Here is a 115,343-nt window from a genome sequence, read left to right on the forward strand (position 1 = left end):
CAGCCTGCGCTTTCGCATTCTGTTCTGCCTGCAAGGCTCCCACAATGCGCTTCTCCTGCATCATGGCTTGGTACGCCTTGCGTCCCGCATTCGTCCTGCCGCCGCCATCTCCTCCTTCATCCCCGCCGCCGCTGTTTCGCAGGGCGGCGAGACGCGCCGCTTCCTCCTCCGCTCGCTTGCGCTGCCACTCCGCCAGGGTCGCTCCCAGCAGGGCGGTCGCTGCCCCACCCCACAGGATGTTCGCGTTGGAGATGGGGGTAGTGGTGGTCGTCTGGTTGCCCGCCGTGAATGCAGACTTCACACTCGTCCCCTCAAAGACATTGCTGCGCACTTCAAGGATCGGCGCTGGTTCTGCGGGAGCAGGTTCTTCTGTGGGGATCAGGATGGCTTCACTCGCTACTTCGGTGGGCGCTTCCGTAGGCGCGGGTTGGTAGAGCGCCGCTCCGCTTGGGTTGGATACCTGTAACGGCGGCGCGTCTGGCTTGTTGTTCTTGTTCGGTACCAGTCCCAGATACACCAGGTTGCGGTATTGCACTTCGTATGCCCCCATCATGCTGGCTTGGTTGCCCGCCAGATCGGTCACGGTCAGGGTGTAGAGGTAGTTGCCCACGCGCGCTCCATCATTTGCGAAGGTGCCATCCCAGAAGAAAGTGCCCGAATAGCTGTTGCCGCTCACCGCCCAGGCTCCCCCGGCATCTCCTTGCAGTTGGTCTTTGTCTGCGATGAATGCCGAGAATTGAGCGAGTCCACTGGTGGCGTCGTCGAGGCGGTAGTTCATTATCTCGCTCAGGTGAAGTCCTCCCGGTGCGCTCAGGCTGGGCGCGATGGTGTCCACCATCACGGTTTGCGATACTTCGGTGTAGTTCCCGGCATTGTCGTAGGCGCGGTATTGGATGGTGTGAACCCCGTCTGTAAAGGTCGTATCTGCGTAGGTGGTGTAGCCTGCGTTATCCACGTTCACTTCAAAGCTGGCGATGCCTGAGAGGGTGTCGCTTGGTGAGGCGGTGACCAGGGTTGGGGAGACGTACCAGCCGTTCTGTCCGGCTGTGCCTGCCAGGCTTCCACTGATCTGCGGGGTGGTGACGTCCACTTGGTAGCTGGCGCTGCCGCTGGCGGAGAGTCCGGTGGCGGCGTCCACTTTGTAGTTAAGCGTGCCTGTCCCTTCGGAGAGGGGAATGGAGCAGGTGGTGTTTCCGTTGGGACAGGTGAAGGGCGTGCCGTTGACGTCGCCGCTGATGATGACGGATTGTCCCTGTGGGTCTGAGGCGCTGAGGTCCAGCGAGAGGCTGCCGATGCACCAGCCGTTGTTTCCGGGGTTCGAGCAGGTGAGTACATGCGAGATCGTGGGCGGTTGGTAGACGGGTCCACCTCCGCCGCTGCCTGGTTCGCCTTCGCAGGCGGCATTGCATTCGTAGGTCGCACAACCGCGCGGCCAGGCGCTATCATCCCAGGAGGTGCATTCGATGCATGCCCACGGGCAGGCGTCTGCGCTGGAGGCGAAGGGTTTGAGTTCCGGGAAGACGCTTTGCAGCTTGGATGGGGTCTCGTCTGTTTTGTTCACCACCGGGGTGAAGAAGACCAGACCGACAAGCAGCATGGCAAGTAGTATTTTTACAGGTTTGTATCTTGGGGTGTGTCTATTTTGCATGTCCCCGCTCCTATGCATTTTTATTTTTTTCAGATTTTATTGCAAAATTTTATTTATGGAATTTACAAGTTTGTTAGGAGAACTTAAGCTTTGACGAGACAACTCTGCGTAGTTGATTCGCAATTCAAGGCTTTAATATCCACTATAATTTTATAAACTAATCAACAACACGAAGATCATACAAGACCAGCGTAGAAGTGAGACCATCATGACTCTATTTGAAACATCCCGCCTGTTTATCCGTCAACTTACACTGCCCGATGCAGATGCCTTGTTTGCCATTTTCAGCCTGCCTGAAGTAACACGATGGATGGGTGATGGGGAGCCGCTCACGAAAGAACTATGCGGGAAATGGATCGACATCTCGCTCCGCAATTATGAGGTCAAAGGAATGGGCGCTTCGGCTGTGATCGAAAAAACATCGGGTGAATTCATCGGCTGCAGCGGCATAGTGTATGACGCAGAACGTCAGGAGCCGGAGATCATCTACGCCTTTCATCCCAGCGCATGGGGCAAAGGCTACGCCAGTGAACTTGTCCCTGCTATGTTGAAGTACGGTCTGACCGAATGCGGGCTGACCTACATCCTCGCCACGATCGCAGAACCGAACAAAGCATCTGCCCATGTTGTAGAAAAAGCAGGCATGCAATTCTTCGCCGAAGAGCCCAACCCCGATGGTCACATTACCCTTGTCTATCGCATCGAAAAAGGAAAATAAAATGCCCACTGTTGAAACATCCACCCCAGCCAACACCCCGACTCCAATCGGACCATACAACCACATCGCCAAAGTAGGCACTTTCATCACCATCGGCGGGACGGCGGGCGTGAACCCTGCTACCGGTCAACTCGCCGGAGATGACGTCTTCTCGCAGACCGCGCAAATTCTCGATTCATTCAAGGTCATGCTTGAGTCGGTCAACTCAGATTTGGATCATGTTGTTCATATCAACATCTTCCTCAAACACATGAGCGACTTTGAAGAAATGAACCGCGCTTACGTCAGCAAAATGGGCGACCATCGCCCCGCGCGGACGGTCATCGGCGTGAGCGAACTTCCCAAACCCGGCGTATTGCTCACGATGAATTTGACGGCGGTGACGAAGGAATAAAAAAATCTCCGAGGTCTAAAGACCTCGGAGATTTGATTCAAACAATTCCATCACCCGTTCTTCGCGCTTGACCCATGTTAACTGTTCCACATCCAAGCGGGCTTGCGCACCCAATGCCGAACGGCGCGGCTCATCGTCAAGCAACGACTCAATCGCCGCCTTCCAATTCCCAATTCCCCATTCCCTATTCCCTTCCTCCATCGGCTCTACTAATACCGCATTACCCTCATTCAAAATTTCTCGTATCGAATCCAGATCCGCAGAAACGATCCCCCGCCCCGAAGCCATATACTCGAACATCTTCATCGGGTTGATGACCTCGGCTATGTCCTGTCCGCTCGAAGCCTCGATCGAACGCGAGTACGGCATCAGCAGCACATCCGCCGCCGCCTGATATAACGGAATCGACTCGTGCTTTACGAAGCCGGTCATTGTCACGTTGGTCATGCCCGCCTCGCTCAACTTGCCGCGCCAAAAGTCCACCAACTCAGGCGTGCCGCCCACCCACAAAAAATTCACCGTAGGCATTTGTTTGGCGAGTTCAAACAAAAGATCCGCGCCGCGCCCCGGGTAAATATGTCCCGTGAATCCAACCGTCAGCCCCTCTTTCAAATTCAATTGACGACGCGCTTCGGTAGGACTTGGCAGCCCTGCATACTTTTCCAACTCGACGCCGTTCGGCGCGAGCAACAGCGCTTCATTCGGGAACTCGAACTGGGTCGAGCGCTCCAAAGCCTTTCTCAACGCTGACGTGGTGACCGTCATCACTTTGGGAGTCTTCTGATTCCAAAACTGTCTCATCCACCACACGCCGAGTTTGCCAGAGTTATCCGCGTGCATTTCGAGCACCACGGGGTCCCCCATCCACGCGCCCAATGCCGCGGATTGGGGCAGCCAGGTGTAGATCAAGTCCGCACCAAATCTCTTCGCAGCCCGCTGGGCATGGACGATAAAGTCGAAGCGTTTGAGTCTGCTAATGGACGGGAGCAGGTCGAGGTCCGGGGCGAGGCGCAGACCGTAGTGAGTGAGGAGTAATTGGTGATTGGTACTTGGTGCTTCTTTGGGGGCAAACATTTTGATGTCATGTCCCAATTGCATCAAGGCTTGCGCAACCTTCATCGCCTGAATCGAATTGGCAGTCAGGGATGGTATTCGTGAGTTTGTAATTAGTGCGATTTTCATACCGATTCCCGATTTCCAATTTCCCGAATTCCGCGCAAGACCATCAAGCCAACGGACGCGATGTAATAGAACGAAAGAAGTCCGCCCGCTGCGGCAACGCCATAGACCGGCACAAGCCAAAACGAAAGCGCGAGTTTGATGATGCCCGCCGCAAGCGTTACATAGACAGGGAACTCCGGCAAGCCGAGCGCAAGCAACAACGGACGATTCCAAAAGAGGATGTAATTGAAGACCAAACCGATGGTCAGCGCAACGAGGGCGGGATAGGCGGCGAGATATTCTTTACCCGAATAGATTTGAATGACCCAATGACCAAAGAGAATCAGCCCCGCGCCAATGGCGAGGTTATAAGAAAATGAAAACGCTGTGATCTTCTTAAGAAAACTTTTGAGCTTGCCCCATGTTTTTTCAACTGCAAGTTTATTGATCTCGGGAAAAGTTGTGGCGATGAGCGGGTCGGCAGGAATGGCAAGGAAATGCGTAATGGTATATGCCACACGATAATAACCAACCGCAGTGGTATCGAGAAATAAACCGACCCAGATCAACTCGCTCTCGCGGAAAAGTTTGATGATGGTCGCACTGATGTTGGAACTGAATGCAAAGCGAAAAATCTCTCTGCGGGCAGTGAGTGCAGAGAAAGGCGTGCGCCACCATCCGCTGCCGAGTTTTTCTTTTAATTGGTTTTGAGCCAGAGTGAAAAGCCCCAGTCCCAGAATAGATTTACCGATCAGATAAGCAACGAGAACAACTGTGATACTGCCGCCGAAAAAGAACGCGCCCGCAATAATGAGCGTGGTGACAATGGCTTGAATTAAGTTAACCGTACCCTGCAATTTGATCTTTTCGGTGATCTGCAAAATACCCGTGGAGGTTTCGGTGTTGAAGTTCGCCAGTAGGTTAATCGCAAAGAAAGTGAACATCCATGCAATATCGGGAGTTTTGGCGAGATAGGTTTCAGCAAGTTGCGCAGTGGCAAGCACAACGAGAAACGCCATCAGCGAAACCAGGGCTTCGGTTGTGCTGGCAGCTTTGAACAAGGCAGAGGCTTGTTCTTTATCCTGCTTGTTCAGGTATTCGCCGCCATAACGCACCACCAGCTCGCTCATGCGAAACGAGAAGATGCTATTCACCACCGAAGCGAAAGACATCACCACGCCGATGAGACCAAACCCCGCCGGTCCGAGCAGACGCGTCGCCATAATGCCCTGAACGACGCTTAATCCCAGCGCGAGGGTGTTGTTGCTGAACAACGATCCGCTGGAACGCATCACTTTGGCAAAGAGCGGGTCATTTTTGAACTTCGAGAGAAGGGACATTGGAAGAAATTATACCCAGTGCGGTCACAAACTGCATTTCTTTATAAAGGGAAGATGCAGTTTGTGACCGTGGGTATTATATAAACTTTAAAAAAAGACCTCGGAGGGTTTGAAACCTCCGAGGTCTGATATTACGGCGTAAGGACTTCCTTCGCCCAACTTCGTTCTGCCAGGTACCAATCGATCAGGTTCTTCAAGCCCTGGCGCAGGTTAACCTGTGGTTCCCAGCCGAGCATTGTCCGCGCCTTACTAACATCGGCTTGATTATTGAGCATATCTGCCAGGTTGGGCGGACCATGCTGAACGATCGCTTTTTTGCCGGTCAGGTCCTCAACAATTTCCACCAATTGATTGATGCTGATGACCTCATGCCCGCCAAGGTTGATGATCTCATAGCCGACCGGTTTGAGCGCCGCAATGATCCCGCGTGAAATGTCATCGATATAGGTGAAACCGCGTGACTGATTCCCATCACCATTAATGCGCACAGGCTGTCCTTCAAGGATCCATTGCACAAAACGGAACATGGCAAGGTCTGGGCGACCTGCAGGACCATAGACGGTGAAGAAGCGCAGAACGGTCACGTCAATGTCATATAAATGGTGATACGAATGCGCCAACGCTTCTGCGCCTTTTTTACTGGCAGCATAGGGCTGCATGGGTTCGCTGCTTGAAGCAGTCTCTGGTGTGGGGTATGGCGGGTTTTCACCGTAAATGCTGGAGGTTGAAGCAAGGATGAATTTTTTGCACCCGAACTGACGGCAGACTTCCAGCATGTTCAATGTGCCGGTCACATTCGATTCAAGGAACACCCAGGGATTTTCCACACTGTAGCGCACACCAGCCCGGGCAGCGAGATTGATCACACCCTCGAATTTCTCATTCTTGAACAGCGCAATACAGGACTTCTCAGAAATGTCATGTCGATGAAATTTAAACCCCGGCACTGCCATCAACTTCTTCAGGCGGTATTCCTTCATGCGCGGATCGTACGCGTCGTTGACATTGTCTATGCCTACTACGGTATGCCCCTGTTCCAAGAGGATGTGCGATGTGCGCGCGCCAATAAAACCAGCTGCACCTGTCACGAGATAATTTGCCATACTTCTCCTTTACGAATTAAATAATTACGCATTACGTACCACGAAATACGTAATGCGTAATATTTAAAGATTAGAGGCGTTCCACGTTCGCGAACGCACCGAGCTTGCCGGTCGCATTGCGTGTGTCAAAGACGAATTTTGCAGCAGCGATGATCTCGGTGTAGTTATACATCTTATGATTGGTCACGATCAAGACCGCATCCGCTTCCTTTACGGCTTTCATCATGTCCATCACGCTGTCCATGTGCCAGCCGTCATGCTCGTGATGGATGTGCGGAATATACGGGTCATGATATTTCACATCCGCGCCCTTCTTCTGAAGCAGACCGATCACATCCAGAGACGGTGACTCGCGCACATCATCGATATCCGGCTTATAGGCGGCGCCCAACACCAAAATATTAGACCCTTTGATGGTCTTCCCCAGGTCATTCATCGATTCCATCAGGCGGCTGACCACATAACGCGGCATATTGGTATTGATCTCAGATGCCAGCTCAATGAAGCGGGCATTGTAATTGAGCGACTTCATCTTCCAGGAAAGATACAACGGGTCGATAGGAATACAGTGACCACCCAACCCGGGTCCTGGCGTGAATTTCATAAAACCAAAAGGTTTGGTTGCTGCCGCATCGATCACTTCCCAGACATCCACATCAAGTCGTTCACACATGATCGCAAGTTCATTGACCATGCCGATATTGATCATGCGGAAGGTGTTCTCCAGCAGTTTTGCCATTTCCGCCGCCTCCGCCGTTGAGACCTTGTGAATGGTCTTGATCGCGCCTTCATACCAGACAGTCGCCACTTCGCCGCAAGCTTGGGTAATGCCGCCCATTACCTTGGGGGTATTAATGGTCGTGTAATCCTCACGACCCGGATCCACGCGTTCCGGCGAAAACGCCAGGAACCAATCTTCACCAATGGTCAAACCATGTTCATTACCCAATTTAGGCAGGAGCAATTCACGGGTCGTGCCGGGATATGTGGTCGATTCCAACACAACCACCATGCCCTTGTGCATATATTTATTCAACTCGTCCATGGCAGAGATGATAAACGACATATCCGGGTCGCCGGTCTGACGCAACGGTGTCGGCACGCAGATACTGACAGCATCCATATTCTTGAGCACGGAAAAATCAGTGGTGGCAACCAGCTTCCCCGACTTGACCAGTTTGGCAACAGCCTCCGTGGGCACATCCGGAATATAGGATCTGCCTTCCTTCAAGGCATCAACTTTACGCTTATCAGGATCCACGCCTGTAACATTAAATCCCGCCTCGCCAAACACGACTGCCAACGGCAACCCCACATACCCCAGCCCCAAAATGGCGATCGTGGCACTTTTGTCTTTCAATCTTTTGATCAGATCTGTTTTTGTTGTCATTTTTTATCCTTTATTATCAAAATAAACTCAACTGCTGCGGTTTCTCGGATTTCTGAGGAACCGTTATTTTTTTCTTTTCAATGATCGGTCTACCCAGTGCCGTACGCGCTTCGTTCAATTGCTCGGGCAGTTTTGCAAAGTCCGCCAGGATGGCTGGACGAAGTGCAGGCTGGTGTAATGCGGCAGCCGGATGATACATGGGAATCACGAACTTACCATCGATCTTTTGCATCTGCCCATGAATGGAAGTGATCTTTGCGCCAGGCACATATTTGCCCATGGAAATACGTCCCAATGTCACAATAATACTCGGGTTTATGGCGTTGATTTGCCCTTCCAAGTACTCATTACAAGCCAAAAGTTCCTCCGGCTGCGGGTCGCGGTTGGCAGGTGGACGGCACTTTACCACATTGGCAATGAATACATCCGAACGTTCCAAGCCTGCCTGTGCCAGCAGTTGATCTAAAAATTTCCCCGATGCCCCCACGAACGGACGTCCCTGCTCATTCTCATGAAAGCCGGGTCCTTCTCCAATGAACATGATCTCTGCATCCGCCGGACCTTCACCCGTCACAGCTTTCTTGCGCGATTCGTGCAAAGCACACTTGGTGCAAACAGAAATCTCGCGGGCAATGCGTTCAAGAGTCTCAACGGCAGGCATTCAATCTCCTTGCAGGTGCCCCAGATCGTTCAATGTCATCAGGATGGCATCCTCATTATTATCCTTGTAATATTCTTTTCGTCTTCCATCTTCCACAAAACCCAGGCTGCGATACATGCTCAAGGCTATATCGTTGTGTTCGCGCACTTCCAAAAACGCGCGCACCAAACCTTCCTTATCCCTTGCAGTGCAAAGTGCATGCACCAGGATCTTCTTTCCAATACCGCGCCCGCGATACTCCGGGTGAGTTGCAATGGTGGCAATGTGCATTTCATCCACCATCATCCAGCCTACCAGCATGGCAGCAACGCGCCCATCCGCCTCCGCCACCCAGCAGCGAGAGACAAAGTTCTCGTCCAATTCATATCGGAAGGAGCGTTGGGGCCACGGCAGTGTAAACGACACCTGATCAATCGCGATCACCTGCTCAAGATCAGCGTGGATCATCCTGCGGATGATAAGACCAGAATTGACAGGTGATTCAAGATTCATTTCTTCTCAACCCTGAAGAAAGGTAATTCGGCTCACGAGATTGGCGTTCCCGCCACATGCAAATAAATGGGAGCCAGCGTAGCGGCATCGTCCGCATCACTATCCTGCCAGCGGTTCCATGCCAGTTCCGCCAAAACAGCCGGTCGCCTCACACAGAGAATGGGAGAAGCCAACTGCAGGTTTTTCACTTTGGATATTTTCTTTCTCTCATCGACAGTTAACTCACCTGCAATGATCGTTGGACCCGTCAACTCTGCCAGCAGCTCATCCAACGTTCCGCTTCGCACCGCGCCTTCTGGCTGCCACTGTTTCTCGATATTTTTATACACGCCGAAAGCGATTCGAGTCCGCCCGGCTTGCAAGACAGCCACCAAGGGATCATTCGCCTGCGGTTGCGCAGCAGCGATCACATCCAACGTGGAGATGCCCATCACGGGCAAATTACGCGCCAGCGCAATTCCCTTTATCAAAGACAACCCGACTCTTAAACTCGTGAATGAACCGGGACCAATGGCAACGCCCAAAGCGGTGACCATGCTCATTGAAACGCCGCAGCGCTTCAAAAGTCCGGAAAGAGCCGGGGAAAGCTGGGTGGTGTGATGCTGTTTGGTCGTCCAAGTCATTTCACCGAGGACCTGGTCGCCATCGTATAGCGCCAACCCGACCAAAGATGTGGAGGTATCGACTGCCAGAAGCATGCTTAGCCTCCCACCATTGCATGACGGATGGAATTGAGTAGATCATCGTAGCGTTTGCCGTACGCGTGAAAATTCATCTGGCGGTGTTCTTCCGAAAGATGGTCAAGGCGAATGTGTAAGTGTTCTTTGGGGATCAAATCACCAAGCCGTTCGGGCCACTCGATGATAAGCGCGCCTTCGGCAAGCATAGAGTCAAGGTCCAGCTCCTCTGCTTCGGGCACAGAGTCGAGGCGGTAGGCGTCCAGGTGAAAAAGTTGAGCGCCATCGGCACGCCGATACAAATTGACAAGGATGAAGGTCGGGCTGGAAACAGAGTCGAGCGAGCCCCAGCCTTGCGCCAGTCCTTGTGTGAATGTGGTCTTGCCTGCGCCGAGATCACCCTGCAAACAGATCACATCACCGGCAGTCAGCAAACTGCCCAGCCGCATGCCAATGCGACGTGTTTGTTCCGGGCTTCGGCTAAAAAATTCCAACATGTGGGCATCAAGGATAGACATCGAGGTGGAATTATACCCCTCCCCCTCTTTCCATTGTGCAATACGGATGACGTGATATGTCATCCGTATTGCACAGATTGGTATTATTTTTTCTTGCGTCCGGGCAGCATCTTACCGATCTCCGTACGGATAACGCGGTTGATACGCCGGGGAATTTGGTTGATATTTTTCTGCATCATACGGGTGAACATATTTCCGCGCCAGTTCTGCAGGATGGCTTCCAAATAAAGTTTTTCCAACGCCTTCACCTGGCTTTCAATGGAATATTTCTCACTGAGTTTGGTGGAGTGGACGCCAAAGGTCTTAAGGCGCTCGCGATCAGGGAGCAGGTCGGCGAGAGTGTTGGCGTAAACGTTCACATCCAATGGGACCAGATAACCGTTCAAACCATGATCGATCATGCCTTCAAAGGCTTCATCCTGAACCGCAACCATGGGCAACCCGGAGGCAATCGCTTCGATCACCGAGATGGGGTGCACCTCAGTGGTGGATGCCGAAAGGAAGACGTCGGCATCATGAAAGATATCGGGAAGTTCAGCGCGGTTGACCATGCCTAAAAAGTGAATGCGATCCTTCGCGTGCGTCGCCGCGGCGCGGGCTTCAACATCTTTGCGTGAACCACCATCCCCGGCAAAGACAAGATGCGCATTGGGAACACGGTCTGCAATAAGGTCAAATGCCTCAACGATGAACTCAAGCCGCTTCTCCGGATCCATGCGCCCAACAGTGAGCATGATCGGGGCATCAGAAGCGATGCCCAGCCGTTTTCGCAAACTGCCGGGGTTCCTTGCCGTCTTGAACATGCTCAAGTCAATTCCATTTGGAATGACTGTGATGGGCTGCTTCACTTTTTGAGTAAGTAACAGTCGTTGAAATTTCGGTGAGGGCACCACGATCTGGTCGCCCAAGTCAGTGGACGCCTTGCTAAACCAACCTGCCGCACGTTTGATTAGACCCGTACCGCCGATAAACTTGATGTAATGGGTGTAATCAGTGATGGAGGTGTGATAGGTGTAGATCAATGGTAGACGTTTAGTGGAAGCAGTGAGATATGCAAGCAACCCTACACTTGCCGGGCTGTGCGCATGAAGCACATCGAAGTGTTCGCGGGTGAGCTTCCATGTGGAGCGGGGCGTTCCCAGCACCGCCACATAGATGGGGGGATTGTTCAAATACTTGAGCGAGGGCAGGCGCATCACATTCGGCTCATCGTCTTTATAGCCAGGGAAGCGCGGCGCAAAAATGGTGACCTGATGTCCGCGTTTTTTCAAACCCTCCGAGATCATTTGCAATGAGACCGAGACGCCGTTCACCTGTGGAGCGTATGTGTCGGTAAATAAGCCAATACGAAGCGAACCAATGGGGAGTTCTCTGTCTTTTGATTCCATAAAACCTCCTTGTATTACATCTTGATGATCCTACAAACTATTGGAGTCTACGTTGGATTCTGTCTGCGCTTTTTCCCGTTCCTGCGCAGTCAAATTCACTTTCATGCGTTTCGCCAATTCACGGCGGGTAAGCATGACACGATGCTGGCAACCTTTGCATTCCAAACCAATATCCGCGCCAAGGCGAATGACCTTCCACTCATATGAGCCGCATGGATGTGGTTTACGCAAGCGTAATTGATCGTTCATTTGCAGATCGGGCAGCATGGAGAAGATTATACCGCCGCGCTTCGCGCTGACGATAGACGATGGACCGTGGACGATGGAACATCTCCATGGTCAATGGTCCACGGTCGCGAAGCATGAGAAATAGTTCTCACCTGCCAAGAGAACACTTTCCTTGAAGGATACGCGGTTTGGAACATAATACAAGTGTCTTGGAGATGACAAAGCTTCGCAAAGAAGACCGTCACCTCCAAGAACCTCAACAACTGGAGGCAGACATGAACAAGGATTTCACAGTCAAATTCTGGGGTGTGCGTGGAAGTTACCCCACACCGGGCGCGAACACCGTCAACTATGGCGGCAATACCGCGTGCGTGGAAGTCAACGCGGGCGGGCGCACCATCATCCTCGACGCGGGCACGGGCATCATTCCGCTTGGGCGCGAGTTGGTGAAACGCCAAAATCTTGAGTTGCTGCTTCTGTTCAGTCACTTGCATCACGACCACACGCAGGGATTTCCATTCTTCGTGCCTGCGTATTTGCCAAAAGCCAAACTGCACATCTATGGTCCCGGCGGCACGGCAGAGACGGTGAAGCATGTGTTGGAGCACAATCAATCTTCGGATACGTTCCCGATCTCATTGCGCGATATGGCATCGAACAAGGATATTCAATCGTTGCGCGAGTCGCAGGTCATAGTTTGGGAGGAGGATGGAGTTCGGGTTGTTGAATCAATTTCAAATCCGAGTCCTGAGGCGGTGGTCATCCGCATTCACAAATCACATGCGCATCCCGGCGGCGTGTATCACTATCGCATCACGTATCAAGGCAAGTCAGTTGTGTATGCCACCGACACGGAAGGCTACGTGGGCATGGATCGCAAGCTTATCAATTTTTCGCGTAATGCGGATGTGCTCATTCACGATGCGCAGTATTCCGATGAACACTACTACGGAAGCCTCGCCGGATTTCCTTCGACGCAGGGATATGGACACTCGACCGCAACCATGGCGGGACAAGTTGCCGCCTCTGCCGAAACGGGACAGTTGATCCTGTTCCATCACGACCCATCCTACGCTGACGATTGGGTGGCGGCGCAAGAATCTGCTGCGAAGAATATTTTTCCTGATTCGCAGGCGGCGTTTGAAGGCATGGAGATTTCCTTAAACCCCTCTCCCGTTTCTGGGAGAGGGGCAGGGGTGAAGGAAGGAGTAAAATATGTTACGCATGGCTGAACTTCAGAAAGACGACACCCGCAATATCCTTTCGGACATCAGACTGTTCGAAGGTCTCACACCGGTTCAATTGGATTGGGTGGCGCACCGCGCACATCGGCGCGTGTTCCCGACCGGAAAGAATGTGATGCTGATCGAGCAGCCAGGTGAGGCGGTTTACATTATCCTGCATGGGACGGTGAAGGTTTATACCGAGCAAGGCGGGCGCGACGCGATCCTCTCCATTTTGGGCAGTGGTGACCTCATTGGTGAAATGAGTCTGATCGATAGTGTCGGTCGTTCTGCCAGTGTGGTCACCCTCGAAGACTCACTCATGCTATGGATGGATAAGACCACCTTCAATTACATGCTCGATAACTTTCCGCCAATTGCGCGCAACCTGGTAAAAATTCTTTCTGCAAGGGTAAGACTTTCTGACCAAATGATCCAATCGCTCGCCACGCTCGATGTCAACGGACGAGTGGCACGTCAACTGCTGGCTTTTGCGGAACGGTATTATCAAGAAGTGGATGGCGGCATTCGCATCCGTATTGCGCTGACGCAAAGCGACATTGCCGACCTTGTGGGTGCCTCACGCAAGCGTGTGAATCAGGCAATGGTCTTTTTCAAGGAGCAAGGTCTGGCGACGACCGATGCCGATGGGCGTATCCTTATTCAAGATAAGATGGGGTTGGCGAAGTTTTGTAGTTGAGATAGTTATATAGTTTAGTAGCTTTGTAAAGCCGTGGAGTTTTGTGCTCTGCGGCTTTTTAGTATCGAACTACCCAACTAAGAACTACCAAACTATAATCCCCTTCATGACTGACTACAAATTCTTTCACCCCACCGAAGTCCGCTACGGAGACCTCGATCCGCAGGGACATGTCAACAACGCAAAATACCTGACGTATTTCGAGCAGGCGCGTGTCTACTATTTCATGAAGCTTGGCTTGTTCAGCAAAGACCAGTCCTTTATGGAGATCGGCGTCATTGTGGCAGATATTCACATCACCTATCAGTCTCCCACTCACTATGGAGACAATATCAAGACTGGTGCCAAAGTGACCAAACTTGGAAACAAATCCATGACGGTGGAGCAATGCGTCATGGATGCAGATACTGGCAAGGTAATGGCAAGCGGCGAAGTAGTGCTGGTCACCTTCGATTACGAAGGCTTGAAGACCATCCCCGTGCCGGATGATTGGAAGAAGAAGATCGCTGAGTTCGAAAGTCTTTAAAGAGTTTGTCATGCTGAGCGAAGCGAAGCATCTCTGAGATAATCGTAGAGACCCCTCCCCCTACGGGGACGTCGCGCTACCGCTCAGGGTGACATATGAAAAGAGAACCCCATGTCCCTCCCAAAAATTGACGAAACGTACTTCACCAACTTTCTCGTTGACCTGCTCAACATCCCATCCCCGACGGGTTTTGCCAGCGCGGCAATTGACTTTGTTGAAAAGGAACTATCCAAATACAAGCAATTGAAATTGAGCCGAACCCGTAAAGGTGCATTGGTTGCAAAATGGGAAGTGAAATCTGATTTGCCTCCCGTTGCCTTGACCGCTCACGCCGATACCCTTGGCGCGGTAGTAAAAGAGATCAAGGGCAATGGACGGTTGCGACTGAGTCGCATCGGTGGGATTCAATGGCCCACAGTGGAAACAGAAGGCGTGTGGGTCTTCACGTCCAAAGGCGAAAAGATTCGCGGCTCGGTACTCATTGATGTAGCATCTGGTCATATTCACAGTGGAGCCGACCTGCCGCGCGATGATAAACATCTCGAAGTACGTCTTGATGCTCTCACTACTTCTGAAACAGAGACGCGTGCATTGGGAATCAATATCGGTGATTGTGTGGCGTTCGATACTCGCACCGAAGTGACCAATGGATTCATCCGCTCGCGCTTCCTCGATGACAAGGCTTGTGTAGCGAATCTTGTCGCGGCGATCAAGTCGATGGTGGAGTCAGGTCAAAGTCCGGCGCGAAGCGTGTACTTCCACATCTCCAATTATGAAGAGGTCGGTCACGGCGCAGCGGCGGGCATCCCTGATGAAGTCGCGGAGTTGGTCACGGTTGATATGGCGGTGGTTGGACCTGGACAAGAGTCGGATGAATTCCATGCGACCTTGTGCATCAAAGACAGCGGCGGACCGTATCACGAAGGCTTGAACAAAAAGATGCGCGGCATTGCCGAGAAGCACGGCATTCCATACAAGACCGATGTCTATCCGTTCTATGGCTCGGATGGTGAAGCCTTCTGGCGTGCAGGCGGTGACGTAGCGCTTGCATTGATCGGACCCGGCATCGACGCTTCGCACAATTACGAACGCGCCCACATGGATGGCTTGAACGCGACAACGAATTGGATCATGGCGTATCTGTTGGAGAGGTAGGGGCGACCCGCCCAGCGGAAGCAGGTCATCTTGATAATCTCTGATGGGTTGCCTCTACAGAAGATTAACCAAACACTAACGTAAAGAGTCGGCTCGAGATGCCATCCTTTAATTAGAATTCAAGATAGGAATCGGATATGACCCTCGACTCAATCGAAGCCAAGATCGGCTCGCTCGCCCCAGACTTCAAACTGCTCGCCACCCATGGGCAGAATGTTTCGCTGACAGATTTCCGCGGCAAGAGCAATGTGATCGTGTTCTTCATCCGTGAAACGACATGCCCGCAATGCCGCACGCATGTGGCGCAGCTTGGCAGGATGTACGAGCAGTTCAAAGAAGCAGGCACCGAAGTGATTGCCATTCTGGGCGAAGGCATGGAGAAAGCCCGCGAATACGCGGACGAAATTGGTTTGCCTTTCCCCATTCTCTGTGACCCAGATCGTGCCGTGTATAACCTGTATGAACTTGAAAAATACTTCCTGCTTTTTCAACGCACGGCTTCCCTTGTTGTCGATAAGGATGGCATCGTCCGTTATCTGAAACGCACTACAGTGCCGAATGTCTGGCTGCAAGAGAGTCGTGAGTTACTCGGCTTTATCCTCAGTTTGGACGAAGGTCAGCCGGTGGTGTAAGATTTAAAAGCCTCGCGTTTGCGGGGCTTTTTTTATAAATTGGGCGGGGAGATACCACTTCGTGGCACAAGCCCTGCCTCTACCATTCACTATCCACTATTCACTATTCTCTTCTCAAACTGTATACTTGACCTATGAAACTAGATGCCGCCCTCCCTATCGTTCAATTAAAAGAGATCCCCGCCATTGCGAAAGCCGCCGAAGAGATCGGCTTCGCCGCGTTATGGACTCAAGAGACCCAGCATGATCCCTTCCTGCCATGCACCTTGATCGCAGAACATTCTGCGAGCATGGACTTTGGCACCGCCATTGCTGTGTCATTCGCGCGCTCGCCTGCCAACCTTGCCTACACCGCATGGGACCTGGCGGCTCAGTCGAACGGACGATTCATTTTGGGATTGGGCACACAGGTCAAGGCACATATTGAGCGCCGCTTTGGTATGACCTGGCCCGAGTCGGTCACGGGCAAACTGCGCGAGCAGATCCAAGTCATCCGCGCCTTGTGGGACTGCTGGCAAAACGGCACGAAGTTAAATTTCCGCGGCGAGCATTACAAGATCACCTTGATGTCGCCGTTCTTTAATCCGGGCAAGATCGAGAACCCAAATATTCCCATTTACATTGCAGGAGTCAATACGGGTCTGGCAAGACTCGCAGGCGAAATGTGCGAAGGCTTCCATGCGCATCCATTCAACAGCCCAAAATACATGAATGAGATCATCCTGCCTGCCATCGAAGAAGGCTTGCAAAAAAGCGGACGCAAACGCAGCGCTCTCTCCGTTTCGATGACCCCATTCATTGCAACCTCACCAGAAGAAGAAGGTTTTGCGCGCATGCAGATCGCGTTCTATGCTTCAACACCTTCCTATAAAGCGGTGATGGACTTTCACGGTTGGGGGGAGACCGCCGAAAAACTTTCCGGCTTTGCTTCCAAGGGCGAGTGGGCAGAGATGCCCATGCTCATCACCGATGAGATGTTGAACGAGTTCTGCCTCATGACCACCCAGGAAAATCTCGCCGCAGACTTGAAGAAACGCTTCGGCAGCATCGCAGATAGAATCACCCTGTACACACCTTTTATCCCCGGTGAGAAAGATACGTGGTGGAAGGATCTAGCGAAGGCTTTTAATTAATTTGTAGGTCCGGCTTCATACCCTATGAATATGAAGCCGGACATTTTTTGTAAACCAATTCTCGCTCTACTGAAAAGAGACTACCTCATGAACTTCAACGACTATCAAAAAAAATCCCGCTCCACCGCACAATACCCGTCCATTGGGCACCCTGTCATTTACCCGGCGCTTGGCTTGGTCAACGAGGCAGGCGAAGTGGCAGGCAAGATCAAAAAAATCTTTAGAGACAAACAAGGGAATATCGGCGAAGCAGAACGCGAAGCACTCAAAGCCGAACTCGGTGATGTGTTATGGTACATCGCCCAAGTCGCCACCGAACTTGATCTGCCGCTCGATGAAATTGCCGAAGCGAATCTCGCCAAACTTTTAGACCGTCAAGCCCGCGGCAAAATTCAAGGCGATGGCGATAATCGTTAAATGAAAACCTTTATTGTTCTCTTCTTCGCCATTTTGAGCGAAGTGATCGCTACATCTTCCCTTAAGTTTTCGGAGGGCTTCACCAAACCCATTCCCAGCATCATCGTAGCGGTCGGTTACGGGCTTTCTTTTTATCTGCTTTCCATTGCCTTGAAAACCATGCCCATCGGCGTTGCCTATGCCATTTGGTCCGGCGTGGGGCTGATCCTCACGGTTGCTGCCGGAATGATCCTCTGGCGCGAAACGCTGGACTGGGCAAAGGTCACCGGTATTGTACTGATTCTTGCAGGTATCCTGCTCATCAACGTCTTCTCAAAATCAACAGCTCACTAAAAACAGAGGCGGATGAATAACATCCGCCTCTGTTTTTATTTAACCACTGGCAAGCCCGAATCCGCCGCGCCCCACTCCGTCCATGAACCATCGTAGACAGCGAGGTTTTTATGCCCCGCCTGATCTGCAGCCAATGCAAGAATGCAAGCCGTGACTCCGGTGCCACAGCTGAAGATCAATTTTTTATTTTGATATTCGTTGAATATCTCACGCAAAAGCGCAGGGGATTTCATTACGCCGTTAGTTTGAGTCTCCGCAAAAGGCAGGTTGACGGCGCCGGGCATGTGTCCGCCTCTCAACCCTGCGCGCGGCTCAGGTTCCTGACCTTTGAAACGTCCGGCAGACCGGGCGTCCATCACGCTGAAAGCGGAGTCGCTCAAGGCGTGGGTTACGGTTTGAGAGTCAACGATCAACTCTGGTCGGGGATGTGAAGCGAAGTCTCCGCGTGATGTTGGAGTCGCGAGAGTCGCGGTCGTTTCGTATCCGGCATTTATCCAGGCAGGCAAACCGCCATCCAAGACTGCTACGTTATCATGTCCCATCGCGCGGAACATCCACCACGCGCGCGGGCTGGCATATACGCCAACGTTATCGTACACGACGATTGCACTGTCTTTGCGAATGCCCATCTTTTGCATCTCTTCAGTGAAGAATTCAGGCGTGGGCATCATGTGCGGCAGGGATGTGTTGTGGTCGCAGATATGCGTGTCGTAATCAAAGCGCAGTGAGCCGGGGATGTAAGTGGGGACAGTAGGTTGAGCGACACCGATGTTCGTCACCGGCTTCATGCTGGCATCTAGAATGATGAGGTTTTCCGCTGATAGATTTTCAGCAAGGAGTTGCGGGGGGATGAGTGAGTTGGGGAAAGTTATGTGTGACATCAAGTCCTCATTTCTTAAGTATAAAAAAATAATTCCCGTCATTGCGAGCCGCGTTCTTGCTCTGTGCGGCGAAGCAATCCCATACCAACTCATGAGATTGCTTCGGGCGAAAGAACATCGCCCTCGCAATGACGATATTGATTTATGGCGCGGTGGCGAACAAACACTTAAGATACGCGCCTTCTTTATAGGTGATGGGATGATCAAGCGCGTGTCCGGTGCGTTCGATCTCCTCCAGCGGGCGCCCCGTCTCGCGGGCAGACCTGTGAATGGCGTCGAAAAATTCGACGGTACTGACCCGGCTGGAGCATGAAGCTTGCACAAGAATGCCGCCGCGTTTCAATACGTCGAGTCCCAAATGTGTGAGTCGACGATAAGCTGCCAGCGCGGTTTCAACCTGCGATTGATTCTGCGCGAACATGGGCGGGTCGAGGATGACGATATCGAACTGACGTTTCTCCGCTTTCATTTGCATGAGCGCTTCAAAGGCATCCTGATCCAATGTTTCAAATTTAGCATTTTTTACATTAGGCTTGTTTTGGTTATGTTGGATATTTCGCAGTGTGGCTTGCGTGGCGGGTGTGCTGAAATCGACACTGACAACTTCCGTTGCGCCGCCATCGGCTGCATACAATGAAAATCCGCCGGTGTAGGAAAAGACGTTCAAGACTGACTTGCCTTCGGACATATCCCGCACACGTTCCCGGTTCTCGCGTTGGTCAAGGAAGAACCCGGTCTTTTGCCCATTGATGGGATCACACTCAAAGGTGAGTCCATTTTCTTTGAACAGGACCAAGCCTTCGGGAGTCTGACCCTTATCAGGGCTTGCCGTGAGCGTCATACCGTCGGTGAGACCGTGTAATTCATCCGCTTGTTTGTTGAGCGTACGGCTGAGTCTTAATATCAAATGATCGAAGTGTTGGGTTTGTTGTAGCGCGGCGCAAACATCTTTGAGATGTGGAACCCAGGCAGGCGTGTAGAGTTTGAGCACAAACGTTTCGGCGTAGCGGTCAATGACCAAACCGGGCAAGCCGTCATTCTCACCGTGGATGAGGCGATAGCCATCCGTTTCTTGTTTTCTGAGCGGCGCGCGGATGGCATCGGCGGTTTTTATTTTTTCATGGAACCAATTATTGTCAATCGTAGCAGGCTTTATCTTTTGCAGAACGCGCACACGGATGGGCGAAGTGGGATCGTACAAACCAACGCCAAGGAAGCGGCGTTTGTCATCGAAGATGACGGCAAGGTCACCGGGCGCGCCTTTGTGACTTTGCTCGGTGATGGATTGATCGAAGATCCAGGGATGTCCCTGTTTCAAGGCGCGTTCGGCGGGTGCAGTGATGCGCAGCGCAATGCGTTGAGTGGATGGGCTTGGAAGTTGCGAAAGTGCGGGGAGGATTTCAGTCATTGAAGTTGCAAGTATCTTACTATAACTTAGAGACAAGCCGCATCTTTTTTGATGCGGCTTGTCTATCGTCCATGGTCAATTGTCCACTGTCTATTCAATATGCCTTACTTCACCGCTGACCGAAATCCTCTCGCCAGTCTTTGATGTGAACGAAACATTCAAACGTGAAGGCACGCCCATATCCTCGCCCTGCAAGATGGTAAATGTTTTCGCGCCCTGCCAATTAATATCGCGCAGATACCCCGCCAATGCCGCCGCCGCTGCGCCCGTTGCCGGGTCTTCGTAGACTCCACCTGCTGCAAAGGGGTTGCGTGAATGGATGACCGAATCCGACTCCTGCCATAACAAACTGATGGTGACCAGGTTCTGTTCCGCCATCAATGCGCGGACTTCTTCGAATGGATATTTCATGTCCGCCAGAGTCTGGCGGTCTTTCACGAAGATGATCAAGTGAGTTGCTCCCGCTCCCGCAATGCGGACGGGAAAGTGCGCATCCAGTTGGTCTTTTGTCAAATTAAACGCAGCAAGGATTCGGTTCACATATTCCTGCGGCGCATCTTTCGACCATGTCTCCGGAGACTGCAAGGTAGCAGACATCCCCGAACCTGATTTTTTCGCGCTGACGCTGATCTCGCTGTTGTTGAGGATCAGTTTATACGTCCCTTCGCCGAAGCGTTCACCCAGAGCTGCGCCTAACGCAATCGTGGCATGACCACAAAACGGCACTTCCAACTCTGGCGCAAAATAGCGGACTCTCCAGCCATCATTTTGTTTCACCAGAAAAGCCGTCTCTGAATAACCCACTTCTTTTGCAATCGCCATCATTTCTTCGGCAGAGGGCATGGAGTCATAGAAAGCGACTCCGGCGGGGTTGCCGCCGAGTCCGTTTTGGGAAAAGGCGGCGAGTCTTAATACTGTCATGGTTTCTCCGATCTACATACCTAAAACTTGTTTCCAATTTTGCCAGGTCAATCTTTTTCGGTTCACATCTCGATTATACGGACGATCATACAAAATATGTTCCCACATGGGCGTAGATTCGACACCTGTGATGATCGGTTTATCATCGATCAAGATATCGCCTTTGACCAATGTTTTATCTCTGGTAAGGATAATACGGTTTACCCACTCTGCGCCAAAATGATGCTCCACCCATTCGTACTTTTCCAACACGCAGTTCTTATATACATAAAGTGGGCTGGTGCAAAAGAAAATTTCCAGCCCCATCTGCTGCATTGTTTTAACGGCTTCTACTCCGCCCTCGACAGGCATCATCTCGCGAAAGAACCCAGGTTCCAAATATATTTCTGATACCAAAGGCTGTAAATCTTGCGGATAAGACTCCTTTACATAAAATATTGTGCGCTCTTCAAGCGGTACATACATTTTTTCCGGATGCCGCGCCCGCCAACGTTTCAAAAATTCCGCATCAAAATCTGCAAGCACATCATCCATATCAACAAGTATTCGCATGAAATCTCCTTTGGTTTTGATTTTACGCTGAAAACAAAAGCTTTATCCTAGCAGACACAGCTTGCCCATTCCCTCCTCTTCCTCTCACAAAAAAATACGATATGATACCCGCACCATGGAAGACCTTCAAATCGCCTACTACTTCGCAGTGATCATGATCGGGTTTGCCGCACTTGCCATCTCAGGCTTTTGGGCATTCAAAACACAAGATGCCAACTTGCGAAATTTTTGCATTCTCTATGCCACCTTCACACTCGTGCTTATCCTCTCTGTACTCACGAAATATCTCACGCTCAACGTAGAAGGCTATTCAGGCAGGGCATGGTATGTACTTTCCGGCGTGTACCAGGCGGTCAATTATGGAGTCATCGTTGCCACCGTGAATTACTTTCTGGGTCTGCATCAAACACCAGCCCAAAAGCGGATCGCAACCTTGTTTTGGTTCAGCATCCTGATCTTTATTGGCATCCTCTTTTTACCCTTCAGCACCCGCCTGGACGAAACCCAAAATATCATCCACCTTGAACTCGGCTTTCAAGGTCTCACCATTTGGTATCTACTCTCGTTCACCTACGCCATCATTCTGGCATACAAAGCCCTACAACAGGCATGGAACTCAGACAAACGGAACTTCATCCTCGGCTTGTTGATCTTTGCAACGTTCGGTTATATAGAATCCCTGCTAACCTTTTCACAAAACCTGAGCGCCTCCGCTGTTTCCCTCACCGTTGAAAATGGATTACTATTCAGCTCGATCCCATACATGCTTTATGGCTTTTTCGTCATCCGCCATTTCATGACCTTCGCGCCTCCGACTCCCATTGAGGTGGATACACTTTCAGAAAGCTTTCTCTCCACCCATGCCATCACCGACCGCGAACGTGAGATCATTTTGAAAGTCATCGAAGGCAAAAGCAATGCCACCATCGCCAGCGAGCTTTTTATTTCGCTTGCCACGGTCAAGACCCATTTGCACAATATCTACACCAAACTCGGCGTCGAAAGCCGCTTCGACCTGCTCGCCAAAGTCCGCTCTGCGAAATAAACCCGATCTACTCCCGCCGCAGTCCCCGGCGGCGGTTTTGTTTTGCGCAAGAGACCGATGAATAAACCCGATCTACATCCAAAGTTGTAGACAAAATCCCCAAAATACATCCGAAGTTCGATTTTCAATTCCGCCCGCATACGAGATGATGAGAGCAGGGCGAGATTCCACTCGCCTATTATCTCCATTGGTAAAAGGAAAAGAAGATCATGCGAACCACAACCACTTTAGACGCACAACCGACCATCCCCAGAAAGACCTCCGGCTGGGGCAAAACCGGCTGGGCACTCATGCTCCTGCTGGCTTTGTTCTTATTCATCATCGCCAGCCGCTATCTCACACTCAACCCCGAAGTCTACTTCCCCGAACAACGCGATGTCTACGTCGCAAACCCCGTCTTCCTACTCATGCACATCATCGGCTCCATGCTCGCCATCCTCATCGGACCAATCCAATTCTTGAGTCGAATCCGCACCGGGCGTTTGCTCAACCTCCACCGTTGGCTCGGACGCGTCTATCTGTTGGGAATTCTAATCGGCGGCATCGGCGGACTCTACATGGCACAACTTGCCTATGGCGGAATCATCACCCGCCTTGGTTTCAGCGCCCTTGCACTCCTCTGGCTGTCCAGCGGGTTCATGGCTTACAAGACCATCCGCAACAAACAAATCGAAACTCATCGCAAATGGATGACCGTCAACTACGCGCTAACCTTCGCCGGTGTCACCCTGCGCCTTTGGCAGATCATCTTCGGCGTCAGCGGCTTGGACTTTATCACCGGCTACCTGATCGTTTCATGGCTATGCTGGGTTCCCAATCTATTCGTTGCACTCTGGGCCATCAACCGCAAATAAAAAAAACAAGCCGCATCCTCACAGATGCGGCTTGCCTATTCACTATTCACTGCTATTAATCGATCTTCCCCGTCACCATTGCCATCTTCAGGTCGCCGATCGCCTTGGTGATCTGGATCTCACGCGGGCAGGCTTCAGTACAGTTGTATGCGGTGTGACAGCGCACGGTGCCGTCGGTCTCAGCAAGCACCATCAAACGCTGACTTGCGCCTTCGTCACGGCTGTCGAAGATAAAACGATGCGCGGTGATGAAAGCCGCAGGTCCGAAGTATTCGTCGTTTGCCCAGAACGACGGGCATGCCGAGGTACACGCGCCGCACAAAATACACTTGGTCGACTCATCGAAACGGGCACGCTGCTCGGGAGATTGCAGCCGCTCGCGTCCATCTTCAGGCAGCGGCGAGTCATTGACGAGGTAGGGAGTCATCTTCTTGTAGTTATTGAAGAACGGCTCCATATCCACGATCAGATCTTTCTTGACCTTCATGCCCAACACCGGCTCAACGGTGATGTTCGCGCCCACATCGCGGACGAGGGTCTTGCATGCCAAACGGTTGCGACCATTGATGCGCATCGCATCCGAACCGCAGACTCCATGCGCGCACGAACGGCGGAACGCCAACGCACCATCGGTCTTGCCTTTGATATGCTCAAGCACATCCAGAATGCGGTCGTTCGGGTCGGCTTCAATTTTGTAGGTCACATAATTGCCGCGCTGGTCTTTCTCGGGGTTGTAACGGAAAACTTTGACTGTAACTTCCATGTTAACCTCTAATATACTCTGGCTTTCGGTTGATGTTTGGTAATAACGACCGGCTTGTAATTGATCTCAAGCTTTCCATTCTTCTTCGCGATCAAGGTGTGCTTCAGCCAATTGGAATCATCACGTTCAGGATAATCTTCACGCGAATGTCCGCCGCGGCTTTCTTTGCGGTTCAACGCGCTGGCAGCCACCACTTCCGCGATCTCGAGCAGGTTGCCAAGCTCCCACGCATTCAAGAGTTCGGTATTGAACATCTTGCCTGTGTCGCTGACTTTCACATCCTTGAAACGCTTTTGCAAAGCGCGCACTTTTTCAAGCGCTGATGCCATATCCTTCTCATTACGATAAATACCGACATCCGCGAACATGACGTTCTTCATTTCATTGCCGATGTCGTACGCGTTTTCATTACCGGATGCAGACTTCAACGCCTCCAATTCGGACCGGATGGCTGAGTCAGCGTTCTCGGGCATTTTCGTCCACTCAGCCGACTTGGCATGTTCTGCTGCACGCAGACCCGCATGTTTCCCGAACACGACGAGATCAAGCAACGAGTTCGTCCCCAAACGATTCGCACCGTGGACGGACACACAAGCACATTCACCCGCCGCGAACAGACCCGGCACGACCGTGCTCTTATCGTCAACGACCACTTCACCGTATTTGTTGGTGGGAATACCACCCATCGCATAATGAGCCGTTGGCTGGATCGGCATCATTTGGGTAACAGGATCAACTCCGAGGTAAACACGACAGAAATCCACAATGTCAGGAATCTTCGTCAGAACGGTTTCACCAGTAATAATTAAGGGAGAGCCGTCTGGGTTTGTGCGTCCATCTTCGGCTGCAAACTTATTCACCGTCTCCGGGCGAATATCCAAATAAACATAGTTCTTGCCATCGATACCGCGACCTTCTTTGATCTCGGTGTAGATCGCGCGTGAAACCACATCACGTGAAGCGAGGTCTTTCACGGTCGGCGCATACTTCGGCATGAAGCGTTCACCCTTGCCATTGATCAGCACCGCACCTTCACCGCGTGCGCCTTCAGTGATGAGAATACCGAGCTTATAAATACCGGTCGGGTGGAATTGGAAGAACTCCATATCCTCAAGCGGAAGTCCCTTGCGTAACAACATCGCCGCGCCGTCGCCCGTGTAGGCATAGGCGTTCGACGTCACTTCAAAGATGCGACCAAAGCCGCCTGTGGCAAACACCACAGACTTGGCATGGAAGGTATGCAGCTCGCCCGTGGCAAGTTCAATTGCCACAATGCCCGCCGCCTTGCCATCCACCATGATGAAATCAAGCGCCTGATATTCATCGAAGAAGGTCACATCATTTTTGATGCATTGCTGATACAGAGTCTGCAAGATCATGTGACCGGTGCGGTCCGCCGCATGAGCCGCACGACGAACAGGTTTACCCGTTTCATTATTCGTGTGCCCGCCGAACGGACGCTGTGAAATACGCCCGCTGGGAGTGCGGTCGAAGGGCAAGCCCATGTGTTCCAGTTCCAGCACCGCAGCGATGGCTTCATTGGTCATGAACTCGATGGCATCCTGGTCGCCAAGGTAATCGGAACCTTTGACGGTATCGTACATGTGCCATTCGGGTTTGTCTTCTTCATAGTTACCCAACGCCGCAGAGATGCCGCCTTGTGCCGCGCCTGTATGCGAACGGGTGGGATATAACTTACTAATGACCGCCGTCTTGGCAGACTTGGATGCGTAAAGACCCGCCATGAGTCCCGCGCCGCCTGCGCCAACCACGATCACTTCAAATTGATGAACATTTGCCATGAATTACTCCTAGAAAACCACAAAGGGTCACGAAGGTACACAAAGGTTTTCCTTGTGCCCCTTTGTACTCATTGTGGTAAATATCTTTTATGCCATCCAGATGAGATACAACCCGGCGCCCATTACAACAAAGAACAAAGCCATGTTGCCATACCGATTCCAATTGCGTCCGGAAACAGAGGCAACATAATCATCCACGATCACGATCACGCCGTGAATGCCATGCGCCAAACCCGTGAGGAACATGCCGCTCGCCACCGTACGCCAGAAGGCGCTCGCCCAAGGGGCAATATCAGGCACCTGTGTATATTCGACATGACCCGGATTCGAGATCAACGCCCAGCGGACAACTTCCACAAAGGTCATTTGGTTCATTGCCCCCATAATGAGCGCACCGATCACGCCGACAAAGATGAAGAAATACATACCCAGTGCGGTCAGGCGGGTAAAGACCCACATAAATGTTTCAAAGCTCATGCCGCGCTTGCTCAACGGCACGATACGAGGTTTTGTTTGAAGATTGCCCATTACAACCTCCCAATGGCAGTGGTAATCACACTTACTGCCGCAAACCCGAATACCACAATGAAAATGATCCATTCGATCATAATGGCTGTGCGGTGATGGGGGATCAACTGTTTATGGAAAATATCCAGAATGGTAATTCGCAAACCGTTGATGACATGAAAAAGCACACAGAACAAGATGAAAATCTGGAACGGCGGACTCATATAAATATCATTAATGAAGTCGCCGATAGCCCAACCCTGTTTTTCCACAAATGTGGCAAGCACATGTATGGTTACAAATATTGCCATCCCCGCCCCGCCAATACGATGGAGAATAAAGGTCAGGAAAGGTCCCTGCCCCTTATACCCCAGAGCCGTGGAAAGAGGAACATTTCTTTTCAAGCCCATTGAAGCCTCCGATTGAAATAGTTGGAACGCCCTATTTTACTCTCTGATTTCACGAATCGCGAGTTAAACAACGTTAAGTGAAGTTGGACAAATGACTATACACAAAATGATCAAGCCTTATTTTTTATGATACGAACTATGGTTACCGTTGAGGTACAGATCCGTATTGAAATCTTATGCTTGGCGATGGTGCAAATGTTTTAACCCGTCGCACAGTACTGCTGTTTTAGTTTCACCCAACGTTATAATTCAAGATAATCCATCTTACAGAATGACGAGGTTAACAATGAACAACTCACTTTATCCAGATGCAATCCAAGCCAACCGCCAGGGACATTTTGCCATGTCGCAGATGGGCGGGGGGATGATCTTATGGCTATTGATCGGCGTATTTGTTACCTTAATGGGCATTGGCATGGTCGTCATGGCACTCTCCGATTTTTCCATAGCCAACATTGGGTTCGGCTTTGTCTTTTTGTGGCTGGGATACAACGTCGGCGGGAACATGCTGATCGATATTGCGCTTGGGTCGGTCAGCATGATTGAAGGAAAGGGCGAAAAAAGCATGTCGAGTTCCGGGAAGAGCATCAAACGTTCCTACTGGGTCGGAGAACAGCGCCTTGATGTTTCTTCAAGTACCTTGTTGGGCAAGTTGAATAACCACGAACATGTCCGCGCTTATTATCTTTCCCGCAGCAAGAGTCTGGTCAATTTGGAATGGTAATTGAGCGAGAGTCGTCGACAACAAAAAGCGAATGCCTTGCGGCGTTCGCTTTTTTATGGCATCACTTTACTGTCCGCGGCGGCGGAGCGAACTCTTCGATCTGCTTGACCACATCCGCCAGCGGCATGACCTTTGAGAGATGCTTCTCTTTTTTACCAAAGCCGATGCTATCAAGCACTAATGTGCGTTTCAACAACTGGATACCAAAAGCCGGGTCCACACCTTTGGGGCAGGCTTGCGAACACGCCCCCGCCATGTGGCATTGATAAGGTCCATGAAAGGCATCGATGGCTTCGAGGCGTTCTTGCAAGCCACAGTCACGGCTGTCGACCGTGTAACGGTAGGCTTGAGCCAGGGCTTGAGGTCCAAGAAAGAGCGGATCAGTCGCCACAGTGGGACAAGCCGCCAGACATAATCCGCATTTGATGCAGAAGGTGAATTGACTATATTCGTCGCGCTGTTCAACAGACTGAATGAATTCGCCCGTCGGCTCATCGATTTCTTTTGAGTTGGTGTGAATGATGAACGGTTTGATCGCCGCGTGTTTTTCGATCAGTGGTTCCAAATTCGGCACAAGGTCTTTGACGTTGTCATAGTTTGGCAACGGCGCGACCGTGACCACATCGGTATTCAAATGCAGCACTTGAGTTTGGCAGGCAAGCATGGGCAGGTCATTGATGAACATGCCACATGAACCGCAGACCCCCATACGGCAGGATGAACGCCACGCGAGAGTCGGCGCCTGCTCGGCTTTGATCTCGTGCAACGCTTCCAGCACAGTCATGCCGTCGTGGACGTTAAGTTTATGCTCCTCCCAATGCGGAGCCGTGTCTTTATCCGGATCGTAACGGCGAACTTTGAAGGTGATGAGTTTTGTATCAGCCATGTCTATACTCCGGGGTGAGAGAATGTCCACCAGGTTACGTAGGTGCCCAATGCAAAGATCGCAATGCCAACCAATAAAATGCCCCAATCCACAACCTTCGCCAACGCAGGCGAAAGCGGCAACTCACGGATAATGCCGCGCGTGCCGTACAGTCCGTGATACAAACCCGCTGCCAGCAAAAGGATATACACAACCAATTGAGCTGTATCCTTGCCGCGTGCGATCATCGCTTCGAAGGAACGGGCTTCTTCCACACTCGTCCCGAAAAACACTGGGGCATAGTGCTGAACTGCAAAATGCGCACCGAGCAAAATCGCAATGATGGGGATCACCAGTAGGTGCAAAGACCATAATCTTGTTTCACGCATGACTTTCTCCTCCGTCATTGCGAGGGCGATGCTCTTCGCCCGAAGCAATCCCAGACTAACTCATGAGATTACTTCGTCGGGAAGACCGCCCTCCTCGCAATGACGTAAAAAAACTAATCAAAGAACAAACTTGAACCGCCGAGTGCCATCAACAAACCCGCCAACAACATAATGATGTAAGTCAACGGGCGGTGCTTCATAACGGATGATTTATAAGGGAACACGGGCTCTTCCGGCTTGCCGAGGAAGAAGCCAAGCTCCACCAACAGCAAGCGCGTTCCGTTCATGGCATGGAAGACCGCCGCCGCAAACAGCAAATACTCGATCACTTTGAACATGGGCAAAGCGAACAAGCCCATCAACGCCGCCCAGGCTTCTTCGCCGCGCATCCGATTTGCTGTTTCGATAATGTGCAAGACCATATACGCGATCAAGCCCAACCCCGAAAGACGATGCCCGATGTACAAGTATCGTTCAAATGAATACTTGCCCGCATACACCCAGCCTTTGAGTCCGAGTCGATTGTTGTAAGCAGTAGGTTTATTCGTTGCCATGATTAGTACTTCCTTTCCACAGGCTTCCACATCGAAATATCCACTTTGCTGTAACTCAGTTTCGGACCCGCTTCCGTGTAATCTGCCATGGTGTGCTTCAACCAATTCTCATCATCGCGCACATTGAAATCACGCCGCGCATGTCCGCCGCGTGATTCAGTGCGAGTCAAAGCTCCGAGTGTTGCCACCTCTGCTACATCGATCATGAAGCCAGTTTCAATCGCGCGTTCGAGGTCAGTGTTATAGCGCAGACTTTTATCCTTGAGCGAAATTTTCTTATATCGTTCCTTCAACTCGCGGATCTTTTTCAAACCCGCTTCCATCTGCTCGCCCGTGCGGAAGACGCCCATGGTGGCATCGAGATTCTTCCGTAACTCTTTGCGGATCTGGTAATGGTCTTCCGTGCCAGTGGATGCGATCAACGCCTCGATCTTCGCCCATTCCTGCTCTGCAGTCTTTGGCATTTCCGGCATCGACGCATTCGCACAATAGCGAGCCGCCTCGCCGCCAGCTACACGTCCCCAAACGAGACATTCCGCCGTCGAGTTCGAACCGAGTCGATTCGCTCCATGTAAAGACACGCACGAAACTTCGCCCGCCGCCCAGATATTTTCAACAGGCGTATGTCCCTTGATATCAGTGTGGACGCCACCCATGGTGTAATGCGCCACCGGGCGAATTGGAATCGGCTTCTCGATTGGGTCAAGCCCAATGTGTTTGATGGTCACTTCCCGGATGAGTGGGAGGCGTTCGAGGATTTGTTTCCTGCCCAAGTGGCGCAAATCCAAATGGATGTAATCCAAACCTTCAGGACCAGGAAATCCTCGCCCAGCTTCGATCTCGGTCATTTCAGAACGGGAAACCATGTCACGCGGAGCAAGTTCCATTTTGGATGGGGCATACGCGCCCATGAAACGTTCGTCTTTATTATTGAGGAGAGTTCCGCCTTCGCCACGGCAGGCTTCGGTCATCAAAATGCCGCTGGGGATGAGTCCCGTCGGATGGAATTGGATGAACTCCATATCCTTGAGAGTCAATCCGGCACGATATGCCATTGCCAACCCATCACCGGTGACGGTTTCAGAGTAGGTGGTGAAGCCAAAGATCTGACCCGCCCCGCCCGTCGCGAGAATGAGCGCTTTGCCGCGAATCAAAACGAGCTTGCCATTGATCATATCGATCATGGTCAAGCCCGCGAAACGATTGTTCTCTATCAAAATAGAAGTGACGAAGCCTTCATCATAACGATTGATCTTCTTCGTATGCTTCATCAACGTGTCGTACAGGGTCTGCATCTCAAGGTGACCGGTCTTATCCGCCGCGAAGACTGCCCGTGGATAAGTATGCCCGCCGAACGGACGTTGCGCGATATGCCCATCTTCGGTGCGCGACCAGGGAATGCCCCAATGATCGAGGTGCAGAATTTCCTTGGGCATTTCATGCACAAAAAAATCCACGACGTCTTGATCTGCCAAAAAGTCTGAGCCTTTGACCGTATCCCAGGCGTGGAGTTCGAAACTGTCGCCCATGTCTTGTCGCATCACAGCGGCTGTCCCGCCTTCGGCTGCGACTGAGTGAGCGCGCATCAATTGAAGCTTTGAAACGAGTGCAATATCCAACTCCCCCTTGCTTTGCTGGGCAGCTTCCAGCGCGGCTCGCAAGCCTGCCAGACCAGTGCCCAAAATGATTAGATCGTGATTGTAGACTTCCATGTATTTCTCCTCGTAAAACGATGAAGAATCACCAAATAGGACTTCATTGTAGGATTTAAGAAGCTGTTGGGTTAGTGATGATTGTCACCGAATGGCGGGACGGATTGTCAAAATATGGACGATTGACCATGGTCGGCCGACCATGGTCAATCGTCCATCGAACAAGTTACAATAGCCAAAACCTAAAAATTGGAGAACAAATGAAAACCTCAAGCGGACTTGAATACATTGAAGTGGAAGCCGGAAACGGCACCCAAGCCACAGCAGGCAAAACGGTCAGTGTGCATTACACAGGCAAATTTCAGGATGGACGCGTGTTCGATAGCTCCATCCCACGCGGCGAACCGCTCGCCTTCAAACTCGGAGTGGGTCAGGTCATCAAAGGTTGGGATGAAGGCATTGCCTTGATGAAGGTCGGCGGCAAAGCCCAGCTCATCATCCCTTCAAACCTGGCGTATGGCGAACGCGGTGCTGGCGGAGTCATCCCCCCGAACGCTACTCTTGTTTTTGATGTGGAGTTGGTGGATGTGAAGTGACATGACCATGTCACGCCACCGCTCAGAGTGACAATTAACAAAAAAAGGTCGGGACTTTTCAGTCCCGACCTTTTTATTTCTGAGCTTCTTCCTGCGCAGATTGTGAAAATGTGATCGTCCGTCCGATCCACCAGACCAGGGCAGCTCCAATGGCAAATAAGACCATGTTCAATGCAAAAGGCAGGGAACGGTCAATCGCAGAGAGTTGACCGGCGATCCAGCCAAAGGGTGAGATGACGATGATCAATGCCACATACACCATGGCAGTGACCCGCGCCCGTTCATGCGAATCCATTGAAACCGCCAGCAGCGACTCGGTCATCGGGTTGACGAACGCTGCCGCAACGCCCTCCAAAATAACGCTGATCGATAGCCATAATATTGACTGAGGCGGCATAAAGACGAGCAACGCCTGACTAACAACGAACGTACCAAAGCCCACCCAAAGCGGTATGCGATAGTGGCGAATATTCGTCAGGCTTGGACCCAGCAGGAAAAACCCGGCAGTCATCACAATGGAACGCAATGCTACATAGACCGAGATCTGAGACTCTGCAAACCCCAGTTTGGTGGTGAACAATACGCCCCAAAAATTATTGCTGACCGTGGTGTAGATGTTCATAATGATCATCAAGGATAACGCCGCCAGGATGGGCTTGGAATGCAGGAGTTCAAAGAAAACACTACGGTACTCGCTCAGCAAGTCTGTCAGTGAGCGATGCTTCGTTTCTTCCATGCGCTGCACACCCCGCGCCGTTTCATGCGAAAAGATGTACAGAATGATGGCTTTGGCGCTTAGTACGATAAAACCAAAAATGAATAATCCGCGCAGGGCAGGGATCAAGCCATAACGATTCACCAACCAACCACCGACCGGCGCAAAAAAAGCGGAGCTGACAGCGAAGATCATGATCCACGTCCAGATGTGTACAAGATGGCGTTCCTCCGCATCCTCCACCATCAGGCAGGTCCATGCTGTAAGCGAAATACGCCACAGACTGTTCAAAGCCGCTGCCGCGGCAAAGTAACGCACATCCTGCGCGATCGCCCAGACCAGACAAGGCATGCTCCAGCACAGTAAGTCGGTGATAAAAAGTGTTAGTCGCCGCCCAAACTTATCCACAATGGCGCCGCTGACCAATGCCGAAAATACCTGCAAAACCAGCCCCAGGCTGGCAATGCTGCCGATCTGTTGATCGTTCATACCGAGGGCGATCATATAGACCGAGAAAAAGGGAGCAAAAAGATTATATGGAATCCCGAACATCACTTCGGTGAGTACAGTGATTCGCGGATTGCCCTTCAGTTCAAACAGGGATCGAAAAAGGGGTGGGATGCTAGCAATGACATGAAATGATTCTCCAAGGAATGTGACTATATCGTAGATTTCTCGTCCTGCCAAAAGGTCTTGACAGGCTATTTAGCACGAAGTATTATACAAACTGGTTATTTAACCACTTAGTTAAATAAGGAATTGAAATGGAAACCGAGGAAACAAAATTAGACCGAACTTTTGCCGCGCTGGCAAACCCTACAAGACGAGCCATTTTGGCACGTTTGGCAGGTGGTGAAGCAACAGTCAATGAACTTGCGGCACCATTCAATATGAGCCTACCGGCTATTTCCAAACATATTAAAGTTCTAGAAAAAGCCGGGTTAATTACCCAGGGTCAAAAGGCTCAATACCGCCCATGTGTAATAAATGTAATTCCACTAAAAGAAGTATCAACATGGACGGAACAATATCGCCATATTTGGGAAACCAGCTTTGACCGAATGGAAAATTACATCAACCAAATAAAGGAAAAGGAAAACGATAATGAGTGAAAATGATCAGATCGTAATCGAACGTATTTTCAACGCTCCAATAGGCTTGATCTGGCAAATGTGGACGGAACCTGAACATTTTAAAAAGTGGTACGGACCAAATGGAGCCACCATCCCTGTTGCCGAAATGGATGTCCGTATTGGCGGGAAACGTCTGATTTGCATGGAAATGCGCGGCATGAAAATGTGGACGGTAGGTGAGTACACAACGATCGTCCCAAATACACGCCTTGCCTACACAGAAAGCATGGCTGATGAAAATGGCAATGTAGTTTCACCCTCTGCCATGGGGATGCCCGAGGGGTACCCCGCGACGACTGAAGTAATCGTAGTATTGGAAGATATTGGCGGGCGCACAAAAATGGTCATGACCCATGCCGGTATGCCCGCAGACTCAGGCGCAGACGGTGGTTGGAACCAAGCCTTCGACAAATTGGCAGACCACATCAATACAGTCGGCAGCAAGAAATAATCTCTCAAAATATCAATAAAAAAGGTCAGGACTTTTCAGTCCTGACCTTTTTTATTAACAGAGTTTCGAACTTATGCCATGTGCTTGATGATCGCGTCACCGAACTCGGAGCATTTGATCTCCGTGGCGCCGTCCATCAGGCGGGCAAAGTCATAGGTGACGGTCTTCGCGGCGATGGCGCCTTCCATGCCTTTGACGATCAAGTCGGCAGCTTCGCCCCAGCCCATGTAGCGCAGCATCATCTCACCCGAGAGGATGACCGAGCCGGGATTCACTTTATCCAGATCAGCATACTTGGGCGCGGTGCCGTGAGTCGCTTCGAAGATGGCGTGCCCGGTCACGTAGTTGATGTTCGCACCCGGAGCGATACCAATACCGCCCACCTGAGCCGCAAGCGCATCGGAGAGATAATCGCCATTGAGGTTGAGGGTGGCGATCACATCGTAATCGCGCGGGCGGATGATGGTGAACTGCAATGAGACATCCGCGATGGAGTCTTTGATGAGCAGCATCTTCTTCCACTTGCCTTCGCCGTGGGTATCCCACAACTTCAGCGCTTCTTCCACTTCGGCTTTGATCTCGCCCTGTTGTGCGGGGCTCATCATATCGAAGCCGGGGTCGATCATCTTGGCGTTATCTTCCACGCTCAAATTAGCATTGCCTTCCTTGTTACCAAGGATCCAGGTCTCGCGCTCGGTGACGATCTGTGCGCGGAATTCACGTTTGGCGAGGGCATAGCCCCAATCCTTGAAGGCGCCTTCGGTGAACTTCATGATGTTGCCCTTGTGAACGAAGTTCACACTGCGGCGATGATTGTCCAATGACCATTGAATGGCAGCGCGCACGAGGCGCTCGGTGCCTTCCACAGAAACCGGCTTGATGCCAAGCCCTGCTGTATCGGGGAAGCGCATCTTGGCGTATTCCTTGGGGAAGGCTTCCTTGAACAGTTGCTTGAATTTCTTATTTTCTTCGGTGCCATACGCGAATTCAATACCGGTATAAATATCTTCGGTGTTCTCGCGGAAGATGACCATGTCTACATATTCGGGGTGACGCACCGGCGAAGGCACACCCTGATACCAACGCACTGGGCGCTGACAGACATACAGATCGAGATTCTTGCGCAATGCCACATTCAACGAACGGATGCCGCCGCCGATGGGCGTGGTGAGCGGTCCCTTGATGCCGACCAAAAATTCGCGGAAGGCTTCATTGGTTTCTTCGGGCAGCCAGCTCTGGAACATCTTGAAAGACTTTTCGCCCGCGTACACTTCCATCCAATGAATTTGGCGTTTGCCGCCGTAGGCTTTTTCCACCGCCGCATCGAGCACGCGCACCGAGGCACGCCAAATGTCGCGTCCGGTGCCGTCACCTTCCACGTAAGGGATGATGGGATTGTTAGGGACGTTCAACTTCCCGTCCTGAATTGAGATCTTCGCCCCACCTGCGGGGACTTTAACGTTTTCGTATGCCATGTCTACCTCTTTTGACTTTTGTTTTGAAATTATCGTGCGGATTATACACCCGCCTCTCACCCCGCCCGCGCTTGATTCGGTTTTCTGAATTTTTTTTCTAAGCCCAAGGCTATATCACCCCTTCGGGGTTTTTGAAATTCTATCCTCATAATTTCTATAATCCTATCATCCCTTCGGGATTGACGCATTCATGACCCCGAAGGGGTCAAATGATTATAGATTTTTCGATGGCATCAAGAACAACCCCGAAGGGGTGACATTGTTTGCTTTGCCAAAATTCCTTGACATCAACCTAAATGGGCGTAAAATTCTGCGCAATGTTAACGGATAAATTTCGACATTCATTCCTGCATCAACATTTCTTTGGAATGGTTGCCTCTATTTCATGAATTTGGAGAGTCGCTTTCGGCGGCTCTCTTTTTTTATCTCAGAAAGAGGAGAATGCAAATGGCAACAAAAAGTAGCAAGACAAAGCCCAAGGGGAAGAGTCAGCCTGCAGGGACGAAACAGGTTGAAGTTAAGCAAGAGGCGATAGCATCCGGTGTGATGGGCTATCTGCCCGATGATACTCCGCCCGTCGGCGCGATGTTGAGCCTTGGCTTCCAACAGGTGCTGACAATGTTCCCAGCGACTGTGCTGGTGGCCGTGCTGACGAAGTTCGATGTCGGCGTGACTTTGCTGGCATCTGGCTTGGGAACCATCATTGCCCTGTTGGTTTCGCAACGCAAGATCCCCATGTATTACGGTTCATCATTTTCATATATTGCCGTGGTGGTGACGGCGATGAGTTTGTATGCGGGCGATTGTTTCGCCAGTGATGCCGCCTATTGTGCCGAAGGGGTGCGACTGGTGCAAGTTGGCATCATTGGCACTGCTGTGGTTGAAATTTTGGTGGGTTTGCTGATCATGCGCATAGGAAAAAGCGCGTTGGATAAAATCCTGCCCCCCATCGTTACCGGCTCGATGGCTGTCGTTATCGGTCTTGCTTTGGCAGGTGCCGCCTTGGGCATGGCAAGTGGAAACTGGCTGGTTGCGTTCGTGACCTTAATAGCCACAGTTTTGTGTTCTGTCTTTTTACAAAATAAAGGTTTACTCGGTATGCTGCCGATTCTGTTGGGCGCAGTGATCGGTTATATCTTTTCTGCGATGCTCGGCGTGGTGGATTACAGTGTGATCGCCAATGCGGCTTGGTTCCGTGTGCCTGCCATTACCTTCCCCGCTTTCGGCGACCCGCGTGCATGGGAATTGGTGGTGAGCATTTCGTTGATCGCGATTGCGACCATCCCCGAATCGACGGCGCATCTGTATCAGATGAGTCTTTATATTGATACCCTCGCCGAAAAACTCGGACGCAAACCCTACAACATCAAAGAACTCATCGGCTTGAATCTCGTTGCCGATGGCGCAGATGACCTCGTGGTCGGGTTCCTCGGCGGCGCAGCGGGGACGAACTACGGTGAAAATAATTCACTGATGGCGATCACCCGCAACTACTCCATCCCGGTTTTGATGACGGCGGGTGTGATGGCAATTCTGCTGGGCTTCGTCGGGAAGCTGGCGGGGTTGGTCAACTCCATTCCAGTCGCTGTGACGGGTGGACTCGCCATCTATCTCTTCGGCGTGATCGGCATGCAAGGCGTGGCACTCATTCAATCCGAAAAAGTGGATTTGTTCAACCCGAAGAATCTTGCGATTGGTTCCGCCATTTTGGTCTGCGGCATCGGCGGCAACCTCGGGCTTGAGAACGGACTCTTCCCCTTCACGGTACCGGTGGTCTTCCCGCAGGGCATTCCTGCCATCGTATTCGCTGCCATTGTGGGCATCCTGATGAATTTGGTCTTCGTAATTTTCAAGAAGGATTAGCAACAGACCATAGACGATGGACAACTGACCATGGTCTATGGTCTATCGTCCAGCGTCAAAAAAAGGTGACTGAGCCATCCCGGCATCAGTCACCTTTTTTTGATTCCATGTAAACAGCAGGATTACGAGGTCTTCTGCGATTGCATCCTGTATTTCTTGATCGCATTCCAGCCGACGAGCATCTTTTCTTTTTCATCCCACAGGCGGAAGTACAACGACTTCAAACTATCGCGGAAGGTGAGCGGCTCGATCTGGAAGATGGGATTCTCTTTATGGCATTGCTCCAATTTGTAATTGGGGATCTTCGGGCTGAGGTGATGGATGTGATGAAAACCGATATTGCCCGTGAACCATTGCAAGACCTTGGGAAGTTTATAGAAGGAGCTGCCATCCATACCGGCATTGAAGAAACTCCAATCCTTATGGCGTTCCCAATACGTGGGGTCGAAGTTGTGCTGCACATAGAACAGCCACACACCCGCACCGCATGCCATTAACAAAATGGGCAGTTCCACCAGCACGTACGCCTGCCAGCCAATGATGTGGATCGTCCAACCAACAAAACCGAGCAATGCCAGGTTCGTCCAGATCACACTGTTCTTCTCGCGCTTTCCTGCGCCTGGATCCCAAAAACGATGCGTCAGCACGAACACGATCGTTGCCCCGACCGTGAAGAGAATCAAGGGATTGCGCATGATGCGATAGCCGACCTTCTTGTACCAGGGTGCGGCGAGATATTCCTCTACTGTCATGGTATATACATCACCGACACCACGGCGGTCGAGATCACCGGCTGTGGCATGGTGAATCGCATGTGAATGTTTCCAGTTGTAGTAGGGAGTCCACACCGCAGCGCCGAGCAGCAGCCCGAGGCGGTCATTGGCCAATTTACTCTCGAAGAACGAGCCGTGGCAGCAATCGTGAAAGATGATGAACATCCGCACCATGAACCCAGCAGCGGGGATGGTTAACAGCAGTGTCAACCAATAGCCCACTTGCAGGCTGAAGTACGCGAGGTACCACAACACAAAAAAGGGAATGACCGAATTAAAGACCTGCCACAAACTGCGCCAGGTTTCGGGGTATGCATACTTGGCAACGATCGCTTGCCATTTGATTTTTCCAATGCTCATGGTAAAACCTCCGGGTCTGAGTTTGGTATATACAACAGCATTCCGAGACTGACGTTACGCGGAAATCCTGTATTCCTGAAAATACATCCCCTGAAATTCTACAGAGATTTAATCTTTTTCGAAATGCTTACATTAATATCATACTGCGAATCGGTTAAAAATATCTGTGAACAAATTCCGTTTACAGTTCGCAGCGTTTCGTCTTATACTCGCCGCATGCTAAAACTTCCCGGATTGATCGACCCGCATGTTCATGTACGCGAACCAGGCGCCACTCACAAAGAGGATTGGGACACCGTCACTCAGGCAGCCCTCGCCGGTGGAGTGACCACCCTCCTCGCCATGCCGAATACAAAACCGCCCATATTCGATGAAGCCACCCTCACTCTCGCGCTGGATGCCGCCAAAGCCAAAGCCCGCTGCGACTATGGTCAATACATCGGTGCAGGTCCTGATAATGCAGATATTGCCGCCGCACTCGCGCCGAAAGCTGCCGGGCTAAAGATGTACCTCGACTCCACGTTTGGCGAGCTGCGCCTCGACGATATGACCCTGTGGATGCCTCACTTCCAAACGTTTCCCAAGTCGGCGCCGATGGTAATGCACGCAGAAAGCCGCACATTAGCTGCAGCGATCCTTTTTTCCACAATCTACGACCATCCCGTTCATATTGCACATGTTTCTTTAAAAGAGGAAATACTGCTCATCAAAGCCGCAAAAGAAAAAGGCATCAAGGTTACCTGCGAGGTTTGCCCGCATCATTTGTTTCTTTCAACGGAAGATATCCCTGCAATATCACATGAGCACCCCGGCAGAGGCGAAGTCCGCCCGAGGTTAGCTACAAAAGAAGATGTCCACAGCCTGTGGACAAACCTGGATGTGATCGATTGCTTTGCCACAGACCACGCTCCACATACACTTTTAGAGAAAGATGGAGAGAATCCGCCTCCGGGCTTCCCCGGTTTGGAAACGATGCTTCCATTATTACTCACGGCTGTAGATGATGGACGATTAACCGTCGAAGATATTAGGCAAAAGCTTCATAACAACCCCAAACGCATCTTCAACCTGCCCGAACAGCCCGAAACCTGGGTGGAAGTAGATGAGAATGCCATTTACGAGATCAAAGCCACTGAGAGTTTCACCCGCTGTGGTTGGACTCCCTTTGAAGGTTGGAAGGTAAAAGGTAGAGTGACTAAGGTTGTTCTGCGCGGAAAGACGGCTTTTGAAGATGGGAAAGTGCTGGCAGAAGCAGGGTACGGAAAAAACATCCGTAGGTAGATAAGGAAAGCGCCTCAGAATTAACGAATAAAGTGAAGCTGCTCCACAGATGAATCCACAGTGTTGATTCTATCTGTGGATAAAGGTAAGGGGTGTTCTGTGCCATTCTTCACATATTGCACGTATAACTATCCGAAATATCTGTACCAAACCCCATATCTTGGGCTATTTGTTTAGACAAGAATATCTACCCAAGCCCTCCAACCTGTGGATAAGTGCCACTAATCTGTGGAAAAGTCCCCTCCCCTGTGGACAACACCGGCTTTTTGAAGGTAAAAGGTCTGACAACTCAATTCGGGCACACCCCCATATCTGGGGGGTGGTATTCCTAAAATCCAAGATATGGAAAATTCTGTATAAGTCCGGTTTCATCCGCAAGAGATGTGGATAAGTTATCCAACATACACCCACAGTGTATGTAAAGTTTAATTAGCGCTACCAACCAAAGGCGTAGGGTGATGCGCATGCACTTCATCCATATATAGGGGTTGAATTGGGTTATCCACACTATCCACACCCCCTACTATTATTACGAAACCATTATCATACTTATATACTGCTTGAATCCATTAAGGGATTACTGTAAAATCCACACAGTAAGTATTGTCCCCACTTTGCCAACCTTGGGAGGTTGCCATGGATATGATCAAAGTTTCAGCCAACTCCCGTACCTCTGCAGTCGCCGGGGCTATCGCCGGGGTGATTCGCGAACACAAACGGGCAGAAGTGCAAGCCATCGGAGCAGGCGCCGTCAATCAGGCAGTCAAAGCTTTGGTGCTTGCCACCAGTTACCTCAAGAATGATGGGATCGAAGTTGCCTGCGTCCCTGAGTTCGTAGATGTTGAGATCGAGGATAAGGTTCGAACCGCCATTAAACTGGTGATCGAGCCGCGTGTTCTTCCTAGTGCTTAACAAATAAAGGGTGGATGCCATTTCTAAGATGGCACCCACCCTTAACTTATTTATTTTGCGAAATCAGGGTGGATTACGTGTGCCAGCCAAGGGTATAATTTTCGTGCGCGGATGCGCCTCAAGCTTCGCTGTGGGGTTTACCTGCCTGTGAGCTGACGCTGCGCCTTACCCTGCTTATGCCAAACCGAAACAGGTTTTCCCGTTTCGCCCTCCTTCTGACTCTGCTCATGACCTTTTGCGCGGGAGTATTTTCTCCGCGCATGGACGTGGGTGCAAAACCATTGAGGGCGGTGGACGAGTTGAACGTGTTCATCAGTGAGTTTCGAACACGCGGACCCAATGGGGCGGATGATGAGTTCATAGAGATATTCAATGCGAGCGGGGGGAGTATTGCTTTAAACGGCTGGAAGATCAGAAAATCAAGCGGTTGCGGCACAACCCTGACCGATCTTGCCACCATTGGCGCTGTTAATATTGCTCCGGGGCAATATTATCTTGTAGCAAAATCAGGTACATATTCAGGATTTGTGACTCCAGACCTGACCTATACCACTGCTGGTGTGGCAGACGATGGAGGACTGGCTTTGGTGGATGCTTCTGCCAGGGTTATTGACCAAGCGGGCTTATGCGTGGATACAACTTACAAAGAAGGGACTGCGCTTTCCGCCCTTAATGCTACTGTCAACCAGAGCTATGAGCGCAAGTCTGGCGGTAGCGCCGGAAGTTGTAAGGATACCGACAACAACTCTGCTGACTTTATTCTTAACTCAGCAACCAGTAACCCGCAGAATTTTTCCAGTGCTGCCGTTCCATGCCTGGCGGTTGTAAATGCTACTTCTTCCATAGTGAGTCCCATCACCTTTGTTGATACCAGTGCTGCCATTATTGATATTCAACTGACGTTCAATAATATCGTTACCGTAACCGGGGTGCCGACTTTGTTGATCGAAACCGGTGCGACAGACCGGACAGCGAAGTACGCATCTGGCAGCGGCACCAATGTATTGACCTTTAATTACACGGTCGGCGCAGGAGATAGTACAACCGATCTGGATTATGCGTCAGTCAATGCCTTATCACTGAATGGTGGCACGATCGTGGGTGCAAGCGGGGACGCCGTTCTTTTGCTGCCCAAGCCCGGAGCTCCCGGGTCATTGAGCAGCAATGAAGATATTCGTATCGATACGGTATCTGCTGGTCCTGCCCTGCTTTCGTTAACCCGCCAGACTCCCGCCTCTCAATTTACTAATGCAGATGAACTGGTCTTTCGGGCAACGTTCAATAAAGCAGTTTTGAATGTTGATGCCAGCGACTTTATAAAGGTAAGCACAACCACAGCAACGATCACAACGATCACAAAGCTTGAGAACGGCAGGATCTATGACCTGAAAGTATCCGGTGGGAATTTGGCAAGTTTTAATGGAACGGTCAGTCTGGACTTGAGCGGCGCTCAAAATATCGTAGATGTTGGCGGGGTTGCATTGTCGAATATCCAGCCCGCCACAGACGAACAATACGATCTGGACAATACAATACCCACAGTAACCATAAATCAAGCCGGTACACAAATCGACCCCGCCAATACACTCCCTGTAATTTTTTCGGTTATCTTTAGCGAACCGATCGATGCAACAACCTTCACTGCTGCAGACATTCGGCAAAATGGCACGGCACTAGGGGTAACCTGGAACCTAACCAATTCAGGTGATAACCAGAACTTTACATTGTCTGCCGTTGCCTCAAGCGCCGGGACGCTTATCTCAAGTCTTAATGCCGGTACGGATTCATCTGTGGTGATTAAAGACAGGGCAGGTAATCACAATGCGGCAAGCACAAGCGCGGATAATAACGTTACTTTTATTGACAACATCCCTCCCACGGTGACCATTAACCAACCGGGTACCCAATCTGACCCAACCAGTGCCTTGCCCATCAATTTCACTGTTCAGTTCTCAGAGCCTATCAACGCTGCCACATTTGCCTCTGCCGATATAACCCAAACCGGCACAGCTGTCAGCGTTGTGTGTAGCATTACCAACTCGGGCGCTAATCAGATATTTACTCTTGCCGCCACTTCTTCGGGGTATGGAACGCTTGTCCCCTCCATAGCAGCAAACCGGGTTACTGACCTTTCTGGTAACAATAACTCAGCCAGTACATCTGCCGATAATTCGGTCACCTTTTCTGCGTCCAGCGCACGTTCCATTATCATCAACGAAGTTGCCTGGTCGGGAACAACATCCAGCCTGACAGATGACGAGTGGATCGAGTTATATAACACTACAAATGCCAGCATCAACATTACCGGCTGGACGTTGAAATCAGCAGACGGTACGCCTGCCATCACTCTCAACGGCACCATTGCGGCGGGCGCATACTTCCTGCTTGAGCGCGATAACGATAATACCGTGTCGGATGTTCTTGCAGACCAGATATACACTGGCGACCTTTCCAATAGCGGGGAGGCATTATCACTTCTGGATGGCGCCAATACGGTCATCGACACAGCCAACGGCAATGGTGGTGCCTGGCCCAAGGGCAGTAGTTCCACATATGAAAGTATGGAGCGAACAGGGGCATCCGCTGAAAGTGATAGCGCCTGGCACACCAATACCAGTGCCAAGCGTAACGGTAAGAACGCCAACGGCGGCGATATTCTTGGTACCCCAAAAAGCAGCAACTCGCCTGTAGCCGCCGCCACAGCAACAACCACCAGCGCACCCACTGCCACATCCGCACCCGCCAGTCTGGTCGTTGAGCCGCGGCCCATCATCAACGAGATCCTCGCGCGCCCCGGCTTTGACTGGAATCAAGACGGCGCAACAGATGTCTTTGATGAATTCATCGAGATCAAAAACCTGACCGCTGTAGACATTTCCCTCAGTGGTTGGAAGCTGGATAAGCTCGGCTCCACCTCGTTCAGCCTGCCCTCCGGTACGCTCAAGCCCGGTGAGCGCATTATCTATTACAGCAAACAGACCAACCTCCTGCTCAGCGATGGCGGCGAAACCGTCCGACTGATCAACTCAAACGGCAAGATCTATGATGCCTTCACCTATGACTTTGCCCGTACGGAAGACCGCTCTTTCTGCCGCCTGCCCGATGGCAACCCCGGCAATGCCTGGTTCGAAGATTGCACCCCCACACCCAACCTCAGCAACACTCGTGAAGGCAGCGCTCCGAATTCTGTAAATGGCAGCCCTTCCCCAGTCTGCAATTTGCCCGATACCATTCCCTTCGAATTTTTCCTGCCCGAGTGCAATGGCTACGGCGCAGACATTTGGAGCCCGTCCTACTGGGACCAACTGACAGCAGGATTCAAAACCTGGATCACGGACAAATCAAGCAAGTGGGATACGTTCATTGAGTAAAATAAGACCCGGAAGGTTATCAAAACCTTTCGGGTCTTTTCATAAGGAGCACCATGGAAACTTTTTTCTCATTTCTTGAAAAACGCGTTGACGATTGTTCCTCCCTTTTGTGTGTGGGACTCGACCCGCACATCTCCGACCTCCCAAGCCCCACTGCCGCTTCTGCGCTAAAGTTCAGCCTGAATCTTATTCAACAGACCGCGCGCTACGCTGCAGCCTTCAAACCCAACGTTGCCTTCTTTGAAGTCTTCGGCGCCGAAGGGTGGACGGCTCTCAAAGAGGTGATTGAAGCCATCAACGCAGAATCAGACCGGTTGGGTTCGCGCATCCCCATCATCCTGGATGCGAAGCGGGGCGATATTTCCTCCACGGCTGAAGCATATGCCCAGGCTGCTTTTGAGCACCTCGGCGCCGATTGCATTACGTTGAATCCATATCTTGGAAAAGACTCAGTTGAGCCGTTCCTTGGTTATTCACAGAAGGGTGTCTTTCTGCTGTGCAAGACCTCCAATGCCGGTTCAATGGATGTGCAGAATCTACTCGTCATGCCAATGGGTTCAGATATGCCCATGCCTTTGTATATTTACATTGCCAAACTTGCTCAACAATGGAATGAGAAGAATAACGTAGGGCTTGTTGTCGGTGCGACTCACCCCCAGATCATGGAAATGATCCGCGCTGCCGTGCCGGATTTATGGTTTCTTTCACCTGGTGTTGGCGCTCAAGGCGGCGAGTTGGAAGTTACCCTCAAAGCAGGTCTGCGGGCAGATGGCAAAGGGATATTGCTGCCCATCTCGCGTGCCATTTCCCGTGCTGATAACCCCGGTAAAGCTGCAGCAGAGATACGCGATGAGATATTGCGTGTCAAACGTGAAATGAAAAAATAGGAGACATCATGAACAATGAATTGAACATTACCGACCCAACCTTAACCGCCCTAGCCGACGGACTCCTTGAAGCGGGCTGTATCAAGTTCGGCGAATTTACGCTCAAGTCCGGGCTGAAATCGCCCATCTATATTGACCTGCGTTATATCATCTCATTTCCAAAATTACTGGAGCAGATCGGTGCGGCATATCTGCCTTTGTTAAAAGAGCTAAAGTTCAGCCGGATTGCTGGTCTGCCTTATGCGGCGATCCCGATCGCCACGGCGGTCTCTTTGCGGGGTGGGTACCCCATGATCTATCCGCGCAAGGAAGTGAAAACATATGGCACCAAAGCTGAGATCGAAGGTGAATACCATGCGGGTGAGACGGTTGTTGTGATCGATGATCTTGCCACCACTGGCGGCAGCAAATTCGAAGCCATCGAAAAACTGACCGGGGTTGGTCTGGTAGTGAAGGATGTGGTCGTCCTGGTGGACAGGCAATCCGGCGCGAAAGAGTCATTGGAGCAGGCAGGGTACACTCTGCATGCCGTGCTGACCATCACCCAATTGTTGACTCATTGGGAGGGGAACGGCAAGGTCTCCAAAGAAAAGATCGAAGAGACCCGGGCATTTTTGAAGCAGGCTTAATGTCCTGGAAAATTTTTGAGACCCAAGCCCCAGAGCTTGCTGACTTTGCAAGAGCGCGGCTGCATAACGAAGTTGCATATCTTGCCACGAGTCGTAAAGATGGCTCGCCACGTGTGCATCCATTCACACCGATCATCGGTGAGGGACATTTTTTCGTTTTCATGGAACCCACTTCACCCAAAGGAAAAGACCTTCGCCGTGACCCGCGCTTTGCTTTGCATTGTTCCGTTGCTGATACAAGCGGTACAAGCGGCGAGGTTTTTCTCTCAGGCAGGGCGGTGTTTATCGAAGATGCAGCCTTGCGCGGTGCAGCGGAGCGCGTCTCGCCTTACAAACCGGCGGAACGATATATCCTTTTTGAGTTGTATCCTGAACATGTCACGATCACGGAATATCCGGATGGAGGCGGACCTGCACGCAGATTTTGGAAAAAGTTACCCGGACATTCCTGAAATAAGATAAAGAACAAGTTAGGCTTTGAGTGTATCCCATGGGAGGGAAAATGCCTTCATCCACCGACTTGTCCGCTTTACGAGCGGACTTGAAACGGAAACTCACCGACGGAACCTATGCGTCGCTTTCAGAGCGTTTGAGCATGATTCCACGCCGTATCTTTCCGGGCTTCATCAAAAGTAACCTTTCTGCGTTTCTTTTTTGGAGCCTGTTGCATTTCCTATGCTCAAACCTTCTTTATTTTTTGGATGGGATCGAGGCATGGAAAGATTGGGCAGTTATTACTTTTATTTCAAGTTTTCTTTTCTGGTGGGGAGTCTTTCTGTATGCTGATCTGTATCGGCAGTTATATAAAGTCCTGTCTGAATATGTAGTGGATGCCATGCCTCAGCCAGGCGATATATTGAAACTGGATGGCTGGATCAAAAGAGCCAGCGATTTTAAATGGGTACTTGTATTTTTTATTTTTTTTATGGTGTTTTTGTTTGGATATCAATTTCCATTTCTTACTGCCATTCATGACTCGCCGGGAATCGGCTCGATCATAGTTTCCATGAGCGCTTATATACCGTTGAGCATTGTACAGCATCAGTTGCTGGCATTGATGCTATTCCCACTGGTTCTCAGTCGTTATGAGATAGACCTGTATGAGCTTGATCCGGGTATTTCCCCTTCCCTGTATCACTTATCACTCGTCATTCGAAACTCGTCTAACAGCTTGAGCATTTATGCTACCATTTTTACATTCTATCTGGTCTATCTTCTAAAAATGCCCTTTTTCCCAACAGGGATTTTTTACCTACTGCCTTTGCTGGGGATATTCGTATTTAGGCAGATCGGGCTTTCTCTCATCGTTGGGCGGGCGCGTTGGACAACCCTCGAGCGACTCCGAACAAAGATGGAAAAACTGGATGTTGAGCATCATTTTGATGCTCCTGCTGTTTATGGTCAGTATAAAGCCATGTTGGAATACTATACACGCGTCAAGAACGCTGAGGCGGGGATCTTCGATGCACGTACAGGGACGTTGCTCTTCAATTCATTCATTCTTCCCTTGATCGCCTTCTTATTGTTCCAATTTGACCGTATTGTCGATTTTATCGGCAGGTTCATTCATTGAGACTTTTATGTCTGTGCAAACCAACCTTTCAACACTGCGTGCAGAACTAAAACAAAGACTTGCCAACGGCGAGTACGATCCTCTGGCGGAGCGCCTTTCCAAGTGGCTTCATCGCACCATTCCCCGTCTTCCTAAAAATACCTTATCTGCCTATCTGGTTTTGTCTTCCATTCACCTGGTTGCCGTTTATCTATTGAATTACTCGGATGGGGTTGAGGTCTTTAAGGAATGGTTGTTACTGGCATTCCTGACGATCTTTTTTTTCTGGTTTAGCATTTTTTTAGTGACCCGGCTGCACCTGATGCTTTATCGCATCCTGTTCGATTATGTGATCGACTCGATGAGCCAGCCTAAAGATATCCTCGACCTGGACCGCTGGTTGCGCAGGTTTAACAGCACGGCATGGACGTTATTCTTTTCATTAGTTTTTCTTGCCGTGATCATGCCATACCATTACCCAATGCAGATATTGATTCATGGGATGATGGGTTTTAGTACAACGCTCTCCTTGTTTAGTGGTTATTTTTTGATGTGTACAGCCGAATATCTTTTGATCACTCTGATGCTTTTCCCGCTGATCCTTAGCCGTTACCATATCGATCTATATGAGGTGGACCCGAAGATGTCCCCTTCGATCCGCTACCTTTCCACGGTGATTCGCGACTCGGCATATATCTTGAGCGTATATGCGGCGCTTGGCACGTTCTTTATGGTATATGCACGCATTCCCTTGCTGCCCTCCTCTTTGCTTTACATGCTGCCCCTGGCAGGGATCTTCATCTTTCGTCAGAGTTCGCTTTCACGCATTGTGAGCCGTGCCCGGGATGTGGTTCTTGAAAGATTACGCGCCGAGATGGTATCGTTGGATATTGAAAATCATTTTGATGACCCTGCGTGCTGGAATCAGTTCAAAGCCATGGCAGAGTATTACGACCATGTGAAGAGCGCAAACTCAGGTGTTTTTGATATGCGGGTCGGTTTGCTGATGATCAATACCATTCTGCTTCCAGGGACGGCATTCATCATTACACACTTTGATCAGATCCGGGCTTTTCTTGGCTGGTAAGGATCCTCTGTAGACTCGAATAAAAGGTTAAACTAAAAATGATGTATCGGTTCTTACGTCCCACCCTCTTTCGCCTTGACCCTGAGCGTGCCCATGCGCTGACCCTTAATGCATTGCGCATTGCCGGTAATTTTTTGCCCTCTAGAAAACTACTTGCGATGCTGTACAGCGTTCCACCCAAACCAGTGACCGTTTTTGGGCTGACCTTCAAGAATCCGGTTGGGCTGGCGGCTGGATATGACAAAGATGGCATTGCTGTCCGCGGGCTTTCGGCATTGGGCTTCGGGCATGTGGAAGTAGGAACGGTGACGCCCAAACCGCAGCCCGGAAATCCCTCTCCGCGAGTGTTTCGTTTGTTGGAAGACGATGCTGTCATCAATCGTATGGGCTTCCCTTCACGCGGCGCAGAGTTCATGCAGTTGCGGTTGAACCCCAACCTGCATTCGAACTGGCTCGAACGTGTTACTGGCATGCCAAGCCGAAAGAAGAAACCCCTGCCAACATGGAACACCATTCTTGGAGTGAATCTGGGCAAGAACAAAGACACACCCAACGAAGAAGCTGTGCTCGATTATCTTGCCTTGCTCCAGAATTTTGCAGGTTTGGCAGATTACCTCACCATCAACGTTAGCTCGCCCAATACGGTGGGGCTGCGCAGTTTGCAGGGACGCGCAGCTCTGGAAGCGTTGCTTGGTCAATTGCACCAACAACGCCTGCTTGAGCAGCAGACATACAAGAAACGCATTCCCATTCTCGTCAAGCTGGCACCAGACTTATCCGATGCCGAGCTTGATGATGCGCTCGAAGCCATCTTGGGCACACACATGGATGGAGTCATCGTTACGAATACAACGTTGGGACGTGATGGGCTGAGGTCTGTTCATCGGGAAGAGACAGGTGGGTTGAGCGGCAGTCCGCTCACAGTTAAGAGCGAGGCGGTTCTTCGTCAGACACTCCAACGCTTGAATGGGCAGATTCCCACGGTGAGTGCGGGCGGCATCATGAGTCCTGAGGATGCAAAACGCCGCCTCGAGATGGGAGCGGCGTTGGTGCAGGTCTATACGGGGCTGATCTATCGCGGACCCGGTTTGGTGAAAGAGATTGTGGCGGCGGTTTAGGGTTGTACCGGGCGCATGATGGGTTGCGGCGCATCGCTGCGGTTCGAGAAGAAATTATCAGGCAGAGGCAGCGGCTCAAGTTTGCGGGGGACAGATGTCGTATCTGCGGCGATCAAATAAAGATTGGTCGGGCTTGTGCTTCCAAGGCGGATATCTTGAAAGGCAAAAATAACGTGGCTGCCATCCGGACTGAATGAAGCATCACGGTAACAACAGTTGCCTTCATATGGCGCAGCGGGTTCGGCTTTGTGGGTGAATGAATTATAGAAGACCATATCACCGAAACCATTGTTGCGGATGTTGCTGTTGAGGAAGAATAACAGGTCGCCATCCCAATCAAAGTTAGTGATCTCACCGGCAAATTGGAAGCGCCCAGGCGGGAAATCATCCAAGTTCGATGTGGAGATGGCTTCGCAGTTTTGCACATCCACGACCCGAATGGCATCTACAAAAACGCCACTTGAGTTGGCAATATATTCCATGGCGAGGCGTGTCCCGTCATCGGACCATTGGATATCCTTGATCGGGATCTGATTGAACAAACAACCGCCCATTTCCAGCAGGGCGCTGCGACGTGTGGCGAAACGCAGTTTCAACAGATCGTAAGGCACGATGAATAGTTCGCGGTTGGCGCTGATGGCAACCTTCTTGCCATCGGGGGAAACGCTGAAGCCTTCAAAATATTCCGCTGAAATGTAATTGATGATGACTTCTTCAACTTCGGTTTCGATGTTGACGGTCTTGACCGTTTTGCCGGTCATATACAGAATGGTCTTGCCGTCTGGCAGCCATTGCAGGTTGAATTTTGGCAGACCATCGTTGGTATGTTGTTTACGGTCACTGCCGTCCACGTTCATGGTCCAGAGATCGTTTTCACGCACGAAGGCGATCTTATCCGCACCGCCGATCACGGGCAAACCAGTGGAACTGGATGTGGTTGCGGTGGCTTCGACTGGCGCGGCGAGTGGAGTGGCAGTCCATTGGATGACGATCGGCTGTGGAGTATCTGTGGCAGGTCCACTGATGACCGTGGCGGTCGGCGAATCGAATACGATCTGATACCTGCCTCCGCTTAAGAGAAGATAGCCCGCGCCGATAATTCCCAGCACTACCAACCCGGCAAGGATTGCAAACACCGGGGTGCGGCGTTTTGGTCCGTTTGAAGACTTTTGTTTTTTGACGGTGGCAGTCTTGTTGAATGGCGATATCTTTGCTGTGGAGTTCGAATGGATATCGGGATTCTCGCCGCGTAGGAAGGCTTTGATGGTTTCGACCAGCTCCACCGCAGAGGCGAAGCGGTCATCTTTATTCTTTGCCATTGCCGTGGAGATGACCTTTTCCATCCACGGGGGCAGGTTGGGGTTGGCTTCGAGAATGCGTGGCACTGGCTCGGTGACGTGTTTGATCGCCAGCCCAAGCGGAGTATCCGCCTGATAAGGCTGCTTGCCTGTAACCATCTCGTAGAGAATGACGCCAAGTGCATAAATATCGGCTCGCCCATCCACTACATCACCGGAAGCCTGTTCGGGTGCCATATAGGCAGGGGTACCGATGATGGCAGAGCCGGTCATATTGCCGGTCGTTTCACCCTGGCTGAATTTGGCAATGCCGAAATCGGAGATAAGCGGGACGTTCTTGTTGGTGAAAAGGATATTCGCGGGTTTGAGATCGCGATGGACGATCCCTTTGGAATGTGCTTCATCCAACCCTGGTGCGAGCTGTTCGATGATCTTGACGGTTTCTTCGATGCTAAAAGTGCGGGCTTTGATGCGTTCCGAGAGTGACCCGCCATTCATGTAGCGCATCACAAAATAAGGCTGATTGTTTTCCTCACCCACATCATAGACCGGCACGATCGCGGGGTGTTCCAATTGGGCGATGATCTTCGCCTCTCGCTCGAACCGTAAACGGAACTGCGGGTCGGAATGGATCAACTCGGGCGGCAGGAACTTGATGGCAACTTCCCGTTCGAAGCGCGGGTCATACCCGCGATAAACAGTGGCGAAACCGCCGCGTCCTAGTTCGCCTTTGATCTCATAACGTCCGATCTTCTCTGGGATAGCCATGCGCGCAAGTATACCGAGATACTGCTCATTCTGCCATATATAACCCACCAGTGGATTCCATCCAATCGGCGATGCGCTCCACAGCGGCGGGAATATTGTTGTCTGAAATATCGATCTCGATCTTCGGCAGGTTCGATTCAGCGAATAGGTTGCGGATGATTTTTTGTTCTTCCACGAACAGGTCCAGGTTATCGTATTGTGCAGGATTCCCTGAGACCTTCAGCCGTTCGGCGCGGGCGGCGGCAAACGATTCGGGGGAACGTGTCAGCAGCACCAGGCGGAAGTTAAGCGGCAGCAAGCGTTCTTCCAGCCATGTGAAGTCATAGTTCTTGTTGTAGGTCATCAACTGATACATGCGTGTGGAGAGATGAAAGCGGTCCACGATCCATGAATAGTAGCGCTGCAATTCGAATAGTTTGAGCCAGGTGGCGTAGGTTTCCATTGCCAGCGTTTCTTCCTGCGGCTCGAAATTGATCAACCCGCGCCCCCAGGGAAAATTGGTGAATGCACACCACTCACCGGAGATAAGCGGCGAGTGGTACTTATATTTGCGCGGACCAACAATACGCGGATGCTCATTCAATGCAAACGCAATGTCGGTCTTAAAGGTCAGACGTGTACCTTCCAAAATGATCTTGGGGGTGAGTTTGCTCATGGAGTATTGATGAATTTTTCCAATTCGGGTTCCAAGGTAATTCCAAGGTCGCGGGCTCGAATGAGGTATTGTTTTGCCAGCGCCTCATTGTATATGGATTTGCCATAGTAATAGCATTGCCCCAGGTAGTAATTCACGTAGGCATTATCCTGCATTTGCGGGTACACCTTTTCGAGATAATCCCGCCCGTTTTCATAATCTTGCATCAGCACATAACTGAATCCGCTATACGTCTGCGCATCGACAAGATAGGCAGAGCCTGTTGCCAAATAAAGCTCCTCGGCTTTTTGGAATTGAGCCACGGCTTCTTGATAATTCTCTTCGGCAAAATACACCCTGCCTGCACCGTAATATCCTTCCGGATTGTTGACATCCAGCTTTAATAAATAATTGTATTCTTCGAGTGCATTGTCATACTGCTCAAGAGTCATGTAGGTGTTGGCAAGCCCCAAATGGGACACTTCATTTTCCGGGGCGATCACGATCGATGCCTGATACCAGATGATCGCTTCTTGCACCTGATCAGTTTGCCGCAGCAACAAGGCAAGGTTGTCCATCGCGTCACAGTAGGTTGGGTCCAGTTCAATGGCTTGGCGGTAGGCAGCAATGGCAGCATCCACATTGCCGGCACTTTCATAGGTGACGCCCTGGTTATAAGCAGATACGGCGTCGGGGACATCTGAAGAACAATATACATCAGAGGTTTCTTTTCGAGTGGCAGCCAGCGGTGTGGAGGTTGCCAGCGAAACCGGAGTGCTGAAGATAATGGCTGTGGGCGTTTCACCTGCCCCAAAGGTTCGTTCAAGGGTGGCACATGCCAGTGAATTGACGATCAGAAGTGACAAAAATACGAATTTTTTCATGTCCTGCCTCCATATCTGGTATGCGCATATTTTCACATTTACCTCTGAAAAGACAATGGTCAATTTGTCCTGCCCCGGGATTCTGATAAAAATCTGAAACGATTCGGCAAGCCACTTGTGGTATATTCCCGCCAAGGTAAATTTTATATGGATGACAGAATCACAATCATTGAAGGACCGCCCCCGATCTTTGAGCACGTCAACGACGGTTGGGCAATGGGCTTGAACGAAAGCCCGAATTTATCCATTCCTGCACTTACTCGCCTGCGCACCTTTAACGGTCCCGCTTTGGTACAGCGCTGTTATAACGCCTGGCATAACAAAACCTCCATTCACTTGCACTATCGCAGCGAAGCGGGGCTCGAACAGACCGCCCCCATTCTCGCCGCTCGCAATGTGGAAACCAACGACGGACACGTCCTGCTGCTGTGGGTCTATCTAGACGGTGAGAAAGTGGAATTCGAAGCCGACCCCGGCGACGATGACCAATTTGACGACTACCCTGGCGAATAAAAGGTATAAAATAAGTGACAGTCACATCATGACTGTCACTTTTCTTTTGAGGAACCAATGACAACGCTTCTTTCCACACTCCGATCTGGTACGTTGACCCTGACCCTTAACCGCCCCGAACGCGCCAATGCCTTTAACTTCGAAATGACCCAGGCATTGCAAAACGCCCTTGCCTCCGCAGAAATTGACGCACAGGTAAGCTGCGTGGTGTTGACCGGCGCAGGCAAGACCTTCAGTGCCGGGCAGGACCTGAGTGAAATGAAACAGGGTGAGACCATCTCCTATCGCGAGCATTTGGAGAAGACCTATAACCCGCTCATTCTACAGATCCGCGAGATGGGCAAGCCGGTCATTGCCGCTGTCAATGGGGCTTGCGCCGGTGCTGCGTTCGGCATTGCCTTGGCATGTGACCTGCGTATTGCCAGAACCAGCGCATATTTCGTAGTGGGCTTTGGCGGCATTGCCCTTGCACCGGATTCTGGGGTTTCCCTGTTCCTCTCAAAATACATTGGCTTGGGGCGCGCACAGGAATATTTCTATACCAATAAACCGATCCCTGCCCAGCTTGCGCATCAATGGGGCATGGTCAATCGTCTTGGTGGTTTTAACTATCAACGGGTGGTGGATGAATTGACAGCGGAAGTGGCGCGAGGTCCACGTGAGGCGTTTGCATTGGGGAAGAAAGCCTTCAATAAGGCATATTATCCCAACCTTGCAGAGGTGCTTACTTACGAAGGCGTCTTGCAAGAGGAAGCCAGCAAATTTGATGAACATCGCCGCCGGGTGAACGCATTTTTCGAGCGTCGCAAAACAGCATAATCGCTTCAACAGCTTTTTCAAAGTCCGCGTGTGCGGGTATTCATTGAGCACTAAGAGGCATCGCATCTAATTTGGGTCGGTTGGGTTTTTCAAGGAAAATCTGCATTTTTTACCGAGAATAATTGGATTTTTGTCATATTGACTTTGGCTTGCTTCTCGTGGTAAAGTTTCAGGGCAATTGTGATTTATTGGATAAACTTATGACCCAACAATTGTACATACGCCGTGTATAAAGCGGGACCCCGTCCGGGGTGCCCGCTTATTTTTTTCTAAATCTCTACCCAAGGAGAGTAAAAAAATGTCAGGACAGATCAATGCGTTTGAAATGGCACAAAAGCAGTTTGATGCAGTTGCCAAGCAATTGAAGCTCGACTCTGGCGTGGCTGAAACCCTGCGTTGGCCGATGCGTGAATTTTCCTTCCGCATTCCGGTTCGCCTGGATGATGGCTCGCTCAAAGTCTTTCAGGGCTTCCGTGTGCAGCATAACGATGCCCGCGGACCCAACAAGGGCGGTATTCGCTTCCACCCGGCTGAGACGCTCGACACTGTGCGCGCGCTTGCCACATGGATGACCTGGAAATGCGCCGTGGCGGATATCCCGCTCGGCGGCGGGAAAGGCGGCATTATCGTTGACCCCTCCACCTTGTCTGTCAATGAAAAAGAAAGTCTGTGCCGCGGTTGGGTACGGAACATGTGGAAGAATATCGGCCCACGCAATGACGTGCCCGCTCCCGATGTAGGCACCACTCCGCAAATGATGGGCTGGATGATGGACGAATACTCCAAGCTCGTTGGGCAATATACCCCCGGCGTTTTCACCGGCAAGCCCCTTGGCGGCGGCGGTTCCCTCGGGCGCACCGAAGCTACCGGGTACGGTGTGATCTACACTGTCCGCGAAGCAATGAAGCGCCTCAACATCGATCCGAAGAAATCCGTTGCTGTGCTTCAGGGCTTTGGTAACGTGTCGCAGTATGCTGCGATCGGTTTCGTTGAAATTCTCGGTGGAACCGTGGCTTGTGTTTCCTGCTACGACCGCCATGACAAGAAAGCCTACACCTATAGCAAGAAGGGCGGCATTGACCCGCGCTTCCTGCTTTCCATCGTGGATGAATACGGCACCATCGATAAGAAGAAGGCGATGGACTCCGGTTACCAGGTGGATGATGGTGATAAATGGATCGAATTCGAAGGCAATGTCTTGATCCCTGCCGCGCTCGAAGGACAGGTCAACGGCGATACGGTCCAGAAGGTTTCCAAGAGCGTCAAGATCGTTGCTGAAGGCGCGAATGGTCCGACCACCCCTGAAGCCGATGAAGTGTTCAAGAAGAACGGCGTGTTCAACATCCCCGACTTCCTCTGCAACGCCGGCGGCGTGACGACCTCCTACTTCGAACAGGTTCAGAACGATATGAACTTCTACTGGAGCAAGGATGAAGTCCTCCAACGCCTCGATGAGAAGATGACCTCCGCCTTTAACAGCGTGTTCGACCGCAGTGAGAAGGAAAAGGTCTACATGCGCGATGCGGCGTACATGGTCGCCATCGACCGTGTGGTCAAGGCGATGGAACTCCGCGGCTGGTTAACGGGTTCTGCATAGTTGGTAATTGGTAAGTAGTAATTTGAAGAGGATGTGCTGAAAAGTGCATCCTCTTTTTGTTTCGCTTCCTCATAAACTTTGAACTGTTTCTGTTTTCTGTGATATTTCCTCTACTCTGACATTTGATACAATCGTTATGTACTTGTTACCAATCACTAATTACCCGAGGTCTTATGTCCAAACAAACGTTCAAATGGGATGATCCCTTTCTGCTCAACGACCAGCTGACCGATGAAGAACGCATGATCCGTGACACAGCGCGCAAGTATTGCCAGGATAAGCTCATGCCGCGCATCCTCGAAGCCAACCGGCATGAAGTTTTCCATCGCGAAATTATGACCGAGATGGGGACCATGGGCTTCCTCGGCTCGACCATCCCTGAAGAATATGGCGGCGCAGGCTTGAACCACGTTGCCTATGGACTGATCGCCCGCGAAGTGGAACGTGTGGACAGCGGCTATCGTTCTGCGATGAGCGTACAGAGTTCGCTGGTGATGTATCCCATTTTTACTTATGGCACCGAAGAACAGCGCAAGAAATACCTGCCAAAACTCGCCAGCGGAGAATGGGTCGGCTGCTTCGGTCTGACTGAACCCAATCATGGCAGTGACCCTGCCAGCATGGAAACCAAAGCCAAGCAGGTAGATGGCGGTTTCATTTTGCATGGCAATAAGATGTGGATCACCAACTCACCGATTGCGGATGTATTCGTTGTTTGGGCAAAACTTGATGGCGAAATTCGCGGCTTTATCTTGGAAAAAGGCATGAAGCGGCTTTATTCTAAAAGGCAGCCGAAGATCGAAGGGAAGTTCAGTCTGCGGGCGAGTGCCACCGGCGAGATCGTGATGGACGAGGTCTTCGTCCCGGCAGAAAATATCTTCCCCGAAGTGAAGGGACTCAAAGGTCCGTTCGGATGTTTGAACAAGGCTCGTTATGGCATTGCCTGGGGCGCACTTGGCGCGGCGGAATTCTGCTGGCATGCAGCGCGGCAATATACGTTGGATCGTCCGCAGTTCGGACGTCCGCTGGCGGCGAATCAGATCATGCAGTTAAAACTTGCCAATATGATGACGGAAATTACCTTGGGTTTGCAGGGTACGTTGCGCGTTGGTCGTCTTATCGATGAAGATAAGGTCTCCCCTGAAATGATCTCGCTCATCAAGCGTAATTCCTGCGGTAAGGCATTGGAGATCGCCCGCACCTCACGTGATATGCACGGCGGCAATGGCATCTCAGACGAGTATCACATCATCCGGCATGTGATGAATTTGGAAGCGGTCAACACCTATGAAGGCACACATGATATCCATGCCCTGATCCTTGGGCGCGCCCAGACAGGACTGCAGGCGTTTTCGTAAGCGATACGACCATAATAAAAAAGCGACTTGCTGTGTTGAGCAAGTCGCTTTTTTATTATCATTGCTGTGGAGCGAGGGGATATCCGGCTTCCACCCAGGAGCGAAGTCCGCCGAGCAGGGCATCCGCTTTTTCGTAGCCGTTATTTAAGAGTAGGAACGCCGCACGGGCGCTTGTGTGTTCGTTCGGTCAGGTGCAATAGGTGATGATCCATTGGCTCTTCTCCAGCGAAAGGTTGGCAATGTTGAATTCGAACTTTTCGAGCGGAATGGAGATGGCACCTTGTGCATGGCTTTCCGCGTACGCATCTACACTGCGCACATCAATAAGGATTGCCTGCCCGGCATCCATCGCAGCTTTTGCCTCTTTGACGTTGATCCGCGGAACATCGGCTTCGGTGAGCGGAATCTGAGCCTCCGTGTCGATTGAGATGGCGGTGGGGGTTGCTTCTGCCTGTTGCGAGAGTGCCTTGCAGGCAAGTGTGGCAAATAGCAGGAGGGCAATTGGCAGGAAGATGTTCTTGGTTTTCATGGTGATCCAATGGCTGTTGCGGAGACATTCTCCCAACTGGGCTGGTATTTATAACTGACAGAAACGATCCACGCGTTTGCCGATGATGGCGAGACTATCTGCCCAGAACTTTTTGGTGCGAATATTGATACCGAATTTGTCGGCGAGTTCTGCTGCAGGTACCTGACCGGTCGAGGCGAGTAGTTCTTTGTAGGCGGGCACAAAATCTGCGCCGCGCTTTTGGTAGACGGCGTATAAACCGGTGGCAAAGAGCAGACCAAAGGCGTATGGATAATTGTAGAAGGATGTATCGGTGCGGTAGTAATGCGGCTTCCAGGTCCACATGAATTTTTGCAGGTACTTTTCATCCAACCCATCGCCGAAAGTGGCTTTCTGGGCATTCTCCATGATCTGATTTAACTCATCGGCAGAGAGTTCCGATTTTGCGCGGCGCTCGAAAACTTCCTTCTCGAATAAATAGCGCGAATAGATATCCACTACCACCTGTGAGGCATTGTTCATCTGTGCTTCAAGGATGGCAAGCACTTCCTGTGGATCGCTTGTCTTTTCCAATGCGGCTTCAGTGGCGATGGTCTCGCACATAATGGAGGCGGTTTCGGCAAGGGTCATGGGGGTGGCTTGCTGAAGCTCGGTCTTGTCGGCTTGATAGGCGCATTCGTTATGGAAAGCATGCCCGATCTCATGTGCCAGCGTGCTGACCTGGTCGAACGAGCCGTCAAAGTTGGCGAGGATGCGGCTTTCCTTTACTGCGGGTACGCCCATGCAGAATGCGCCGCCGCGTTTGCCTTCGCGCTGTTCACCGTCGATCCAATTGTTGTCAAAGGTGCGTTTGGCAAAGGCGCCCAACTCAGGCGAGAATTTGTTGAAGTTTTCCACAATGAAGTCGCGGGCTTCATCCCACGAATACACCTTGTCGGTTTTTCCGAGCGGGGCGTAGAGATCCCACCAGGCGAGTTGTTCCTTGCCGATCAACTTCGCTTTGTGTTTGAAGTAGCGGCGGAACATGGGAAATGAATCTTTCATTGCGCTGAGCATGGCTTCAAGGGTGCTGCGGTCCATACGGGCAACATCAATGGAAGCATGCAGGTTGTCTTCTCGTCCGCGCTTTTTATCGAGGACGATCGCCTCGCCTTTGACGCCGTTCATGCAGGAAGCGAGCGTTTCTTGTACGCCTGCCCAGGCGATATTTTCCGCTTCGTACCCGCGGCGGCGAACGGATTCATCAGGATGTGAGCGCAGGTTAATGAGCGCAGGCATGGGCATTTTTTGCACTTTGCCATCGAGTTCAAAATCCACTGTCATTTGGGAGGTGAGCTGACCCTGCAGTTTGCCAAATGCGTTGCCGCCGCTTAGGGTTAGTTCGGCGGCGAGGGTTTCTTCGGCTTCGCTCATCAAGTATTTGGATTGCTCCGCCGCTTCAAACAAGATGAATTCGTGGGCTTTGGCAGAGACATTGGTATTGACCGCTTTTTTGATGGCGGGTTTGCCGAGTGTGCCTGCCCAGGCGGTGAACTTTGTATTGAGCACACTTGCCTGTACACTCATCTGTTCATATTCCGAGAGAATGCGCATGGCTTCTTTATTACGTGAGTCGGTGGTGATGAAGGAGTAGATATAAGCCCCAATGGTGCTTGAAAGTTCAAGGAGAGCGTTGAAGCGGTCTGTGGATTCACCGAGAAGTTTGCCAAGCTTTTTGGGGTCGGTCTTGGCGTTCGCTTTTTCGGCTTTCTTTAAGAAGGCTTCAAGCTCATCCAACAGAGACTTGTATTTTTTGATGGCAGACTTGAACTGCTTTGAATCAAGAGCAGGATAGACATTGGACAAATCCCAACGAGAGGCGGATACGGTCATAAAAATTCTCCTTGACTGGAAAGATGAATGAAGTATATCAAAGGGGGGATTAACGGCAGATGAAGGTTGGCACGGTCGATTCGCGCAGGGTGGCATCCACCATGCTGCCGACCAGCACTTGTTGCAGTTTGTTGCCGCTATGGCTGCCCATCAAGATCAGGTCGGTGTTATATTCGGCGGCGATATCGGTCAGGTGGCGTGGTTCTTTCTGCTCACTGAGAATGTATTTTGCTTCCACTTCATGGAATTCAAAGTAACGGCGGGCATATTCCTGCACATCGGCTTTGAGTTTTCCATCTCCGCGGGCGGTGAATACTGTTACTTCGGTCTTCCACATTTCGGCGAGATAGGCGGCGACGAACAAGGCTTCTTTGGATAGGTCCGAACCATCGAAGGCGAGCAGGGCACGTTCGATGGGGGTTGCCCGGGCAGGGACCGTGAGCAGCGGGCGGGATGCTCTTTCGATCATGGCACGAAAGGGAGAATTCAATACGGAAAGCCCGGAGCCCGGCGGATTGGTGAGTTTTACAATGACCAGATCGGTGACAATGGCTCGTTCGATGATCCTTTGGGTAATGTCGCCTACATCCACCGCCAGACTGCCTTGCACACCGGCATCTTTGCAGGCTTGGGCAAAACGTTGTTTGATCGCTTGTGCCTGTTCGCTTTCTACATCGTCTTTGCTTTCAACAATATGCAATCCGTGCAGACGGGCATTCTCGCGCCGGGCAATGACGATACCTTGTTCGAGCGCGTCCCAGCTTCCTTCGTATCCACTGAGCGGGATGAGGATGTCATCAAAAAGATGGTCAGTGTAGCGGGCAATCGTACGTGCTTTGCGCCAGCTCCCGGATTCAGAAGTGACGCTTTGTTTCAAGATCAGGTCAGTTGCAGCAACATCAGACTGAAGTTCCCAGCCGAGTTCTTTTTCGAGGGCAGCGCGGTTTTCCGAGATCCAAATGTACAAGTCGGTGATGGTGCGTTTGGGGAACCATTGCAACAGGTCGCGGTCGCGGATGGCTTCAGCCAGGGGAATGTATAGGGTGTCATACCAGCTTGCGGCGGCGTCTTGAAGCGAAGGTTCCGCTTGTTTACCATCCGCATTAAGGTAACGGCAGATGTTGATCTGTTCCATCAATTTGGCATATTGCCCGGGGATGGTGACGTTGAGATCGACGTTTGGGCGTGAGTCGGCGATGCCGGTTTTATCCAGAAATTCGATGTATTCGGATTTGACGATGAGATCGTCGAGATCGGTCTCGGAGGTCAGGTTGATGTCGGTCTTGAATTCAGTGACGTGCGCTTCAATGCTTGTGAGCTTTTCCTGCCGCGCAATGGAGACGCGATGGTTGCCATCCTCTACGAAATAAACTTCGCCGACCTTGTAGACCTCAATAGGCGGTAACCCCATATTCCCTTCCATGGCGGCTTTGACGCGTGCCCAACGCTCGCGGTCATGATCGTTGCGCGGCAGGAAGGTGCGGGTGAAATCGGTATAACGCCCCACACTGCCGACGATGGCATCAAGCGGAATGTTTTGGATGCCGCGCTCGGTGCGGCTTTGCAGCCGGAGTTTTTCCGCTACATCATTGTAGGATAAAAGCTGGTTGGACTTGCCCGTGAATCTCGCAATGACTTCCTGAATGGAGGCGCGCTGACGGGCGTTGTTGAAATCGTCAATGGCAGCCTGAAAGCTTAATGATTCTTTACTCATGGTTCTTTTAAGGATATCCCTTTCCAATGAGTATAAGGTGAAAGAAAGCAGGCTTCAAGTGAGAAACTTTTAGAATGTAAATTTCGTCATTATAGAGTACAGTTAAATTGCAAACGAAGGAGTTTTAATATGAAACAGGATAAATTTCTAACAGGTATTCTGGTCGGCATTGGAGTATTGGTGCTTCTGGCTCTGACCCTTTTCTTCACCCGTCAGGACAAGCGGGAATATCTTGTAGAAGATACCCCAGAGGGTGTGGCGCATAATTACGCGCTGGCGGTGTTCAACAAGGATTATGAAAAAGCCTATGACTATCTTGCCGACCTGAAAAATAAACCCACCTATGAAGAGTTCCGACAGTCTTTCCTGAATGGCATGATTGTTCCGGAAAATACCGGACTGGATGTTGGTGAGGCACGTATCAATGGGGATGAAGCCGTGGTGGAGTTGATTCTCTATTATTCATACAGCGATCCATTTTCCAGCCGCACTGGCTCTGTTGAACAGGCTTTATTGGTGGATCAGGACGGCACTTGGAAGGTCAGTTCAATGCCTTATGTGTTTTGGGATTACAACTGGTATCAGGAACCTTTCCAGCCTTAATGAACCACGTCATTGCGAGGACACTAACTAGCTCTCCGCAATAACGGAAGGATATTTATGAAAACAATTCGTCGTCTCTACTTTTACGCCGTTGCCTTTATTAGCATTGAAGTTGTGCTGTGGGGCATCATCGGTCTGCTGCGTTCCATCCTTAATGCTGAAGATATTACGAACAACGCAACCAACCTGGCGCAGGCGCTTGCGCTCATCTTTGTGGGCGTGCCGATCTTCCTTATCCATTGGGCTTGGGCGCAGAATGCGTCTGCGAAAGATGCCGAAGAAAACTCTGCGAGCATCCGCGCTATTTTCCTGTATGGCATTTTGCTTGGTACCTTGGTTCCAGTGGTTCAAAATTTGCTGGCGTTCATTAACCGCACGGTTCTTTCCACCGTACATCTTTCTGCCTATCGGGCAGTGGTTGGCGGGTCGCAAACCTGGTTGGATAACCTGCTCGCCATTATCGTCAACCTGCTGATCGCTGCGTATTTCTGGAACATTCTAAAAGCCAATTGGGTCAGCTTGAACGAGACGGAAAACTTTGCCGAGCTTCGCCGCTTGCATCGTTTTGTGTGGGTGCTGTATGGCTTGTTGATGACGGTCTATGGCGTACAGCAAGCTCTGACCTATATCTTTTCCTTCCCAACCGGTGTGCTTGGCGATATCGGCGGGGAGACAGCCGTGAATGCGATGGCGCTGATGTTGATCGGCGCGCCGATCTGGGTCTACTCCTGGCGGCTCTTGCAAGACGCGCTGCCTGACTCTGCCGAAAAAGAGTCTTATCTACGCCTTGGGCTTCTCTATCTATTAACCCTAGGTGGTGTGATCGTCTTCCTTATTGCGGGCGGCAATTTCATTTACTCGGTGTTGCTGCAGTGGTTGGGAGAAGGCGACGCATGGCTGGAATTTATCCGCAAACTGGGTGGACCCATTTCCATTGCGCTGCCATTTGGGATGATCTGGGCATATTACAGCAAGTGGCTCAACCAGCAATTCGCCTTCGATGAAAACCTTCCCCGTCGTGCGGGCAAGCATCGTTTATATGCCTACATCCTTTCGCTCCTTGGTCTGGCCGCCACTGTGACGGGGCTACTCTCCCTCTTTTCGGTTTTGATCGACCTGACGATCGGGGATGCGTACCTTGGCACAGGCGGGCTGAGTGAGCCGCTTTCTGGTGCCATTGCCACACTCGTGGTTGGCTTACCGCTCTGGCTGATGACCTGGCGACCGATGCAGGCGCAGGCACTGACCGACACGGATACCGGTGACCATGCCCGGCGTTCGATCATCCGCAAGTCGTACCTGTATCTCGTTTTGTTCGCTTCCGTGATCGGCGGGATGGTTGCTGCGGGAACATTGGTCTTTGACCTGGTGAATGCAGCCTTGAGCGGCGGCACAACCAACTTCTGGACGGATGTGCTCAATGAATTGACGGCATTGATCGTTTTCATTGTTGTGCTGGTATATCACCTGCTTGCTTTGCGTTCTGATGGAGCTGCACGTGCAGATGTCCTTGCTGAGAAACAAACCCAATTCCATGTGCTGGTTTTTGACCACGATGGGAAGTTTGGCGAGGGTGTGAGATCCATGTTCGCGAAGCGTGCGCCCGGTGTGCCAGTAATGGTGTTCAATATTAATGAAAAGATCCCGGCGGATGCAAAAGCGGATGTGGTGATCCTGCCTGGCTCGGTTGCCTTCAATATGCAGGAAACGGTCAAAGCGTGGCTGCGCTCATTTAGCGGGCACAAACTTATCGTCAGCGATGAAGCGGCGGGCGTATTCTGGATGAATGACCTCGAGCAGGCAGCGGATTCGGCGAAGTCTCTGGCTGAAGGGCAGGAACTGCACCCGCAATCTTCCAAACGCACGACCTCGGTTTGGACGTATATCGCTTATGTGTTTGCAGGGTTGTTCGCCTGTCAGTTGCTGTTTGGGTTGTTGATGTTCGGGGTTTCGATGGTTGCAGGGTTTTAGTAATGACCCCGACGGGGTCACATGATTTTAGACCTTACCAAAAGGTGATCTCAACCCCGAAGGGGTGACATAGCTGTGTCATCCCTTCGGGATTTGTTTTAATTTTTGCCCGTTTTCTATAATCCTTCCATCCCTTCGGGATTGGATGATATACTTTTGAAAATTCTGACTATTCATTAAGCGAGGCGCACCATGAAAGTGACTGTCCTTCAAGAGAATCTTGCCCGTGGTTTGAGCACTGTTTCGCGCGCGGTTTCGTCGCGCAGTACATTGCCGGTTTTATCGAACATTTTGATCGCAACCGATGAAGGTCGTTTGCGTCTCTCTGCCACCAATTTGGAATTGGGCATTACCTGTTGGATTCCCGCTCGCATCGACGAGAACGGTTCGACGACCGTTCCTTCTCGTACGTTCAATGATCTGGTCAATACCTTGCCGGGCGATCAGGTGCAGTTAAACCTCGATGTGAAGTCTCAGACTTTGCATGTGAAGGGCGGCTCCTCGAACAACGATATCAAGGGCATTGATGCGCAGGAATTTCCGCCCATGCCTACGCCAGAAATGAAAGATGCCGTGCAATTGAATGTGGCTGATTTCAAAGAAATGATCCAGCAGGTGGTTTTTGCCGCTTCGACCGATGAAGCCCGCCCCGTGTTGATGGGCGTGTTGATGCAAGTAGAAAAAGATAAAGTCACGATGGCTGCGGCAGATGGTTTCCGCCTTTCGGTCCGCAAAGGTCAACTCGCCCATGCGGTGAAGGACTCTTTCAATATCATCATCCCCTCGAGGGCATTGAACGAATTGGCGCGTGTGGCGCATGACCCCGAAGAACCCATTTATATGGCAGTCCCTAAACAGCGTGGACAGGTCATCTTCCGCGTGAAAGATGTGGAAGTGGTCTCGCAGTTGATCGATGGGACGTTCCCTGATTACCACCAGATCATTCCGCGCAATTACAAATCACGTACGCTGGTTTCGACGGCGGCATTGCTCAAGGCTTGCAAGCAAGCTGAGATCTTTGCCCGTGAAGGTTCGAACGTGGCGCGGCTCGACATCAAACAATCCAACGGCGAAATGCAGCCCAGCGAAGTGGAAATTTCTGCGACTTCCGAAGAGACCGGCAAGAACGAGACCATCGTCGAAGCCACAGTGGATGGCAGTGGTGTGCTGATCGCCTTCAACGTCAAATTCCTGCGTGAGGCGTTGGAAGTCATCAAGACCCCAAACGTGGCGCTGGAAACAACTGCCCAGAACGCGCCGGGGGTCGTCCGCCCGGTTGGTGATGACAACTTCCTGCATGTCATCATGCCGATGCATTTGGGATAAGCTTGCAAGAAGATATGAATCCGTCAGAGTGATATCTGGCGGATTTTTTGTTATAAAATCAGACTGACTGACCATGGACGACGGGCGATAGACCATCGCTTATGATCCATCATCCATGGTCTATCGTCAATTGTCCACCACAGGTGAATCCATGACCCTCCCAAAAGTTTCCATTGATAACGTACTCCGCATTCTTCTTTCATTGAGTCAGTACCCCATCCTCAGCAGTCGTATCCGGCACCAGATGCGCAAGACTCTCTACTCACGCGGCATCGTCCGTAAGGAAGTTTTTGAAGAGGAAGTGAAGCGTAAGGCGGTCGAATCGCAGACGATCGAAGGCATTACCGACCCGTTGACCGAAGAGTCGAACGAGGTCTGGTTAATGCGTGTTACGCGTGTTAAAGATTCGTTGACCGATTTTTATTTTGCCTACAACCTGCCGTATTCCGAATTTGAAGACCTGGTTCGCAAGGTGCTGGCAGAACGCGGCAATATAGATTCTGACTTTGTTTGGGTCAACCCGGAGCTTGCCCCGCAGGACCTGCTCTTCGAACAGGCTGAGATGATCGAGAATATGCCCGATGCCGACAAGGAAAAATACGAAGCGCGGCTGCAAGCCATTATTGCGGTCTTGATCCGTACCATGATCAGCGACCAGCTGAAATATATCAAGATCGCGCGTCAGTGGTTCACTGTGGAAGACCTGCGCGAGATCAGTCGCCGTAAGATCGGCGGCGGAAAGATCGGCGGTAAAGCGGCAGGTATGCTGCTTGCCATGCGCATCCTCAAAGAGACGGCTCCGCCATCCATTCGTGACCGTTTCCGTTTGCCCGTCTCCTATTATCTCGGCTCCGATGTGTATTACAACTTTATGTCGCTTAATGACCTTGGCGGCTGGAACGGTCAAAAATACAAGACCGAAGAACAAATGCGAGAAGATTATCCTTTGCTGTTCGAAGAGTTTTGCAAGGGACAGTTCCCTCCTGAAGTCCGAGAGAGTTTGGACCGAGTCCTGCTCGAAGCCGATACCCGCCCGTTGATCGTCCGTTCCTCCAGCTTGCTTGAAGATAACTTTGGCACATCTTTTGCCGGAAAATATGAAAGCATTTTTTTGCCGAACCAAGGCTCGCATGAAGAGCGCCTCACTGCATTGACCAATGCCATTGCCCGGATCTATACCAGCGTTATGAATCCTGATGCGCTGATCTACCGCCATACCAAAGACCTCGCCGACTACGATGAACGTATTGGCATCTTGATCCAGATCGTGGAAGGCGAACGTGTTGGGCGATACTACTTCCCGCAGGCTGCGGGCGTGGCTTTCAGCCGCAATCTATTTCGCTGGTCGCCGCAAATTAAACAGGATGAAGGTTTTCTGCGCCTCGTCTTTGGTTTGGGTACTCGTGCCGTGGATATGCTCGCAGACGATTATCCCCGCCTTGTGGCGCTTAGCCATCCGCGCCTGCATTCTTCATCGGATGTCCGCACCATCAAACGATACTCGCAACAAAACATCGATGCCATTGATCTTGAATCAAATTCATTCGTTACCATCCCTGTGCGTGAAGCGCTCCATGTGGATTATGACCCGCTCCGCTATATTGCCCAGGTCGAACAGGATGGCTACCTCGCCCCGATCCGTTCCCGCCTCGACTCTACCGATAAACTGGTTCTCACCTTCGACGGCTTGCTCTCGCGGACGCCTTTCTCCAAGTCCATGCGTGCAGCGTTGACTCTGCTTGAAACCCATTACGGTTCACCGGTTGATACAGAATTTACGGTTGAGATCTTGCATCCAGATGAACAACCCGATGTGCAGATCACATTGCTGCAATGTCGTCCGCAAAGCCACATGCATGAGACCAGTGATGTGCAGATCCCTAATGACCTTGAAACGGAAGATATTATCTTCTCTTCACAAACCATGGTTCCACAAGGTGCGGTGCAAAATATCCGTTACATTTTATTCGTGCCTTCTGAGGGATATTTCAGCCTTCAATCCCAAGCCGAACGCATCCAACTTGAGCGTGCCATTGGGCAGCTAAACTCTGCACTCAAAGACCATACATTCATCGCGGTTGGACCCGGCCGCTGGGGGACGTCCACTCCAGATCTTGGCGTGCATGTTTCGTACGGTGATATCTACAACTCACGCGCCCTCGTTGAGCTTGCGGGCGAGGAAGTTGGCGCATCTCCAGAACCGTCCTTTGGTACACACTTCTTTCAGGATCTGATGGAAGCCAATATCTATCCACTTGGCGTGTTCCTTGATGAAGATGGCACCATCTTCAAACGCGACTTTTTCTACAATACCCCAAATCGTCTCTCTGAATTCATCTCCATCGAAAATCCGCGTGTTATGGCAGCCTTGAAATTAATTGCGATCACGGACTATCGACCCAATGCTCATATGGACTTGATTATGGATGCGGGCAAGAGCCGAGCTGCTGCGTTTTTGATCGGGGAAGCACCACCTGAAAAAGATGATGAAGTGGTCACTGGTTCCGCTCCGATCAGTATGGAATAAAAAAATGGGCGACTCATCGTCGCCCATTTTTATCTCTTTAAAATAGAACATTTGTTCTGTTTTAATTCTTCGCCTCTATCTGACTTTGAACTGATGTTACATCCCAGCTTGTTCTTGCACTGGGAATCGTTTCGTCCAAACAAGCCATGCAATGAACAATGCCATACCGATCCATGCTGTTGGCGCGGCGAGGGTTCCACCCAATGCCACATTGAAACCAGGCACAAGGAATAACACCGGTAATCCTGCTATCGCATTGACCGCTCCATGTGCAAGCGCAGCCACCCAGGGACTCTTTGTATTGAGATACAACCACGAGATGATCGTACCCAACAAAACACAGAAGATGATCATCATGAATATCCCAAGGATCGGATAGCCCGGATAGTTATGTCCTTGAACAATAACAGGTGCATGCCATACACCCCAAATGAGTCCGCTCAACAGAACGGCTTTCCATTGTCCAAGTGGCAGCAAGTGTGGAAGTAAAAATCCGCGCCAGCCTAATTCTTCTCCCATTGTAAATAGAATATTGATGAAGGGACCCAGCGTCAATGCAAGCAATGTTTGCGATAACACGATCACCATCGGTGAAATATCTTCACCGCCCGGTGCAGACTTCAATGCATCACGGATCATCGTAAAGTTCAGATCAAGCTCTGCCAACCCAAACATCAACGTAAACAAGCCACCAAGGATAGTCAATGCGGCTGGCAATAACCACGCCCAAAGATAAAAGCGTTTAGGTCCCAAGGTATTCAATCGTAAACTGTTGAATGGTTTCTTGGCGATGAACAAGGTCACAATCATGGCGGCGATGCCGGGAGCCCACATGGCGATCGCCCATAATCCTTGCGTTGCCAATTGTTTGGTGGACGCATCCTGGTCACTTAATGCAAGCGGCGCAAGGAATAAGGGCCACGAGAATAAAACCGTAATGCCCAAGAACCAATAGATATATTTTCTTTCGATCATTTTTTGCCTCACTATAATTTGTTGTATTGCGGCATCGAACGCTGACGGATGGTTTCACGAGTCAACGGGCGTTTGGCAATGACATTGATCTTGTTCTGGTTTTTCAGGATATGCGTTGAAACGACTTCCCAACCTTCGACACCCCAGTCATTCAGCAGTTGTTCCAACTCCTCAGCTTTTACTCCCGTCCAAAATCCGCCAACAGTTTGGACGCGATATTCCCATTTTGGTAGTTCGTTATTCATTTCGAAATCCTTTCGTTTCACGTGAAACAAAACGTGCGTGCCGTAAAGACACGCACGTTGAAGCTATGCCTTTGTCTCGCTGCGATATAGGATGTACGAGTAAATGACGAGTGCCAGTGTGGAACCCATCAGCGGAACGAAGAGCAACCAGAAGGCCGCCATTCCGCCGAAGAAACTTCCGACGAATGCCAAGGCTCCTGAAACCATAAACAGGACCGAGCCAAGTTGATGCGTCTTGTCCCAAACCGAATCACTTGAGAGAGTCCACGGGGTGCGGATCCCGATGAAGAAGTTTCGTTTGGCTTGTCGCAGCAGGTAACCAATGAAGATGAATAAGATACCCATGAACGGCAGCATCATTGTGCTCATCTTAAAGCTTTGATTCCCGAGGCTCCATGCGAGCGTCAGCCCGTGGATATAGAGCATGAAAACCGTAATGAGCAGGATGAACAGGTTGAATGCGCTGCGGAAACTTTCGATGTTTGCTTTGAGCGGATCCATGTTGGGCAGAGCAATGAACAGACCGAACATACCCAGCACGACAAGCGGCATTAGGAACACGCCCCAGAACTTTGAGATATACCCGTCGACTTCATCATTGATGTTCCAGTGGGAAGCCATTTGTTCGGGGAGTTGATTCCATAACAGCGCGCCTGCAATCACTGCAACAGCAATCATGAGCAGTACGAGGATGGATGTTGTTTTTGTTGTCATTTTGATTTCCTTTTCGTTTCACGTGAAACGTTTTCTAGTATTGTTGCTGGTAATCGCCTGAAGCGATGCCGATGCTACTTGTCATTTTTGGGTAGATTATTTTGTGCCAATGAAACCATGCCGCTCAAGCCGCCGAGATTCATTGTGTCTACTGCGGAGGATGGTACGATCACCAAGGCGCCTTTTTCCTTCAAACCTTCGAACAACATATTCATGGCGCGCAGGTGCAATGCGGTTGGATTGTTGATATATGCCTGCGAAGCCTCAGAGAACGAAGCGGCAATTTGCTTTTCAGACTCGCCGAGGATCACACGTGCCTGGCGCTCGCGTTCTGCCTGTGCCTGACGAGACATGGCATCTTCCAATACCTGAGGAATGACCACGTCGCGGATCTCAACAGATTGCACGGTCACGCCCCAAGGTATAGTGCGTTCATCAATGATCTTCTGAAGTTCTTCGTCCATCTTGGCACGTCCGACCAAAATATCTGCCAGTGTCATCTGACCAATGATCTCGCGCAATGCAGTCTGTGCCGCCCATGAAATGGCGCTTTGGTAATCCGTCACTTCGAGCGCGGCTTTCTCGGCATCCCATACAACCCAAAAGAGTACGGCGTCCACATCTACAGGTACGGTATCTTTGGTCAATGTTTTCTCAGCAGAGAATGAGGTTACTGTAACGCGGTGGTCGATCCACATTACAGCCGTATCTACAATGGGAATCAGCCAAAAAATTCCAGGACCTTTTAGCCCGTTGAATTTCCCAAAGCGCAGCACAACCACTTTTTCCCATTGAGATGCAACCTTGATGGCGAACAAAAAATATGTGGCAACCCCGGTCATTGCAAGGACAACAGCGCCAATGAAAAGATCCGATGCGTTCGTTACATCCAATAGCAATGCTATTTTGATCGTGCCGATCAAAAGGATGGTGAAAATGAATCCAGCGATCGGCGGGATGTGCTGTTCATCTTTCTTGGTTTGAGCTATTGACTTTAGAAATTTTGTGTTCATTGACATTCTCCTTCTTGATAAACCTAATCTTCCTCTTTGACTTGCTTCGCTTCTTTCCATGACTTCAAACTGTCTCTCACCATCTGGCTGACCTCACGCTCAGAAAAACCCAATCGAAAAGCTTCGCTGATAAAACGCTGTGTGAGTTCGGAAAGAGCTTCTCGTCTTAACTTCTCTGTCACTTCTGGCGGCGGGATCTCGGTGATGTATGTGCCGCGTCCTTGCTGCGTGGATATGATGCGGGCTTCATCAAGGATACGATAAGCACGTGCTACCGTATTGAAGTTGACGCGCAGTTCCGATGCCAGAGAACGAACAGTTGGCAATTGATCGCCAGGTTTCAATATCCCGTTTGCCAATTGGCTTTGGACTTGATTAACGATCTGGGTGTAGATCGGCAATCCAGAATGAAAGTCGAGCTGTAGAGTGAGTTTCTTTTCAGGCATGGGTTTCCTTATATTGTACTAATTGTATCATTGTGTGAATTGTAGCACTTAAAGGCTTTAAGTCAAGCCATTAAAAAATGGTATTGAGCTTTTGCCCAATACCATTTTTATCAGTGATGTGTAGTGTAGTTATTTTGCTTTTGTTTTTATGCGTTTGAACACAATGCCTAACCTCTTGATCCCCTCTTCGATATCTTCTACAGGCTGTGAGGCAAAGTTGAGACGGATCCAATCTCTTCCGCTGACTCCGTCGATGAAAAAAGAATTCCCCGGTGCAAACGATACCCCTTCTTTGCAGGCGATCGGCAGAAGGTCATTTGCAGAAAGAGACTTTGGTAATTGCAGCCAGATAAATAACCCGCCCTTGGGTGTTTCAAATGAAACACTGGACGGCAAATAACGCCCAATGGCAGTTACCATGGCATCACGCCGGGCACGGAAGATCTGGCTGGAACGGTGCAGATATGTTTGGTACCGCCCGACGGTCATATATGCATCCAACGAGCGTTGGATCAATGTGGATGTTGCCAGATCACTGAGACGTTTGAAATTAAGCAGGCTTTCGAACACCGGACCATCTGCCACAATGAACCCAACCCGCAGACCGGGCATCAGCATCTTTGAAAAAGTACTGACGTAAATGACCTGCCCGCCAGGGTCCAATGATTTGAGCGACGGTTGGGTATGGCCTTCATAGCGCAAATCGCCTACGAAGTCATCTTCCAAAATGGGAATATTGTATTTGCCAGCGAGCATGATCAACTCGCGGCGCCGGGCGCTATTGAGGCACGTCCCGGTCGGGTTATGAAAATTAGGGATGGTGTAGATCAACTTGGGATGGTGAAGCTGTAGGAGCTTCTCCAGTTTGTCCACTTGCATTCCCTGCCCGTCCACTGGAATCCCCACGATCTGAAACCCAAGTGTGCGGAACAAATCGAGCGCTGCAGAGTAGGTTGGATCTTCCACCAGAACAATATCATTTGGCTTCAACAAAACCTGTGCCGCAAGAAAGATGGCTTGCTGCGACCCGGCTGTGATGAGGATATTCTCCGGGTGTGTCTGCAAGCCCTGGCTGGCTAAGATGCGGGCAATCCCCTCGCGCAGCGGAGCGTAGCCTCGGCGTTCCCCATATTCCAGCGCATCGATCTGGTCACGCCGCATAACGGATTGGATCACTTTGCGAAACTCCTCCACGGGGAATTGTCGTGCGTCACTAATGCCGCTGGCGAAACTGATCGGATGTGGATGTCCGCTTGCCTGCAGCATGTCTTCTGCAATGTCTGCATTCGCAAACGTGTTTTTCTGTAAACTTGTTTGCCAGAGTGGCCAGGGGGTATCGGCATTGTTTTTTGGAATGGAAGGAAGTGAATAGACCGGCAAGACATAGGTGCCGCTGCCCATTCTTGAGAAAACCAGACCACCAGCTTCGAGGGCTGCGTATGCGTTTTCGACCGTGGTGCGGTTGACACCGAGATCGCGCGCAAGCTGACGGCTGGCGGGCAGGCGTGTATCGGCTGGTAGTGTGCCCGCCAAAATACTTTTTCGAAGATGGTCTTCGATCTGTTGATATAGGGGAATATTGCTTTGGTGATCCAATGGGATGCGCATTTTATCTCTCTACCTTACATTGGTACGATGAATATATCATTTTCTCACCATGCGATGGAGACAATTGGCTTGCAATTCACCCTTTGCCATTAAAGTGGCTGGCTGATAATTGGCGTTTATTGGCTCTTAACGTACGCCAATTTTGACCTAGAATCAAATCAAACCATATAGTATGTAGGAGAAAAAACATGCAAGCAAAAACTGGAACCTGGACTGAGAAAAAAGGATTGGCGCAGATGCTTAAAGGCGGCGTCATTATGGATGTAGTGAACGCCGAGCAAGCCAAGATCGCAGAAGAAGCGGGCGCGTGCGCCGTGATGGCGTTGGAACGCGTGCCTGCCGATATCCGCGCGGATGGCGGCGTTGCGCGCATGAGCGACCCCGACATGATCCTCAAGATCATGGATGCGGTTTCCATCCCGGTGATGGCGAAGTGCCGTATCGGTCATTTTGTCGAGGCGCAGATCCTCGAATCGATCGGCATCGACTACATCGACGAATCTGAAGTGTTGACCCCGGCAGATGAAGAACATCACATTTTGAAGCATAACTTCAAAGTTCCGTTCGTTTGTGGCTGCCGCAACATTGGTGAAGCCCTGCGCCGTATTGGTGAAGGCGCGGCGATGATCCGCACCAAGGGTGAGGCTGGCACCGGGGATGTGGTTGAAGCCGTGCGTCACGCCCGCACTGTGATCGGCACGATCAAACAATTGACCGTGATGGGCGATGAAGAATTGATGGCGTTTGCCAAGAACAACGGCGCACCGTATGAGTTGGTGAAAGAAGTAAAGGAACTTGGACGTTTGCCGGTGGTGAACTTTGCTGCGGGCGGCGTAGCCACTCCCGCCGATGCGGCGTTGATGATGCAGCTCGGCGTGGACGGCGTCTTCGTTGGTTCTGGCATCTTCAAATCGGGTGACCCTGCCAAACGTGCCGCGGCGATCGTCAAATCTGTAACGCATTATCAAGATGCCTCCATCCTTGCGGAAGTGAGCAAGAACCTTGGCGAAGCAATGGTCGGACGCAACGCCTCCCAAATGCCCGAAGGCGAGAAGCTCGCCGTGCGCGGCTGGTAAATTAGACGACGGACGATGGACAATAGGCTATTGAACTGGTCTTTTCCATCGTCCATGATCTATCGTCAATGGTCTAAAAAATGAAAATCGGTGTCTTAGCTTTACAAGGTGACTTTGCCGAACACATCACCATGTTGAAACGGATCGGCGCAGAAACGGCTGAAGTGCGCCTGCCCAAACATTTGGAAGGTTTGGATGGGCTCATCATCCCTGGCGGTGAGTCGACAACCATTGGCAAACTGGCGGTGGCGTATGGTTTGATCGAGCCTCTGCGCGAGTTTGGAAGGTCGCATGCCATTTGGGGAACATGCGCAGGCGCGATCTTTCTTTCGAACGATATTGGACGCGACCAGCCCCTTCTGGGTTTGATGAGTATCAAGGTCAAGCGCAATGCGTTTGGACGTCAGGTCGATTCTTTCGAGACCGACCTTGAGATCGATGAACTGTTCAAAGCCACAGGGACGGAACATCCTTATCATGCGGTCTTTATTCGCGGACCGATCATCGAGTCTGTCAGCGGTGAAGCGAAGGTGTTATGCGCCCTGGAAGATGGACGCATCGTTGCCGCACAGCAGGGACGTTTGCTGGCAACCTCTTTTCACCCGGAACTCACAGACGATACGCGCTTCCACGAGTATTTCATTTCGTTGGCAAGTTAATAAAAATGAGACCCTAAAGGTTTCTTCTTCGGTTATGATATTAGATAACCGTAGAGACCTTTAGGGTTTTTTTACAAAATGACCATTCGTCCCCTTGACCTTCTTGATCTTCCCACCATCGCACGTTATCGCAACGACGTCTTAACTCTCGATAGCACACGGGCGCTCACACGCGGACATCCCCTCGGGGCGATGGGCCTGTTGGCGTACGTCAACCCGGCGCGGCATTTATACGCAGCGGTAAAAAATAATGACGAGGTCACGCTGTTGGGCGGCATCATTCACACCCGCGGCGATACCTTCGCAAAGCTTTTATACCTTGCCCCATCCTTCAACCTCAATGATCCCAACCTGCCCGCATTGATCGAACATCTCTCGGCGCAGGCAGGCGAATGGCAGGCATTCCATGTGATTGCCGAAGTGGACGAGACCAGCGATGTTTTTATGGCGCTGCGCAGATCAGGCTTCGCCGTCTATGCATGGCAGAGAGTCTGGGATGCGAGTGCGATCGAGAAAACCGAATCAGGCTCGAACAAAGAGTGGATGCGTGTTCAGTCGCTGAACCTGCCTGCTGTGCAGAGTCTGCATTATCAGATCGTGCCGCAGCTCCTTCAGCCCGTAGACCCGGCACCGAAACGACCAAATGGATTTATCCATTCGGATGGGCGCAGTTTTGCAAATGTGAACTATGGTGTGTACGGTGTGATGTTGACCCCATTGATCCTGCCAGATGAAAGCGATGTAAGCGGAAAGATCGTCTCGCTCATCGAAAGTTTACCCGATCGCCGACGACGTCCTGTATACCTTACAGTCCGTTCTTATCAAGCCTGGCTTGAGCCGGTGTTGGAAGACCTTGGCGCCAAAGCCCTGCCCCGACAGGCGGTAATGGTGAAGCACCTGGCGCGTTTCGTCAAAGACGCAAAACCCGCGCGTGTGGTACCCTCCAGTGTACGGGTTCAACCCACACAAATGAGTAGAATGGATTCGGATGAGTAGCTGGTCGATCTATAACAAAGGAAAAACCATTGGCACAACCAGTGCAGAAGGCGGGCTGGTGCTTTCTGATGAGGTTAATGATGCCGGTGCGCGCATCACACTAAAACGCGGCAACAGTTACATTTCAGTTTCGCTGCACATCAAAGGTTGGATGGATCACACACGTTTCTTCTCCACCGATGCCGATGCCCAGCGCGAATACCGCGCCATGCGTTCGGCAGTTTCATCTGTATTATCCATTATCAATACCGAAGGGGTCAGTGAAATAAAAGTTTGGGAAGCGATTTCAGATTTTGTCAGACGGTTTCCATGACCTGTTGCAAATGAAAATTGACCTTCTTTTCTGAAAATCTCATAAAGATGTGACTATGAAAAAAGCGATAAAAGCCCTAATATTCGATTTTGACGGGTTGATCCTCGATACCGAGACACCCGAAGTTTTGGTTTGGCAATCCATTTATAAAGAGTACGGATTTGAACTGCCCGTGGAGGAATGGGAAAAGACCGTGGGCGGATACGGCATCTCGAACTTTGACCCCGCACAGAACCTTGCGCTTCTTTCTCAGGAACGGCTGGAGCCTGCATCCCTCAAAGCCCGCTACCGGCTGGAAGCGGATGCGATCATCCATGCCAATCCCATCATGCCTGGCATTATCGAGTTGATCACTGAAGCCCAAAAAAATGGATTGAAGGTCGCCATTGGCTCCAGCTCTCCACACTCCTGGGTGGATGCACACACCCAGCGTCTTGACATCTATCATCTCTTCAACCATATTATCTGCCAGGATGATGTTGCCCCAGGCAGGACAAAACCCCACCCCGATATTTATCTCAAGGCATTGGAAACCCTGCAAGTGGAAAAGCACGAAGCAGTTGTCTTTGAAGACTCTCCCAATGGAGTGCTGGCATCCAAACGAGCCGGGGTCTTCGTGGTGGCGGTTCCCAACCCGCTGACGGCAAAGATGAACGTGCAAGGTGACCTGACCGTGCCATCACTGGCTGAATTGACCCTGCAAGACCTGGCAGAAAAGATCAACTAGCCTGTAAAGAAACCAGCTTTGTTTATCTCTGGTAAAGGTAATTCATGCGGAAACGAATCATCCCCATCCTTATTGGCATCTTTGCTTTGGCGGGTATTGCTTATTTTTGGCTCAAGTCGGCTGCACCTCAAACGCAGTCTTCCTCATTTGAGAGTATAGCGTCTACGCCAACAGCTATTTCCTCTCATGCACCCGAAGTCCTTCCGCTTGCGAACAGCCCGTTAAAAGCCTCCATCACTGCCGCAGGAGATTACCTCGTCCGCCAGCAATTGGCGAATGGCGAGTTGGCATATCAAGTTAACTTGCAGACCAATGACCGTTCATCCGTCCCTTCCTATATCCGTCTGATGGGTGGGACAAGCGCACTGTACACCGTGTGCCGTGTGGCAGGCGACATGATCTATTGTGATGCTGCCGATCGCGCACTTGAACAGTATCTCCCCAACCTATTAACGGACCCGGAACACTTTAAAGGGACGTGCCTTTATACCAACGGAGCTTGTCCGCTCGGCGGGGCGACGGTGACCATTGATGCCATATATAAACGCTGGCAGGCAACCGGGACCGTTTTGCTAAATAGGCATGATCTGTTAGCGGATGCTGTCAACTCAGGCTACTTCATCGTATCCATGCGCCGACCCGAAGGCGGTTTCTATCATTCCTTCGACCCGCATTTTGCTGGAACCGTAGACCCGAATTATTTCGACCCAACGTTTAATGGCGAGGGTGTGGCCGCATTGCTGCAACTTTACGAAATGACCGGTAATGATTTCTGGCTCGAACAGGCTCATGAGGTGAATGCCTTCATGGTAACCCTGCCCGTCACTGAAGATTCCGGGCATGCCTATGCGTTTGCATTGTTTGCCCGCACAGATACGATCGGTAAAGAGGACTTGGACTACGCCAAAAGCACTGCCGACTTGATCATTGCCGGGCAGATCCGTTCGCTGAACCCTGCAAACTCCAGCATAGCAACCACAACCAAGATCGAAGCCTTGTCGGCAGCGGCGCAGGCTTTCGCTTTCGCTGATTCAGACCATGAATGGCTCGACCGAGAGATCAAGACTTTCATTACCTTCGTGCAGGCGCGCCAGTTCCCTGCCAATGACTGCAACTTTGATCTCACGAAAGACATGCTGGAACGTTACAGCGGCGGACTTTTCAATACTTGTGAAGACCCCTCCATTCGCGTGGATGGCATACAGCACTGGGTTGATGGGTTGACGATGTATCTGGAATATCAGGGGATGGAGAAATAAGTTCGAAAACAGGCAGACAAACAATAAAAACTCCCGTTGATAAAAGTCAACGGGAGTTTGCTCTTTTACTTTCCACTCACTACAACCTTACACGTATTTTTCCCTCAACACCGAAGAAATGTAATCCATGCTTGCAACGACAATCGCAATGGCAAACATCTGTGCAGATGCGGCGCGGTAGTTGAGCAGGTTAATGTTCTGTTGCAGCAGGAAGCCGATGCCGCCGCCGCCCACAAAACCGATGATGGTGGACATACGCACATTGATATCCCAGCGGTACATGGTGTAGGAAATATACGGCGGAATGATCTGGGGGATGACCGCATATACGATGGTCTGCAAACGGTTCGCCCCCGTGGCTTGAATGGCTTCCAACGGACCCGCCATAATGCTCTCAACCTGTTCTGAATAAAGTTTGGCAAGGCTCACAATGGTATGCAGACCAAGCGCCATCATACCGGCGAATGGACCGATCCCCACGGCGATCACGAACACGATAGCCATGACCAAGGCTTCAATGGAGCGTAATCCATTCAGGAAGGTACGTGTAATGTAGTAAATGACCAACCCGGTCGGCAGGGTCGCTTTGGGCTTGGTGAGAAGTGCCAGGGTAAGCCCAAGGATTCCGCCTGCCGTTGCCGGACCCCAGAGGGTGTAAAGCGGATTGCCAACCTGGTACAACCACTCCACCAATTGACCGAGCAAACCAAAGACCGTCATACCGGCAAGAGTGGCGAAGACAATGTTGAACAGTTTGACATTGGTTGGGGAAAGTTTTTCCGTGGCGCGTTGACCAACTTTGCCCATGAAACTGCTCAAGGTTCCGCCTGCAGCTAATCCGCCGAGAGCGGGGGTGATGATACCGACGATATCTCCGCTTTGGAAGAGAAAGTTGCCGAGGAAGGCGAACCAGCCCTTGGATGCCATGATCCCCTGCCCAAGGTTTTTAGCAAGAGCGGCAAGTTGGAAAAGCCCATAAAAGCCGACCAGAGTGACAACGAAGATAACAGCCCACCGCCCGATCTGTAAAGAAACCGAAGGTTTGGATGTTTCTTCCTGTGGCAATGCCCAGCGCAAGCCGTAGATAAGGATGATAGGCGCAATGATGACAGAAACAAGATTAATGAAAATGTTTCCTGTAAAAGGATCACCCAACCTTTCCACCCAGCGGACAATAAGATAGCCAATGCCCATTCCCAATGGCCAGCCCAAAAGCGAGAAGGCAATGCTTGCAAGCGGGCTTCGTACTGGTTTCATCAAGTTTCGGGCGGCAATGAAACTTAGCGGAATGGCAAGGAAAGTTCCGAATGTGGTTGCAAGCAGGGCAAGGAAGACCGTCTCAACGATCTTTTCCCAGGTATCTTTGGCGGTTTGCGTTAAATGCGGGGCACCCACATTTTGTTTTAGTGTGGCGCGAATGTATTGAATATCTGCACTGGGGCGTTTGGGCAGGGTCAGCTCAAAGATAAAATGACCAGCGGCATCGGTTTCAACATTATCCCGTCCGAGGGTTACGACATTGGCGGGGTCGCTGCCAGGTACAAAGCGAAGCGGACCGGAAACATTCGGCGCGAAATTAAAGCCTTCCACTTGCACGGTTTCTCCCGGCTCTGCGCAGGAAGGCGAGATGACCAGGTAGGGTCCGTTCTTGTCTGGTTCAGGCAGGGTTGGTGCGCCGCTTGCGGGGCAGGTGACATACACCGGCGAGTTAACGATCTCTTCCTGCTGATCGTAGGCGAAGATCTCAGGCTTGGCGAGGGCGCGCATCACGCGCGTGAGGCTTTCCTGCCGGCGTTCGCTGCGCAGGTCTTCCAGGTCCACCTTGGTGATCTGGAAACCATAGGCATACACAACGATACCGAAGATGACCGTCAGCCCGAGTTGGAGAGATCTCCAGGGCGATGCTTTTTTATCTTTGTTATTTTCTGCCATGGCGGTCATCCAACCCTTTCTGCATCGCGTCCGTAAATGTCTTTGAATTTCCTGTCATCGATCTCGCTGGGAAGTCCTTCAAAGACGAGCTGGCCTTGATTAAGTGCCACGACTCGATCTGCATAGCGATGTACAAGGTCAAGGAAGTGCAAACTGCATAGTACTGTCACACCATCTTTATCGTTGATATCTTCCAAATGCTTCATGATGCTGTGAGCAAGGACGGGGTCTAAGCTGGCAACCGGCTCATCGGCGAGGATCATTTCCGGGTCCTGCATGAGCGCGCGTGCAATGCCCACGCGTTGCTGCTGCCCGCCGCTCAGTTCATCGGCGCGGTGATCGGCTTTATCTGCAATGCCCACACGTTCGAGTTGCTTGATGGCTTTTTGAATATCATCTTTGGGGAAGCGGTTCAGGAGGCTCCATGCCGGGTTGATATACCCCAGCCGACCTGCCAACACGTTGGTGATCACCTTCGAGCGATGCACCAGGTTGAAGTGTTGAAAGACCATGCCGATCTTGCGTCGGATGCGCCGCATTTCTTCCGGTGAGGCTTTGGTGATGTCCTCTCCGTTCCAGAGGATCTGCCCGTCGGTCGGTTCAATGAGGCGGTTGATACAACGCAGCAGGGTGGATTTTCCCGATCCGCTTAAACCGATCACGGCAAGGAATTGCCCATCGGGTACATCAAAGCTGACGTTGTCGAGTGCTTTGACGCCGCCGTCGTAGATTTTGGTCAGGTTTTTGATTTGAAGCATCTGAGACTTCCTGAAAGATGAAATGGGCTTGCATTCATACCTGATGAAATACAAGCAATTTTACCCCCGCCCTTATATTTCCTAATTAACTGAATGGATAAAATTTTGGGCAGGGAGATGTTTTCCTCCCTGCCCAAAATTAAATTGCAGGTATTGCTTATTCGGGAAGTTTGTAGCCGGTGGCTTCAACCATCGCGCGGACGAAGTCATATTCGGCATCTTCGGCGGGGGCAATGCCAGACCAGCCGTAGAAGTCGGAAGAACCGATGGAGGTTCCCCATGCTTCGGTCTGCGAGAAGGCGACAAGCGCTTCTTCGATCTGGGTGCGGACATCAGCAGGGAATTCAGGACCGAAGGACAGGGTGTCGTTTGGGATCGCCTGGGAGACGGCGAGGATGCGGACCTTCTGGATCACATCCGGTGCTTCGGTGCGGATGTTGGCACGGGCATCGAGAATGCGGTACCCGTCGCAAAGCAATTTCTTGCCTTCGGTATCGGGTGCGCAGTTGGCAACCGATTCTTCAGGGATCTCATACTGAGCCAGCTCGGTGATCGTTCCGGCGAGATAGTCGTCATAGCTGAAGATCGGGGCGCCTTCTGGGCTCAAAGGTACGCTATAGAACACGGTTCCGAAATCCACTTCGCCGTTGTACACAGCGGTGACGGTCTGGTTGTGACCACCGGTCTGGATCTGCTCACCGGGGGTGATGCCAGCCGCGGCAAATTCAACAGCGGGAACCATATACCCGGAGGTGGAACCCTGGTCACCGTAACCCCATTTCTTGCCTTCGAGGTCGGCGAGGGTTTGGATCTCGCTGTCGCGGGCGACGATATATTCAGCCCAATAGACAGGGTATCCAAAGCGGATGGCTTTGAAGGAAACATCCACGCCACACAACTGGCTGGCAATGGCGTACCCAAGACCCGGAATGAACGCCATGGTGTCGGCGGGGGAGGCGCACATTTCTTCAACGGTCGCAGCGTAAGAGGTCGGGACGACCACTTCGAAGGTGAGACCAGTGGCTTCGTTCAAAGCGGCAGCCATGACTTCACCACCGGTGGTGATGATGTTCGCATCCACCGAGGGGACGAACAAAACCTTGATGGGGTGTTCGGGTGAACCGATGGCGGGCATTTCTTCAGTGGGTTCGGCGGTGGGAGCTTCGGTTGCAGCCTCGGTGGGAACCTCGGTTGCAGGCGCTTCTGTAGCAGGCGCTCCACAGGCGCTGAGCATCATCGAAATGGTCACGATGAGCGACAACAGGACGAACAAATTGCGTTTATTCATTTTTCTCCTTCTTTCTTATGTCTTTCTGAATATGAATGTTGAGGCACAGGTATCCCCAACAAATTTATAATACCTCTTGTTAACATTGTTAACAAGTACTCTTCTCTTAAAAAGAGAGGATGCAATTCCCCTTTTGGGAAATTGCGACCTGTATAGACATATTTAGAGTGTCTTCGATATTATACAGGGATTCATAAAAATCGGTATGGGGGAATATAGTGTTCATGCTCAATATTTATTCACGTGGTCTAATAAAAAACTCCTGCCGGTTCTTTCAGCAGGAGTTTCACTATTTATCTACTACTTTCCGTTAATTACGCAGCCTGTTCTCGCTCATCATGCCATCCCCATACAACTTGCGATGCACCACACTCAAAGCGCGGACTTGTTCTGCCGCATGATACGAAGACCGCACCAGCGGATTCGACTCCACCCACTTGAAGCCGATCTCTTTGCCAAACTCGCGCAGTTCGGCGAACTCTTCCATCGTGTAATAGCGTTCCATTGCCAGGTGTTTCTTGCTGGGCTGTAGATACTGACCAATGGTGAGGATATCCACACCCCAACTGCGTTGGTCGCGCATTACCTGTTTGACCTCGTCCATGGTTTCACCCAAGCCGAGCATGATCCCCGATTTGGTGAGCACTTCGGGGTCGAGCTTTTTGGCGTTGGAGAGGGTCGCCGCCGCCCACTCGTAATTATCCTGCGGCTGAACGGTTTTGAACAAACGCGGCACCGTCTCCACGTTGTGATTTAAGATCTCGGGGCGGGCATCCATCACGATCTTCAGGGCTTCAATGCTGCCCTTGAAATCGGGGATGAGCACTTCGATGGAACAACCCGGCAATACTTCGCGGATGCGGCGGATGACCATCGCGAAGATCGGCGCGCCACCGTCACGGCGTTCATCACGATTGACCGAAGTGATGACCGCATGTTTCAAGTCCATCGACTTGACGGCTTGCGCCACACGTTCGGCTTCGCCCCAGTCCAATAAGGCGGGCTTGCCGTGTTTGATATCGCAGAAGGCGCAGGTGCGTGTACAAACGTCACCCAACATTAAGAAAGTCGCTGTGCCGCTGCCCCAGCATTCGCCGAGGTTGGGGCACATGGCTTCTTCACAAACGGTATGTAATTCTTTCGAGCGCATCAGCGTATGCACACGCTCATAACTTTCGCCGGAAGGCGCACGTACTTTGATCCATTCGGGGCGGCGCAGCGGGCGTGCATCTGTTTGCGGGGAGACTCGGTCTCGGGTGGGTGAAGCAGGCATAAGGTCCTTTTTGAAGCGATTACGTCATCGCGAGGGCGGTGCCCGAAGCAATCTCCAGCTTAGCCATGAGATTGCTTTGTCGCGAAGAACACGCTCCTCGCAATGACGGATAAAAGTTACTTTTTCTTTACGATCAATCTTAATCCACGAACTTCGACGACTTCGATTTTATCACCCTTACGAATCTCATCCGACCCTGCCGCTTTTTCTGCGCTCCACAGCTCAGACTCCACCTGGACCTGCCCCGCTTCCGCTTCGAACGTTTTAGCTGTTCCTGTTTTCCCGACGAGGGATTCTTCGCCGGTTTGAACCGGGCGGCGCTGCGCGCGCAGGGCGATCATCATGATGACGAAGAAGATCAAACCGATGAAGACCCCTGTGCCGATCACCAGCGGAACTGAAACGCGTTGGAATTGAGGCGTGCCCGGCGAGTTGAAAAGTACCAGCGCACCCACGATGAATGACGCAACACCAGCGGTCGTTAATGCGCCATGAGTTGGTGCTTTGATATCGAGCACGAATAACACAAAGGCGATGATAAGAAAGATGATGCCGAACCAGTTGACCGTCAGCACGCCCAACCCATAGGTGGCTAGGGTGAGGCAGACCGCGCCGAGGAAGCCCGCCACCCAACCGCCAGGGCTGGAGAGTTCGATCAAGACCGCCTGCACCCCAATGGCAAGCAGAAGAAACGAAATGTTCGGGTCAGTGAGGGTCAGCAGTAATTGTTCGATAAAACTGATCTCAAGCGGCTGGACATCAATGTTCTCTGTATTGAGTTTGTATGCACCATCTTCCATTTGAACGGTAAAGCCGTTCAACGATTGAAGCAGGTCTTCGAGGTCGTCTGATACGAAATCGATCAAACCGGTTTCCAGAGCTTCTTCAGCAGTGACGGCTACGGCATCATCGATCATGGCTTCGGCGAGTTCCACTGCTTTTTCGCCGCGCGGTGTGACGAACGGACGAATGAATGCTTTGATGATCTCTTTGGCTTTTGTAGCTGCTGTACTATTGAGATTCTCGCCTGAACTGCTGATGGGGCTGGCTGCGCCAATGGAGGTTTCCGGTGCCATGGCAGCAGCGTGACCTGAGATGGTGATCATTGCTCCGGCGCTCGCGGCAAAGGCGTTTCTCGGCGCTACGTATACCACCACGGGCACATTGCTGGCACGGATTTCCTTTATGATCTCCAGCATGGTTTCTACACTGCCGCCCGGCGTATTGAGTTGAATAACAACTACTTCCGCATTGCGCTGTTCAGCTATTTCTATGCCGCGCCGAATGTATTCGAGCATCGGCGGCATGATGGGACCATCTGCGGTAAGGACAACGGCAATGGGGGCACGCGTCTGTGCAAAGACAGGTTGGAAGGTTGTGAAAGCAATAAATAGTAAAAGCAGGATGCGTCTGATTTTCATGAATATCTCCAAATCCTTAAATTATTATACTGTTTATGGAAGATATCCTGATCGACGCTAAGCGAACATTTACATTGAACAAAAATTAAAATCCCGAAGATAAACTCTTCGGGATTTTAAGCTTTAGAACAAGCCTTCGAGATATTGCTTGGTGCGTTCGTGTTTGGGGTTGGTGAACACGTCGTGTGCCGGACCGGCTTCTGCCACTTCACCAAGATACATATAAATAACATGGTCAGCGAGGCGCTTTGCCTGACGCAAGGTATGTGTCACAATGACGATAGTGTAGTCTTTCTTTAGTTCGAGCAAACGGCTCTCGATGTTCTGCGACGAGATCGGGTCGAGCGCGGAGGTGGGTTCGTCGCCGAGGATGATCTCTGGTTCGACTGCCAAGCCGCGGGCGAGGCAGAGGCGTTGTTGTTGTCCGATGGAAAGAGAAGTTGCGGGGTCGTGCATGCGCTTTTGGACTTCTTCCCACAGACCGGCGATCTCCAAATAATGCCGCACAGACTTTTTATACTCGGCGCGGTCTTTCTTCATCTGGTGGATGCGCATACCGTAGGCGATATTATCGTAAATGGACATGGGCAAGGGCGTGGGGCGTTGTGCCAGCAAGCCCACCACCTTGCGGACTTCGGTCACGTCCACGTTGGGGTCGTAGATATTTTCACCGTCCACGAGCACTTCGCCGGTGAGGTTGACGTTCTCGTTCAGTTCAAAGAAGCGGTTGAAGGTTTTCAATAAAGTGGTCTTACCGCAGCCAGAGGGACCCATGATGACGGTGATCTGGTTCTTGGGAATTTCGATGTTGATGTCTTTCAAGGCATGTTGCTTGCCGTAATAGGCGTTGAGATTTTTAACTTGAATGTGGGTGTTGTTCATTTTATGTCCTTCGTAGGGGCGACTCGCGAGTCGCCCCTACTTAATCGTGTATCGATTCAACCGCGATGCCAGCCAACGCGACCCGAAACTGACCAACAGCACAGCGATGGTCAGGATCAATGCGGCGGCATATCCACGCTCGCGGACTTCGGGGTAGGGTGAGCCGAGTTGGAAGAAGACGGCGAGCGGAAGTGACGCAGTGGGATTCATCAACGAGGTTGGGATGCGGTCGGTGTAGCCTGCGGTGAAAAGCACGGAGGCTGCGTCACCGATGCCGCGCCCAAAAGCCAGCAAGATGGCAGTGATGATGCCGGGCAGCATTTGGCGGGTGATGACGTTGACTGCCACTTCAAACTTGGTGGAGCCCAGTGCGAGGGCGGCATGTTCCAAATCCACGGGCATGCGGCGGATGACTTCGTCCATGGCGCGGGTCATGATGGGCAGTTCAACCAGTGCGAGGACGATGATGCCTGCGAGAAGCGAAGCACGCATTCCCAAAAGGATCATCAATGCAAAACCGAAGGCACCATACACAATGGAAGGAATGCCCCACAGCACATCCAACGAGAGGCGGACGTAGTCGCCCCAACGAGATTTACCAAGATATGCTTTGAGATAAAGAGCAATGGGCACGCTCAACAACATGGCAAGGATTGTCCCGCCTGTGGCAAGGTAAGCCGAGCCGATGATGGCGTTGAGAATGCCGCCGTCCTTGCCCATGTAATATCCGCCTTTGGGAATTTGCGAGACCATTTCCCATGACAGCGAAGGTAAGCCTCGGGAAATGATCGTCCATAAAATTAAACCAAGCGCGCCTGCAACGATAAAGAGAGCGAGTCGCATAATGGTCTTGATGACTAGTTCGACGATGTGCCGCCGTTCGAAATGTTTCTTTTGGAATTTCATGAGCGCCTCAAGAATCTCTGGAGAACCAGCGTGGAGAGAATATTGAAGATCAGAATGACGACCAATAAAACAAGAGCTGCACCGAGCAAGGCGGCGTCGTACAGCGGAATGGACATCATCTCGCCGTAGTTGTTTGCAATGAGTGCGGGCAGTGGATATGCCGTATCAAAAACGGATGTGGGAATGTTCGGCACATTGCCGACGACCATCAACACAGCAATGGTCTCGCCAAGCGCACGCGAGGCTCCCAGCACGATGGCGGCGACAATGCCGGGCAACACTTGCGGCAAAACCACCGTGCGGATGGTCTGCCATTGGGTCGCGCCGACGGCGAGAGATGCATGGCGTAAGTCGTTGGGGACGGTGGAGAGCACCTCAAAGATGACCGAGATGATGAGTGGAGAGATCATCACCGCAAGGACGATGCCGCCTGCGAGGATGCCGAAGCCTGTTGGCTGGGTGACGGCAAAGATTGAGATGGAGTCACCCAGCCAACGTTCAGAGAGAGGCGCGAGCACGTCATCCACAAATGGAACGATGGCGAGCAATCCCCAGACGCCATAAACCACAGGTGGGATGGCGGCGAGTACATCCAAAACAGGTTTGGCGAACGTGCGTGTGCGGTTGTGAGCATATTCCGCGAGATAGACCGAAACCAGTAAGCAAGGCGGAACCGCAAGTAACACGCCGACCGTTGTGACCCACAACGTGCCCAGAATGAACGGACGAAACCCGAACTCGCCGTTGTTGGGTCGCCAGGTTTCGCCGAGCAATAGATCGCTGAGGCTGTATGAATTGAGAATGGGGTAGGAACGCATGACCAATGCCGTTGCCACAATGATGATGAGCACTACAGGCACAAGTGTGATAATAAAAAATGTGCGTTGTGCGGCTCGATTCGTTCTGGCGCGAGACGGCGTAGAAGGTCGGCTTAGCCGACCTTCTGTTTTCAAAGTGTTGTTGAGATTAACTTCACTCATTGTTCTAATTTTGCAAGAGACTCGGCTTGTTGCTCAGGAGTGAGCGGAACGAAGCCTGCCGCTTCAAGATATTGTTGACCATCCGTCAGGATCCACTTGATGAATTCAAGTTCGAGTCCTTCAGGTTTGCCAAGTGTGGCGAGATTTTCGAAGCGAGACGGAGGAGAAGGATAGGTTCCGTTCGCCACTGCGCTGAAGGCATCTTCTTTCACAGTGTAGATTTCTTCCGCGTCTGCCGCACCGTTCTCATTGATGTCGATTGGCGGGATGACGATGCCAGGGACGAGTCCGCCGCCGCTCAGGTCGAAGATGCTGTTGAGGTTGCCAAAGCCAATGCCGAGCGGGTCTTTCAAAATGGTGTCGAGCATGGCGGGTTCGCCGTTCACGCCGATGCCAAGCAGGTCTTCTTGCGCTTCACCGCCTGCATACTTTGCCCATTGTTCTGCCGCACCAGATGCATCGGAACGGGTGAAGACATTGATCTTGTCCGTGATGGACGGGTCGCCAACCACTTCACCCCAAGTGGTGATCTCACCGGTGATGTAAATTTTGTTGAAGACTTCTTGTGAGATGCCCTTTTCAAGAATCTGCGCTGCTACAGGATTCTCAGCATTGATGATTGGGAAGACCGCATCCTTCGTCACCGATACCCAGAAAATGCCTTGAGCGGTTTCTTCTTCCTTGATGCTGCGCGAGATCATGCCGATGTCTACCGCACCTGCGATGGTATCGGTCATGCCTTTGCCCGCGCCGCCGCCCTGCACATCAAACTGCACATTCGGGTGGATCTTGGTGAACTCTTCAGCCCAAACGGTCATCATGGGGTAGAGCGCGAAAGCGCCAGAGATGGATAGGGTTCCGCTCAATTCGGATGAAGTGCCCGCTTCTGACTCAGCCGGAGCGGGTTCAACGCTTCCAGCCGTGCCACACGCCGAGAGGGTGACTGCCATTACGAGAAAAAGCGACAGCCATGTTAAAGTTTGTTTTCGCATATTGTTTCTCCGATTACTGATATTTTATACATAAACCCTATTGGCTTAGTAGGATTTCAAGGTAAATAAAAAGTTCGTTTCTGACCTAGGTTTCAGACAAACTCACTTATTTATGAATTCCTAGTAATCCAATAGGATTTATTTATATAAATAATAATTCAGCCACTGAATTTTGTCAAGATGATTCGCAACCTCAATTTCAGATAAGAGCACCCGCTTGACAGTGTTCCCATTTCCACTATACTACTTGTCGATTTTGAATAAGAAAGAAGATGAACTGACATGAAACTAACCACCCGCAGCGAATATGCTCTTCTTGCCCTTGTTTACCTCGCTCGTCATGAATCCGAGGGATATGTTTCCATTGATACCATTGCCACAGCGCAAAGTATCCCGCCAAAGTTTTTGGAACAATTGATGTTGGCACTCAAACGTGCTCACTTCCTGCGCAGCGCCAAGGGACAAAAAGGCGGCTATCAACTTGCCAAGCGTCCGAACCAGATCTCGTTGGCAGAAGTCATTCGTCTGTTCGATGGCGCACTGGCTCCTACTGAATCGGTCAGCGAGAATTTTTACGAGTCCACGCCGATCGAAAAGGAGAAAAAACTTACCAGGGTATTCAGAGACATTCGAGATTACGTCTCGAATAAGCTTGAAAAAACGACCATTGCAGATATTCAGTAAAAATCCGCCTGAGATTTCTCAGGCGGATTTTTTACCTACGCCTTCTTTGGTTGGGAGGAGGATTACAGGCGGGCTGTCAATGTTTTGTTACAATGTTAATGAAATAATTAGCCTTCCCTGCCTACCAGGCGTTGTTAGATAGCAGATCCAGGTAAAAAAGGACAGCATGAACAAACTCTTTGTTTTCGTGGCTTTGTTTTTGGGTGTGGTCGTGGTCATGTTCAGCTTTGGCGAGCTGGAGACGATTTTGCGCACCCTGCAAAGCGCACACTTGGGATTTTTCCTGCTGGCTTTACTAATTCAGATCGGCTGGTTCATATCCAGCGGGCGCATGTATCAATCGATCTTTCGCCTGCTGGGTGTTCAAGAAGACGTATTTACACTCAGTCGCATTGCCACTGCGGCGAACTTCATCAATGTCGTCGCACCCACTGCCGGGGCGGGCGGAGTCGCGCTCTTCGCATCCGAAGCCCACCGACGCGGGCACCCTACTGGTAAGGTCACAGTGGCGGCAGCGTTGTTTCTTTTGCTTGATCAGGTTGCCTTTTTAGTCATCCTTGCTTTAGGGCTAATCATCCTTACCCGCCGTAATGACCTGAACGTCGGAGAAATTTCCGCCTCATTTTTTCTGCTGGCAATCGCCGTCACCTATGCCACAGTTTTATATGTTGGCTATCGGTCTGCTGAAAAATTAGGTGACTTGCTGGCGAAATTCGCGCGTGGCATCAACTGGGTTGTGCGGCGTTTTCGAAAAGAAAATTATCTAAGCGAAGCACGTGCCCACGAGTTTGCGCGTGAGATCGCAGATGGTTTTTCAGGTCTAACCGAAAAACCGTCCAGCCTGTTCCGCCCGGTTCTATGGGGTATTTTTGATAAAGGCTTGCTTATGCTGGTACTGACCTGTTCGTTCCTGGCATTCGAAGTTCCATTTTCAGCGGGCACCATCATCGCCGGGTTTTCCATGGCATATCTATTTCTAATTGTTTCACCCACCCCATCCGGCATTGGCATTGTGGAAGGACTCATGCCGGTTGCGTTAAGCTCACTCAACGTCAATTGGAGTCAATCGGTGGTTATCACTTTACTTTATCGCGCGGTTACGTTTTGGTTTCCGTTGGGCGTAGGCGCTTGGGCATTCCGTACCTTGCATGCCGAACGTGGCGACCCGGTGGATTAACGTCCATGCTTGAGACATTACTGGAGCTCTGGAAGCAGGATGAAGAAACCGCGCCGAATATTTTCGCCTGGCAGACGACTCCTCCCCGCGCCGCACAAACGCATCCTTTTCCAACCGATCTGCCTGCTTCGCTTCGAGAAGCCTTAGCGTCCCGAAATATTTCCCTGCTCTATTCCCATCAACTGACAGCGTGGACTCATGCCCGTGCTCACCGTAATGTAATTCTTTCCACAGGCACAGCCAGCGGAAAGACCCTCGCCTACAACCTGCCCGTGCTTGCAAAGTTAATCGAGGACTCACAAGCACGCGCTTTATATCTCTTCCCAACCAAAGCCCTTACCCAAGATCAACTTTCTTCGCTCCACAACCTGGCACCTGATACCTGGAACCTGACACCCGCCATCTATGATGGCGATACCCCCCAACCTCATCGCTCCACCATCCGCAAAACCGCCCGCATCGTGTTGTCGAATCCCGACATGCTGCATACGGGCATCCTGCCGCACCACGCCAATTGGGGAGAATTCTTCACCAATCTCAAATTCATCGTCATCGACGAAGCCCATACCTACCGCGGAGTCTTCGGCTCACATGTTGCCAACGTCATCCGCAGGCTCAAACGTGTGGCGAAATTCTATGGCGCGAATCCGCAGTTCATCCTCGCCTCGGCAACCATTGGAAATCCCAAAGAATTGGCAGAAACCCTGATCGAAGAACCCGTTGAATTGGTGGATAACGATGGCTCCTCACGCGGTGAACGTCACTTCATCATATATAACCCGCCTATCACCAACGCTTCGCTTGGCTTGCGCAAAAGCAGCATTCTCGAAGCTGTGCGTTTGGCGAATGAGTTGCTAAAACATGATGTGCAATCAGTCGTCTTTGCCAGAACCCGCCGTAGTGTGGAAATTCTTCTGACTCATTTACAAACTCAAATCGTAAATCTGAAAGCGAAAATCGAAAATCCGATCCGCGGGTACCGCTCTGGTTATCTTCCGCTCCAACGCCGCGAGATCGAGCAGGGACTGCGCGACGGCTCGGTCAAAACTGTGGTTGCCACCAACGCCCTCGAACTCGGCATCGACATCGGCGGATTGGGCGCGGCGTTGATGGTAGGCTACCCCGGCACCATCGCCAGTACCCGTCAACAAGCCGGGCGCGCGGGACGTGGTGAATTGCCAGCCGTGTCCATTCTGGTCGCTTCGCCGAATCCACTGGATCAGTTCCTGGCGCATCACCCCGAATACTTCTTCGAGCGTTCACCGGAAATGGCGTTGGTCAACCCGAATCATTTGTTGATCCTCTTGGAGCATTTACGCTGCGCCATGTTTGAACTGCCCTTTCAACGCGGCGAGGGCTTTGGATCCATTTCCGATGAATTGGTAGACGAGTATCTTGAGTTCTTGGTCTCCAATCAAGAAGCGCATTTCTCGAACGAAAAATATTTTTGGATGCGAGATGCCTATCCCGCCGCGAATATCTCCCTGCGTTCGGCGTCTCCGCAAAGCGTGGTGTTGCACACCACCGCGGACGACGGACGACCGAGCATCGTCGGCACGGTGGATGGCGAATCCGCGAATTGGATGGTTCATCCCGGCGCGATCTATATGCATGAAGCGCAGCAATATCTCGTGCAGCAACTTGACCTCGAAAACCATATTGCTCATCTCACACCTGTCGGGTTGGATTATTTCACCGAAGCCCAGCAGGAATCCGAGATCCAGATCCTGTCTGTCAATGATCAGATCGTGGTGCGCGGCGGGGAAAAGGCATACGGCGAAATTCAAGTCACCACCCAGGTGGTGGGATTCCGCAAATTGCGCTGGTTCACGAATGAAAACCTCGGGCAGGAACCGTTGGACTTGCCCCCGTCTGAATTGCAGACCACGGGCTATTGGCTGACTCTCTCCGAGTCCGCGCTCAAGAGTCTGCGTGACGCGGGTCTGTGGACCAATGACCCGAACGACTATGGACCCGATTGGCAAAAGATAAGACTCGCCGTCAGAAAACGGGACCAGTTCAAATGTCAGGTATGCGGCGCGGAGGAGACCCGGCGCGAGCATGATGTGCATCACAAGACTCCCTTCCGTGCTTTCATCCAAAATGGAGTCTTGGATCGCGAACAGGCGAACCGGTTGGAAAATCTCACCACGCTGTGCCCAAGCTGTCATCGCAAGGTTGAACAGAATGTACGTATTCGAAGCGGGTTAACGGGTTTGGGATTTGTGCTTGGCAACCTCGCGCCGTTGTTTCTGATGTGTGACGCGGGCGATCTGGGAGTCTTTGCCGAGCCTGCCTGGTCTGCGGTCAATGGACAGCCGTCTATCGTCCTGTATGACCTTGTGCCTGCGGGCATTGGCTTTAGTGAAAAATTATTTGAACTGCATGCTGAGTTGATCCGCCGCGCGTATGAATTGGTGAGCGAGTGTGCCTGTGAAGATGGATGTCCCTCATGTGTAGGTCCTGGCGGCGAAAATGGCTATGGGGGCAAGGCTGAAACGCTTGCGATCTTGCAGCAGTTACAGTAAATCTATTACGCTGTTTTACTACAAGTCATCTCAAAAATGTCATCCTGCCTGCACAGTGCAGCAGGCACGCGTGAGCGATAGCGAAGGATCTCTACTGTTGTGTAAGAGACCCTTCGGTCGCGAAGAACGCTTCCTCAGGGTGACACGGTGTTTTTGAGACAATTACTAATGATTTGCAGTTTCCAGCTTGCGATACGTTTCCAATAAACTGATAAGAATATCGTCTGTAAAGGTGTGCATGCGTGTGTACATTTCAGTCACTCGTCGTGCCGGGATGTTTGCTTCGTTATAGACCTTGATGACCGATTCGACCAATGTATCTCTAAAGAATAGGAACGCCTTCGCCGCATCGACATAACTGAGGTTGTAGCGCCGCGCGCGGGAGGCATATTCGTATCCGATGGCATAGGCTTCTGTTTCGGCTTCACGTCCGTTGGTGGCTGCGTAGGTCATCAATCCCTGAAACAAGGAACGCGCGCTCAGGCGGTATTGCGCCCGCGCATCGTCATCCAATTTTTGATACCAGGATTCTTCCTGAAGCCGCCCTTCAGAGATCTGCATGCGGACGTTCTTGACGATCTCCTGCATCATGCCTTCCGGCTCAAGCGCTTCTTCTCTGGACTTTGAGTTGGATTCTGACCAAAGGAGCAGTTCCCCGCGCTTATACCGGCGATGCCCGCCCTGTGTCTTATGAACGGGTAGGATGCCTTTGTCGGACCATAACCGCACCGTGCTCGGATGCACTCCAAGCATATTTGCGGCGCCTGCAAGGGAAAGCCATTCATCATTGGTCATCGTTCATCTCTTGGTGTAATTGACTAGTGTTCTCCAGTGGGACGTATCTCTTGCAATGCATTACTCTGCAGTCAGTGCGATTTTTTCGGCAAAGCCGGGTTCATGTGCCTTCTTTTGAAAGACACTGACATCAATACGATATAACATGATGGCTGCGATGAATAACATCAATGCCTCCATACCAAAGACAATGAGATATCCGCTCAAAGCGTTGCCGGTGATTTGGGTGGCTAAGTCGGCGACCACACCTGCCATAAGCAGACCCACAAGCCGCGAGAGTCCGTTCGAGAAACCCCAGGCGCCGATGTATAAGCCGACTTTTTCCGGCACGGTTAAGTCGAACATCAGCGAGAGATTGGCAATGGTGGAGATGCCGGTTCCGAATCCGAGCAGGGTAATGCCAATGTAAAAGGTGCTTTTGCTGGCGATCAATCCGCTGATAACGATGACGATGAAACCAAACAATGCTGCAAGGTTTCCGGTTTGGGCAACATATTTCTTTTTTACGCGTCCATCCAGGAAGCCTGCCACGATGAAGGCGATGAGGGTGAAACTGTTGGTAATGGAAACGATGCGCGAGGTCTGTTCGAGGGTCATACCGAAGGCTTGGGCGCCGAAGGGTTCAAGCAAAACGTCCTGACTCAAAATGGCGGCGAGCAGCAGCAGCAGGTACACGAAGAAGATCTTCGCCACGCGGTTCTCTGTAATGGCAGCGATCATTTGCTTGACGGTATAAGTGTCTGCTTTGGAGTGTGGGGCGGAACGGTTGAAGGGGGGTTCGAGTTTGATAAGTCCGATCAGACCCAACGTCAGCGCTGAAGCGGCGACAATGAAGAAGGCGCGTTGCAGTGTGGCAGGGTCAAAGGTGGGAACCATCCGGCTGAGGCTGATGCCCGTCGCGATGAGACCGATGACCATAATGGTGAACATGGTTGCTATGGTTTTACCGCGCTCCTTTTCACCAGAGAGTTCAGAGGCAAGCGAAAGATAGGAAACCGCAGAGAGGTTGTAGCCCATGCCCCATAATCCAAAAGCGAGGATGCCGGCGATCACACCAAGCGTAAAGTTTTGACTCATTAGAATGGCAACCTGCGGGGCGACGGATACACCGACCACACACAGGATCAGACCGGCAAGAATGTACGGCGCGCGGCGATACCCGAAGATGGGATGCCGGTCTGAGAAAGAGCCGATGGCAACCTGAATGGGGGAGAGTAAATAAGGAAAGATGGCAAGTAGAGTGAAGAGCGTCTTGGAGATGCCAAGGTCGAAGATCATGACGCGGTTGAGCGTGCTGTTGATGGGGACGAGTGTCATGGCGACGGCAGTATGAATGAGGGCGAGTTGCAGGCGTTTGATGAACATATCTTTTCCTAAACCTGACAATCTCACTGACTTTTCAGGTTTCTGTTGGGATTAAACGAAGCAAGGGCGTTTTGTGCGCCCTCACCTCTGGGTGTTATTTTAGATGTAAATTTCTGTAGAACTATGTAGATTTACATAGAATTTTACTAGAGTTTTGTGAGGGCAAAACAGCTTACCCCGTAAACGTTTGGATAAGTTCTTTGTATTTTTCAACAAGTTCTGGCGCAGGATCTTTGCCTCCGAAGGTGAGAAAGACCTTGAAGGCGGCATTCCCATGTTTGTCGAAGAATTGGAAGGATAGCGATTCGTGCTTATCGAGATGGCTGGGCTTGCGAAAAGCGAAGACCGACCCCAACTCCCAGCTACGGATGTGCATATCAAGCGATTTACTGCGGACGTTGAGGAAGCCATGTGAACTACTGAACCCGCCAAACTGACCAAACACTTCAATGGTGGTCGCACCGTTTGAAACGATAATGGTTAATTTGCCGAGGGGCTCAAATGCACGGAGGAGTTCCTCCCGGCGCATGACATTGAGTTCGTGGGCGATGTCGCCTTCCAGCGCACGGAGTATCTCCACTTCTGCAACCTGCAATTGATGGGCAAGCATGAGTGTCATTTGTGAGCGATCTTGATCGAAGGCATCGCGGATGATGGTTTGACGTTCATTAAGGGGGATGGCGGGGTTAAGCGGGGTGATCTGGAACATGTTGGTCTCCGGTAAGATAAGCTCAGTGTTAGGGTCTGGCTCATGTACTGCGTAGTATAATTTTCGAAATCTGAATAATCTAGATATTTGTATTAAAATTACATCATATCCCTTGTAAACCGGCATTCAACCCGGTTGATATTTTTGGAGTTCGATGACAGCAAGCCCCGCCATGCAGCGTTATGCCGCAGAGATTTACCGATTACAACAAGATCATGAACAGGTTCCACTTTCGCTGCTAAGCTCTCATGTTGAGTCTTCCGCCCAGGCGATCTCCACCATGGTGAAGCGCCTGCAAAAATTTGGCTACCTTGTTCATGAACCCTATCGCGGCGTACGCCTGACGGAAGCTGGTGAAAAGATCGCCATGCCGTCCTTGCGGCGCCATCGCCTTACCGAAGTGTTCCTCGTCAAAGTGATGAAGTACGACTGGGCAACCGCCCACGAACTTTCAGACACCTTCGAAAAAGGAGTCAACGACGAGATCGAAGACCGTATGGATGAACTTGCCGGTCGCCCCACACGCTGCCCGCATGGTGAGCCGATTCCTTCCAAAGATGGGGTTATGCCCGCTGTAAAAGACATGCCATTGATTGACGTCCCCTCTGGTTCTGATTGTGTCATCAGCCGAGTCCGCACCCATGACCTCGAAAAGTTGGGCTACATCGGTGAATTGGGACTCGTGCCTGGCACTTCTTTTCATCTATATAGTTGCGCGCCGTTCAAAGGTCCACTGCGATTGCAGATGAAGCCGCATGACCATCTCATCGGCTACGAACTCGCCGCCTCCCTTTGGGTGGAAGTGACCAGGCAGGGTCCCGGCAATACCCCCCCTATTTTCAAGTCACCGAAATAAAACCTTCTTCACTTGTCTGGAAGTCCAGCCGTTTTCATGTTACACTGAAAGTGCTTTCATAAAGCTTTCATACCTTATGACAAATACAAAGAAAACCCCAACCATTTACGACGTTGCCGAACTTTCTGGCGTTAGCATTACTACCATTTCACGTGTGTTGAACTCGCCGGATAAGGTCAACCCTGACACCCGTCAGGTGGTCATGAACGCGATCGACAAACTCGGTTTTATTCCCAAAGCCGAGGCACGTGCCCGCGCCATGCAGCATACAGGTCGAATTGGCGTGATCACGCCTTTCTTCACGGCGCCTTCCTTTGTGCAACGCCTGCGCGGCGTGGCGGGCAGGCTTTCTCGCGAGAATTATGAGCTGGTCATTTACCCGGTCGATTCGGAAGAACAATTACAAGGCTACCTTTCTTCCATCCCGGTCATGCGCAATTTGGATGGGTTGATCATCATGTCGCTGGCTGTTGAAAGCCATGATGTAAAACGACTGATCAGCAACAAAATGGAAACGGTGCTGATCGAGTTCTCACACGAACAGTTGAACAGCATTGTGATCGATGACTTTCAAGGCGGGCGACTGGTCGCCGAGCACCTCATTCAAAAAGGATACAAATCCTTCGGCTTCCTTGGCGATATCGAACCGCCCGAACGAAATATCATTCACCCCGTGCGTTCGCGCCTCGAAGGATTCAAGTCCATATTGAAGGATGCCGGTTTGCAGCTTCCTGCTAAAAATATCAAGCAGGCATTTTATGCACATGAAAGTTCGCGTGAAGCGGCTCAAGAATTGCTGACCATGCCGGGTCGCCCTTCCGCCATCTTTGCCGCGTCGGATAACCAGGCATTGAGCATCATGAAGGTGGCGCGTCAATTGAACATGCGCATCCCCGATGATGTGGCTGTGGTCGGCTTCGATGACATCGACATGGCAGATTATGTCGACCTCACCACCGTCCGCCAACATTTGGATGAGTCTGGTAAGCTCTCAGCAGAAATGGTCTTGGGACGTCTGACCGACCCATCTCGTACCACGCAGCACATTTACCTTCCCCTCAACCTGATCGAACGTCAAACCACATAAGAGGCACCCATGCCTATTCACACTTCCCCCAATTATTGGATTCTTGAAACGCGCCACAGCGCCTACGCCTTTGGTCTCAACAAATCCAACCTGCTCTCGCATTGTTACTGGGGCAAACGTCTGCCCTTCGTCAAGGATTATCCCGCGCCTTTCGAACCATCAGGCTGGGCGTCTACGGATGGATACGATCATTTCATCCCCGAAGAATATCCTGGCTATGCGGGCACCAAATATACTGACCCGACTCTCAAAGTGACCTTCGCTGATGGCGTGCGGGATGTGGTTCTTTCTCTTGTGGATTTTAAAACCAGCGCCTCACCCCAGCCGGAGCTTGCTCTACGCTTCAAAGACTCAGCCTACCCGCTGCAGTTGACTCTCCATTACCGCATCCATGAAGAATATGACTTGATCGAACGCTGGGTCACGCTCGAGAATCTCGGCACAGATATCATCCTCGTCGAACGCGCCTTCTCCGCCAAATGGACTCTCCCACACGGCGACGATTATTCACTCACACACATGTATGGGCGTCACATTGACGAGTTCAACCTGCAGCGTGAAACACTCACTCCCGGCTTAAAGGTCATTGAAAGCCGACGGATCATCCCAAGTCATCGCGCCGTGCCTTGGTTTACGGTGGAAACGAATGCCAGCGAAGACCACGGCGATGTATTCTTTGGCACCCTTGCCTGGAGCGGTAATTTCAAGATCACCGCTGAAGTCACTGAATATGCGTCCACCCGCCTGAGCATTGGGCTCAACGATTGGGACTTCGCCTGGCAGCTCAAACCGAATGAACCGCTCGTCACGCCGTCTGCAATCTCCGGCTACACCCCGAATGGATTTGGCGCCGCCAGCCGCATCTTCCATGATTATGTGCGCAATGAACTCCTTGCCGCATGGCAAGGTACTGCATAAGATTCTCTACAACTCATGGGAAGCGACTCTCTTCAACGTGGATGAAGCCTCGCAATCACATCTCGCTGAGATCGCCGCGAACATGGGCGTGGAACTCTTCGTGATGGACGATGGCTGGTTCCACAACCGCAACTGGGACAATGCCGGTCTGGGCGATTGGTTCCCCGATAAGAAAAAATTCCCGAATGGGCTCGGCGGCTTGATCAAACGAGTCAACGACCTCGGCATGGATTTTGGCTTGTGGGTTGAGCCGGAAATGGTCAACCCCGATAGTGACTTGTATCGCGCTCATCCCGATTGGGTGATTCACTTCCCCACCCGCGCGCGTACTGAAGCTCGCAATCAACTCATCCTCAACATGGCGCGCGCCGATGTGCAGGATTACATCATCACCACACTCGATAAAATTCTCAGCGAGAACAACATCGCCTTCATCAAATGGGACATGAACCGTCCTGCCAGTGAACCCGGCTGGCAAGATGCGCCCGGCGACCCGCGTGAGTTGTGGGTGCGTTATGTCTATGGGTTGTATCGCGTGTGGGGTGAACTGCGTCGGCGGCATCCGAATGTGATTTGGCAAAGCTGCGCCAGCGGCGGCGGACGACCCGATTTCGGCATCTTACAATTTGCTGATCAGGTTTGGGTCAGCGATAACACCGAAGCGACGAAGAGACTGTCCATTCAAGAAGGCTTTTCGCAATTCATGCCCGCCATCACCATGGAAGCCTGGGTGACGGATTGGGGCAAAGAGACTGTGCCGCTTGAGTTTCGTTTTCATGTGAGCATGTGCGGCTCTCTCGGCGTAGGTGGAAACTTACTGGAATGGGATCAGGCTGAACGTCAGGTGGGAGCCGAGTGCATTGAGTTGTATAAATTGATCCGGCACATCATCCAATTTGGTGACCAGTATCGCCTCATCGCGCCGCAAAAAAATAATTACTCGGCGGTGCAATACATCAGCAAGGACAAAAGCGAAGGCGTGTTGTTCGTCTTTCGTACGCTCATCCCAGACCCGTTCCGTTTCCCTGTGATCCATTTGCGCGGGCTCGACCCCGAAGCCATGTACAGCATCGAAGGCTTTGAACAACCCCGCTCTGGCTTGGCATGGATGCAAGCGGGGGTGCGGGTGGAGTTGAAAAACCTGCAAAGCAAGGTGATGAAGATCACGCGCCTCACAACCTAGCCGATGCCTGCCAGCCTGTTCTGAGCTTTTTTGCGCTATAACCCTGTGTGCCCAGACCCAAATTTCCGGGTGTATTTTTTTTCACAAAAAAACTTAAAAAATTAAACTACCCTATTGACTCTGGTACCCGAAAGTGCTATATTGTGCTATGAAAGTGCTTTCAAGGTAACACTTTCAATTTGACTGAACCTATTTTCAAGGTCATTCAAATCACACCCTTACCTTCAAAACAATTAGAGGAGAAACCATGAATAAAAAGTCTGTCTTATGGTCTGTAATGAGCTTGCTCATTCTGGCCTCCCTGGTTCTTGCCGCGTGTGCTCCCGCCGCCACTGAGGCTCCTGCCGAAGAACCCGCTGCTACCGAAGCTGCCGCTACCGAAGCTGCTGCGACCGAAGCTGCCGCTGAAGAATCCAGCCTCCCCGAAGGCGATGGCAAAGTTGAGATCTTTGGTGGTTATGGCGAAGCTCAGGCTGCTGCCTTCCAACAAGCTTTGACTGAATGGGGTGAGGCGAATGGGATTGAAGTTACCTTTACCTCCCTCGCCAGCTTCGACACCGACATCAAAGTCAAGATCGAAGCCGGTCAGGAACCCGATATCGCCATGTGGCCTCAGCCCGGTGGTTTGAAGGCTCTTGCTGCTGATAACCTCGTCCCCCTCGATGAAGTCATCGATGTCAGCATTCCTCAGTCCACTTTGGTACCCGGCTGGGACACCCTTGCTGTGGTGGATGGCAAACTCTATGGTCTTCCCGTTTCTGCCAACCAGAAATCCCTCGTTTTCTACAATCCCTCCGCTTTTGAAGCCAATGGCTACTCGGTTCCCACTAACGATGCTGAATTGGTTGCCCTCGAAGCTAAGATCATTGCAGACGGCGCTGGCTCTCCGTGGTGTGCTGGTATTGAATCCGGCGGCGCCACTGGCTGGCCCTTCACCGACTGGATGGAACAGTATGTTCTGTCTTTGAATGGTCCGGAAGTGTACGCTCAGTGGATCTCCGGCGAAGTTGACTTTGCCTCCCCCGAGATCACCGCTGCTGCTGACCTCGTTTCTGCCCGCCTTCTCGCTGAAGGTCAGGTAAACGGTGGTGGTGTTGCCATGGCAACCACCAGCTTTGGTGACAATGCTGCTTTGTTCGCCAATGGCGCTGCTGAAGGTCAATGCTTCATGCTCCGCCAGGGCTCCTTCATCGTCTCCTTCATGCCCGAAGATATTCAGGCTGAAGTCAAAGCTGGTGACTATAGCCACCTCGATGTCTTCCCGATCCCCACTCCTGAAGGTGGTCAGGCTGGCGTTATCGGTGGTGGTGACCTCGCCGCCGTCTTCCAGGGTCATGTGGACCAGGATGTTGCCAAGGTTGCTGCCTTCATCTTCAGCCCCGAAGTGTTGAAGTATCAGGTTGCCACCGGTGACCTCTCCCCGCACAAGACCTTCGACTCCTCCCTCTACCCGAACGAAATGCAGAGGAAGATCGGTGAAGCTCTTGCCAATGCTGCGGTCTTCGGCTTCGACGCCTCCGACCAGATGCCCGCTGAAGTGAACGCCGAGTTCTGGGCTGCCGGTACCGACTTTGTTGCCGGTCGCGCCACCTGGGCTGAAGCTGCCGAACGCATCGATAGCAAGTACCCGTAATCGTTCTATAACTAGGTAAAATAGTGGCACCGGCTCTTGAATTTTTGGGGTCGGTGCCATAATCTTTTAGCACTCGCTCAATAAAAAATACTCGGCTCAAGGCCGGTAAAGAACCAAAAAATGGAGATTGAGAAATGAGCGATTTAATCTTTGGTTTAGTTTCCATTGTGATCGGTGTGGCAGCCAGTTATGGGGTGTTTTGGCTGCTAAACTTCCTGCTTTCCCTGCTGCCAGAGCGCGTCTATCGCAAAGTCAATTGGATGGCATTTTTATTGCCGGCTGCGTTGTTGGTGATTCTTGTTCTTGTTGCTCCTCTTTTTCAAACAGTGATCTGGTCGTTCAAGAGCGACAATGTCAAGGAATGGGTTGGGTTCCAAAACTATGTAGAGATCTTTACGGATGAAGTAAAACCTGACAAGGTCGAAACAAAAAAAGAAGAAGGCGCTGTCTTTGTAGCGGATGATCGTATTTTGGATGACCGTTTTATGGACATCCTGGTCAATAACTTTTTATGGGTACTGGTCGTGCCAGCCGCCACAGTGGTGGTGGGAACGGCAACAGCCACCCTTACGAATCAGGTGGGACCGAAACGCGAGAGAGTTTTTAAATCTTTGATCTTTATGCCGATGGCGATCAGCTTTGTAGCGGCTTCGACCATTTGGGCGTATTTTTATTCGTTTGTTCCGCCGGGACGCCCGGAAGTTGGTTTATTAAATGCGTTGGTAAAGCTCTTTGGGGGAGAAGCTCAACCCTGGCTGACGATTGACCAGGGACGTTTGAATTCATTTTTGTTGATGGTTGTAATTATCTGGCTGCAGGGCGGGTATGCCATGGTGGTAATCTCAGCAGCCATTAAGAATGTGCCTGCAGAGACCCTGGAAGCTGCCCAACTGGATGGTGCGAATTCATGGCAGGTTTTCTTCAGAGTGGTCCTTCCGCAAGTTTGGGGAACGGTCATGTCGGTTTTCGTTACGATCCTGATCATGGTCATGAAGATATTCGATATTGTGCTCTCCATGACACGTGGTAACTTCACCACGAGTGTGCTTGCCTTTGAATGGTACAAAGAGTTCTTCGAGAATTCCAACCTGGGTCCTGCCTCTGCGGTGGTGACCATTCTGGTTGTTTTGATCGCGCCTTTGATGTGGCTGCAAATTCGGACAGTGCGACAACAGGAGTCTTTGCGATGAACAAGGTTAACCACTTCCTTAGAAGGACGAGTCTGGGCAGCACGGTTGCCATGCTTATATTAGTGGCAGTGTGGTCTGCGCCCACTCTTGGGCTGTTGATCACTTCCCTTCGCCCGCGTGATCTTGCTGAAGTCTCTCCATGGTGGGAGGCGTTGGCTGCCCCGCTCAGTACCCCATGGACGTTTGAAGCCTATCAAAACTCACTTGCCAGCGGCATGTTGGACTCACTGGTCAACACCATTGCTGTAGCTGTCCCTTCCACCATACTGCCGTTGATGATCGCTGCCAATGCTGCATTTGCATTCACCTTTTTGAACTTCAAAGGCAAGGAGTTCTTCTTTGCACTGTTGGTGGCATTGATGGTTATCCCGTTGCAATCCTCCCTTATTCCGGTACTGCGTGGAATGGTCTGGATTCAAAAAACCTTTGATATTGAGCTGACCGGCACTTACGTCAGTGCGTGGATTGTGCATAGTGCCTTCTCAATGCCATTGGCGATCTACACTCTGCGCAACTACATGATGACCCTGCCCAAGGAACTGATCGAAGCCGCCACAGTAGATGGTGCCAGCTATTACCAGATCTTCTGGAAATTGGTCTTGCCCATGTCCACCCCGGCGATCGCTTCTTTTGCGATCTTCCAATTCCTGTGGGTATGGAATGATTACCTGATCGCCTTTATCTTCGTAGGCGAACAGAAAGCGGTAATGACCTATCGTCTGCTTAGGTTGTTGGGGCAATATGGCGAAGGCTGGCAGGATGTAGCGGCTGGCTCTTTCGTCTCCCTGATCATTCCGTTGATCGTATTCTTCAGTTTGCAACGCTATATCGTTCGAGGGTTGCTGGCGGGCTCAGTCAAAGGCTAAACTTTCCGAATGGACAAGTGGACTGGGCAACCAGTCCACTTTTTATATGAATAATTCTCTTTGGTACAAGAACGCAGTTTTTTATCAGATCTCCGTCCGCGCATTTAAGGATAGCGATGGCGATGGTCACGGCGACCTGCAAGGTCTGACCGAGAAGCTTGACTATCTCAAAGACCTCGGCGTGGATTGTATTTGGATCATGCCGATCTACCCTTCGCCCTTGCGTGATGACGGCTACGATATTGCCGACTATTACAGCGTGGATAAAACCTACGGGTCGCTGGACCAGCTCAAGGCGTTGATCGAGGCGGCGCATTTGCGCGGCATCCGCATCATCACGGACCTGGTGCTGAATCACACATCCGATGCGCATCCGTGGTTTCAATCTTCCCGCTCCGATAAGAACTCGCCCTATCGCGATTATTACGTGTGGAATGATGACGACAAAAAATACGCGGGCGTGCGCATCATCTTTCAGGATGTGGAAACATCGAATTGGACGTGGGACGAAAAAGCCGGGCAATATTTCTGGCATCGTTTTTACTCGACCCAGCCAGACCTGAATTTTGATAACCCCAACGTGCAGGACGAAATGTTGAACGTGGTGCGCTTTTGGTTAAGTATGGGCATTGACGGGTTCCGTGTGGATGCGCCTACTTATCTTTTTGAACGTGAAGGCACCAATTGCGAAAGCCTGCCCGAAACACATGCTTATCTCAAACGCATGCGCCGCATGATGGACGCAGATTTCCCCAACGCGATCATGCTCGCGGAGAGCAACCAGTGGCCGCGTGAGTTGATCCAGTACTTTGACAATGGCGATGAATTCCACATGGCATTTCACTTCCCGCTCATGCCGCGCATCTATTTGGCGCTGGCGCAGGGCGATGCGAGTGCCATTGTAAAGATCCTGAACGACACACCTGTCATCCCTGCCAACTGTCAGTGGACGACCTTCCTGCGCAATCACGATGAGTTGACCTTGGAAATGGTCACTGATGAAGAGCGCAAGTTGATGTGGCGTGAATATGCGCCCGAAGAAAAGATGATCCTCAATTTGGGCATTCGCCGCAGACTGGCGCCCATTTTGAACAATGACCGTCGCAAGATCGAGCTGGTCAATTCATTGCTGTTCACTCTGCCCGGCTCGCCCATTCTTTATTACGGTGATGAGATCGGCATGGGCGATAATCTCAACCTGCCAGATCGAAATGGAGTCCGCACGCCCATGCAATGGGATGATTCTTTGCATGCCGGTTTTACCACCGGCACGCCTTTCACTGAAATGGTGCAAGGGAATTATCACTATCTAAAGGTGAACGTTGCCGATCAGATGAAGTCACAGCATTCTTTGTTGCGCACCGTGCAGCGGATGATCGCCATCCGTAAAGGTCATGCCGCTTTGAACGGTGATATGCAGTGGCTGGAAGCTGGCAATTCCGCAATATTGGCGTATGTGCGTAAAAATGCGGACGAATCGATCCTTGTTCTCAACAACTTGAGCGAGCAGATTCAAGTGGCGCACATCCCGGCAGAATATCAAAAGAGCGGGCAAGACCTGTTTGAAAACCGTCCGATTACCTTGAATGCGCAAGTCAGCTTGCAACCGTATTCCTATTTTTGGATCAAACTGTAGAAATGAGCGACCCGTACCGCCCCGCCTTTCACTTTACACCGCCGTCCATGTGGTTGAACGACCCCAATGGACTGGTGTATTACGCTGGCGAGTATCATCTCTTCTATCAATATCATCCGCATAGCACGGTCTGGGGACCGATGCATTGGGGGCATGCGGTCAGCAAAGACCTGGTCAACTGGCAGCATTTGCCGATCGCGTTGTATCCCGATGAACGTGGGTTGATCTTCTCTGGCAGTGCTGTGATCGACTGGAACAATACGGCTGGCTTTGGCAAAGAAGCGATGGTTGCCATCTTCACCTACAACAACCATACCTACGACGATAAAAAACGCGTCGAAGATCAGAACATTGCCTACAGCACCGACCGTGGACGCACATGGACAAAATACGCAGGCAACCCGGTCGTGCCGCACCCTGGCAACCTGACTGACTTCCGCGACCCGAAAGTATTCTGGCATATAGATCACTGGGTAATGGCACTTGCCGCTGGCGACCAGGTGCTCTTCTATATTTCACCCGACCTCAAACATTGGGAATCAAGCGGATCCTTCGGCGGTGGATACGGCTCCACCGATGGCGTTTGGGAAACCCCAGACCTTTTCCAACTCCCAATCAACGGCTCAGACTCACGCTGGGTGCTGACCGTTGGAGTTGGCAGCGGTGCCTACGCTGGCGGCTCTGGCACGCAATACTTTATTGGAAGTTTTGATGGCAAGACCTTTACCTCAGAGAACCCCAAAGAAACAGTTTTCTGGATGGACTACGGCGCAGATTTCTATGCGCCTCAATCCTGGAACGACGAGCCTAACGGGCGTCGTATTGTATTGGGCTGGATGAGCAATTGGCAATATGCCCGGCTCACCCCCACCGAAACCTGGCGCGGAATGTTCAACGTCCCTCGAGAGTTGAGTCTTACGAATACAAACGATGGTCCGCGCCTCGTTCAAGTGCCGATCAAAGAAATGCAAACCCTGCGCGGTGAGCATCATCCCTGGCAGGATGAAACCGTGATGCCCGGTGAAAATCTTTTGAAAAATATCAGAGGTGATTGTTTGGAGATCATCGCCAATGTTGCGGTCAACCTGCAAGCGACATCCTTTGGATTCAAACTACGCCTTGGCGCGGACGAGCAAACTCTTGTCCGCTATGATATTCAGAAACAAGAACTCATCGTTGACCGAAGCAAATCAGGCATCGTCGATTTTCATGAAGCCTTTGCGTCCGTTCAGGTTGTAAAATTGAGTCCGCTTGAAAATGCCATTCAGTTGCACATCCTGCTGGATCGTTGTTCTGTGGAAGTATTTGCAAACGGCGGCGAGACAGTTGTCTCTGATGCGATCTTCCCATCTACATCCAGCATAGGATTGGAACTTTTCACGGAAGGCGGCGAATTGAAAATCACGCAGTTGGATGTGTATCAACTCACACCGGCTGTGTTTACGAGTCAATAACTTTTTGAAAAACATCAGGGCGGGTCTTCACTAACCCGCCATTCTTCCAGAGAGTGTAGGCTGAAGCCTGACCTTCAACAAGGGAGGGGACTTTTGCAAAAGATTCAATAAAACGAAATTATTTTCTGGAGGACCTATGGAAGCATATTATGGTGCCATTGAAGGTGGCGGAACAAAATTCGTTTGTGCAGTGGGCAACGGACCCAACAACATCCGCGCCGAGGCGCGCTTTGCCACAACCACTCCGGAAGAGGTGATGGCGCAGATCACGGATTTCTTTCATCAGCAGGAGAAAAAACTTGGTGCCCTCGCTGCCATCGGGTTCGCCAGCTTCGGTCCGCTCGACCCCGACCCGGCGTCACCGATGTATGGGCATATCCTGCCCACGCCTAAACCCGGTTGGACAAATTCCAACGTGGTCGGCATGTTGCGCAAAGAGTTCGACATCCCTATCGTTTTCGATACGGATGTGAACGGGGCAGCCTTGGGAGAATGGCGTTGGGGCAAGGCACAAGGCTTGCAAACCTTCATGTATCTGACCGTTGGCACGGGCATTGGCGGCGGCGCGTATGTAGAAGGCAAACTCCTGCACGGACTCGTCCACCCGGAGATGGGGCATATCCTCATCAAACATGACATGGAGAAAGACCCCTTCGAAGGCGTTTGTCCGTTTCACGGTGATTGCTTTGAAGGGCTGGCTTCCGGCGTTGCCATTGAAAAACGCTGGGGCATGCGCGGCGCTTTGTTGACCCCCGATCATGCTGCATGGGACTTGGAGGTGGAATATATTGCGCAGGCACTCACCACGTACACCATGACCCTTTCTCCGCAGCGCATCATTATCGGCGGCGGTGTCGGCACACTGGCACATCTCCTGCCCCGGGTCCAGCAGCGGACGCGTGAATTGATTAATGGCTATATTCAATCGCCAGCCATTCTTGAAAATATTGAATCCTATATCGTCAATCCCGGTTTGGGCAATCGCTCAGGTGTCTTGGGTGCCATTGCCCTGGCAGAACAATCGGTGCAAGGATCATGATGTTCGAAATCAATCAACTCGAAACCGAAGCACGTATATCGCTGAAGCGCATCTTGCCGCGCGTCGAAGCGGCTCTCAAGCGTTCCATCACCAAAGACCCGCAAGCATGGGAACAGTTCAATGCGCGTTTGCAGCAGAACTTCCCGGCGTTGTTGTCATTGTATGCCGAAGTGTACAGCGACCGTTATGATTTTTTCTATCACCTCGAAGACCTGGTGGAAAGCATGGCGCGCTCATGGTTCAATCGTCCGCAAGACCTGCGCGAGCTGGATGATGTCCGCGAACAAAACCCACATTGGTTCCAGTCGAACCAAATGCTTGGCGGCATTTGCTATGTCGACCTCTTTGCCAACAACCTCGATGGCATTCGCAAAAAGATTCCCTACTTCAAAGAACTTGGTCTTACCTACATTCATCTCATGCCACTCTTCAAAGCACCCGATGGCGAGAACGACGGCGGCTATGCCGTCAGCAGTTATCGTGAGGTGCATCCGCCCCTTGGCACAATGAAGCAGCTTGCATCCCTCGCACGCGATTTTCGTGAAGCAGGCATCAGCCTTGTCGTAGACCTGGTCTTCAATCACACCTCCGATGAACACATCTGGGCGGAACGTGCAAAAGCGGGTGACGAAGAATACATGGACTTCTACCGCATCTTTCCCAGCCGTGAGCTGCCCAGCCGCTACGAGCAGAATCTCAGGGAAATTTTCCCCGAAGAACACTCAGGTGCTTTTTCTCCCTTCGTTATCAACGGCAAAGAACATTGGGTCTGGACAACTTTCCACTCCTATCAATGGGACTTGAACTACGCCAATCCCGCCGTCTTCAACCGCATGGCAGAAGAGATGCTTTTCCTCGCCAATCAAGGTGTGGAAGTGCTGCGCCTCGATGCGGTCGCCTTCATTTGGAAGCAGCTTGGCACCAACTGCGAGAATCTTCCGCAGGCGCATACCCTCATTAAAGCCTTTAATGCCGTTGCACGGATCGCTTCGCCTGCCCTTATCTTTAAATCCGAAGCCATTGTTCATCCAGACGATGTCGTGAAATACATCTCCCCCGAAGAATGTCAGGTTTCCTATAACCCGCTTTTGATGGCGTTGTTGTGGAACTCGCTTGCCACGCGTGAGGTCAAACTGTTATCACAGGCGCTGGCATCACGTTTCAAATTGCAATCAGGCACGGCTTGGGTCAACTACGTCCGCGTGCATGATGATATTGGCTGGACCTTCTCCGATGAAGATGCAGCTCAGCTGGGCATGAACGGCTATGACCATCGCCGTTTCCTCAATGAGTTTTACCGTGGGCGCTTCCCCGGCAGTTTTGCGCGCGGACTTCCCTTTCAGGAAAATCCTGCCACGGGCGACTGCCGCATCAGCGGAACCGGCGCTTCATTGGCTGGGCTTGAAAAAGCCTTGCATGAAGAAGGCGAAAAGGAAGTGGAACTTGCCATTCGCCGCATTTTGTTGATCCATGCCATCATCATCACCGTAGGCGGCATTCCTCTTATTTATCTCGGCGATGAGATCGGTACCCTCAACGATTACACCTACCGCGACGACCCTGCCCACGAACGTGACAGCCGCTGGGTACATCGTCCGCGTGCAGATTGGAAGAAGTACGAGAAGCGCAAGAACCTGCACTCGCTCGAAGGGCATATCTTCCGCGGCTTCCGTGCAATGATCGAATTAAGAAAAGGAAATGACGTCTTTGCAGGCGGCGAGTTGGATGTTATCCCAACCGATAACGAGCATGTCCTTGGCTTCACACGTACGCATGGCGGCAAACGCGCAGTAGTCTTTGCTAACTTCTCTGAATCCCCACAGACGATCTCCTCGCGCGTGATCGAACAATACGCCATCACCAGCCTCAAGAAACTACATGGACGCAATCACGTCTCGCCGAAAAACAGCCTCCTGTTGGAACCTTTGGATTTTGTGGTATTCGGATAGAAACCTCTTTGCCAACAAAAAAGGTCGCGAGATAAATCCTCGTGACCTTTTTTGTTGAATTCTTACCGTTGCCGGACAAAATAAAATGTTACCCCGCTATCTTTTTCAACGCTTCCCCTAACTTCGTAACTTCATCCAACGTGTTGTAGTGGACAGCCCCCACACGCACCATGCCGCCTTTGTCTTCCACGCCCAGGCGTTCCGAGACGTTGATGGCGTAGTAGTTGCCGTCCCAGACGTAGATGTTTTCGGCGGCGAGTTTCTCCGCCACCGCGCGCGGATTCATGTCGCCGATGCGGAAGGAGAAGGTGGCGATGCGTTCGTCGAGGCGGCGGGCGTCGGTGTTGCCGAAGATGCGGATATTGGGAACAGCCTCGAGCGCGGAAAGAAGCGCGCGGCTCAACTCGAATTCATAGGCATGAACGGCGGTCATCGCTTGTTTGAGGAGCAGTTTGCGTCCGCTGTAGCCTTGCTTGCTTAAGTCGCTGGCGTATTGACCGCCAAACTCTTTACCAAGCCATTCGAAGTATTCGATGGCACCCAAGATACCCGCAATGCCTTCATGATTCTGCGTGCCGGTTTCGAACTTGCCGGGCAGTTCATTGGTGGCAGGGCGCACTTTGTACGCGACCAGTTTTTCAAGCAGTTCGCGCTTCCCATACAAAATGCCCGCATGCGGACCGAAAAATTTATACGATGAGGCGATAAGAAAATCACAACCGATCTTTTGTACATCCATCGGACCATGCACGGCGTATTGAACGGCATCCACGTAGACGAGTGCGCCTGCATCGTGCGCCATTTTGGTGATCTTCTCGATCGGGTTGACCGTTCCCAGCGAGTTGGAGGCATACCCGACGGCGACCAGCTTCGGCTTGCGGTCGAGCGCTTTCTGCATGCTTTCCATATTGAGCGTGCCATCTTCCACATCAAAATCCACCCAGTTGACCTTTACGCCTTTGTCCTGTGCAGCTAAGACCCACGGCGTGACGTTGGCATCGTGGTCGAGGCGGGTCAGCACGATCTCATCGCCTTCTTTCCAATCACGAGAAAGGGAGCGGCTGAGATGCAACGTGAGCGTGGTCATGTTATTGCCAAAGACGATCTCTTTCGCTGAGGGCGCATTGTAGAAATCTGCCATGGCTTGGTGCGCTTCATCGAGCACGGCATCAGAAGCAATGCTTGTGGCAAATGCACCTTCATGATTGGCGTTGCTTTCAATTAGATATTTTGTAATGCGGTCGATGGATTGTTTTGCGATCTGAGTCCCGCCAGGGTTGTCGAAGAAAATGGCATTGCGGTTTAGAGATGGAAATTGCTGACGAATGACATCAAGATTTAGTGACATGCGGATACGCTCCTCAAATGAATTTCAGACAAACAAGATATATACTGAAATTGTACCCCACCGAAAGGAGCTTCTATGTTTGAAAGAATCCTGCTCGCTGTGGACGGTTCCAGAGCACGCCCTCCACGCCACTCGCAAAGCCGCCGAACTGGCGCGCCTGATGAAACCTGTTGAATTTCGCATTGTGGTCGCCTACGACCCGATCCCCTTGTATCTTGGTGAACCGAATATGCAGATCGTGATCACCAACCGCAAGGGTGAAGCCGAAGAAATCTTGAATGCAGCTGTGAAGGAAGTAGGTGCGGTGCCTTGCGAGATCCACACCGAAATTCTTGAAGGCGACCCAGCCAGTGCCATCCTCGAAATTGCGAATGTCCGCAAAAGTGATGTGATCGTGATGGGCTCACGCGGCTTGGGCAGGTTGGCGGGTTTGTTGCTCGGCAGTACAAGTCAGAAGGTCGTCTCGCATGCGCCTTGCCCGGTATTGATCGTTCGATAAATAAAATAGGTCACGCTTCAAGCGTGACCTATTTTGCTAATTGCTCCGCTTTTCCGAATTCTTCGGGGGTGTTCACGTTCCAGAAGCATAAGCCGGATGGGTCGAAGGATTTCAATTCATCCGGCGATAATTCTCTCACTTTCGCCTGCGGGAACCAGGCGATGACTTTCCATTTATCTTCATTGATCGCAGCTTCGATGGCGGGCAGACATGTCTCACGGCGATATAGAGCATGGAAGGGTTCATAGCCTTCCTCTGTCTTGGCGATGATGACATCCGCCTCTTCCTTAACGATGAGCCGGTATGCGCTTTCAAAGAAGTTTTGACTCGCGAAAGGCATATCGCAGGCTGCCACGGCTACGAATGGATGGCTGGCAGATGCGATCGCAGTGTAGAGTCCGCCCAGTGCGCCGCGCCCCGGTTTGAGGTCGGTAACGAGGCGCAACTTTAGAAATTCATAATCTACGGTGCGATTCGTCGTTACGATCATTTCATCAGTTATTGGGCTCAGCCGTTCAACCACGCGTTGGATCAGCGGTTTTCCCAAAAATGGCTTAAGTGCCTTGTCCTCACCCATGCGGGAGGACTGTCCGCCTGCTTGTATTACAACCGATAACATGGTTATATTATAGATGATATGAGTGCCTTGGCAAATCGACTTGATGCTTTGACCGTGGAAGGTGAACTGTACGAAAAGCTCACCGACGACTCTGTGCGTTGCTTCGCCTGCGGACACCGCTGTCTCATTCGCGAGGGCAAACGCGGAATTTGTCAGGTTCGTTTTAATAAAGGTGGCAAGTTAATGGTGCCGCACGGTTATGTGGCAGCATTGCAAAGTGACCCGATCGAGAAGAAGCCGTTTTCGCATGTATTGCCCGGCTCGAATGCATTGACCTTCGGTATGCTCGGTTGTGATTATCATTGTGGATATTGTCAAAATTGGCTGACCTCGCAAGCCCTGCGCGACCCTGCTTCGGATGTTTCGGCGCAGTTCATCCGTGAGTTGACGCCGGAGGATGTTCTGTCTCATGCGCAACGGACGAATGCTTCAGTGGTGGTCTCTTCATATAACGAACCGTTGATCACCAGTGAATGGGCAGTTAAGATATTCAAGGTAGCAAAGGCAAATGGGCTGCTATGTGCATATGTTTCCAATGGGAACAATACGCAGGAGGTGATGGACTATCTTGCACCCTACCTCTCTGCCTACAAAATTGACCTCAAGTGTATGAGCGATAAGAATTATCGCAAACTTGGCGGGACACTTCAGCACATTGGATGGTATAAAACGTGCAAAGCGGCAGGTTTATGGGTGGAAGTAGTCACGCTGGTGATACCCGGCTTCAATGATTCGAACGAAGAGTTGTGGGATGCGGCGCGGTTCCTGGCGGAAGTTTCAAATGACATTCCCTGGCATGTGACTGCCTTCCATAAAGACTATAAAATGACCGAGCCGGAAAATACCAACGCGCAGACAATTATCCGTGCAGCAGAGATCGGGCGTGAGGCAGGGCTGAAATTTGTCTATGCGGGGAATTTGCCGGGGAGGGTTGGGGAGTATGAAGATACCTGTTGTGCAAAATGTGGTCATCTCTTGGTCAAGAGGCGGGGTTATACCATCCAAGAATACAACATTACCAGAGAGGGAAAGTGCCCAAAATGCGCGGAAATCACGCCCGGAGTATGGGCAAAAGACCCTTCTACAGTAGGGCTGGGTGGAATTGGTTTTCCGGTAAAGTTGTATTAGGTGTATAATCGCCAATCATTTTGCGCGGCAAAATGAAAACTTTCATTTCTCTCTATTGGAGGAGAACCGTATGAAACGAAATCTGTTCGCTTTGCTTTCGTTGCTGGTGCTTGCGAGCATGGTGCTCGCCGCCTGCGGTGGCGCGCCCGAAGCCACCGAAGCCCCCGCCACTGAAGCAGCCGCTACCGAAGCCCCAGCTGCCGCTGAAGAAGCTGCTTGTGCTCCGGCTGTACCCGGCTGGGACCCCACCACTGCTGAAACCGGCGAAAAAGGCATCAACATTGCCTTCGAGCAGGAACCTGATCAGGCTGTATCTCAGTACAGCAACATGAGCTTTTCTGCCTGGATCTGGCAGATGTACGGTATTGGTCCTGGAAAATGGGATGATCAGAACAACCTGATCCCCCTATGCCGCGGAAGAAATCCCAAGCGCCGAAAATGGCGGGGTTTCCGAAGACGGCTTGACAATCACCTACAAGCTCAAGGATTGCATTTTCTGGTCCGATGGCGAGCCGATCACTTCTGCTGACTTTGTCTTCAACTGGCAGGCTGCGATGGACCCGGCGAATGCCCCCGTCAGCCGCGGCGGTTGGGACAAGATCGCCAGCGTCGAAGCGCCTGATGAGAGAACCGTGGTGATCACATTCTCGGAACTCTATCCTTCCTGGCCGACCATCTTCAACCTCGGTCCTAACAACCTCAGCGGTGGCTTGCTCCCCGCTCACGTCTTCGAAGGTCAGACCGGGCTCGAGACCAACCCCGCAGATCCACCAACCCACCTGGGCTGGCGGTCCGTTGGCCATCAAAGAATGGGTACCCGGCGATCACATGACCCTCGTCCGCAACCCGAACTACTTCGGCACTCCCGCCAAGTTGGACTATATCAACATCAAGTTCGTACCCGATCCTGAAGCGGGTCTTGCCGCCCTCCAGGCTGGCGATGTGCAGTTGATGGTCAACCTCGCTGAATCCGATATCCCAACCGTTCAGGGTCTCGAGTCACAGGGCATTCAACTCCGTGTTGATGCCACCCCTGACTTTGAGCACCTGTTCTTCAACCTCGGCACTGTTGCCGGTGTTGATGGTGCTGGTATCAGTGATGTCGACGGCTTCTGCCCCTTCAAAGATCCCAACGTCCGCAAGGCAATTGCCATGGGTATTGACCGCCTCAGTTTCATCAAGAACTACCTGCAGGTGGAAGACGCCGCGTTTATTGCCTCCCTGTGGCCGAACTCCTACTGGTACAACACCGCGTTGGAACCCTATCCATACGATCCTGAACAGGCGAACGCCCTGCTCGATGAAGCTGGCTACCCTGTCGGCTCCGATGGCATCCGCGCCGGTACTTGTGACGGTCAAGAAGTCAGGTTCTCACTTGGCATTGAGACCACAACCGCCCAGCGCCGTGTGGACAACGTCCTCACCATTCAATCTGATTTGAAGCAGATCGGTATCGACATCATCCCGAACCATCTCCCCGCTGGTACCTTCTTCGGTTCCTACACCGATGGTGCCGACATGCCGCGTGGTAACTTCGATATGGCCGTCTACACAACCGGCTTCTATCCCGATCCTGACTCGAGCGATAGCTTCGGCTGCGACGATGTACCCAGTGCTGCAAACACGGCTGGTTCCAACAACTATCATATCTGCGACCCCGAGTTGGATGCCATGTTCCTGGAGGCGCTCAAGAGCGCTGATCCCGCGACACGCAAAGCCGTTTACGATGAGATCCAGCAGTACATGTTCGACAATGTGATCATCATTCCGCTCTATGCCCGCGCGAACATCTTTGCCTACAGCGACACCTTGGTCTTCCCGCCCAGCTCCGGTTACGCCAACGCGTTCTGGTCTGCTGAGGACTTCGACATCAAGTAAGACAAATTAAGTTCGAAAGCTAAAAATAGACCTGTGGCGCTCGCGCCACAGGTCTATCCATAGAAATTATTCTGTTCATTCAAATATTTTTTTTGAGACCATCAACTGAATACAGTTTGATTACTGTCCTGTAGTAAAAATCCCAACCAGGACGGTGGGAAGGTTTACCCATGTGGGCATACCTCGTGCGCAGAATCGTGCAAGCCATCTTCATCCTTTTTATCATAACGATGTTATGTTTCATTTTAACGCGGCTTTCCTCGGACCCAATGGCGCAATATGCCAATAAGCCGGGCATTACTGCTGAAGATAGGGAGAGAATCGCCAAAAATCTGGGGCTGGACAAACCTTTGCCAGTTCAATACGTCCGCTGGCTGGGTCTGGCGCTTCAAGGCGACTTGGGAAACTCCTTCTTTTCGAAACAACCCGTCATTGAAATGATCAAACAGCGCCTGCCGATGACGCTGAAATTAATGATCACATCCGAGATATTCATCATTCTCGTTTCCTTTGTGTTGGGGTTGGTGGCTGCTGTCAAGCAATATTCCTTTGTAGACAATTTGATCACAACACTTTCTTT

Annotated in this window: 111 protein-coding genes and 1 pseudogene (1 of these 112 running past the window's edge); 60 read left to right on the forward strand and 52 right to left on the reverse strand. The window is 51.4% G+C overall.

The features are described 5' to 3' along the window. Window positions 1-1,648: pseudogene (locus IPG80_RS07030) on the reverse strand (hypothetical protein); the annotation flags it as partial. Between the two features lie 208 nt (window positions 1,649-1,856). On the opposite strand from IPG80_RS07030, the gene IPG80_RS07035 reads away from it, so the two are divergent. Together IPG80_RS07035 and IPG80_RS07040 are read left to right on the forward strand one after the other, a co-directional pair. Continuing rightward, window positions 1,857-2,366: a GNAT family N-acetyltransferase gene (locus tag IPG80_RS07035; protein WP_345104391.1), complete on the forward strand. Its 510-nt coding sequence runs from the start codon at window positions 1,857-1,859 to the stop codon at window positions 2,364-2,366. A 1-nt stretch (window position 2,367) separates the two neighbouring features. After that, on the forward strand, window positions 2,368-2,760 hold the full coding sequence (locus IPG80_RS07040) for a Rid family hydrolase (protein WP_345104394.1): 393 nt from the start codon (window positions 2,368-2,370) through the stop codon (window positions 2,758-2,760). A gap of 15 nt (window positions 2,761-2,775) precedes the next feature. On the opposite strand, the gene IPG80_RS07045 is transcribed toward IPG80_RS07040, so the two are convergent. The 10 genes from IPG80_RS07045 to IPG80_RS07090 all read right to left on the reverse strand — a co-directional run bounded on the left by IPG80_RS07045 (window position 2,776) and on the right by IPG80_RS07090 (window position 11,757). Continuing rightward, complete coding sequence (locus IPG80_RS07045; protein WP_345104397.1) at window positions 2,776-3,942, reverse strand: glycosyltransferase; 1,167 nt, start codon at window positions 3,940-3,942, stop codon at window positions 2,776-2,778. Continuing rightward, on the reverse strand, window positions 3,939-5,261 hold the full coding sequence (locus tag IPG80_RS07050) for an oligosaccharide flippase family protein (RefSeq protein ID WP_345104399.1): 1,323 nt from the start codon (window positions 5,259-5,261) through the stop codon (window positions 3,939-3,941). Before IPG80_RS07050 ends, IPG80_RS07045 begins: the two co-directional genes overlap by 4 nt. A 131-nt stretch (window positions 5,262-5,392) precedes the next feature. Continuing rightward, a complete protein-coding gene (locus tag IPG80_RS07055; protein WP_345104402.1) occupies window positions 5,393-6,364 on the reverse strand; it encodes an NAD-dependent epimerase/dehydratase family protein in 972 nt (323 codons plus the stop codon). Between the two features lie 70 nt (window positions 6,365-6,434). After that, window positions 6,435-7,754 carry a nucleotide sugar dehydrogenase gene (locus IPG80_RS07060; RefSeq protein ID WP_345104405.1) on the reverse strand — a complete coding sequence of 440 codons (1,320 nt, stop codon included), beginning with the start codon at window positions 7,752-7,754 and terminating at the stop codon, window positions 6,435-6,437. 16 nt (window positions 7,755-7,770) lie between these two features. Next, window positions 7,771-8,415 (reverse strand): uracil-DNA glycosylase, encoded by a 645-nt coding sequence (locus tag IPG80_RS07065; RefSeq protein WP_345104407.1) that lies wholly within the window; start codon window positions 8,413-8,415, stop codon window positions 7,771-7,773. Further along, window positions 8,416-8,907: a ribosomal protein S18-alanine N-acetyltransferase gene (gene rimI / locus IPG80_RS07070; protein ID WP_345104409.1), complete on the reverse strand. Its 492-nt coding sequence runs from the start codon at window positions 8,905-8,907 to the stop codon at window positions 8,416-8,418. A gap of 32 nt (window positions 8,908-8,939) precedes the next feature. Further along, on the reverse strand, window positions 8,940-9,605 hold the full coding sequence (tsaB, locus tag IPG80_RS07075; RefSeq protein ID WP_345104412.1) for a tRNA (adenosine(37)-N6)-threonylcarbamoyltransferase complex dimerization subunit type 1 TsaB: 666 nt from the start codon (window positions 9,603-9,605) through the stop codon (window positions 8,940-8,942). A gap of 2 nt (window positions 9,606-9,607) precedes the next feature. Continuing rightward, window positions 9,608-10,102, reverse strand: a complete 495-nt coding sequence (gene tsaE, locus IPG80_RS07080) for a tRNA (adenosine(37)-N6)-threonylcarbamoyltransferase complex ATPase subunit type 1 TsaE (RefSeq protein WP_345104415.1) — start codon at window positions 10,100-10,102, stop codon at window positions 9,608-9,610. An 83-nt stretch (window positions 10,103-10,185) separates the two neighbouring features. After that, complete coding sequence (locus IPG80_RS07085; RefSeq protein WP_345104418.1) at window positions 10,186-11,490, reverse strand: glycosyltransferase; 1,305 nt, start codon at window positions 11,488-11,490, stop codon at window positions 10,186-10,188. Window positions 11,491-11,520: 30 nt separating this feature from the next. Beyond that, on the reverse strand, window positions 11,521-11,757 hold the full coding sequence (locus IPG80_RS07090; protein ID WP_345104420.1) for a DUF951 domain-containing protein: 237 nt from the start codon (window positions 11,755-11,757) through the stop codon (window positions 11,521-11,523). A 236-nt stretch (window positions 11,758-11,993) separates the two neighbouring features. Between IPG80_RS07090 and IPG80_RS07095 the strand changes: the two genes are divergently transcribed. The 8 genes from IPG80_RS07095 to IPG80_RS07130 all read left to right on the forward strand — a co-directional run bounded on the left by IPG80_RS07095 (window position 11,994) and on the right by IPG80_RS07130 (window position 17,837). Then, window positions 11,994-12,950 carry an MBL fold metallo-hydrolase gene (locus IPG80_RS07095; RefSeq protein ID WP_345104422.1) on the forward strand — a complete coding sequence of 319 codons (957 nt, stop codon included), beginning with the start codon at window positions 11,994-11,996 and terminating at the stop codon, window positions 12,948-12,950. Further along, window positions 12,943-13,641, forward strand: a complete 699-nt coding sequence (locus IPG80_RS07100) for a Crp/Fnr family transcriptional regulator (protein WP_345104425.1) — start codon at window positions 12,943-12,945, stop codon at window positions 13,639-13,641. The genes IPG80_RS07095 and IPG80_RS07100 overlap by 8 nt, the downstream gene beginning before the upstream one ends. 106 nt (window positions 13,642-13,747) lie before the next feature. Next, the gene (locus IPG80_RS07105) at window positions 13,748-14,167 is read left to right on the forward strand and encodes an acyl-CoA thioesterase (protein WP_345104428.1); all 420 of its coding nucleotides are present in this window, start codon (window positions 13,748-13,750) and stop codon (window positions 14,165-14,167) included. A 111-nt stretch (window positions 14,168-14,278) separates the two neighbouring features. Continuing rightward, complete coding sequence (locus IPG80_RS07110) at window positions 14,279-15,322, forward strand: M42 family metallopeptidase (RefSeq protein ID WP_345104431.1); 1,044 nt, start codon at window positions 14,279-14,281, stop codon at window positions 15,320-15,322. Window positions 15,323-15,459: 137 nt separating this feature from the next. After that, window positions 15,460-15,954 carry a peroxiredoxin family protein gene (locus IPG80_RS07115; protein ID WP_345104434.1) on the forward strand — a complete coding sequence of 165 codons (495 nt, stop codon included), beginning with the start codon at window positions 15,460-15,462 and terminating at the stop codon, window positions 15,952-15,954. A 134-nt stretch (window positions 15,955-16,088) separates the two neighbouring features. Then, window positions 16,089-17,087, forward strand: a complete 999-nt coding sequence (locus IPG80_RS07120; protein ID WP_345104437.1) for a TIGR03617 family F420-dependent LLM class oxidoreductase — start codon at window positions 16,089-16,091, stop codon at window positions 17,085-17,087. Between the two features lie 87 nt (window positions 17,088-17,174). Then, complete coding sequence (locus tag IPG80_RS07125; protein WP_345104443.1) at window positions 17,175-17,504, forward strand: nucleoside triphosphate pyrophosphohydrolase family protein; 330 nt, start codon at window positions 17,175-17,177, stop codon at window positions 17,502-17,504. After that, window positions 17,505-17,837 (forward strand): multidrug efflux SMR transporter, encoded by a 333-nt coding sequence (locus IPG80_RS07130; protein ID WP_345104446.1) that lies wholly within the window; start codon window positions 17,505-17,507, stop codon window positions 17,835-17,837. Between the two features lie 35 nt (window positions 17,838-17,872). Here IPG80_RS07130 and IPG80_RS07135 read toward each other — a convergent pair whose 3' ends face one another. The 4 genes from IPG80_RS07135 to IPG80_RS07150 all read right to left on the reverse strand — a co-directional run bounded on the left by IPG80_RS07135 (window position 17,873) and on the right by IPG80_RS07150 (window position 21,599). Next, window positions 17,873-18,718, reverse strand: a complete 846-nt coding sequence (locus IPG80_RS07135) for a sulfurtransferase (RefSeq protein ID WP_345104448.1) — start codon at window positions 18,716-18,718, stop codon at window positions 17,873-17,875. Window positions 18,719-18,860: 142 nt separating this feature from the next. Beyond that, entirely contained in the window at window positions 18,861-20,126 is a 1,266-nt protein-coding gene (locus IPG80_RS07140) for a class I SAM-dependent rRNA methyltransferase (RefSeq protein WP_345104450.1), read from the reverse strand. 90 nt (window positions 20,127-20,216) lie between these two features. Then, window positions 20,217-21,047, reverse strand: a complete 831-nt coding sequence (locus IPG80_RS07145) for a PhzF family phenazine biosynthesis protein (RefSeq protein ID WP_345104452.1) — start codon at window positions 21,045-21,047, stop codon at window positions 20,217-20,219. A 12-nt stretch (window positions 21,048-21,059) separates the two neighbouring features. After that, window positions 21,060-21,599, reverse strand: coding sequence for a 5'-3'-deoxyribonucleotidase (locus IPG80_RS07150; RefSeq protein WP_345104455.1), 540 nt, complete (start codon window positions 21,597-21,599; stop codon window positions 21,060-21,062). Between the two features lie 115 nt (window positions 21,600-21,714). On the opposite strand from IPG80_RS07150, the gene IPG80_RS07155 reads away from it, so the two are divergent. Together IPG80_RS07155 and IPG80_RS07160 are read left to right on the forward strand one after the other, a co-directional pair. Next, window positions 21,715-22,644 carry a helix-turn-helix transcriptional regulator gene (locus IPG80_RS07155; RefSeq protein WP_345104458.1) on the forward strand — a complete coding sequence of 310 codons (930 nt, stop codon included), beginning with the start codon at window positions 21,715-21,717 and terminating at the stop codon, window positions 22,642-22,644. Window positions 22,645-22,853: 209 nt separating this feature from the next. Continuing rightward, complete coding sequence (locus tag IPG80_RS07160) at window positions 22,854-23,498, forward strand: DUF2306 domain-containing protein (protein ID WP_345104460.1); 645 nt, start codon at window positions 22,854-22,856, stop codon at window positions 23,496-23,498. 55 nt (window positions 23,499-23,553) lie between these two features. Here the strand turns inward: IPG80_RS07160 and IPG80_RS07165 are convergent, their stop codons facing one another. From IPG80_RS07165 to IPG80_RS07180, 4 genes are all read right to left on the reverse strand, one after another. Continuing rightward, window positions 23,554-24,261 (reverse strand): succinate dehydrogenase iron-sulfur subunit, encoded by a 708-nt coding sequence (locus IPG80_RS07165; protein WP_345104462.1) that lies wholly within the window; start codon window positions 24,259-24,261, stop codon window positions 23,554-23,556. 8 nt (window positions 24,262-24,269) lie between these two features. Beyond that, window positions 24,270-26,063: an FAD-dependent oxidoreductase gene (locus IPG80_RS07170; RefSeq protein ID WP_345104465.1), complete on the reverse strand. Its 1,794-nt coding sequence runs from the start codon at window positions 26,061-26,063 to the stop codon at window positions 24,270-24,272. Between the two features lie 87 nt (window positions 26,064-26,150). Beyond that, on the reverse strand, window positions 26,151-26,591 hold the full coding sequence (locus tag IPG80_RS07175; RefSeq protein ID WP_345104468.1) for a hypothetical protein: 441 nt from the start codon (window positions 26,589-26,591) through the stop codon (window positions 26,151-26,153). Next, window positions 26,591-26,980: a hypothetical protein gene (locus IPG80_RS07180; RefSeq protein WP_345104471.1), complete on the reverse strand. Its 390-nt coding sequence runs from the start codon at window positions 26,978-26,980 to the stop codon at window positions 26,591-26,593. Before IPG80_RS07180 ends, IPG80_RS07175 begins: the two co-directional genes overlap by 1 nt. Before the next feature lie 286 nt (window positions 26,981-27,266). Here IPG80_RS07180 and IPG80_RS07185 point away from each other — a divergent pair, with 286 nt between their 5' ends. Then, window positions 27,267-27,704 carry a hypothetical protein gene (locus IPG80_RS07185; RefSeq protein ID WP_345104473.1) on the forward strand — a complete coding sequence of 146 codons (438 nt, stop codon included), beginning with the start codon at window positions 27,267-27,269 and terminating at the stop codon, window positions 27,702-27,704. A 61-nt stretch (window positions 27,705-27,765) separates the two neighbouring features. Here IPG80_RS07185 and IPG80_RS07190 read toward each other — a convergent pair whose 3' ends face one another. The 4 genes from IPG80_RS07190 to IPG80_RS07205 all read right to left on the reverse strand — a co-directional run bounded on the left by IPG80_RS07190 (window position 27,766) and on the right by IPG80_RS07205 (window position 31,224). Continuing rightward, complete coding sequence (locus IPG80_RS07190) at window positions 27,766-28,590, reverse strand: succinate dehydrogenase iron-sulfur subunit (protein WP_345104476.1); 825 nt, start codon at window positions 28,588-28,590, stop codon at window positions 27,766-27,768. Between the two features lie 2 nt (window positions 28,591-28,592). Then, window positions 28,593-28,958 carry a hypothetical protein gene (locus IPG80_RS07195; protein ID WP_345104479.1) on the reverse strand — a complete coding sequence of 122 codons (366 nt, stop codon included), beginning with the start codon at window positions 28,956-28,958 and terminating at the stop codon, window positions 28,593-28,595. Window positions 28,959-29,071: 113 nt separating this feature from the next. After that, complete coding sequence (sdhC, locus tag IPG80_RS07200; protein ID WP_345104482.1) at window positions 29,072-29,512, reverse strand: succinate dehydrogenase, cytochrome b556 subunit; 441 nt, start codon at window positions 29,510-29,512, stop codon at window positions 29,072-29,074. Between the two features lie 2 nt (window positions 29,513-29,514). After that, complete coding sequence (locus IPG80_RS07205) at window positions 29,515-31,224, reverse strand: succinate dehydrogenase/fumarate reductase flavoprotein subunit (RefSeq protein WP_345104485.1); 1,710 nt, start codon at window positions 31,222-31,224, stop codon at window positions 29,515-29,517. Window positions 31,225-31,424: 200 nt separating this feature from the next. On the opposite strand from IPG80_RS07205, the gene IPG80_RS07210 reads away from it, so the two are divergent. Next, window positions 31,425-31,760 carry an FKBP-type peptidyl-prolyl cis-trans isomerase gene (locus tag IPG80_RS07210; protein ID WP_345104488.1) on the forward strand — a complete coding sequence of 112 codons (336 nt, stop codon included), beginning with the start codon at window positions 31,425-31,427 and terminating at the stop codon, window positions 31,758-31,760. A 73-nt stretch (window positions 31,761-31,833) separates the two neighbouring features. Here the strand turns inward: IPG80_RS07210 and IPG80_RS07215 are convergent, their stop codons facing one another. Continuing rightward, on the reverse strand, window positions 31,834-33,162 hold the full coding sequence (locus tag IPG80_RS07215) for an MFS transporter (protein ID WP_345104491.1): 1,329 nt from the start codon (window positions 33,160-33,162) through the stop codon (window positions 31,834-31,836). Window positions 33,163-33,239: 77 nt separating this feature from the next. Between IPG80_RS07215 and IPG80_RS07220 the strand changes: the two genes are divergently transcribed. Further along, a complete protein-coding gene (locus IPG80_RS07220; protein ID WP_345104494.1) occupies window positions 33,240-33,587 on the forward strand; it encodes a metalloregulator ArsR/SmtB family transcription factor in 348 nt (115 codons plus the stop codon). Then, entirely contained in the window at window positions 33,580-34,059 is a 480-nt protein-coding gene (locus IPG80_RS07225; protein WP_345104497.1) for an SRPBCC domain-containing protein, read from the forward strand. Before IPG80_RS07220 ends, IPG80_RS07225 begins: the two co-directional genes overlap by 8 nt. 71 nt (window positions 34,060-34,130) lie before the next feature. On the opposite strand, the gene icd is transcribed toward IPG80_RS07225, so the two are convergent. Then, window positions 34,131-35,534 (reverse strand): NADP-dependent isocitrate dehydrogenase, encoded by a 1,404-nt coding sequence (icd, locus tag IPG80_RS07230; protein ID WP_345104499.1) that lies wholly within the window; start codon window positions 35,532-35,534, stop codon window positions 34,131-34,133. A gap of 447 nt (window positions 35,535-35,981) precedes the next feature. Between icd and IPG80_RS07235 the strand changes: the two genes are divergently transcribed. Next, the gene (locus IPG80_RS07235; protein WP_345104501.1) at window positions 35,982-37,397 is read left to right on the forward strand and encodes a solute carrier family 23 protein; all 1,416 of its coding nucleotides are present in this window, start codon (window positions 35,982-35,984) and stop codon (window positions 37,395-37,397) included. 122 nt (window positions 37,398-37,519) lie between these two features. Here IPG80_RS07235 and IPG80_RS07240 read toward each other — a convergent pair whose 3' ends face one another. Further along, the gene (locus IPG80_RS07240; protein WP_345104503.1) at window positions 37,520-38,530 is read right to left on the reverse strand and encodes a fatty acid desaturase; all 1,011 of its coding nucleotides are present in this window, start codon (window positions 38,528-38,530) and stop codon (window positions 37,520-37,522) included. Window positions 38,531-38,746: 216 nt separating this feature from the next. Between IPG80_RS07240 and IPG80_RS07245 the strand changes: the two genes are divergently transcribed. From IPG80_RS07245 to IPG80_RS07285, 9 genes are all read left to right on the forward strand, one after another. Continuing rightward, window positions 38,747-39,811, forward strand: a complete 1,065-nt coding sequence (locus tag IPG80_RS07245) for an amidohydrolase family protein (protein WP_345104505.1) — start codon at window positions 38,747-38,749, stop codon at window positions 39,809-39,811. Between the two features lie 636 nt (window positions 39,812-40,447). Next, window positions 40,448-40,723 (forward strand): stage V sporulation protein S, encoded by a 276-nt coding sequence (locus IPG80_RS07250; protein WP_345104508.1) that lies wholly within the window; start codon window positions 40,448-40,450, stop codon window positions 40,721-40,723. 176 nt (window positions 40,724-40,899) lie between these two features. Continuing rightward, entirely contained in the window at window positions 40,900-44,094 is a 3,195-nt protein-coding gene (locus IPG80_RS07255) for a lamin tail domain-containing protein (RefSeq protein WP_345104510.1), read from the forward strand. 53 nt (window positions 44,095-44,147) lie between these two features. Next, entirely contained in the window at window positions 44,148-44,981 is an 834-nt protein-coding gene (pyrF, locus tag IPG80_RS07260) for an orotidine-5'-phosphate decarboxylase (protein WP_345104514.1), read from the forward strand. Between the two features lie 8 nt (window positions 44,982-44,989). Next, window positions 44,990-45,610, forward strand: coding sequence for an orotate phosphoribosyltransferase (pyrE, locus tag IPG80_RS07265; RefSeq protein ID WP_345104516.1), 621 nt, complete (start codon window positions 44,990-44,992; stop codon window positions 45,608-45,610). Then, the gene (locus IPG80_RS07270; protein ID WP_345104519.1) at window positions 45,610-46,062 is read left to right on the forward strand and encodes a pyridoxamine 5'-phosphate oxidase family protein; all 453 of its coding nucleotides are present in this window, start codon (window positions 45,610-45,612) and stop codon (window positions 46,060-46,062) included. Before pyrE ends, IPG80_RS07270 begins: the two co-directional genes overlap by 1 nt. A 50-nt stretch (window positions 46,063-46,112) precedes the next feature. After that, window positions 46,113-47,183: a hypothetical protein gene (locus IPG80_RS07275; RefSeq protein WP_345104521.1), complete on the forward strand. Its 1,071-nt coding sequence runs from the start codon at window positions 46,113-46,115 to the stop codon at window positions 47,181-47,183. A 7-nt stretch (window positions 47,184-47,190) separates the two neighbouring features. Next, a complete protein-coding gene (locus IPG80_RS07280) occupies window positions 47,191-48,249 on the forward strand; it encodes a hypothetical protein (RefSeq protein ID WP_345104524.1) in 1,059 nt (352 codons plus the stop codon). A gap of 38 nt (window positions 48,250-48,287) precedes the next feature. After that, window positions 48,288-49,367: a quinone-dependent dihydroorotate dehydrogenase gene (locus tag IPG80_RS07285; RefSeq protein WP_345104527.1), complete on the forward strand. Its 1,080-nt coding sequence runs from the start codon at window positions 48,288-48,290 to the stop codon at window positions 49,365-49,367. Here IPG80_RS07285 and IPG80_RS07290 read toward each other — a convergent pair. The 3 genes from IPG80_RS07290 to IPG80_RS07300 are packed head-to-tail and all read right to left on the reverse strand — an operon-like array spanning window position 49,364 to window position 52,951. Continuing rightward, window positions 49,364-51,433: a protein kinase gene (locus IPG80_RS07290; protein ID WP_345104530.1), complete on the reverse strand. Its 2,070-nt coding sequence runs from the start codon at window positions 51,431-51,433 to the stop codon at window positions 49,364-49,366. The two genes, IPG80_RS07285 and IPG80_RS07290, sit on opposite strands and share 4 nt — an antisense overlap. Window positions 51,434-51,458: 25 nt before the next feature. Further along, entirely contained in the window at window positions 51,459-52,088 is a 630-nt protein-coding gene (locus IPG80_RS07295; protein WP_345104533.1) for a hypothetical protein, read from the reverse strand. Continuing rightward, window positions 52,085-52,951 (reverse strand): tetratricopeptide repeat protein, encoded by an 867-nt coding sequence (locus tag IPG80_RS07300; RefSeq protein WP_345104536.1) that lies wholly within the window; start codon window positions 52,949-52,951, stop codon window positions 52,085-52,087. The genes IPG80_RS07295 and IPG80_RS07300 overlap by 4 nt, the downstream gene beginning before the upstream one ends. Before the next feature lie 147 nt (window positions 52,952-53,098). On the opposite strand from IPG80_RS07300, the gene IPG80_RS07305 reads away from it, so the two are divergent. The 4 genes from IPG80_RS07305 to IPG80_RS07320 all read left to right on the forward strand — a co-directional run bounded on the left by IPG80_RS07305 (window position 53,099) and on the right by IPG80_RS07320 (window position 57,238). After that, window positions 53,099-53,464, forward strand: a complete 366-nt coding sequence (locus IPG80_RS07305) for a hypothetical protein (RefSeq protein WP_345104538.1) — start codon at window positions 53,099-53,101, stop codon at window positions 53,462-53,464. A gap of 57 nt (window positions 53,465-53,521) precedes the next feature. Then, entirely contained in the window at window positions 53,522-54,283 is a 762-nt protein-coding gene (locus IPG80_RS07310) for an enoyl-CoA hydratase-related protein (protein WP_345104541.1), read from the forward strand. Between the two features lie 298 nt (window positions 54,284-54,581). Next, complete coding sequence (locus IPG80_RS07315) at window positions 54,582-55,880, forward strand: Glu/Leu/Phe/Val dehydrogenase (protein ID WP_345104544.1); 1,299 nt, start codon at window positions 54,582-54,584, stop codon at window positions 55,878-55,880. A gap of 173 nt (window positions 55,881-56,053) precedes the next feature. Beyond that, a complete protein-coding gene (locus tag IPG80_RS07320; protein WP_345104547.1) occupies window positions 56,054-57,238 on the forward strand; it encodes an acyl-CoA dehydrogenase in 1,185 nt (394 codons plus the stop codon). Window positions 57,239-57,425: 187 nt separating this feature from the next. Here IPG80_RS07320 and IPG80_RS07325 read toward each other — a convergent pair whose 3' ends face one another. From IPG80_RS07325 to IPG80_RS07335, 3 genes are read right to left on the reverse strand one after another with little or no spacing between them, the layout of a single operon-like run. After that, window positions 57,426-57,767, reverse strand: coding sequence for a rhodanese-like domain-containing protein (locus IPG80_RS07325; protein WP_345104550.1), 342 nt, complete (start codon window positions 57,765-57,767; stop codon window positions 57,426-57,428). A 48-nt stretch (window positions 57,768-57,815) separates the two neighbouring features. Next, the gene (locus IPG80_RS07330; protein WP_345104553.1) at window positions 57,816-59,618 is read right to left on the reverse strand and encodes a M3 family oligoendopeptidase; all 1,803 of its coding nucleotides are present in this window, start codon (window positions 59,616-59,618) and stop codon (window positions 57,816-57,818) included. A gap of 49 nt (window positions 59,619-59,667) precedes the next feature. Further along, complete coding sequence (locus tag IPG80_RS07335) at window positions 59,668-61,332, reverse strand: universal stress protein (RefSeq protein ID WP_345104556.1); 1,665 nt, start codon at window positions 61,330-61,332, stop codon at window positions 59,668-59,670. Window positions 61,333-61,461: 129 nt separating this feature from the next. Between IPG80_RS07335 and IPG80_RS07340 the strand changes: the two genes are divergently transcribed. The 4 genes from IPG80_RS07340 to IPG80_RS07355 all read left to right on the forward strand — a co-directional run bounded on the left by IPG80_RS07340 (window position 61,462) and on the right by IPG80_RS07355 (window position 67,759). Next, window positions 61,462-61,935: a hypothetical protein gene (locus IPG80_RS07340; protein WP_345104559.1), complete on the forward strand. Its 474-nt coding sequence runs from the start codon at window positions 61,462-61,464 to the stop codon at window positions 61,933-61,935. Window positions 61,936-61,992: 57 nt separating this feature from the next. Continuing rightward, window positions 61,993-63,906: a DUF5671 domain-containing protein gene (locus tag IPG80_RS07345; RefSeq protein WP_345104561.1), complete on the forward strand. Its 1,914-nt coding sequence runs from the start codon at window positions 61,993-61,995 to the stop codon at window positions 63,904-63,906. Between the two features lie 192 nt (window positions 63,907-64,098). Further along, entirely contained in the window at window positions 64,099-65,232 is a 1,134-nt protein-coding gene (dnaN, locus tag IPG80_RS07350; protein ID WP_345104563.1) for a DNA polymerase III subunit beta, read from the forward strand. A gap of 151 nt (window positions 65,233-65,383) precedes the next feature. Further along, window positions 65,384-67,759, forward strand: a complete 2,376-nt coding sequence (locus tag IPG80_RS07355; protein ID WP_345104565.1) for a PEP/pyruvate-binding domain-containing protein — start codon at window positions 65,384-65,386, stop codon at window positions 67,757-67,759. Between the two features lie 96 nt (window positions 67,760-67,855). Here IPG80_RS07355 and IPG80_RS07360 read toward each other — a convergent pair whose 3' ends face one another. From IPG80_RS07360 to IPG80_RS07385, 6 genes are all read right to left on the reverse strand, one after another. After that, window positions 67,856-68,734 (reverse strand): CPBP family intramembrane glutamic endopeptidase, encoded by an 879-nt coding sequence (locus IPG80_RS07360; protein WP_345104566.1) that lies wholly within the window; start codon window positions 68,732-68,734, stop codon window positions 67,856-67,858. 11 nt (window positions 68,735-68,745) lie between these two features. After that, entirely contained in the window at window positions 68,746-68,979 is a 234-nt protein-coding gene (locus tag IPG80_RS07365) for a DUF4177 domain-containing protein (RefSeq protein WP_345104568.1), read from the reverse strand. Between the two features lie 63 nt (window positions 68,980-69,042). Further along, a complete protein-coding gene (locus tag IPG80_RS07370) occupies window positions 69,043-69,693 on the reverse strand; it encodes an SdpI family protein (RefSeq protein WP_345104570.1) in 651 nt (216 codons plus the stop codon). 74 nt (window positions 69,694-69,767) lie between these two features. Further along, window positions 69,768-70,706 (reverse strand): slipin family protein, encoded by a 939-nt coding sequence (locus tag IPG80_RS07375; protein ID WP_345104573.1) that lies wholly within the window; start codon window positions 70,704-70,706, stop codon window positions 69,768-69,770. 23 nt (window positions 70,707-70,729) lie between these two features. Beyond that, window positions 70,730-71,152, reverse strand: a complete 423-nt coding sequence (locus IPG80_RS07380) for a GntR family transcriptional regulator (protein ID WP_345104576.1) — start codon at window positions 71,150-71,152, stop codon at window positions 70,730-70,732. A 129-nt stretch (window positions 71,153-71,281) separates the two neighbouring features. Further along, window positions 71,282-72,760, reverse strand: a complete 1,479-nt coding sequence (locus IPG80_RS07385) for a PLP-dependent aminotransferase family protein (protein WP_345104578.1) — start codon at window positions 72,758-72,760, stop codon at window positions 71,282-71,284. Window positions 72,761-72,948: 188 nt separating this feature from the next. Here IPG80_RS07385 and pdxS point away from each other — a divergent pair, with 188 nt between their 5' ends. The 6 genes from pdxS (at window position 72,949) to IPG80_RS07415 (ending at window position 77,790) form a co-directional block, all read left to right on the forward strand. Next, window positions 72,949-73,836, forward strand: a complete 888-nt coding sequence (gene pdxS, locus IPG80_RS07390) for a pyridoxal 5'-phosphate synthase lyase subunit PdxS (protein ID WP_345104581.1) — start codon at window positions 72,949-72,951, stop codon at window positions 73,834-73,836. Between the two features lie 80 nt (window positions 73,837-73,916). Next, complete coding sequence (gene pdxT / locus IPG80_RS07395) at window positions 73,917-74,495, forward strand: pyridoxal 5'-phosphate synthase glutaminase subunit PdxT (protein WP_345104584.1); 579 nt, start codon at window positions 73,917-73,919, stop codon at window positions 74,493-74,495. 78 nt (window positions 74,496-74,573) lie between these two features. Further along, a complete protein-coding gene (locus IPG80_RS07400) occupies window positions 74,574-75,491 on the forward strand; it encodes a hypothetical protein (RefSeq protein ID WP_345104588.1) in 918 nt (305 codons plus the stop codon). Beyond that, window positions 75,484-75,804 (forward strand): hypothetical protein, encoded by a 321-nt coding sequence (locus tag IPG80_RS07405; protein WP_345104590.1) that lies wholly within the window; start codon window positions 75,484-75,486, stop codon window positions 75,802-75,804. The genes IPG80_RS07400 and IPG80_RS07405 overlap by 8 nt, the downstream gene beginning before the upstream one ends. A 55-nt stretch (window positions 75,805-75,859) precedes the next feature. Continuing rightward, a complete protein-coding gene (locus IPG80_RS07410) occupies window positions 75,860-76,531 on the forward strand; it encodes an HAD family phosphatase (RefSeq protein ID WP_345104593.1) in 672 nt (223 codons plus the stop codon). Between the two features lie 44 nt (window positions 76,532-76,575). Further along, the gene (locus tag IPG80_RS07415; protein WP_345104598.1) at window positions 76,576-77,790 is read left to right on the forward strand and encodes a hypothetical protein; all 1,215 of its coding nucleotides are present in this window, start codon (window positions 76,576-76,578) and stop codon (window positions 77,788-77,790) included. 87 nt (window positions 77,791-77,877) lie between these two features. Here IPG80_RS07415 and IPG80_RS07420 read toward each other — a convergent pair whose 3' ends face one another. The 9 genes from IPG80_RS07420 to IPG80_RS07460 all read right to left on the reverse strand — a co-directional run bounded on the left by IPG80_RS07420 (window position 77,878) and on the right by IPG80_RS07460 (window position 88,222). Next, entirely contained in the window at window positions 77,878-79,722 is a 1,845-nt protein-coding gene (locus tag IPG80_RS07420) for an ABC transporter permease subunit (protein ID WP_345104600.1), read from the reverse strand. Window positions 79,723-79,727: 5 nt separating this feature from the next. Beyond that, window positions 79,728-80,480: a phosphonate ABC transporter ATP-binding protein gene (phnC, locus tag IPG80_RS07425; protein ID WP_345104603.1), complete on the reverse strand. Its 753-nt coding sequence runs from the start codon at window positions 80,478-80,480 to the stop codon at window positions 79,728-79,730. 157 nt (window positions 80,481-80,637) lie between these two features. After that, window positions 80,638-81,768: a phosphate/phosphite/phosphonate ABC transporter substrate-binding protein gene (gene phnD, locus IPG80_RS07430; RefSeq protein ID WP_345104605.1), complete on the reverse strand. Its 1,131-nt coding sequence runs from the start codon at window positions 81,766-81,768 to the stop codon at window positions 80,638-80,640. A gap of 310 nt (window positions 81,769-82,078) precedes the next feature. Further along, window positions 82,079-83,041 carry a lipoyl synthase gene (gene lipA / locus IPG80_RS07435; protein ID WP_345104608.1) on the reverse strand — a complete coding sequence of 321 codons (963 nt, stop codon included), beginning with the start codon at window positions 83,039-83,041 and terminating at the stop codon, window positions 82,079-82,081. Window positions 83,042-83,157: 116 nt separating this feature from the next. Further along, on the reverse strand, window positions 83,158-84,462 hold the full coding sequence (locus IPG80_RS07440; protein ID WP_345104610.1) for a nodulation protein NfeD: 1,305 nt from the start codon (window positions 84,460-84,462) through the stop codon (window positions 83,158-83,160). 123 nt (window positions 84,463-84,585) lie between these two features. Further along, complete coding sequence (locus IPG80_RS07445; RefSeq protein WP_345104613.1) at window positions 84,586-85,344, reverse strand: phosphate ABC transporter ATP-binding protein; 759 nt, start codon at window positions 85,342-85,344, stop codon at window positions 84,586-84,588. Window positions 85,345-85,380: 36 nt separating this feature from the next. Next, entirely contained in the window at window positions 85,381-86,250 is an 870-nt protein-coding gene (gene pstA / locus IPG80_RS07450; protein WP_345104616.1) for a phosphate ABC transporter permease PstA, read from the reverse strand. Further along, a complete protein-coding gene (gene pstC, locus IPG80_RS07455; protein ID WP_345104619.1) occupies window positions 86,247-87,230 on the reverse strand; it encodes a phosphate ABC transporter permease subunit PstC in 984 nt (327 codons plus the stop codon). Before pstC ends, pstA begins: the two co-directional genes overlap by 4 nt. Then, a complete protein-coding gene (locus tag IPG80_RS07460; protein WP_345104622.1) occupies window positions 87,227-88,222 on the reverse strand; it encodes a substrate-binding domain-containing protein in 996 nt (331 codons plus the stop codon). Before IPG80_RS07460 ends, pstC begins: the two co-directional genes overlap by 4 nt. A gap of 282 nt (window positions 88,223-88,504) precedes the next feature. Between IPG80_RS07460 and IPG80_RS07465 the strand changes: the two genes are divergently transcribed. The 3 genes from IPG80_RS07465 to IPG80_RS07475 all read left to right on the forward strand — a co-directional run bounded on the left by IPG80_RS07465 (window position 88,505) and on the right by IPG80_RS07475 (window position 92,611). Beyond that, on the forward strand, window positions 88,505-88,906 hold the full coding sequence (locus tag IPG80_RS07465) for an Rrf2 family transcriptional regulator (RefSeq protein WP_345104624.1): 402 nt from the start codon (window positions 88,505-88,507) through the stop codon (window positions 88,904-88,906). A gap of 166 nt (window positions 88,907-89,072) precedes the next feature. Further along, on the forward strand, window positions 89,073-90,083 hold the full coding sequence (locus IPG80_RS07470) for a lysylphosphatidylglycerol synthase transmembrane domain-containing protein (RefSeq protein WP_345104626.1): 1,011 nt from the start codon (window positions 89,073-89,075) through the stop codon (window positions 90,081-90,083). 5 nt (window positions 90,084-90,088) lie between these two features. Further along, window positions 90,089-92,611, forward strand: coding sequence for a DEAD/DEAH box helicase (locus IPG80_RS07475; RefSeq protein WP_345104629.1), 2,523 nt, complete (start codon window positions 90,089-90,091; stop codon window positions 92,609-92,611). A gap of 165 nt (window positions 92,612-92,776) precedes the next feature. On the opposite strand, the gene IPG80_RS07480 is transcribed toward IPG80_RS07475, so the two are convergent. The 3 genes from IPG80_RS07480 to IPG80_RS07490 form a co-directional block, all read right to left on the reverse strand. After that, window positions 92,777-93,406: a helix-turn-helix domain-containing protein gene (locus IPG80_RS07480; protein ID WP_345104632.1), complete on the reverse strand. Its 630-nt coding sequence runs from the start codon at window positions 93,404-93,406 to the stop codon at window positions 92,777-92,779. Window positions 93,407-93,466: 60 nt separating this feature from the next. Beyond that, window positions 93,467-94,771, reverse strand: a complete 1,305-nt coding sequence (locus IPG80_RS07485) for a BCD family MFS transporter (protein ID WP_345104635.1) — start codon at window positions 94,769-94,771, stop codon at window positions 93,467-93,469. A 172-nt stretch (window positions 94,772-94,943) separates the two neighbouring features. Then, window positions 94,944-95,480, reverse strand: coding sequence for a ChuX/HutX family heme-like substrate-binding protein (locus tag IPG80_RS07490; protein WP_345104638.1), 537 nt, complete (start codon window positions 95,478-95,480; stop codon window positions 94,944-94,946). A 154-nt stretch (window positions 95,481-95,634) separates the two neighbouring features. Between IPG80_RS07490 and IPG80_RS07495 the strand changes: the two genes are divergently transcribed. The 11 genes from IPG80_RS07495 to IPG80_RS07545 all read left to right on the forward strand — a co-directional run bounded on the left by IPG80_RS07495 (window position 95,635) and on the right by IPG80_RS07545 (window position 109,291). Then, on the forward strand, window positions 95,635-96,336 hold the full coding sequence (locus IPG80_RS07495) for a metal-dependent transcriptional regulator (protein ID WP_345104641.1): 702 nt from the start codon (window positions 95,635-95,637) through the stop codon (window positions 96,334-96,336). A gap of 76 nt (window positions 96,337-96,412) precedes the next feature. After that, window positions 96,413-97,423 carry a LacI family DNA-binding transcriptional regulator gene (locus tag IPG80_RS07500; RefSeq protein ID WP_345104644.1) on the forward strand — a complete coding sequence of 337 codons (1,011 nt, stop codon included), beginning with the start codon at window positions 96,413-96,415 and terminating at the stop codon, window positions 97,421-97,423. Between the two features lie 9 nt (window positions 97,424-97,432). Continuing rightward, window positions 97,433-98,341, forward strand: a complete 909-nt coding sequence (locus IPG80_RS07505) for a glycoside hydrolase family 36 N-terminal domain-containing protein (protein WP_345104647.1) — start codon at window positions 97,433-97,435, stop codon at window positions 98,339-98,341. Beyond that, window positions 98,307-99,524 carry an alpha-galactosidase gene (locus IPG80_RS07510; protein WP_345104650.1) on the forward strand — a complete coding sequence of 406 codons (1,218 nt, stop codon included), beginning with the start codon at window positions 98,307-98,309 and terminating at the stop codon, window positions 99,522-99,524. The genes IPG80_RS07505 and IPG80_RS07510 overlap by 35 nt, the downstream gene beginning before the upstream one ends. Before the next feature lie 247 nt (window positions 99,525-99,771). Next, entirely contained in the window at window positions 99,772-101,157 is a 1,386-nt protein-coding gene (locus tag IPG80_RS07515; protein WP_345104653.1) for an ABC transporter substrate-binding protein, read from the forward strand. A gap of 134 nt (window positions 101,158-101,291) precedes the next feature. After that, complete coding sequence (locus IPG80_RS07520) at window positions 101,292-102,347, forward strand: sugar ABC transporter permease (protein WP_345104655.1); 1,056 nt, start codon at window positions 101,292-101,294, stop codon at window positions 102,345-102,347. Beyond that, the gene (locus IPG80_RS07525) at window positions 102,344-103,213 is read left to right on the forward strand and encodes a carbohydrate ABC transporter permease (RefSeq protein WP_345104658.1); all 870 of its coding nucleotides are present in this window, start codon (window positions 102,344-102,346) and stop codon (window positions 103,211-103,213) included. The genes IPG80_RS07520 and IPG80_RS07525 overlap by 4 nt, the downstream gene beginning before the upstream one ends. 46 nt (window positions 103,214-103,259) lie before the next feature. Continuing rightward, window positions 103,260-104,849, forward strand: coding sequence for a maltose alpha-D-glucosyltransferase (treS, locus tag IPG80_RS07530; protein WP_345104661.1), 1,590 nt, complete (start codon window positions 103,260-103,262; stop codon window positions 104,847-104,849). 2 nt (window positions 104,850-104,851) lie between these two features. Next, on the forward strand, window positions 104,852-106,303 hold the full coding sequence (locus tag IPG80_RS07535; protein WP_345104664.1) for a glycoside hydrolase family 32 protein: 1,452 nt from the start codon (window positions 104,852-104,854) through the stop codon (window positions 106,301-106,303). A 136-nt stretch (window positions 106,304-106,439) separates the two neighbouring features. Then, the gene (locus tag IPG80_RS07540; RefSeq protein ID WP_345104667.1) at window positions 106,440-107,342 is read left to right on the forward strand and encodes an ROK family protein; all 903 of its coding nucleotides are present in this window, start codon (window positions 106,440-106,442) and stop codon (window positions 107,340-107,342) included. Further along, window positions 107,339-109,291 (forward strand): alpha-amylase family glycosyl hydrolase, encoded by a 1,953-nt coding sequence (locus IPG80_RS07545; RefSeq protein WP_345104670.1) that lies wholly within the window; start codon window positions 107,339-107,341, stop codon window positions 109,289-109,291. The genes IPG80_RS07540 and IPG80_RS07545 overlap by 4 nt, the downstream gene beginning before the upstream one ends. Before the next feature lie 88 nt (window positions 109,292-109,379). On the opposite strand, the gene IPG80_RS07550 is transcribed toward IPG80_RS07545, so the two are convergent. Beyond that, window positions 109,380-110,639 carry a cysteine desulfurase-like protein gene (locus tag IPG80_RS07550; RefSeq protein WP_345104673.1) on the reverse strand — a complete coding sequence of 420 codons (1,260 nt, stop codon included), beginning with the start codon at window positions 110,637-110,639 and terminating at the stop codon, window positions 109,380-109,382. Between the two features lie 79 nt (window positions 110,640-110,718). Between IPG80_RS07550 and IPG80_RS07555 the strand changes: the two genes are divergently transcribed. Further along, window positions 110,719-111,138, forward strand: a complete 420-nt coding sequence (locus IPG80_RS07555; RefSeq protein ID WP_345104676.1) for a universal stress protein — start codon at window positions 110,719-110,721, stop codon at window positions 111,136-111,138. 28 nt (window positions 111,139-111,166) lie between these two features. On the opposite strand, the gene IPG80_RS07560 is transcribed toward IPG80_RS07555, so the two are convergent. Further along, on the reverse strand, window positions 111,167-111,757 hold the full coding sequence (locus IPG80_RS07560; RefSeq protein WP_345104678.1) for a molybdenum cofactor guanylyltransferase: 591 nt from the start codon (window positions 111,755-111,757) through the stop codon (window positions 111,167-111,169). Window positions 111,758-111,775: 18 nt separating this feature from the next. Between IPG80_RS07560 and amrS the strand changes: the two genes are divergently transcribed. The 5 genes from amrS to IPG80_RS07585 all read left to right on the forward strand — a co-directional run. After that, window positions 111,776-112,885 carry an AmmeMemoRadiSam system radical SAM enzyme gene (amrS, locus tag IPG80_RS07565; RefSeq protein WP_345104681.1) on the forward strand — a complete coding sequence of 370 codons (1,110 nt, stop codon included), beginning with the start codon at window positions 111,776-111,778 and terminating at the stop codon, window positions 112,883-112,885. A 70-nt stretch (window positions 112,886-112,955) separates the two neighbouring features. Next, a complete protein-coding gene (locus IPG80_RS07570) occupies window positions 112,956-113,414 on the forward strand; it encodes a hypothetical protein (protein ID WP_345104684.1) in 459 nt (152 codons plus the stop codon). Next, on the forward strand, window positions 113,347-113,796 hold the full coding sequence (locus IPG80_RS07575; RefSeq protein ID WP_345104687.1) for an ABC transporter substrate-binding protein: 450 nt from the start codon (window positions 113,347-113,349) through the stop codon (window positions 113,794-113,796). The genes IPG80_RS07570 and IPG80_RS07575 overlap by 68 nt, the downstream gene beginning before the upstream one ends. Then, entirely contained in the window at window positions 113,714-114,763 is a 1,050-nt protein-coding gene (locus IPG80_RS07580; protein WP_345104689.1) for an ABC transporter substrate-binding protein, read from the forward strand. The genes IPG80_RS07575 and IPG80_RS07580 overlap by 83 nt, the downstream gene beginning before the upstream one ends. A 170-nt stretch (window positions 114,764-114,933) precedes the next feature. After that, window positions 114,934-115,343: the 5' portion of an ABC transporter permease gene (locus tag IPG80_RS07585; RefSeq protein WP_345104692.1), read on the forward strand. It continues 550 nt past the right edge of the window; 410 of the gene's 960 nt are visible here — the first part of the coding sequence; its start codon is at window positions 114,934-114,936; its stop codon lies off the right edge, out of view.

This window comes from Candidatus Villigracilis vicinus (assembly GCF_016702885.1).
Taxonomy (GTDB): domain Bacteria; phylum Chloroflexota; class Anaerolineae; order Anaerolineales; family Villigracilaceae; genus Villigracilis; species Villigracilis vicinus.

Coding starts and splice junctions, on each gene's coding strand:
- IPG80_RS07275 (WP_345104521.1), top strand. CDS start 46,113: ATGCCTTCATCCACCGACTTGTCCGCTTTACGAGCGGACTTGAAACGG.
- IPG80_RS07545 (WP_345104670.1), top strand. CDS start 107,339: ATGATGTTCGAAATCAATCAACTCGAAACCGAAGCACGTATATCGCTG.
- IPG80_RS07475 (WP_345104629.1), top strand. CDS start 90,089: ATGCTTGAGACATTACTGGAGCTCTGGAAGCAGGATGAAGAAACCGCG.
- IPG80_RS07310 (WP_345104541.1), top strand. CDS start 53,522: ATGACAACGCTTCTTTCCACACTCCGATCTGGTACGTTGACCCTGACC.
- IPG80_RS07345 (WP_345104561.1), top strand. CDS start 61,993: ATGAAAACAATTCGTCGTCTCTACTTTTACGCCGTTGCCTTTATTAGC.
- pdxT (WP_345104584.1), top strand. CDS start 73,917: ATGAAAATCGGTGTCTTAGCTTTACAAGGTGACTTTGCCGAACACATC.
- tsaE (WP_345104415.1), bottom strand. CDS start 10,102: ATGTCTATCCTTGATGCCCACATGTTGGAATTTTTTAGCCGAAGCCCG.
- IPG80_RS07365 (WP_345104568.1), bottom strand. CDS start 68,979: ATGAATAACGAACTACCAAAATGGGAATATCGCGTCCAAACTGTTGGC.
- IPG80_RS07150 (WP_345104455.1), bottom strand. CDS start 21,599: ATGCGAATACTTGTTGATATGGATGATGTGCTTGCAGATTTTGATGCG.
- IPG80_RS07495 (WP_345104641.1), top strand. CDS start 95,635: ATGACAGCAAGCCCCGCCATGCAGCGTTATGCCGCAGAGATTTACCGA.
- IPG80_RS07235 (WP_345104501.1), top strand. CDS start 35,982: ATGGCAACAAAAAGTAGCAAGACAAAGCCCAAGGGGAAGAGTCAGCCT.
- icd (WP_345104499.1), bottom strand. CDS start 35,534: ATGGCATACGAAAACGTTAAAGTCCCCGCAGGTGGGGCGAAGATCTCA.
- IPG80_RS07400 (WP_345104588.1), top strand. CDS start 74,574: ATGACCATTCGTCCCCTTGACCTTCTTGATCTTCCCACCATCGCACGT.
- IPG80_RS07460 (WP_345104622.1), bottom strand. CDS start 88,222: ATGCGAAAACAAACTTTAACATGGCTGTCGCTTTTTCTCGTAATGGCA.
- IPG80_RS07570 (WP_345104684.1), top strand. CDS start 112,956: ATGAAACGAAATCTGTTCGCTTTGCTTTCGTTGCTGGTGCTTGCGAGC.
- IPG80_RS07320 (WP_345104547.1), top strand. CDS start 56,054: ATGTCCAAACAAACGTTCAAATGGGATGATCCCTTTCTGCTCAACGAC.
- IPG80_RS07250 (WP_345104508.1), top strand. CDS start 40,448: ATGGATATGATCAAAGTTTCAGCCAACTCCCGTACCTCTGCAGTCGCC.
- IPG80_RS07245 (WP_345104505.1), top strand. CDS start 38,747: ATGCTAAAACTTCCCGGATTGATCGACCCGCATGTTCATGTACGCGAA.
- IPG80_RS07505 (WP_345104647.1), top strand. CDS start 97,433: ATGCCTATTCACACTTCCCCCAATTATTGGATTCTTGAAACGCGCCAC.
- IPG80_RS07415 (WP_345104598.1), top strand. CDS start 76,576: ATGCGGAAACGAATCATCCCCATCCTTATTGGCATCTTTGCTTTGGCG.
- tsaB (WP_345104412.1), bottom strand. CDS start 9,605: ATGCTTCTGGCAGTCGATACCTCCACATCTTTGGTCGGGTTGGCGCTA.
- IPG80_RS07480 (WP_345104632.1), bottom strand. CDS start 93,406: ATGACCAATGATGAATGGCTTTCCCTTGCAGGCGCCGCAAATATGCTT.
- IPG80_RS07490 (WP_345104638.1), bottom strand. CDS start 95,480: ATGTTCCAGATCACCCCGCTTAACCCCGCCATCCCCCTTAATGAACGT.
- IPG80_RS07140 (WP_345104450.1), bottom strand. CDS start 20,126: ATGACTGAAATCCTCCCCGCACTTTCGCAACTTCCAAGCCCATCCACT.
- IPG80_RS07135 (WP_345104448.1), bottom strand. CDS start 18,718: ATGTCACACATAACTTTCCCCAACTCACTCATCCCCCCGCAACTCCTT.
- IPG80_RS07485 (WP_345104635.1), bottom strand. CDS start 94,771: ATGTTCATCAAACGCCTGCAACTCGCCCTCATTCATACTGCCGTCGCC.
- IPG80_RS07195 (WP_345104479.1), bottom strand. CDS start 28,958: ATGCGTGAAACAAGATTATGGTCTTTGCACCTACTGGTGATCCCCATC.
- IPG80_RS07085 (WP_345104418.1), bottom strand. CDS start 11,490: ATGGAATCAAAAGACAGAGAACTCCCCATTGGTTCGCTTCGTATTGGC.
- IPG80_RS07220 (WP_345104494.1), top strand. CDS start 33,240: ATGGAAACCGAGGAAACAAAATTAGACCGAACTTTTGCCGCGCTGGCA.
- IPG80_RS07535 (WP_345104664.1), top strand. CDS start 104,852: ATGAGCGACCCGTACCGCCCCGCCTTTCACTTTACACCGCCGTCCATG.
- IPG80_RS07580 (WP_345104689.1), top strand. CDS start 113,714: ATGACCCTCGTCCGCAACCCGAACTACTTCGGCACTCCCGCCAAGTTG.
- IPG80_RS07255 (WP_345104510.1), top strand. CDS start 40,900: ATGCCAAACCGAAACAGGTTTTCCCGTTTCGCCCTCCTTCTGACTCTG.
- IPG80_RS07410 (WP_345104593.1), top strand. CDS start 75,860: ATGAAAAAAGCGATAAAAGCCCTAATATTCGATTTTGACGGGTTGATC.
- IPG80_RS07145 (WP_345104452.1), bottom strand. CDS start 21,047: ATGACAGTATTAAGACTCGCCGCCTTTTCCCAAAACGGACTCGGCGGC.
- IPG80_RS07370 (WP_345104570.1), bottom strand. CDS start 69,693: ATGACAACAAAAACAACATCCATCCTCGTACTGCTCATGATTGCTGTT.
- IPG80_RS07270 (WP_345104519.1), top strand. CDS start 45,610: ATGTCCTGGAAAATTTTTGAGACCCAAGCCCCAGAGCTTGCTGACTTT.
- IPG80_RS07340 (WP_345104559.1), top strand. CDS start 61,462: ATGAAACAGGATAAATTTCTAACAGGTATTCTGGTCGGCATTGGAGTA.
- IPG80_RS07120 (WP_345104437.1), top strand. CDS start 16,089: ATGAAACTAGATGCCGCCCTCCCTATCGTTCAATTAAAAGAGATCCCC.
- IPG80_RS07225 (WP_345104497.1), top strand. CDS start 33,580: ATGAGTGAAAATGATCAGATCGTAATCGAACGTATTTTCAACGCTCCA.
- IPG80_RS07090 (WP_345104420.1), bottom strand. CDS start 11,757: ATGCTGCCCGATCTGCAAATGAACGATCAATTACGCTTGCGTAAACCA.
- lipA (WP_345104608.1), bottom strand. CDS start 83,041: ATGCCTGCTTCACCCACCCGAGACCGAGTCTCCCCGCAAACAGATGCA.
- IPG80_RS07095 (WP_345104422.1), top strand. CDS start 11,994: ATGAACAAGGATTTCACAGTCAAATTCTGGGGTGTGCGTGGAAGTTAC.
- IPG80_RS07360 (WP_345104566.1), bottom strand. CDS start 68,734: ATGATCGAAAGAAAATATATCTATTGGTTCTTGGGCATTACGGTTTTA.
- IPG80_RS07185 (WP_345104473.1), top strand. CDS start 27,267: ATGAACAACTCACTTTATCCAGATGCAATCCAAGCCAACCGCCAGGGA.
- IPG80_RS07445 (WP_345104613.1), bottom strand. CDS start 85,344: ATGAACAACACCCACATTCAAGTTAAAAATCTCAACGCCTATTACGGC.
- IPG80_RS07385 (WP_345104578.1), bottom strand. CDS start 72,760: ATGCGCATCCCATTGGATCACCAAAGCAATATTCCCCTATATCAACAG.
- IPG80_RS07515 (WP_345104653.1), top strand. CDS start 99,772: ATGAATAAAAAGTCTGTCTTATGGTCTGTAATGAGCTTGCTCATTCTG.
- rimI (WP_345104409.1), bottom strand. CDS start 8,907: ATGAATCTTGAATCACCTGTCAATTCTGGTCTTATCATCCGCAGGATG.
- IPG80_RS07550 (WP_345104673.1), bottom strand. CDS start 110,639: ATGTCACTAAATCTTGATGTCATTCGTCAGCAATTTCCATCTCTAAAC.
- IPG80_RS07065 (WP_345104407.1), bottom strand. CDS start 8,415: ATGCCTGCCGTTGAGACTCTTGAACGCATTGCCCGCGAGATTTCTGTT.
- IPG80_RS07315 (WP_345104544.1), top strand. CDS start 54,582: ATGTCAGGACAGATCAATGCGTTTGAAATGGCACAAAAGCAGTTTGAT.
- IPG80_RS07210 (WP_345104488.1), top strand. CDS start 31,425: ATGAAAACCTCAAGCGGACTTGAATACATTGAAGTGGAAGCCGGAAAC.
- IPG80_RS07420 (WP_345104600.1), bottom strand. CDS start 79,722: ATGGCAGAAAATAACAAAGATAAAAAAGCATCGCCCTGGAGATCTCTC.
- IPG80_RS07540 (WP_345104667.1), top strand. CDS start 106,440: ATGGAAGCATATTATGGTGCCATTGAAGGTGGCGGAACAAAATTCGTT.
- IPG80_RS07165 (WP_345104462.1), bottom strand. CDS start 24,261: ATGGAAGTTACAGTCAAAGTTTTCCGTTACAACCCCGAGAAAGACCAG.
- pyrF (WP_345104514.1), top strand. CDS start 44,148: ATGGAAACTTTTTTCTCATTTCTTGAAAAACGCGTTGACGATTGTTCC.
- IPG80_RS07465 (WP_345104624.1), top strand. CDS start 88,505: ATGAAACTAACCACCCGCAGCGAATATGCTCTTCTTGCCCTTGTTTAC.
- IPG80_RS07280 (WP_345104524.1), top strand. CDS start 47,191: ATGTCTGTGCAAACCAACCTTTCAACACTGCGTGCAGAACTAAAACAA.
- IPG80_RS07130 (WP_345104446.1), top strand. CDS start 17,505: ATGAAAACCTTTATTGTTCTCTTCTTCGCCATTTTGAGCGAAGTGATC.
- IPG80_RS07180 (WP_345104471.1), bottom strand. CDS start 26,980: ATGGGCTTGAAAAGAAATGTTCCTCTTTCCACGGCTCTGGGGTATAAG.
- IPG80_RS07300 (WP_345104536.1), bottom strand. CDS start 52,951: ATGAAAAAATTCGTATTTTTGTCACTTCTGATCGTCAATTCACTGGCA.
- pstA (WP_345104616.1), bottom strand. CDS start 86,250: ATGAAATTCCAAAAGAAACATTTCGAACGGCGGCACATCGTCGAACTA.
- IPG80_RS07045 (WP_345104397.1), bottom strand. CDS start 3,942: ATGAAAATCGCACTAATTACAAACTCACGAATACCATCCCTGACTGCC.
- IPG80_RS07100 (WP_345104425.1), top strand. CDS start 12,943: ATGGCTGAACTTCAGAAAGACGACACCCGCAATATCCTTTCGGACATC.
- IPG80_RS07160 (WP_345104460.1), top strand. CDS start 22,854: ATGCGAACCACAACCACTTTAGACGCACAACCGACCATCCCCAGAAAG.
- IPG80_RS07190 (WP_345104476.1), bottom strand. CDS start 28,590: ATGGCTGATACAAAACTCATCACCTTCAAAGTTCGCCGTTACGATCCG.
- IPG80_RS07115 (WP_345104434.1), top strand. CDS start 15,460: ATGACCCTCGACTCAATCGAAGCCAAGATCGGCTCGCTCGCCCCAGAC.
- IPG80_RS07105 (WP_345104428.1), top strand. CDS start 13,748: ATGACTGACTACAAATTCTTTCACCCCACCGAAGTCCGCTACGGAGAC.
- IPG80_RS07330 (WP_345104553.1), bottom strand. CDS start 59,618: ATGACCGTATCCGCCTCTCGTTGGGATTTGTCCAATGTCTATCCTGCT.
- treS (WP_345104661.1), top strand. CDS start 103,260: ATGAATAATTCTCTTTGGTACAAGAACGCAGTTTTTTATCAGATCTCC.
- IPG80_RS07510 (WP_345104650.1), top strand. CDS start 98,307: ATGAACTCCTTGCCGCATGGCAAGGTACTGCATAAGATTCTCTACAAC.
- IPG80_RS07205 (WP_345104485.1), bottom strand. CDS start 31,224: ATGGAAGTCTACAATCACGATCTAATCATTTTGGGCACTGGTCTGGCA.
- phnC (WP_345104603.1), bottom strand. CDS start 80,480: ATGCTTCAAATCAAAAACCTGACCAAAATCTACGACGGCGGCGTCAAA.
- IPG80_RS07290 (WP_345104530.1), bottom strand. CDS start 51,433: ATGGCTATCCCAGAGAAGATCGGACGTTATGAGATCAAAGGCGAACTA.
- IPG80_RS07295 (WP_345104533.1), bottom strand. CDS start 52,088: ATGAGCAAACTCACCCCCAAGATCATTTTGGAAGGTACACGTCTGACC.
- IPG80_RS07500 (WP_345104644.1), top strand. CDS start 96,413: ATGACAAATACAAAGAAAACCCCAACCATTTACGACGTTGCCGAACTT.
- IPG80_RS07525 (WP_345104658.1), top strand. CDS start 102,344: ATGAACAAGGTTAACCACTTCCTTAGAAGGACGAGTCTGGGCAGCACG.
- IPG80_RS07170 (WP_345104465.1), bottom strand. CDS start 26,063: ATGGCAAATGTTCATCAATTTGAAGTGATCGTGGTTGGCGCAGGCGGC.
- dnaN (WP_345104563.1), top strand. CDS start 64,099: ATGAAAGTGACTGTCCTTCAAGAGAATCTTGCCCGTGGTTTGAGCACT.
- pyrE (WP_345104516.1), top strand. CDS start 44,990: ATGAACAATGAATTGAACATTACCGACCCAACCTTAACCGCCCTAGCC.
- IPG80_RS07110 (WP_345104431.1), top strand. CDS start 14,279: ATGTCCCTCCCAAAAATTGACGAAACGTACTTCACCAACTTTCTCGTT.
- IPG80_RS07325 (WP_345104550.1), bottom strand. CDS start 57,767: ATGAAAACCAAGAACATCTTCCTGCCAATTGCCCTCCTGCTATTTGCC.
- IPG80_RS07375 (WP_345104573.1), bottom strand. CDS start 70,706: ATGAACACAAAATTTCTAAAGTCAATAGCTCAAACCAAGAAAGATGAA.
- pstC (WP_345104619.1), bottom strand. CDS start 87,230: ATGAGTGAAGTTAATCTCAACAACACTTTGAAAACAGAAGGTCGGCTA.
- IPG80_RS07440 (WP_345104610.1), bottom strand. CDS start 84,462: ATGAAAATCAGACGCATCCTGCTTTTACTATTTATTGCTTTCACAACC.
- IPG80_RS07060 (WP_345104405.1), bottom strand. CDS start 7,754: ATGACAACAAAAACAGATCTGATCAAAAGATTGAAAGACAAAAGTGCC.
- IPG80_RS07240 (WP_345104503.1), bottom strand. CDS start 38,530: ATGAGCATTGGAAAAATCAAATGGCAAGCGATCGTTGCCAAGTATGCA.
- amrS (WP_345104681.1), top strand. CDS start 111,776: ATGAGTGCCTTGGCAAATCGACTTGATGCTTTGACCGTGGAAGGTGAA.
- IPG80_RS07035 (WP_345104391.1), top strand. CDS start 1,857: ATGACTCTATTTGAAACATCCCGCCTGTTTATCCGTCAACTTACACTG.
- phnD (WP_345104605.1), bottom strand. CDS start 81,768: ATGAATAAACGCAATTTGTTCGTCCTGTTGTCGCTCATCGTGACCATT.
- IPG80_RS07520 (WP_345104655.1), top strand. CDS start 101,292: ATGAGCGATTTAATCTTTGGTTTAGTTTCCATTGTGATCGGTGTGGCA.
- IPG80_RS07285 (WP_345104527.1), top strand. CDS start 48,288: ATGATGTATCGGTTCTTACGTCCCACCCTCTTTCGCCTTGACCCTGAG.
- IPG80_RS07355 (WP_345104565.1), top strand. CDS start 65,384: ATGACCCTCCCAAAAGTTTCCATTGATAACGTACTCCGCATTCTTCTT.
- IPG80_RS07380 (WP_345104576.1), bottom strand. CDS start 71,152: ATGCCTGAAAAGAAACTCACTCTACAGCTCGACTTTCATTCTGGATTG.
- IPG80_RS07125 (WP_345104443.1), top strand. CDS start 17,175: ATGAACTTCAACGACTATCAAAAAAAATCCCGCTCCACCGCACAATAC.
- sdhC (WP_345104482.1), bottom strand. CDS start 29,512: ATGGCAACGAATAAACCTACTGCTTACAACAATCGACTCGGACTCAAA.
- IPG80_RS07040 (WP_345104394.1), top strand. CDS start 2,368: ATGCCCACTGTTGAAACATCCACCCCAGCCAACACCCCGACTCCAATC.
- IPG80_RS07055 (WP_345104402.1), bottom strand. CDS start 6,364: ATGGCAAATTATCTCGTGACAGGTGCAGCTGGTTTTATTGGCGCGCGC.
- IPG80_RS07175 (WP_345104468.1), bottom strand. CDS start 26,591: ATGGGCAATCTTCAAACAAAACCTCGTATCGTGCCGTTGAGCAAGCGC.
- IPG80_RS07470 (WP_345104626.1), top strand. CDS start 89,073: ATGAACAAACTCTTTGTTTTCGTGGCTTTGTTTTTGGGTGTGGTCGTG.
- IPG80_RS07335 (WP_345104556.1), bottom strand. CDS start 61,332: ATGAGTAAAGAATCATTAAGCTTTCAGGCTGCCATTGACGATTTCAAC.
- IPG80_RS07405 (WP_345104590.1), top strand. CDS start 75,484: ATGAGTAGCTGGTCGATCTATAACAAAGGAAAAACCATTGGCACAACC.
- IPG80_RS07050 (WP_345104399.1), bottom strand. CDS start 5,261: ATGTCCCTTCTCTCGAAGTTCAAAAATGACCCGCTCTTTGCCAAAGTG.
- IPG80_RS07155 (WP_345104458.1), top strand. CDS start 21,715: ATGGAAGACCTTCAAATCGCCTACTACTTCGCAGTGATCATGATCGGG.
- pdxS (WP_345104581.1), top strand. CDS start 72,949: ATGCAAGCAAAAACTGGAACCTGGACTGAGAAAAAAGGATTGGCGCAG.
- IPG80_RS07305 (WP_345104538.1), top strand. CDS start 53,099: ATGGATGACAGAATCACAATCATTGAAGGACCGCCCCCGATCTTTGAG.
- IPG80_RS07560 (WP_345104678.1), bottom strand. CDS start 111,757: ATGTTATCGGTTGTAATACAAGCAGGCGGACAGTCCTCCCGCATGGGT.